Source organism: Gimesia maris (assembly GCF_008298035.1).
GTDB lineage: Bacteria > Planctomycetota > Planctomycetia > Planctomycetales > Planctomycetaceae > Gimesia > Gimesia maris.
Genome location: NZ_CP042910.1, coordinates 6,373,015 through 6,488,357, shown reverse-complemented (window position 1 = coordinate 6,488,357; position 115,343 = coordinate 6,373,015). Strand labels below are relative to the sequence as shown.

The 115,343-nt window shown below is 52.1% G+C and carries 103 protein-coding genes and 1 tRNA gene; 53 read left to right on the top strand and 51 right to left on the bottom strand.

Features of this window, described 5'->3' with window-relative positions:
* Positions 1 to 116: 116 nt before the first annotated feature.
* On the bottom strand, positions 117 to 341 hold the full coding sequence (locus GmarT_RS24145; protein WP_149303357.1) for a hypothetical protein: 225 nt from the start codon (positions 339 to 341) through the stop codon (positions 117 to 119).
* 527 nt (positions 342 to 868) lie between these two features.
* Between GmarT_RS24145 and GmarT_RS24140 the strand changes: the two genes are divergently transcribed.
* Positions 869 to 1,738 carry an aminoglycoside phosphotransferase family protein gene (locus tag GmarT_RS24140; RefSeq protein WP_002649700.1) on the top strand — a complete coding sequence of 290 codons (870 nt, stop codon included), beginning with the start codon at positions 869 to 871 and terminating at the stop codon, positions 1,736 to 1,738.
* Positions 1,739 to 2,045: 307 nt separating this feature from the next.
* Here GmarT_RS24140 and GmarT_RS24135 read toward each other — a convergent pair whose 3' ends face one another.
* From GmarT_RS24135 to GmarT_RS24125, 3 genes are all read right to left on the bottom strand, one after another.
* Positions 2,046 to 2,843: a hypothetical protein gene (locus GmarT_RS24135; RefSeq protein ID WP_002649701.1), complete on the bottom strand. Its 798-nt coding sequence runs from the start codon at positions 2,841 to 2,843 to the stop codon at positions 2,046 to 2,048.
* Positions 2,843 to 3,463 (bottom strand): hypothetical protein, encoded by a 621-nt coding sequence (locus tag GmarT_RS24130; RefSeq protein ID WP_002649702.1) that lies wholly within the window; start codon positions 3,461 to 3,463, stop codon positions 2,843 to 2,845. The genes GmarT_RS24135 and GmarT_RS24130 overlap by 1 nt, the downstream gene beginning before the upstream one ends.
* A 484-nt stretch (positions 3,464 to 3,947) precedes the next feature.
* On the bottom strand, positions 3,948 to 5,231 hold the full coding sequence (locus tag GmarT_RS24125) for a hypothetical protein (protein WP_198139464.1): 1,284 nt from the start codon (positions 5,229 to 5,231) through the stop codon (positions 3,948 to 3,950).
* A 247-nt stretch (positions 5,232 to 5,478) separates the two neighbouring features.
* On the opposite strand from GmarT_RS24125, the gene GmarT_RS24120 reads away from it, so the two are divergent.
* Genes GmarT_RS24120 through GmarT_RS24110 form a run of 3 tightly spaced genes read left to right on the top strand, consistent with a single transcriptional unit; the run spans position 5,479 to position 7,500 of the window.
* Entirely contained in the window at positions 5,479 to 5,778 is a 300-nt protein-coding gene (locus GmarT_RS24120; RefSeq protein WP_149303355.1) for a Dabb family protein, read from the top strand.
* 33 nt (positions 5,779 to 5,811) lie between these two features.
* Positions 5,812 to 7,275 carry a neutral/alkaline non-lysosomal ceramidase N-terminal domain-containing protein gene (locus GmarT_RS24115; RefSeq protein WP_149303354.1) on the top strand — a complete coding sequence of 488 codons (1,464 nt, stop codon included), beginning with the start codon at positions 5,812 to 5,814 and terminating at the stop codon, positions 7,273 to 7,275.
* A 24-nt stretch (positions 7,276 to 7,299) separates the two neighbouring features.
* Positions 7,300 to 7,500 (top strand): DUF3565 domain-containing protein, encoded by a 201-nt coding sequence (locus GmarT_RS24110; protein ID WP_149303351.1) that lies wholly within the window; start codon positions 7,300 to 7,302, stop codon positions 7,498 to 7,500.
* Between the two features lie 151 nt (positions 7,501 to 7,651).
* Here GmarT_RS24110 and hmpA read toward each other — a convergent pair whose 3' ends face one another.
* Positions 7,652 to 8,893, bottom strand: a complete 1,242-nt coding sequence (gene hmpA / locus GmarT_RS24105) for an NO-inducible flavohemoprotein (RefSeq protein WP_149303349.1) — start codon at positions 8,891 to 8,893, stop codon at positions 7,652 to 7,654.
* Between the two features lie 133 nt (positions 8,894 to 9,026).
* On the opposite strand from hmpA, the gene GmarT_RS24100 reads away from it, so the two are divergent.
* Entirely contained in the window at positions 9,027 to 9,452 is a 426-nt protein-coding gene (locus tag GmarT_RS24100) for an RrF2 family transcriptional regulator (protein WP_002649839.1), read from the top strand.
* Between the two features lie 139 nt (positions 9,453 to 9,591).
* Here the strand turns inward: GmarT_RS24100 and GmarT_RS24095 are convergent, their stop codons facing one another.
* From GmarT_RS24095 to GmarT_RS24070, 6 genes are all read right to left on the bottom strand, one after another.
* Positions 9,592 to 10,650: a hypothetical protein gene (locus GmarT_RS24095; RefSeq protein WP_149303347.1), complete on the bottom strand. Its 1,059-nt coding sequence runs from the start codon at positions 10,648 to 10,650 to the stop codon at positions 9,592 to 9,594.
* 150 nt (positions 10,651 to 10,800) lie between these two features.
* Complete coding sequence (locus GmarT_RS24090) at positions 10,801 to 11,295, bottom strand: hypothetical protein (RefSeq protein WP_149303345.1); 495 nt, start codon at positions 11,293 to 11,295, stop codon at positions 10,801 to 10,803.
* Between the two features lie 690 nt (positions 11,296 to 11,985).
* Positions 11,986 to 12,534, bottom strand: coding sequence for a formaldehyde-activating enzyme (gene fae / locus GmarT_RS24085; RefSeq protein ID WP_002649831.1), 549 nt, complete (start codon positions 12,532 to 12,534; stop codon positions 11,986 to 11,988).
* An 80-nt stretch (positions 12,535 to 12,614) separates the two neighbouring features.
* Complete coding sequence (locus GmarT_RS24080) at positions 12,615 to 13,484, bottom strand: phytanoyl-CoA dioxygenase family protein (protein ID WP_149303343.1); 870 nt, start codon at positions 13,482 to 13,484, stop codon at positions 12,615 to 12,617.
* 11 nt (positions 13,485 to 13,495) lie between these two features.
* Positions 13,496 to 14,812, bottom strand: coding sequence for an acetylxylan esterase (locus tag GmarT_RS24075; protein WP_149303341.1), 1,317 nt, complete (start codon positions 14,810 to 14,812; stop codon positions 13,496 to 13,498).
* Between the two features lie 286 nt (positions 14,813 to 15,098).
* Positions 15,099 to 16,430 (bottom strand): acetylxylan esterase, encoded by a 1,332-nt coding sequence (locus GmarT_RS24070; protein WP_002649658.1) that lies wholly within the window; start codon positions 16,428 to 16,430, stop codon positions 15,099 to 15,101.
* Between the two features lie 184 nt (positions 16,431 to 16,614).
* On the opposite strand from GmarT_RS24070, the gene GmarT_RS24065 reads away from it, so the two are divergent.
* Entirely contained in the window at positions 16,615 to 16,938 is a 324-nt protein-coding gene (locus tag GmarT_RS24065; protein WP_002649660.1) for a hypothetical protein, read from the top strand.
* Positions 16,939 to 17,010: 72 nt separating this feature from the next.
* On the opposite strand, the gene GmarT_RS24060 is transcribed toward GmarT_RS24065, so the two are convergent.
* Positions 17,011 to 19,233: an amino acid permease gene (locus GmarT_RS24060; RefSeq protein WP_044240586.1), complete on the bottom strand. Its 2,223-nt coding sequence runs from the start codon at positions 19,231 to 19,233 to the stop codon at positions 17,011 to 17,013.
* Between the two features lie 47 nt (positions 19,234 to 19,280).
* A complete protein-coding gene (locus GmarT_RS24055) occupies positions 19,281 to 20,234 on the bottom strand; it encodes an IS110 family RNA-guided transposase (RefSeq protein WP_002643830.1) in 954 nt (317 codons plus the stop codon).
* Between the two features lie 629 nt (positions 20,235 to 20,863).
* Between GmarT_RS24055 and GmarT_RS24050 the strand changes: the two genes are divergently transcribed.
* Positions 20,864 to 21,322, top strand: coding sequence for a hypothetical protein (locus tag GmarT_RS24050; protein WP_002649665.1), 459 nt, complete (start codon positions 20,864 to 20,866; stop codon positions 21,320 to 21,322).
* A 65-nt stretch (positions 21,323 to 21,387) separates the two neighbouring features.
* Here GmarT_RS24050 and GmarT_RS24045 read toward each other — a convergent pair whose 3' ends face one another.
* The 8 genes from GmarT_RS24045 to GmarT_RS24010 form a co-directional block, all read right to left on the bottom strand.
* Positions 21,388 to 23,115 carry a CocE/NonD family hydrolase gene (locus GmarT_RS24045; protein ID WP_002649666.1) on the bottom strand — a complete coding sequence of 576 codons (1,728 nt, stop codon included), beginning with the start codon at positions 23,113 to 23,115 and terminating at the stop codon, positions 21,388 to 21,390.
* A 122-nt stretch (positions 23,116 to 23,237) separates the two neighbouring features.
* A complete protein-coding gene (locus tag GmarT_RS24040) occupies positions 23,238 to 23,726 on the bottom strand; it encodes a GNAT family N-acetyltransferase (protein WP_044240590.1) in 489 nt (162 codons plus the stop codon).
* Positions 23,727 to 23,836: 110 nt separating this feature from the next.
* The gene (locus tag GmarT_RS24035; protein WP_002649668.1) at positions 23,837 to 24,307 is read right to left on the bottom strand and encodes a GNAT family N-acetyltransferase; all 471 of its coding nucleotides are present in this window, start codon (positions 24,305 to 24,307) and stop codon (positions 23,837 to 23,839) included.
* 14 nt (positions 24,308 to 24,321) lie between these two features.
* Positions 24,322 to 25,647: a Gfo/Idh/MocA family protein gene (locus GmarT_RS24030; RefSeq protein WP_002649669.1), complete on the bottom strand. Its 1,326-nt coding sequence runs from the start codon at positions 25,645 to 25,647 to the stop codon at positions 24,322 to 24,324.
* A 353-nt stretch (positions 25,648 to 26,000) separates the two neighbouring features.
* Entirely contained in the window at positions 26,001 to 27,782 is a 1,782-nt protein-coding gene (locus GmarT_RS24025; RefSeq protein ID WP_002649671.1) for an AAA family ATPase, read from the bottom strand.
* Between the two features lie 154 nt (positions 27,783 to 27,936).
* Positions 27,937 to 29,016 carry a sulfite exporter TauE/SafE family protein gene (locus GmarT_RS24020; RefSeq protein ID WP_002649672.1) on the bottom strand — a complete coding sequence of 360 codons (1,080 nt, stop codon included), beginning with the start codon at positions 29,014 to 29,016 and terminating at the stop codon, positions 27,937 to 27,939.
* A gap of 57 nt (positions 29,017 to 29,073) precedes the next feature.
* Positions 29,074 to 29,574: a MarR family winged helix-turn-helix transcriptional regulator gene (locus GmarT_RS24015; protein ID WP_002649673.1), complete on the bottom strand. Its 501-nt coding sequence runs from the start codon at positions 29,572 to 29,574 to the stop codon at positions 29,074 to 29,076.
* A gap of 115 nt (positions 29,575 to 29,689) precedes the next feature.
* Positions 29,690 to 30,427: a class I SAM-dependent methyltransferase gene (locus GmarT_RS24010; RefSeq protein WP_002649674.1), complete on the bottom strand. Its 738-nt coding sequence runs from the start codon at positions 30,425 to 30,427 to the stop codon at positions 29,690 to 29,692.
* Between the two features lie 270 nt (positions 30,428 to 30,697).
* Here GmarT_RS24010 and GmarT_RS24005 point away from each other — a divergent pair, with 270 nt between their 5' ends.
* A complete protein-coding gene (locus tag GmarT_RS24005; protein WP_197998146.1) occupies positions 30,698 to 32,320 on the top strand; it encodes a mechanosensitive ion channel family protein in 1,623 nt (540 codons plus the stop codon).
* A 24-nt stretch (positions 32,321 to 32,344) separates the two neighbouring features.
* Here the strand turns inward: GmarT_RS24005 and GmarT_RS24000 are convergent, their stop codons facing one another.
* The 4 genes from GmarT_RS24000 to GmarT_RS23985 form a co-directional block, all read right to left on the bottom strand.
* Positions 32,345 to 33,376 carry a carbon-nitrogen hydrolase family protein gene (locus GmarT_RS24000; RefSeq protein WP_002649284.1) on the bottom strand — a complete coding sequence of 344 codons (1,032 nt, stop codon included), beginning with the start codon at positions 33,374 to 33,376 and terminating at the stop codon, positions 32,345 to 32,347.
* A 94-nt stretch (positions 33,377 to 33,470) separates the two neighbouring features.
* Positions 33,471 to 34,235, bottom strand: coding sequence for a DUF3050 domain-containing protein (locus tag GmarT_RS23995; protein WP_002649285.1), 765 nt, complete (start codon positions 34,233 to 34,235; stop codon positions 33,471 to 33,473).
* 114 nt (positions 34,236 to 34,349) lie between these two features.
* On the bottom strand, positions 34,350 to 35,024 hold the full coding sequence (locus GmarT_RS23990; RefSeq protein ID WP_002649286.1) for a DUF4253 domain-containing protein: 675 nt from the start codon (positions 35,022 to 35,024) through the stop codon (positions 34,350 to 34,352).
* A gap of 56 nt (positions 35,025 to 35,080) precedes the next feature.
* A complete protein-coding gene (locus tag GmarT_RS23985; protein WP_044240298.1) occupies positions 35,081 to 35,464 on the bottom strand; it encodes a VOC family protein in 384 nt (127 codons plus the stop codon).
* 376 nt (positions 35,465 to 35,840) lie between these two features.
* Here GmarT_RS23985 and gntH point away from each other — a divergent pair, with 376 nt between their 5' ends.
* Complete coding sequence (gene gntH, locus GmarT_RS23980) at positions 35,841 to 37,289, top strand: guanitoxin biosynthesis MBL fold metallo-hydrolase GntH (RefSeq protein ID WP_002649288.1); 1,449 nt, start codon at positions 35,841 to 35,843, stop codon at positions 37,287 to 37,289.
* A gap of 80 nt (positions 37,290 to 37,369) precedes the next feature.
* On the top strand, positions 37,370 to 38,425 hold the full coding sequence (locus GmarT_RS23975) for a CobW family GTP-binding protein (protein WP_002649289.1): 1,056 nt from the start codon (positions 37,370 to 37,372) through the stop codon (positions 38,423 to 38,425).
* Here the strand turns inward: GmarT_RS23975 and GmarT_RS23970 are convergent.
* Positions 38,422 to 39,675, bottom strand: coding sequence for a hypothetical protein (locus tag GmarT_RS23970; RefSeq protein WP_002649290.1), 1,254 nt, complete (start codon positions 39,673 to 39,675; stop codon positions 38,422 to 38,424). The genes GmarT_RS23975 and GmarT_RS23970 overlap by 4 nt on opposite strands.
* A gap of 340 nt (positions 39,676 to 40,015) precedes the next feature.
* Here GmarT_RS23970 and GmarT_RS23965 point away from each other — a divergent pair, with 340 nt between their 5' ends.
* The 9 genes from GmarT_RS23965 to GmarT_RS23925 all read left to right on the top strand — a co-directional run bounded on the left by GmarT_RS23965 (position 40,016) and on the right by GmarT_RS23925 (position 46,628).
* A complete protein-coding gene (locus tag GmarT_RS23965) occupies positions 40,016 to 40,465 on the top strand; it encodes a protein tyrosine phosphatase family protein (protein WP_002649291.1) in 450 nt (149 codons plus the stop codon).
* A 33-nt stretch (positions 40,466 to 40,498) separates the two neighbouring features.
* Complete coding sequence (locus GmarT_RS23960; protein ID WP_002649292.1) at positions 40,499 to 41,914, top strand: MBL fold metallo-hydrolase; 1,416 nt, start codon at positions 40,499 to 40,501, stop codon at positions 41,912 to 41,914.
* Positions 41,915 to 41,941: 27 nt separating this feature from the next.
* Positions 41,942 to 43,255 carry an APC family permease gene (locus tag GmarT_RS23955; protein ID WP_002649293.1) on the top strand — a complete coding sequence of 438 codons (1,314 nt, stop codon included), beginning with the start codon at positions 41,942 to 41,944 and terminating at the stop codon, positions 43,253 to 43,255.
* 243 nt (positions 43,256 to 43,498) lie between these two features.
* Positions 43,499 to 43,798, top strand: coding sequence for a Rho termination factor N-terminal domain-containing protein (locus GmarT_RS23950; protein ID WP_002649294.1), 300 nt, complete (start codon positions 43,499 to 43,501; stop codon positions 43,796 to 43,798).
* A 123-nt stretch (positions 43,799 to 43,921) separates the two neighbouring features.
* Positions 43,922 to 44,569: a class I SAM-dependent methyltransferase gene (locus GmarT_RS23945; protein ID WP_002649295.1), complete on the top strand. Its 648-nt coding sequence runs from the start codon at positions 43,922 to 43,924 to the stop codon at positions 44,567 to 44,569.
* 176 nt (positions 44,570 to 44,745) lie between these two features.
* Positions 44,746 to 45,084 (top strand): DUF7710 domain-containing protein, encoded by a 339-nt coding sequence (locus tag GmarT_RS23940; RefSeq protein ID WP_002649296.1) that lies wholly within the window; start codon positions 44,746 to 44,748, stop codon positions 45,082 to 45,084.
* Positions 45,041 to 45,403 carry a hypothetical protein gene (locus tag GmarT_RS23935; RefSeq protein ID WP_002649297.1) on the top strand — a complete coding sequence of 121 codons (363 nt, stop codon included), beginning with the start codon at positions 45,041 to 45,043 and terminating at the stop codon, positions 45,401 to 45,403. The genes GmarT_RS23940 and GmarT_RS23935 overlap by 44 nt, the downstream gene beginning before the upstream one ends.
* A gap of 29 nt (positions 45,404 to 45,432) precedes the next feature.
* Positions 45,433 to 46,269, top strand: coding sequence for a hypothetical protein (locus GmarT_RS23930; protein WP_002649298.1), 837 nt, complete (start codon positions 45,433 to 45,435; stop codon positions 46,267 to 46,269).
* Positions 46,270 to 46,283: 14 nt separating this feature from the next.
* Positions 46,284 to 46,628 (top strand): hypothetical protein, encoded by a 345-nt coding sequence (locus GmarT_RS23925; RefSeq protein ID WP_002649299.1) that lies wholly within the window; start codon positions 46,284 to 46,286, stop codon positions 46,626 to 46,628.
* 11 nt (positions 46,629 to 46,639) lie between these two features.
* Here the strand turns inward: GmarT_RS23925 and GmarT_RS23920 are convergent, their stop codons facing one another.
* Complete coding sequence (locus GmarT_RS23920) at positions 46,640 to 47,197, bottom strand: fused DSP-PTPase phosphatase/NAD kinase-like protein (protein WP_002649300.1); 558 nt, start codon at positions 47,195 to 47,197, stop codon at positions 46,640 to 46,642.
* Between the two features lie 572 nt (positions 47,198 to 47,769).
* On the opposite strand from GmarT_RS23920, the gene GmarT_RS23915 reads away from it, so the two are divergent.
* The 5 genes from GmarT_RS23915 (at position 47,770) to GmarT_RS23895 (ending at position 53,110) form a co-directional block, all read left to right on the top strand.
* A complete protein-coding gene (locus GmarT_RS23915) occupies positions 47,770 to 48,513 on the top strand; it encodes a type 1 glutamine amidotransferase (protein WP_149303335.1) in 744 nt (247 codons plus the stop codon).
* Between the two features lie 34 nt (positions 48,514 to 48,547).
* On the top strand, positions 48,548 to 49,897 hold the full coding sequence (locus GmarT_RS23910) for a glycosyltransferase family 4 protein (protein ID WP_002649302.1): 1,350 nt from the start codon (positions 48,548 to 48,550) through the stop codon (positions 49,895 to 49,897).
* A gap of 220 nt (positions 49,898 to 50,117) precedes the next feature.
* Positions 50,118 to 51,326: a 2,3-bisphosphoglycerate-independent phosphoglycerate mutase gene (locus GmarT_RS23905; protein ID WP_002649303.1), complete on the top strand. Its 1,209-nt coding sequence runs from the start codon at positions 50,118 to 50,120 to the stop codon at positions 51,324 to 51,326.
* A 246-nt stretch (positions 51,327 to 51,572) separates the two neighbouring features.
* Positions 51,573 to 52,229, top strand: a complete 657-nt coding sequence (locus tag GmarT_RS23900) for a MotA/TolQ/ExbB proton channel family protein (protein ID WP_002649304.1) — start codon at positions 51,573 to 51,575, stop codon at positions 52,227 to 52,229.
* On the top strand, positions 52,226 to 53,110 hold the full coding sequence (locus tag GmarT_RS23895) for a hypothetical protein (RefSeq protein WP_002649305.1): 885 nt from the start codon (positions 52,226 to 52,228) through the stop codon (positions 53,108 to 53,110). The genes GmarT_RS23900 and GmarT_RS23895 overlap by 4 nt, the downstream gene beginning before the upstream one ends.
* 5 nt (positions 53,111 to 53,115) lie before the next feature.
* On the opposite strand, the gene GmarT_RS23890 is transcribed toward GmarT_RS23895, so the two are convergent.
* Positions 53,116 to 54,300, bottom strand: coding sequence for a glycine C-acetyltransferase (locus GmarT_RS23890; RefSeq protein WP_002649306.1), 1,185 nt, complete (start codon positions 54,298 to 54,300; stop codon positions 53,116 to 53,118).
* Between the two features lie 58 nt (positions 54,301 to 54,358).
* Complete coding sequence (gene tdh, locus GmarT_RS23885) at positions 54,359 to 55,390, bottom strand: L-threonine 3-dehydrogenase (protein ID WP_002649307.1); 1,032 nt, start codon at positions 55,388 to 55,390, stop codon at positions 54,359 to 54,361.
* Between the two features lie 135 nt (positions 55,391 to 55,525).
* Between tdh and GmarT_RS23880 the strand changes: the two genes are divergently transcribed.
* Complete coding sequence (locus GmarT_RS23880; RefSeq protein ID WP_002649308.1) at positions 55,526 to 56,143, top strand: helix-turn-helix domain-containing protein; 618 nt, start codon at positions 55,526 to 55,528, stop codon at positions 56,141 to 56,143.
* Positions 56,144 to 56,152: 9 nt separating this feature from the next.
* Here the strand turns inward: GmarT_RS23880 and GmarT_RS23875 are convergent, their stop codons facing one another.
* The 4 genes from GmarT_RS23875 to GmarT_RS23860 form a co-directional block, all read right to left on the bottom strand.
* A complete protein-coding gene (locus GmarT_RS23875) occupies positions 56,153 to 57,193 on the bottom strand; it encodes a bile acid:sodium symporter family protein (RefSeq protein WP_002649309.1) in 1,041 nt (346 codons plus the stop codon).
* 38 nt (positions 57,194 to 57,231) lie between these two features.
* Positions 57,232 to 58,923: a tetratricopeptide repeat protein gene (locus GmarT_RS23870; protein WP_002649310.1), complete on the bottom strand. Its 1,692-nt coding sequence runs from the start codon at positions 58,921 to 58,923 to the stop codon at positions 57,232 to 57,234.
* A gap of 142 nt (positions 58,924 to 59,065) precedes the next feature.
* A complete protein-coding gene (gene kdsA / locus GmarT_RS23865; RefSeq protein WP_002649311.1) occupies positions 59,066 to 59,926 on the bottom strand; it encodes a 3-deoxy-8-phosphooctulonate synthase in 861 nt (286 codons plus the stop codon).
* Positions 59,927 to 59,993: 67 nt separating this feature from the next.
* Positions 59,994 to 60,869 carry a diacylglycerol/lipid kinase family protein gene (locus GmarT_RS23860; RefSeq protein WP_002649312.1) on the bottom strand — a complete coding sequence of 292 codons (876 nt, stop codon included), beginning with the start codon at positions 60,867 to 60,869 and terminating at the stop codon, positions 59,994 to 59,996.
* 504 nt (positions 60,870 to 61,373) lie between these two features.
* Here GmarT_RS23860 and GmarT_RS23855 point away from each other — a divergent pair.
* Together GmarT_RS23855 and GmarT_RS23850 are read left to right on the top strand one after the other, a co-directional pair.
* Positions 61,374 to 63,005 (top strand): hybrid sensor histidine kinase/response regulator, encoded by a 1,632-nt coding sequence (locus tag GmarT_RS23855; RefSeq protein ID WP_230682423.1) that lies wholly within the window; start codon positions 61,374 to 61,376, stop codon positions 63,003 to 63,005.
* Between the two features lie 228 nt (positions 63,006 to 63,233).
* Complete coding sequence (locus GmarT_RS23850) at positions 63,234 to 64,541, top strand: Gfo/Idh/MocA family protein (protein ID WP_002649314.1); 1,308 nt, start codon at positions 63,234 to 63,236, stop codon at positions 64,539 to 64,541.
* A 104-nt stretch (positions 64,542 to 64,645) separates the two neighbouring features.
* On the opposite strand, the gene GmarT_RS23845 is transcribed toward GmarT_RS23850, so the two are convergent.
* The gene (locus GmarT_RS23845) at positions 64,646 to 65,032 is read right to left on the bottom strand and encodes a hypothetical protein (protein ID WP_149303333.1); all 387 of its coding nucleotides are present in this window, start codon (positions 65,030 to 65,032) and stop codon (positions 64,646 to 64,648) included.
* Positions 65,033 to 65,317: 285 nt separating this feature from the next.
* Positions 65,318 to 66,274 (bottom strand): mannonate dehydratase, encoded by a 957-nt coding sequence (locus GmarT_RS23840; RefSeq protein ID WP_044239042.1) that lies wholly within the window; start codon positions 66,272 to 66,274, stop codon positions 65,318 to 65,320.
* Positions 66,275 to 66,490: 216 nt separating this feature from the next.
* Between GmarT_RS23840 and GmarT_RS23835 the strand changes: the two genes are divergently transcribed.
* Positions 66,491 to 68,188: a formate--tetrahydrofolate ligase gene (locus GmarT_RS23835; RefSeq protein WP_002647710.1), complete on the top strand. Its 1,698-nt coding sequence runs from the start codon at positions 66,491 to 66,493 to the stop codon at positions 68,186 to 68,188.
* A gap of 148 nt (positions 68,189 to 68,336) precedes the next feature.
* Here GmarT_RS23835 and GmarT_RS23830 read toward each other — a convergent pair whose 3' ends face one another.
* The 3 genes from GmarT_RS23830 to GmarT_RS23820 all read right to left on the bottom strand — a co-directional run bounded on the left by GmarT_RS23830 (position 68,337) and on the right by GmarT_RS23820 (position 72,616).
* Positions 68,337 to 69,704: an IS4 family transposase gene (locus GmarT_RS23830; protein WP_002646599.1), complete on the bottom strand. Its 1,368-nt coding sequence runs from the start codon at positions 69,702 to 69,704 to the stop codon at positions 68,337 to 68,339.
* Positions 69,705 to 69,881: 177 nt separating this feature from the next.
* The gene (locus tag GmarT_RS23825; protein WP_002647711.1) at positions 69,882 to 71,099 is read right to left on the bottom strand and encodes a mandelate racemase/muconate lactonizing enzyme family protein; all 1,218 of its coding nucleotides are present in this window, start codon (positions 71,097 to 71,099) and stop codon (positions 69,882 to 69,884) included.
* Between the two features lie 44 nt (positions 71,100 to 71,143).
* The gene (locus GmarT_RS23820; protein ID WP_002647712.1) at positions 71,144 to 72,616 is read right to left on the bottom strand and encodes a M81 family metallopeptidase; all 1,473 of its coding nucleotides are present in this window, start codon (positions 72,614 to 72,616) and stop codon (positions 71,144 to 71,146) included.
* 76 nt (positions 72,617 to 72,692) lie between these two features.
* Between GmarT_RS23820 and GmarT_RS23815 the strand changes: the two genes are divergently transcribed.
* Positions 72,693 to 73,544, top strand: a complete 852-nt coding sequence (locus tag GmarT_RS23815) for an IclR family transcriptional regulator (protein WP_002647713.1) — start codon at positions 72,693 to 72,695, stop codon at positions 73,542 to 73,544.
* Between the two features lie 7 nt (positions 73,545 to 73,551).
* Entirely contained in the window at positions 73,552 to 74,220 is a 669-nt protein-coding gene (locus GmarT_RS23810) for an RraA family protein (RefSeq protein WP_002647714.1), read from the top strand.
* A gap of 9 nt (positions 74,221 to 74,229) precedes the next feature.
* Here the strand turns inward: GmarT_RS23810 and GmarT_RS23805 are convergent, their stop codons facing one another.
* On the bottom strand, positions 74,230 to 75,702 hold the full coding sequence (locus tag GmarT_RS23805; RefSeq protein ID WP_002647715.1) for a sulfatase-like hydrolase/transferase: 1,473 nt from the start codon (positions 75,700 to 75,702) through the stop codon (positions 74,230 to 74,232).
* A gap of 310 nt (positions 75,703 to 76,012) precedes the next feature.
* On the opposite strand from GmarT_RS23805, the gene GmarT_RS23800 reads away from it, so the two are divergent.
* The 4 genes from GmarT_RS23800 (at position 76,013) to GmarT_RS23785 (ending at position 79,271) form a co-directional block, all read left to right on the top strand.
* Positions 76,013 to 77,269: a hypothetical protein gene (locus GmarT_RS23800; protein ID WP_149303331.1), complete on the top strand. Its 1,257-nt coding sequence runs from the start codon at positions 76,013 to 76,015 to the stop codon at positions 77,267 to 77,269.
* Between the two features lie 65 nt (positions 77,270 to 77,334).
* Positions 77,335 to 78,690, top strand: a complete 1,356-nt coding sequence (locus GmarT_RS23795) for an NAD(P)/FAD-dependent oxidoreductase (protein WP_002647718.1) — start codon at positions 77,335 to 77,337, stop codon at positions 78,688 to 78,690.
* Positions 78,691 to 78,714: 24 nt separating this feature from the next.
* Entirely contained in the window at positions 78,715 to 79,023 is a 309-nt protein-coding gene (locus GmarT_RS23790; protein WP_002647719.1) for a hypothetical protein, read from the top strand.
* 41 nt (positions 79,024 to 79,064) lie between these two features.
* Positions 79,065 to 79,271 carry a hypothetical protein gene (locus GmarT_RS23785; protein ID WP_002647720.1) on the top strand — a complete coding sequence of 69 codons (207 nt, stop codon included), beginning with the start codon at positions 79,065 to 79,067 and terminating at the stop codon, positions 79,269 to 79,271.
* A 1-nt stretch (position 79,272) separates the two neighbouring features.
* Here GmarT_RS23785 and GmarT_RS23780 read toward each other — a convergent pair whose 3' ends face one another.
* The gene (locus GmarT_RS23780; RefSeq protein WP_002647721.1) at positions 79,273 to 79,764 is read right to left on the bottom strand and encodes a hypothetical protein; all 492 of its coding nucleotides are present in this window, start codon (positions 79,762 to 79,764) and stop codon (positions 79,273 to 79,275) included.
* Between the two features lie 171 nt (positions 79,765 to 79,935).
* On the opposite strand from GmarT_RS23780, the gene GmarT_RS23775 reads away from it, so the two are divergent.
* From GmarT_RS23775 to GmarT_RS23765, 3 genes are all read left to right on the top strand, one after another.
* Entirely contained in the window at positions 79,936 to 80,685 is a 750-nt protein-coding gene (locus GmarT_RS23775; protein WP_002647722.1) for a LamG domain-containing protein, read from the top strand.
* A gap of 169 nt (positions 80,686 to 80,854) precedes the next feature.
* Positions 80,855 to 81,730 (top strand): HEAT repeat domain-containing protein, encoded by an 876-nt coding sequence (locus tag GmarT_RS23770; RefSeq protein ID WP_002647723.1) that lies wholly within the window; start codon positions 80,855 to 80,857, stop codon positions 81,728 to 81,730.
* A 44-nt stretch (positions 81,731 to 81,774) separates the two neighbouring features.
* Positions 81,775 to 82,218 (top strand): hypothetical protein, encoded by a 444-nt coding sequence (locus GmarT_RS23765; protein WP_002647724.1) that lies wholly within the window; start codon positions 81,775 to 81,777, stop codon positions 82,216 to 82,218.
* Between the two features lie 166 nt (positions 82,219 to 82,384).
* Here the strand turns inward: GmarT_RS23765 and GmarT_RS23760 are convergent, their stop codons facing one another.
* From GmarT_RS23760 to GmarT_RS23735, 6 genes are all read right to left on the bottom strand, one after another.
* Positions 82,385 to 83,440, bottom strand: coding sequence for a hypothetical protein (locus GmarT_RS23760; protein WP_149303329.1), 1,056 nt, complete (start codon positions 83,438 to 83,440; stop codon positions 82,385 to 82,387).
* A 379-nt stretch (positions 83,441 to 83,819) separates the two neighbouring features.
* Positions 83,820 to 84,629, bottom strand: coding sequence for an oxidoreductase (locus GmarT_RS23755; protein ID WP_149303327.1), 810 nt, complete (start codon positions 84,627 to 84,629; stop codon positions 83,820 to 83,822).
* A gap of 270 nt (positions 84,630 to 84,899) precedes the next feature.
* Entirely contained in the window at positions 84,900 to 85,535 is a 636-nt protein-coding gene (locus GmarT_RS23750) for a hypothetical protein (RefSeq protein WP_002647728.1), read from the bottom strand.
* A gap of 201 nt (positions 85,536 to 85,736) precedes the next feature.
* A tRNA-Asp gene (locus GmarT_RS23745) sits at positions 85,737 to 85,810 on the bottom strand.
* Positions 85,811 to 86,067: 257 nt separating this feature from the next.
* A complete protein-coding gene (locus GmarT_RS23740) occupies positions 86,068 to 87,267 on the bottom strand; it encodes a pyridoxal-phosphate-dependent aminotransferase family protein (protein WP_002647729.1) in 1,200 nt (399 codons plus the stop codon).
* 58 nt (positions 87,268 to 87,325) lie between these two features.
* Entirely contained in the window at positions 87,326 to 87,910 is a 585-nt protein-coding gene (locus tag GmarT_RS23735) for an isochorismatase family protein (protein ID WP_044239022.1), read from the bottom strand.
* Positions 87,911 to 88,092: 182 nt separating this feature from the next.
* Here GmarT_RS23735 and GmarT_RS23730 point away from each other — a divergent pair, with 182 nt between their 5' ends.
* Positions 88,093 to 89,007: a formylglycine-generating enzyme family protein gene (locus tag GmarT_RS23730; RefSeq protein WP_149303325.1), complete on the top strand. Its 915-nt coding sequence runs from the start codon at positions 88,093 to 88,095 to the stop codon at positions 89,005 to 89,007.
* A 181-nt stretch (positions 89,008 to 89,188) separates the two neighbouring features.
* Positions 89,189 to 90,907, top strand: coding sequence for a 30S ribosomal protein S1 (locus GmarT_RS23725; protein ID WP_002647732.1), 1,719 nt, complete (start codon positions 89,189 to 89,191; stop codon positions 90,905 to 90,907).
* A gap of 185 nt (positions 90,908 to 91,092) precedes the next feature.
* Here GmarT_RS23725 and GmarT_RS23720 read toward each other — a convergent pair whose 3' ends face one another.
* On the bottom strand, positions 91,093 to 91,839 hold the full coding sequence (locus GmarT_RS23720) for a sugar phosphate isomerase/epimerase family protein (RefSeq protein ID WP_044239025.1): 747 nt from the start codon (positions 91,837 to 91,839) through the stop codon (positions 91,093 to 91,095).
* A 392-nt stretch (positions 91,840 to 92,231) separates the two neighbouring features.
* Here GmarT_RS23720 and GmarT_RS23715 point away from each other — a divergent pair, with 392 nt between their 5' ends.
* Positions 92,232 to 92,663: a hypothetical protein gene (locus GmarT_RS23715; RefSeq protein WP_149303323.1), complete on the top strand. Its 432-nt coding sequence runs from the start codon at positions 92,232 to 92,234 to the stop codon at positions 92,661 to 92,663.
* 183 nt (positions 92,664 to 92,846) lie between these two features.
* Positions 92,847 to 93,344 (top strand): hypothetical protein, encoded by a 498-nt coding sequence (locus tag GmarT_RS23710; RefSeq protein WP_002647735.1) that lies wholly within the window; start codon positions 92,847 to 92,849, stop codon positions 93,342 to 93,344.
* 109 nt (positions 93,345 to 93,453) lie between these two features.
* Here the strand turns inward: GmarT_RS23710 and GmarT_RS23705 are convergent, their stop codons facing one another.
* Positions 93,454 to 94,878, bottom strand: coding sequence for a sulfatase family protein (locus GmarT_RS23705; protein ID WP_002647736.1), 1,425 nt, complete (start codon positions 94,876 to 94,878; stop codon positions 93,454 to 93,456).
* A gap of 250 nt (positions 94,879 to 95,128) precedes the next feature.
* Between GmarT_RS23705 and GmarT_RS23700 the strand changes: the two genes are divergently transcribed.
* The 8 genes from GmarT_RS23700 to GmarT_RS23665 all read left to right on the top strand — a co-directional run bounded on the left by GmarT_RS23700 (position 95,129) and on the right by GmarT_RS23665 (position 107,688).
* Entirely contained in the window at positions 95,129 to 95,701 is a 573-nt protein-coding gene (locus GmarT_RS23700) for a MarR family winged helix-turn-helix transcriptional regulator (RefSeq protein WP_002647737.1), read from the top strand.
* A 66-nt stretch (positions 95,702 to 95,767) separates the two neighbouring features.
* Positions 95,768 to 98,539: a TolC family protein gene (locus GmarT_RS30130; protein ID WP_081459551.1), complete on the top strand. Its 2,772-nt coding sequence runs from the start codon at positions 95,768 to 95,770 to the stop codon at positions 98,537 to 98,539.
* Between the two features lie 256 nt (positions 98,540 to 98,795).
* On the top strand, positions 98,796 to 100,403 hold the full coding sequence (locus tag GmarT_RS23690) for a permuted SH3 domain-containing protein (RefSeq protein WP_230682514.1): 1,608 nt from the start codon (positions 98,796 to 98,798) through the stop codon (positions 100,401 to 100,403).
* Positions 100,400 to 101,113 carry an ABC transporter ATP-binding protein gene (locus tag GmarT_RS23685; RefSeq protein WP_002647740.1) on the top strand — a complete coding sequence of 238 codons (714 nt, stop codon included), beginning with the start codon at positions 100,400 to 100,402 and terminating at the stop codon, positions 101,111 to 101,113. The genes GmarT_RS23690 and GmarT_RS23685 overlap by 4 nt, the downstream gene beginning before the upstream one ends.
* A gap of 56 nt (positions 101,114 to 101,169) precedes the next feature.
* Positions 101,170 to 102,510 carry an ABC transporter permease gene (locus tag GmarT_RS23680; protein WP_002647741.1) on the top strand — a complete coding sequence of 447 codons (1,341 nt, stop codon included), beginning with the start codon at positions 101,170 to 101,172 and terminating at the stop codon, positions 102,508 to 102,510.
* Between the two features lie 200 nt (positions 102,511 to 102,710).
* Positions 102,711 to 104,762 (top strand): thioredoxin-like domain-containing protein, encoded by a 2,052-nt coding sequence (locus GmarT_RS23675; RefSeq protein ID WP_002647742.1) that lies wholly within the window; start codon positions 102,711 to 102,713, stop codon positions 104,760 to 104,762.
* A gap of 271 nt (positions 104,763 to 105,033) precedes the next feature.
* Complete coding sequence (locus GmarT_RS23670) at positions 105,034 to 105,306, top strand: 2TM domain-containing protein (RefSeq protein WP_002647743.1); 273 nt, start codon at positions 105,034 to 105,036, stop codon at positions 105,304 to 105,306.
* 27 nt (positions 105,307 to 105,333) lie between these two features.
* The gene (locus GmarT_RS23665) at positions 105,334 to 107,688 is read left to right on the top strand and encodes a heavy metal translocating P-type ATPase (RefSeq protein WP_002647744.1); all 2,355 of its coding nucleotides are present in this window, start codon (positions 105,334 to 105,336) and stop codon (positions 107,686 to 107,688) included.
* A 9-nt stretch (positions 107,689 to 107,697) separates the two neighbouring features.
* Here the strand turns inward: GmarT_RS23665 and GmarT_RS23660 are convergent, their stop codons facing one another.
* The 3 genes from GmarT_RS23660 to GmarT_RS23650 form a co-directional block, all read right to left on the bottom strand.
* Complete coding sequence (locus GmarT_RS23660) at positions 107,698 to 108,555, bottom strand: alpha/beta hydrolase (RefSeq protein ID WP_149303321.1); 858 nt, start codon at positions 108,553 to 108,555, stop codon at positions 107,698 to 107,700.
* A gap of 110 nt (positions 108,556 to 108,665) precedes the next feature.
* Positions 108,666 to 109,865, bottom strand: a complete 1,200-nt coding sequence (locus GmarT_RS23655) for an SGNH/GDSL hydrolase family protein (protein ID WP_002647746.1) — start codon at positions 109,863 to 109,865, stop codon at positions 108,666 to 108,668.
* Positions 109,866 to 110,020: 155 nt separating this feature from the next.
* Positions 110,021 to 110,383 (bottom strand): hypothetical protein, encoded by a 363-nt coding sequence (locus GmarT_RS23650; RefSeq protein WP_002647747.1) that lies wholly within the window; start codon positions 110,381 to 110,383, stop codon positions 110,021 to 110,023.
* Between the two features lie 304 nt (positions 110,384 to 110,687).
* Between GmarT_RS23650 and GmarT_RS23645 the strand changes: the two genes are divergently transcribed.
* The 4 genes from GmarT_RS23645 to GmarT_RS23630 all read left to right on the top strand — a co-directional run bounded on the left by GmarT_RS23645 (position 110,688) and on the right by GmarT_RS23630 (position 115,111).
* Positions 110,688 to 112,448 (top strand): CRTAC1 family protein, encoded by a 1,761-nt coding sequence (locus tag GmarT_RS23645; RefSeq protein WP_149303319.1) that lies wholly within the window; start codon positions 110,688 to 110,690, stop codon positions 112,446 to 112,448.
* Between the two features lie 98 nt (positions 112,449 to 112,546).
* Positions 112,547 to 114,385, top strand: a complete 1,839-nt coding sequence (locus GmarT_RS23640) for a carbamoyltransferase family protein (RefSeq protein ID WP_002647749.1) — start codon at positions 112,547 to 112,549, stop codon at positions 114,383 to 114,385.
* A complete protein-coding gene (locus tag GmarT_RS23635) occupies positions 114,351 to 114,839 on the top strand; it encodes an SxtJ family membrane protein (RefSeq protein ID WP_157158971.1) in 489 nt (162 codons plus the stop codon). Before GmarT_RS23640 ends, GmarT_RS23635 begins: the two co-directional genes overlap by 35 nt.
* A gap of 47 nt (positions 114,840 to 114,886) precedes the next feature.
* Entirely contained in the window at positions 114,887 to 115,111 is a 225-nt protein-coding gene (locus tag GmarT_RS23630; protein ID WP_149303315.1) for a DUF5989 family protein, read from the top strand.
* Positions 115,112 to 115,343 lie beyond the last annotated feature (232 nt).

Below are 115,343 nucleotides of genomic sequence, written 5' to 3'. Positions count from 1 at the left end.
GCCGAGCGCAGCGAGCAGGAGGTCGCAGCTGTCGGTTTCGTTTCAGATCCGAGCATCCAATACTTTCCCGGCACGGCCGGACGAGCCGGACCGTGGGACACGTGAGATAAACCCAATTAGCCACCGTTCTTTCCAAAATGTCCGTTAACCGCGGCTAACGCCGTACGGCTAATGGTGAAATAACGGATGGCCCCGGATGTAATCCGGGGTTGTCGCAGACAACAGGAAACTGTCAGAGAAAGCTTACAATCAGGTTTCAGGTAAAAACCTGCCCCCTCGTGTAGAGTCGCCCCCCACGTATCCGCCCGCCTGGCGATGATCGAACCAGTATCACTCAACATCGGAAACCAGTGACACATGCAATCGTGATATTTCTACCACGAAAAACACGAAATGACACGAAAGTGAAAGTGGGTGAGCCCGGATGCAATCCGGGCCGAGCGTAGCGGGCAGGAGGTCGCAGCTGTCGGTTTCGTTTCAGATCCGAGCATCCAATACTTTCCCTGCACGGCCGGATCGTAGCACACGGGAACGTCTTTTGTGTATTGTGTTCACTCCTATTATATCAGTCGTCCGTGTGCCACCGCTCGGCTTGACCGACGGTGCCGATACCACATGAGAAAAACACTCTCCGGATCTCTCAAATTAGTACGGATAACTCTGGATGAAAGTGATAATCTTTCGTGTGCTTTCGTGCTTTTCGTGGTAGTCATAAAATCGCCTTAGCCCCGGTTGATCCCCAATCCGTATTAACCACAAATTCCTGCATTTTGAGTAAACTCAATCAACCAGAGAGAAAAACATTGTTAAACTGTCTCCTGAATTACTTCAGGAAACGCCTTTCAATTCTACGAAAGCCTCCTCCCACGTGAACCAACCCCGCGCTGAAATTCAAATCGGCATCCAGACAGTCCAGCGACTGCTGTCAAAGCAATATCCTGCACTGGCCGATCTGCCAATTACGCTCGTTGATGAAGGCTGGGACAACGTCACTTTTCTGCTTGGCACCGAATACGCGGTCCGTCTCCCCCGCCGCGAACTGGCCGTCCCACTACTGCTGCATGAACAGCAATGGCTCCCGGAACTGGCGGCCCGGCTTCCGCTCGAAGTCCCCCTGCCGATTCATCTCGGCCAACCGGACTCCAACTTCCCGTGGTCGTGGAGCATCGTCCGCTGGATTCCCGGTACCACCGCCGACGCGCATGATTTCAGTGCCGCCGATGTTCGTTTTCTGGCCACAACATTACAGGCTCTGCATCAGCCCGCGTCGTCCGATGCCCCCGAAAATCCCTTTCGAGGCATACCGCTGCACACCCGCCACCAGGGAGTCACCGAACGACTTGCGCGGCAGCGGAATCATCCCGAAGTGGATGCCCCCCGGCTGGCAGCACTCTGGGAAGAACTCTGCTCTACACCTGCCAGTACCGATCGCGTCTGGTTGCACGGTGACCTGCATCCCCGCAATATCATTATCCGGGACGGCACTCTGATCGGCATCATCGACTGGGGAGACCTGAACGGAGGCGACGCCGCCACCGATCTGGCCTGTGCCTGGTTGCTCCTCGATACAGCAGGCAAACGGCAGGAATTCTTTACCCTCTACAACGCCGAACCGGCGCAGATCAGACGCGCCCAGGGCTGGGCTCTGCACATCGGCCTGACCCTACACGACAGCAACGAACCCCGCCACGTCCCCCTCGGCCTGACCACGCTCCAACGGGTTCTGGAAGATGCGTGAAGTGCTTCTCGAATGGTGTATCAGCACCGTCGGTCAAGCCGAGCGGTGGCACACGGACGGCTGATACAACAGGAAATAATATCACATACAAAGACGCTCCCGTGTGCCACGGTCCGGCTCGTCCGGCCATGCCGGGAAAGTATGGGATGCTCGGATCTGAAACGAATACGACAACTGCGACCTCCTGCTCGCTGCGCTCGGCCCGAATTGTATTCAGGCCTACCCCTCGTCTTCTTTCGTGCCATTTCGTGCTTTTCGTGGTAGAAAAAACAGAGATCAGTTTCACTCAACTTTATTGTTCATGCCTTCAAGTGGTGCTGCTTTTCCCCTGTAACGCTTTGAACTCCCAATACTGTTGACGATCTTCAGGACCTGGTTCCGGCTTTTCGTATGCTTCTACATCCTCGGCGGCGGCATGGTCTTTATAGCAATCGCATTCAATCACACGAGTCTCTCCCGGCTGGATCTCGCCAATGGGCAGATAAACGCCTCCGTTGATTTTGCCTCGAATCCCAATCGAAAGATAGGGGAGCACCAGTTCCGAACCGTTATGGACTTCGAGCTGCAGATCACCATTAGCGGAAATACCGATCACGCGCCAGCGAAATTGGCTGCGGGCATCCACGATCGCCTGTTCCTGCTCCGAGAATGGTGCGGGGCCCTCTTCAATCAGCCGCCATTCTTTTTTCTTGTACTGCTTTCGCGTGGCAGTACACTTTTTTCTCAACCATTCATCAAAGCCGTCCGCCGTCTGCCGCAGCCCCTGTCGATGCCGCCACTCAAAGACCGGGGATTCTTCTCCCTCCACCAACTGTGATTCCTTAAAGTAAACCCAGCCCATTCCCGCTTTGCCAATATTCAACAGCGGTTCTCCCTCTTCCGATTCTGCGTCCTGCGGAACGGCGTAGATCTGCACGACGTAATTACTCCCTTTCCGATACAGTTGTGCGTTGCCGAACTGAATTACGAAGTTTTTGTACGAAGGGGGAACGGGGATTTCCGTCGTTTCCACCAGTTTTCGTTTTTCAGGTGGCAGCGGACCATCGACAAGGTGAAACTTGTTGGTGTTGATCGATGCCATCTCTTCGACAAGCCATGCAAACATCAGTGCTGCTCCAGGGGTGGTAACCAGGCTCGCATGGATTTCGGTCCCCGCGCGAGGGCCCAGTCAGAGATCGTTTCGGCCAGCGAATGAATCGACAGCGCGCCGGCTGTCTCGCTGCTCCCGAATTCGATATGAGAACACAGTGACAATAACACCTCACCTACTCCTTCTTCAAGCACCAGAGACAACGCATCCACATCGAGTTTTTGGGCATCCTGTTCCGGCATCTCAATGCGCAAGCCAATTTCATCGAATTCGGGCGAAGACTTGAGAGGCACAAACCGCCAGTCACTGATCGAGAGACGCTCTTTGCCGTCAACGTGAAATGAAAATCCACGGGGCGGTTTCAAAGCCAGAACCCGCCAGCCTGGAATCTGCGGCGCCCGTTGCACCAGCGTCCCGATCAGTTTAAAACGAGAAGCATCGCCGTGCGCAGTAATTATCAGTTCGCGATCACTGTTTTCAGTCATGTTTGACACTTCAGCGGTAATTCCACTGTCAACATTCGCCAGTTGTTCTGCCAGTTCGTCTATGATTTCCAGTGAAGGCTGGTCTACGAGTTGTTCGGCTTGACTCTCAAACCACAACCAGAATTCGTCCATCTTTTCCTGTTGTGTCATCAAAGTACGTCCCCTGTCCACTCATTCTCGTTTCGTATTATTTGCGATAATAAATACAATACTCCAGGATGTGAATCTCATGCAATCCTCACCAGACAGGTGTCATACGGGACTGTACACTTTGGTTGATTAGCTCGAAGTTGTTGATCTGGTTTGAATGTCTCTCCTGACAGTTTCCTGTTGTCTATGACAACCCCGGATTGCATCCGGGGCCATCCGTTATTTCACCATTAGCCGTACGACGTTAGCCGCGGTTAACGGACATTTCGGAAAGAACGGTGGCTAACTGGATTCACGCTCCCGTGTGCCACGGTCCGGCTCGTCCGACCGTGTCGGGAAAGTATAGGATGCTCGGATCTGAAACGAATCCAGCAGCTGCGACCTCCTGCTCGCTCCGCTCGGCCCGAATTGCATTCAGGCTTACCCCTTATCATGTATCGTGTCATTTCGTGCTTTTCGTGGTAGCAAAAAAGTTTCACTGTTTTTAAAACAACCCGCGTTTACGGGCTTTCCAGTAGGCGGCCAGATGGTAGATGATGCCGCAACTGGAGGTCTGTTCGTAGTCCATCCGCAGGATGATTTTTTCCAGATCCTGTTTCTGTGAGTCGGTGATCGACAGGTCGGTCACCATCAACGGGACGAGCGAGAGTTCCCCTGCTTCGCGAATCGCATGCCACACGCGTCGGTAGGCGCCCCACTGCGGATTGCGATACTCGCCTTGCGTGATCCATTTTTCGGCCTCTCGCCAGTCGGGCCCCAGGACTGTCAGGTCCAGGTCATACAGGGCTTTGCGGGCATGACTGATTTTCGAGAGTGCCTTTTCCGCCGTCTGTTTCATCAACCCGTGCAGGTCGGCTTTGAGTTCGGGATCCTGTTCCAGCTGATGCAGCAACTCGAACGAACATTGCATCTGCACATACACGTAAGCCGCATGATGTTCGTCCGGTTTCATCGACTGGGTCTGTCGGATTGCCGGCGTCAGGTAGTGGCGGTACTGTTTCCGATACTTTTCCTCCCCCGTCACATCCCAGGCCGCCGCATAAATCATGGGCAGCCGCGCTGCTTCGTGAGGACGCACGTTCCACATCCGACAGATGCCCAGCGGGCAGCGTTTTCCGTCCGCCCGGAGAAAATCATAGTTCGTCTCTGCCGTCACATTGGCAATCATCCGGTCGGCGACCGCAGACAGGATCGCACGGATCTCCTGTTTCGTTTCCTCATTGCAGAGCGGGCTGTGATAATACCTCCACAAGCCGTGCACACAATGTGTGTATTGATCGCGGGACGAGTTGATGTAGACGCTTTTCCCATCTTCCACACAGACCGCGCGGGCAATGAAACCGGGGACGCCATGCACGGTCGCGCAGAGCTTGATGCCTTGAAACACGTTGTCGATATCGGTTTTCAGTTTTTCATTCCCGGTGACGTCGTACATGTCGACAATGGTACTCAGCATGGCTCCCCCCAGGATCATGCCGTCTTCCATCCCAGTGCTGTATCCACACGGATTGGGAAACTGCCGCTTGACCTCTGCCTCGGTCGGCAGATGACCGAGTTCTTTGCCCGGCTCATAGCTGCTGAGATAATCATAAAACAGATGTGTCTTGGGCCGATAAAACCGCGTCCAGGTCACCTGCCATGCCTGATCGATCTGCTGTTTCAATAATTCATTTTGATCGGGCTCGGCGCCACTCACAGACAGACTGCAAGAACAGAGCAGAATGAAATAATAGAGTGTCGAAAATCTTCTGATTCGAAATTTATTCATAAGTTGGATTTCAATGTCTCTCAATATCCATGTTTGATTCATCTGAATAAGCGATTCAATGACAGGCTGAATCTTCATGCTATTCTGTGCAGATCCCGGTCACCAGAACTCGTTCGTGTCATTTCGTATTTTTCGTGGTAGAAAAAACAGGTCCCGATATGATAGCATAATTAACGTTCTTAATTTACCATGTAAGTCAGCATCAACGGCTAAATGAAATCGATATTGAACAACAGGAAAGTCACCCGTGATTGAACATACCGTCACCTTTCGCCTCAAACATTCGCACGGTTCTGCCGAAGAAACCACGTTCCTCACCGCGGCCGCGGCCCTGGCGGAAATTCAGGATGTCAAAGACTTCGTCATCCGTCGCCAGACCAGCCCCAAAAATCCGCATACGTTCGGCATCAGCATGCGGTTCGACACGCAGGAACAATACGACTTCTACAGCAATCACGCTGCGCATCAGACATTCATTCAGGAGCACTGGCTCAACAGCGTCGACGATTTCCAGGAAGCCGACTTCGAACCCCTTGAAAGTGCCTGAAACAAAATCATCCCTTTGCCGGAGGAGTATCCCATGTCCGACCACCTGTTTTCAGATTTGAAGCGATTGTTCTCACTGATACTCCTGGTTCTGCTGCTAGCGACACCCTCGCAGGCCGCCGAGTTGTACGTGGGCGCGGCAACCACTGATATCACACCCAAACTGCCGGTCTCTCTGACCGGCCAGATGCGAACCCGCATCGCGAAAAAAGTGGAAAGTCCGGTCACTGCTACCGCGCTGGTAGTGGAATCACGCGAAGGAGACAAATCACTCGAACACGCTGTCTTCGTCTCCTGCGACCTGGTCTGCATTCGCGGCGGCATTCATGAAGCAGTACGCGAAAAACTCAAAGGCAAAGTGCCCGGCCTTGATCTCAAGAAGGTCATCATGAACGCCACGCACACCCATACTGCTCCTACGATGATTGAAGGACGCTACACGTTGCCGGAAACCGGCGTCACCAAACCGGCCGAGTTCGTGGAATTCGCAGCGCAGAAAATCGCCGACGCCATCATCGAAGCCTGGAATAATCGTCAGCCGGGCCGCGTCGGCTGGGGACTGGGGCATGCGGTTGTCGCACAGAATCGGCGGGCCCTGTACGAAGGGGGCTGGGCGAAAATGTATGGCAGCACCAGCGTCAAAGATTTTCGCGGCATCGAAGGCTATGAAGATCACGGCGTCGAAGTTCTCTTTTTTTGGAACAATGAAGACAAACTGATCGCCACCGCCGTCAATGTCGCCTGCCCCGCACAGGCCGTCGAAGGTCGCTCCGCTGTCAACGCCGACTACTGGCATCCCGTCCGCGAAACATTAAAAAAGAAGTACGGCGACCAGCTCTGCGTGCTCGGCTGGACCGGTGCCGGCGGTGATCAGGTGCCCCGCCCCATGTATCGCAAATCGGCCGAAGCCCGCATGATGAAGCTGCGCGAGTTGACACTGCTGGAAGAGATTTCACGTCGCATCGTCAACGCCTGGGAAGAAGCCTACGCCGGTGCCCAACAGGAAAAACATGCCGACCCGGTTCTGAAGCACGAAGTCAGAACCATCGAACTTCCCCGGCAGATCGTTTCCGATGAAGATTATGCCCGCGTGAAAAAAGAGGTTGTCGCGTACGCCGATGATCCTTCGAAGGTCTGGATCAAAAACTGGAAACAGCGTGTCCTCGATCGTTACGATGCCCAACACGCCGGCACAGAAAAGCCGTATGAGATGGAACTGCACACCCTGCGACTGGGCGATGTCGCTCTTGCCACGAACGATTTCGAACTTTTCACCGACTTCGGCACCCAGATGAAATCCCGCAGTCCGGCCCTGCAGACGTTTGTGATCCAGCTTTGCGGCCCCGGTTCCTACGTACCCAGCGAACGCGCGGTGCGCGGCGGCAGTTACAGCGCGATCATCGAAAGCAACAACGTCGGCCCGCAAGGGGGACAGGTCCTCACCGAAGAAACCCTCAAGTCAATCAACGGGCAGTTCAAAAAAAGTTCCAGCGACTGAGCAACGATTTCAGCAGGACACGAAATGCAGCAGCCCATTACCGGTTATCATACTGACGAAGAAGGACACTGGGTCGCAGAGCTCGCCTGCGGCCACTATCAGCATGTCCGCCACAACCCGCCGCTCGAAGAACGCACCTGGGTCACAACCGCAGCCGGCCGCGATTCAATGCTGGGGCATCAACTCAACTGCAAAAAATGCGACGAAAACGCACCACCCGATTAAACGGTGATAGTCCTTACGTCGCACGTGAGGAACCCAAAATTAGCCCCGGTTGTGCCTCGTCTGTTATTAAACCTCTTAATGTCAAACGGCTTCTGAATGAAAACCCATCCAGAAGCCGTTTATCATTGACAGTCACTTCATAAAAACCACATCAGCCAACCGCAGCTGCGCTCTCGATATCCTGTCGCGGACCGAAGAATTCAAAGTGAAGCCGATCGTCGCCCACATCCAGTGCCTGCAGACTGCGATACACGTTCTGCATGAAGGCTTTCGGCCCGCAGAAATAGTATTCGGCGTCTTCAAACGGCGTCCATTCCCGCAACAGGCTTTCGCTGACAACACCCGTCGCATCACAGCGCTGCTGTTCCACATCCCCTTCCAGGGGCTGATCGTAGATCACACGTGTCTGCACCTTTGAACCATTCGTCTGCAGCTGCTGCACTTCTTCCGCAAAGGCATGCGTACTGCTGTTGCGGGCGGCCTGCAGCAGGTAAACGGGCCGTTCCGGCTGAGTCGCGACCAGTGTTTTCGCCATCGCCAGTAACGGCGTGACACCAATTCCACCCGCCAGCAGTACCACCGGGCGTGTCGACGGGGAATCTGCTGCCAGTGTGAACTCACCACAGGGAGGCCCGATCTGCAGCGTATCGCCGAGCTCAACCTGCTCATGCAGATAATTTGAAATCAATCCACCAGGCGCATCCGCCGTCAACGGGTCTTCCTTCTTCACACTGATTCGGTAATATCCCTGTCCCGGCTGATCCGAGAGACTGTAGTTCCGCGGAGAAGTCGGCGTGGTGGGGTGATCGATCTTCACCGTGATATACTGTCCCGGCTGATAGTCGGGAATCGGCTGACCATCGGCTGGTTTGAGATAGAACGAAGTCACTACATCGCTTTCCTGCTCCTTACGATCGACGACAAACGAACGGTAACCGTTCCAGCCCCCGACCGCCGCCTGTTGGGCTGCATAGATCTGTTGTTCGCGTCCAATACAGACATCCGCCAGCAACTGATAAGCTTCCCCGACCGCAGCCAGTACTTCGTCGGTCGCACCGTCCCCCATCACCTCTTTGATGGCTGCCAGTAGATGTTTGCCGACAATCGGATAGTGCTCGGGTTGAATACCCAGCGAACAATGTTTCTGCGCGATCAACTCGACTGCGGGGGTCAACGCTGCCAGATCATCGATGTGCAGGAAATAAGCACAGATGGCACCCGCCAGTGCTTTCTGCTGACCGCCCGAATGCTGGTGGGCCTGGTTGAAATAGGCCTGCACTTCGGGGTTCTCCTGGAACATGCGTTTGTAGAAAACCCGGGTGACCGTTTCCGCATTGGCGGCGACCGTCGGCGTGATTTCCTTGACAATTTGGATCGTTTTAGCGCTTAACATAATGAGTTCTCCCCAGAGAAACCTTGAAATACAGGTTAAAACTGTTATACTACACCAAAAGGTATAGAATATAATTCTGCATGTCAAGGTGTAGAATTGAGGATATTTTTAAAAAACGACCTGGAACTCCGAAATGCTCTCTAAAACTCACGAATATGCCCTGCGCGCGGTCGCCTGTCTGGCAGGACAACCCGGAAAACCGGCATCAGCCGACTTCCTGGCCGAGCGGACCAAAGTCCCCCGTCGCTATCTGACGCGCGTCCTGCAGGACCTGGCGGCATCGGGAATCGTGAGCTCCAAAAGCGGACCCAAAGGGGGCTACGAACTGATTGCAGAGAGCGGCGAACTGACGATTCTGGATATCGTCAACGCCATCGCTCCCCTGGAGCGAATCAAAGCCTGTCCGCTGGGGCTGAAGTCGCACACCAGCCTGTGCCCGCTGCATGCAGAACTGGATCGCGTTTATGCCGAAACCGAAGCCGCCTTCGCACGCGTCACGATCAAACAGCTGCTGGAATCCACCAGCACCATCATCCCCCTGTGTGATATCAAAGTCTGAACCGCTGCTTCGTCGTCTGCCAGAACTGTTTCTTACCCAATGAAGTATTACAGGGCGCAGCAAAAAAGCGATGGCTGCCTGAAAGCGGAAGCCATCGCCTCGTTACGCTGATGAGCTGTCGGCAAGCGTACCGTTATGATTAACGAGTACTTTGCTCATCGCGATTGGAATCTGCTGTCTCCTGACGCGTTTCGCGCGCTTCAAGTGACTTGCGAGATTTCATTTCACCGCGAATCGTACGTCGGGTCGGTTCGCGGACATCGATGCTCTGTCCGTTCACGCGGATCAGTTGCGCGATCAGTGCTTCCTGATTATTAATTCTGCCTTCCCGCGCCAGCAGTTTAATGGATGTCCCTTCCGAGATCTCCACATCTTCAAATTCACTGGCGGGTCCCAGATTGACACGTCGGGTTTTCTCTTGTCCATTCAGTGCTAAATCAGCAACGAGGAACCGACCATTGCGTCCCCGGAAGCTGGTCTTTCGCGTATTCTGGATGGTTCCCTGGAATTTTCTCAGTCGCTGTTGCTGGGGAAGTTGATTCTGGATCGACTCGCCTTCGAAGGAAACGAACTGCGCCATGACAGCGGCTTCATCATTGATTCTGGCTCGAACGCCTTTGACATTGATTTCGTCACCTTTTTCCAGGTCAAGCTGGCTCACTTTCTCTTTCGTTCCCAGGCAGACTCGCAGGGTTTTGCCTTCATCGGTCTTCAGCTTCGCGACCATCTGTTTCTGGTCTGAAGAAGTCATTTTCTTTTCCTGAAGATTTTTGATTTTACCGGTGAGCTGCACCTGCTGGGCTCGCTGGCCGCGCTCTCCGCGCTGCAGGCGCGCCGAACCCCGACGTGCTTGAGATCGCTGCCGACTCTGGTTCTGGGCTTTTTCCAGGTCGTACAGAAAAATCGTCTCGACGGCGTCGTACATACCATCACGGTCATAGTCAACGCCCACATGGACCCAGCCTTCCATATCCAGATGGTAGCGGTTCTGATTACGATCTGTTGATGACTGCTGTCGCGCGCGGTCCCCGCGCTGCGAATGTGGTTTGTCTTTTGAATGTCGACTTTGTTTCTGCGCTGATTTCTGACTTGATTGATCTTGTTGAGATCTGGTTTTGTCATCAGCCTGTGCCGGCACAACCAGTGCCACAGCCAGACCAAAGGCAGACGTATACAGTACAGACTTACTGAAATTCATTAATCAAACTCCTTTAATTGTTGTTGACTCAAATTATTTTAGATTTCGGAACTTTCAACAGGAGAAGGAAACCGTGCCCCGCCGGGAGAAAATCACTTTGATCCAGCGGGTACACGGATCGTCCCTCAACGCTCTACTCTCCCCCTGAGCTTAGTCCCACCAGTCATCAGCGGTGTAATATCGATCGTAGTCGTCGGAGTAACTGGAGTCGTATCCTTCCTCACTGCGATCCTCTTCCCACCAGTCGGAATCCAGATATTCTTCATTTTCCGGACGAACTCCCTCTCCATAGAATTCATTGGTAAAGAAGTAATCTGTATTGGGTTCCCGGTAATCTCCGTAACGGTTTTCCGATTCGCCATCTTCCCACCATTCTTCCGGCCAGTCATCGTCTTCGTAGTAATGGTCATCGCCATAGAATTCGTCGTCATAGAGGTCAGATTCTCCATAGCGATAGGTATATTCTTCCTCGTCGTCGTACCACCAGTCGTCGCTAAACCACTGCTCGTCTTCATTTTCGTTGTCGTACCACCACTCTTTGTCGAACCAGTGGTCGTCTTCGTATCTGCTTGTTCCCCTCTCAAAAGCCGGGTCGATATCGCGACTGGAAATAGCCGGCTCCTGAGCATTCACTGAATTTAACACTGCGCCACTCCAGGGGTTCAGAAACAAAGATAAGGTTAAGATGAAGAAATACTTCGACATCTGTATTACCATTACGATCTCCTTCTCTTGAATATGTAAAAGGCATTGATTTCGGCTTTGACCGCCGACCCGCTGCAGTAGTTCGCGCTTCTACTGCGACATTCTTTCAGATGCCGGACACTCGTTGAGAGTCATCAACCTGATCGAGGTGCCAGGTTCGCTGCATCCGAAAACGTGCTCGCACATCGTGCAACCTCTCAGCATTCCCTGCCGGCGTTGCGATGACTGAAAAATGTGCAACAGATATGCCAGCCATCAAAAACCTCACAGAAAGTATCGCCGGATGGCCTTCCTGTTTTTTCAAAGTGGGGATGAAGACTGCAGTTGTCTTTTTCGATTCCTGTTTCTCTTCGCGAAAACGATTCGTTAGCGACGGTGAATTGATCGTCAACAAAACCGTTTTTTGCTTCTGATGTGTCTGCTCAGCTTTCAGACTGGTCGCGCAGCGCACAGTCGACTGATTTTTCTCACCACGGCAGTCACGTAGAGACGTAAAAAAAACGAGCCCCGTCAGAAACAGGCCTCGCTTTTGATTGTCACAATTGACAGGTTTACTCTGCAGAATTGTCGTGGCTCCCTGTCCGCTGATGCAGCTCAGTTCAGGGACGACAGCTTGTCACATCGAGCCGCTTACAGAGTTCCGTCCAGACCTTTCTGGTAGTACTTGTGTGTGATTTCGTCCTGGTGTTCCAGCAGCCAGTCGATGGTGGGTTCGTTGTGCATCGCTTTATGTATCGCCAGCGCGGTCGCTTTACGATGAATTTCGAACAGCGCTTTGTGGTCCAGGTTCTCGTCGGTGGCAGCGCCAGGATTCAGCCAGACCGAACAGATAATGCCCAGATCATTCGCTTTCTCTTTGGGCAGATCACCTGCGCGAACGGCATCCAGCACCCCATTGGCAATTGCCGCCTGCACGGTTCCCATCAGAATATTCGTGTAGGCACTGCTCTTGACGGTCACCTTGCTCACCATCAGCGTGACCGGTCTGACCTGGATATCGGTATTCAAAATCGCAAACACTTTCGAGTGACCCGCCGACTGCCCGCCGGTTAACGTGGCAATCGCCGTTCCCACGGGACCATCCAGTTCGCCAATCACCACTTCCGGTTCCGCAGCCGTAAACGGGGGACCGCCGGCGACCAGACATTCCCCCGTACGCATGATAATTCGTTCGCTCATCAAAACACTCCTTGCAGGTTGAACAGGTTTGGTTGTAGAACCCTCACCCTACTCAATCGCTGGCCAACCTGCAACCGGACTCACTCATACCGCTTCGGACTGATTCCCGGCGCAGAACTCGCCATATTATCGGGCCGGTTCGGCAGATCATAGTCAATCTTCTGCGTGTTCAGGCTGCGAAACAACGGTCGCACGTTTTCGGGTAACGTCTGCACCTGCTCCGGGTCGTAATCGGGCACTTCTCCAATTGGCCCCGCCCACGCCGGGCGATAGGCAATCGCCAGCAGGTGCCGGTCGGTATCGCTGAAATTGGGATAATTGGCGTGGAACACTTTCTGGTTGATGATCACCGCCGAGCCTGCCCGGCAGGTCACCAGTATTTCATCCTCATGCGAAAGATAACGCCGATACGGGTTGCCGTCCGCGTGCAGTGAAAGATGCGAGCCGGGAATCACTTTGAACGGGCTGTGCTCAGGCGTCAGGTCATCCAGGTAATACAGTATCCGCACCAGGCAGGGCGAACTCGCACCCAGCCCGAAGATTTTCGAACCGTAAGGCTGCGCATCCGTATGAATGGCGATTCCCGGATGACCCGGCTGTGAAACCGCATAGGTACACGACGTACAGATCAGCTCATCCCCGAACAGCCGTTCCAGGAACGAGATCATCGCTGGCAGCGCAATCGTTTTGATCACGGTCGGCGAGTCGGTCCACTGTACGCCGCTGAATCCCCGCTGATGCGCGCTGTAATCGGTCCCCTGTGTCGGCAGTTCCATCAGCTCTTCACGGATTCCCGCAATCTGCTCTGCGGACAACAGGTCTGGTATGACGACATATCCATCCACCTCCAGCGAACGAATCTGCTGTCCCACACTCAATTTCGCCCAGTCGGTTTCGACCTGCTTCGCCGCAGCAACTTCCTCACGTGTGTTCGTAAACGATACGTCCATCACACAATCTCCTACTTGTCTGCCTGCTCTTTCACATGTTCCAGCACGGCATCAAAAAATGCCTTTTGAATATCCGCTGGGGCAGCGTGGCCCATCAGGGGTTTGTTGATGATCTGCTTTTTGCCTTTTAACTGGTTATAAGCCGCATAACAGCTCGATGGAGGACAGACTGCATCGATAAAGCCTACACTCATGATCGCATCGGCTTTCGCCCGTGTGGTGAAGTTGACAGCATCGACATACGCCGCCGCTTGCAACTGGGTGGGATCGGGTTTTCCGTTCGCACCGGTTTCAACCAGTTTAGGCCAGCCGTTAATCCGGCCAGCAGCGCGTCCTGAATGATCGCAGATCGCAGGGACCCCCGTCGCGATAAACGTTACCCGTTCATCCAGACCGCCGGCTGCCAGTGCCTGGCCGCCCCCCTGGCTGTGGCCGATGACAATCAGGGTCTTCCCGTCCCATTCCGGCTGCGATGTCAGAAAATCAATGGCCCGTACCAGACGCAGGAACATCCCGCGGAAGTAAACCGTCTCGCGACTTTCACGTCCCTCCTGCCGATAGCCTTTCAGTTTACCCTGTGCCAGATCACTGTAATATTGAGCCGTGTTCCCATTCGGAAGACCGTGCGCGTTGATGTCCATCGAAAGCATTCCGAATTTCGCCCCTTTAACGGCGTTCGCCAGTGAGGAACTTCGCACCCCGGCCCCGTGCACCCATAGAATCGCCGGCAGGGGGAGAGCATGAGAACCTTTCGGCTTCCCGAAATAACCGGATACAGGAGCCCCTCCCAGGCAATCCACCTGCACATCGAAAGTTTCCACCTTCGCATCCGGCGAATTGACCGCAGTCAGTTTGGCTTTGGCAGGTACTTGTGCCAGCTGCTTTTTCTGATCGGCCCAGAACTCATCGAAATCCGCTGGCACCGGCTGGCTCAACTGGATCTCCTCGGGTGAGAACCCTACTGCAGCAATCTTCGTCTGGTTCACCGGGGCACCTGCCTTGACCACACAACGCAGAAAGATCGGCTTGTCGGATGTCACGGGTACCGGTAGAATCGGTTTCTTGCCCAGTGTCATTGTTCCTTCGGGAAAACCGGGCGCACCAGTGATAAAGTCATCTACGAAATACGTGACTGTATATCCTGAGGACAGCTTGCCGTTCTTAGTCACCGAAACAAGGAATTTCGCCGTTTCACCGGTTTTGTAAATCGCATCGGGACGATCAGTCACCACTTTCAGTTCATACTTGTCTGCCGCGACAGCGATCGCAGACAGTGACAGAAGTAATGTCAGCGGCAGGACTATATTTTTCAGAAGTCGTGGATACATGGTGTGTTCCTGTGATGAGGTTACTAGCTCAGACCAGAGTCTCTCTACCAGTGTAACAGACACACCCTTAAAGAGAAGCCGTTCTGTTTTCCGGACTTAGTTCACGGCAGTAACTAAATCAGATATTGCAGGCAGCCATCGGTGTCGGCAAACCGCAAGACAGAAAAAGATCCAATAAGCGGCTAAGGTCTTCGGTTCAAATGCGACCTGTCTGTTTCCCGCAGAATAATAATTTCAATATCAAAATCAACCGCCGGTCATATTAGTAATTCCTGGAAAATAGCCCCTACTTCCCTGCCTGCTCCTTCACATGTGCTTTCACCGCATCAAAAAATGCTTTGTGAATGTCACCGGGAGCGGCGTGGCCCATCAGGGGTTTGTTGATGACCTGCTTCTTGCCTTTTAACTGGTTATAAGCAGCGTAACAACTGGAAGGGGGACATGTGACGTCGATGAAACCGACACTCATAATCGCATCGGCTTTGCTGCGACTGGCGAAGTTGACGCCGTCTACATACTGAGCTGCTTTCAGTTCCTCGGCGGCAGGCGTTCCGTCGGGCAGTGTGGTGACCAGTTTCGGCCAGCCATTGATGCGTCCGGCAGCCCGTCCGGAATGATCGCAAATCGCAGGCACGCCGGTTGCGATGAACGTCACTCGGTCATCAAGACCACCGGCAGCCAGCGCCTGTCCGCCTCCCTGGCTGTGGCCGATCACGATCAGAGTTTTGCCGTCCCATTCCGGTTGGGAAGTCAGATAGTCTATCGCCCGAATCAAACGTAAAAACATGCCGACAAAATACGTCGTCTCGCGGTTCTCTCGACCGAAGTGCGGATATCCTTTGAGGGGGCCCGCATACTGTTCTTTATAAAATTCTGCTGTTTTGTCGTTAGGCAGGCCGTGTGCGTTGATGTCCAATGACAGCATGCCTGCGTTCGCTCCTTTGATGGCATTGCCCAGTGAGGAACTGCGAACTCCCGCGCCGTGGACCCACAGAATCGCAGGCAGGCTCTTGGGTTTTGCATCTTTCGGTTTCCCCAGGTAACCGGAAACCGGCGCTCCGCCGAGACAGTCCACCTGCAGGTCAAAACATTCGATTTTCGGGTTTGTCTGCGTGACCGGCGTCAGCTTCGCTTTGGCAGGGACTTCTGCCAGCTTGCGTTTCTGTTCCGCCCAGAACTCATCGAAGTCAGCCGGAACGGGCAGACTGGGTTCAATCTCCTGTGGTGAAAACGCCGCCCCGGCGGTTTTTGTCAGTTTTTTGTTCGCATCCAGGGTGACCACACAGCGGAGAAATCCGGGTTTGTCCGCCGTCACTTTGACTACCGCCGGCTCGCTGCCCACGGTCAGTTTTCCGTTCGGATAATCAGGACCACTGCTGATATAATCATCGACTCGATATGTTATCGTCTCGCCACTTTCATCAGCCAGAGGTTTTCCGTCTTTCGTCACGGAGATCAGAAACGTCGCCTCTTCCCCTGCTTTATAAATCGCATCGGGCCGATCCGTCACGACTTTCAATTCGTACTTCTCAGCTGCCATTACAGACTGACACAACGAAAACGCAACCGCCGCCGCGATCAGGGGACACACAATATTTCTCAGCAGTAAGTGACGCATGTAATATTCCTGTTTGATAGTGATTTCAGATACTCCGAGTGGTAATCTTTATTCTATCAGACTCCGCAGCGAACGGAAGCCAAAGAGAAATGACAAATCGTCCGACGGCTTCTTTACTCAGATCTCGAAAATAAATTCGTTGAGAACCAGGTCAGGTTGGTATAATAAAATCAGGCGTCTATCCATGCATGGCGAATCACAGTTCCTGAAAATTCTGCATGTTCTGGCAGTCGCGTTTACCACATCAGTGTTGTTTCTGTGGCTGAACACAGCCGTGATGCGTCTGGACGGGATGACCAGGGTCTCTCCCGCAGCGCAGTCACAGCAGTTCTTTGCTCAGATCCTCGGTGCACTGCTGGGATTGGTTCTGGGAGTTCTCTCCTGGCATCACATCACCAGAAAACACCCCACCTGGGATGTAAGAATTATCGCGCTGGGTTGCATGGTATTTCTGTTGGTCGTGGCCGTCGCTGAAGAGTTATTCGAACGTCTGTCACAATTCCTTTAGGTCCACACAAAACGGCACAATACGACACGCTCACGATGCACAACAGGAGCCAGTCAAGAAGCCTGTTTTAGGTTACGATTCCAGTTCCATGCCGCCGGCACTTTCGATGAAGAGCACGCGCGGCAGATCTCCGACGAATGATTCCATGCGGGCAAAGAACGCAGCTTCAGCGCTTTCTTCAGGCGGTTCAAATCCGAGAATCACAACCGCCGCTTCTGCCGAGGTTTGTTGAATCGCCTGGGCAGGATCGGAAGAGACCACAATCACCGGTTCGGCGGCAATTCGCGCGGAGGCGGAAAGTTCTTCGATGTGGCGTGTCACTTCATCGACCGCTTCGTCATTCACAACGGCACGCAGCACGCGAATCCGGTTGCGGCGCCAGGCGGGGTTCTGATGTAACAGGTGCGCCAGCAGCAGCATCAGTGATCCATTCCGCCGGCCACGCCACCAGACGTCGATCGTACCGATGGGGACATCCCAGGGATCAACCATCGGGCCTGTGGGTTCGCCTTCATCTTCCCGATAGCCAAGAAAACGCAGCGCGATGATACTGCGGCCCAGTCGGGAAACAAGACGAACGGTCGACCCGAAAGACTCTGACTTCTGGGGATTGTTCGGCCAGCCCAGCAAAACGGTGTTTGGTCGCAAACCGCCGATGCCGTGACATTGCACCAGCGCTTCGACACCATCCGAAAGATATTCCGAGACCACCACTGCCGGAAACGCGAGCAGTTCTTCTTTCGCGATAAATGCGCGCAGGGTGTTTTCGAATTTCTCGCGGCGTTCCGCATGCTCCTCGATATCTCCCGTGACCACGTGCGCAATCGAAAGAATGCCGTGCCCTGCCGTGAGCCAGTGACCGTAGACCGCTAAATGTGGTCGATTCCAGGCTGTGCCACTTAATGTCAGAATGATCGGCCGCCAGTTCTTGGGATGATAGGCTTCCTGTTCAAGCTTCAACAGACTTTGACGGGCACGCTCGAATACCATACCGCTGTGCAGATCGCCCCAGCGGGACTCGACTTCGCGATAGTGGATAAACCAGTATAAGCCGCTGATCACTACGATACTGGCACTTGCCCAGATCCAGTTGATCAAAAACATCACCGCCAGGCAGCCCACCGTGCCCGCTAAAGAGACCGACCAGTGACAATAGCGGAACGTCGGTCGATAGCTGGGATTCTTCGTGATCGCTTCGTAAAACGTCGCCAGATTCAACAAGCCGTACGTGATCATGAAAAACATCGTGATGATGGGAGCGATGGCATTCAGGTCGCCCAGCAGAATACAGATCTGGGCGATCACGAACGTCAGTACGGTTGCCCTGCGTGGCTCACGACTGGAGCCGCTGCCCGCACCAAAAAACGAGAGCCGTTTGAAAATATCATCACGAGCGAACGCCTGCAGAATCCGTGGCGCGCCCATCATGGAGCCGAGCGCCGACGAGAGTGTCGCGGCGAAGACGCCGGCGGTAATCAGCACCGGCCAGACAGAAATGTTTTTCATGATCAGGTTGTTGTCGATCAGATCCGCATGAGGCCGCGTGCCCCCCAGCACGAATGCCAGTGACAGGTATATCACCGCGGTCACGATGACGGCTCCCAATGTCCCTTTCGGAATGGATCGCGAAGGGTTTTTCAAATCCCCTGACATATTGGCTCCCGCCATGATGCCGGTCACCGCCGGGAAGAAGAGTGCAAACATTGTAAACAGCGATTCGCCCGCGTCGTAATGGGGCATGAGATTCTCGCGCATGATACCGAACTCAAAGCTGGAGAAAGCACCCAGATAGAAAGACGCCAACGCTGCCCCCAGGATGGCGAGAATGAAATACTGAACTTTGATGGTCCAGCCTGCGCCGATATACACGCAGACGAATGTCGCGACATTGATCAGCGTAGCGATAAGGACGAAATGGCTTTCCCAGGCAGAGAAGGTTCCCACAAACGCCTCGGTAAAACCGATGACATACATGGCCACCGAAATGGCCTGCGCCAGATAGAACACAACGCCGATCGCCCCGCCGAACTCAACACCCAGGCTGCGGCTGATCAGGTAGTACGCACCGCCCCCCTTGACGCGCGTGTTGGAAGCAATGGCGGAGAGCGACAGCGTCGTCAGTGTGGTAATCGTTTTCGAAGCCAGCACGATCAGAATCGCATACAGCACGCCCGCCTGTCCGACCACCTGGCCGAACCGCAGAAACATGATCACCCCCAGGATGGTCAGCGTACATGGTGTAAAAACGCCACCAAACGTGCCGAACTTCATGCGCGGCTGGTCTTCCTGACTCATTAAGGGCTCACTGAAAATAAAGGGGTCAGCGACTGTCTTGGATTATGTCAAGAAGCAAGAAGATTTTGATCCCACGTCTGATTGTTTTTCATCATGGAATTCAGGATGGTGATAAACTTTCTCATGCAGGCTGTGATGGCCAGCTTCTTCGGTTTACCTCTTTCCAATAAGGACAAGTAAAATGCTTTGATGCGACTGTTCCAGCGCGTGGCTACTAAGGTCGCCATATAAAGGATCCGCCGTATCTGGCTTCTGCCGGCATATGTTCTGCGCTGCCCTTTGAATTTGCCACTGTCCCGAACGAGAGGAGCCAGGCCGACGAGCTTGGCGATCTGCTGCCGATTCAGTTGCCCGAGTTCAGGCAGCCCGGCAATCAGGTTAGCGGTTGTTGCCGGGCCGACACCTTTCGCAGAGAGCAGAATTTCGGACTTCTGTTTCATGGTCTGGTCGGCTTCAATGACCTTCAGCATTTCATTGTCCAGTTTTTTAAGCTGTTTCTGATAGAGTTGGATCGCCCGTTGAATGAAGGCCCGAATTTGCCGATCCTCAATTTGCTGCTGACGATTGGATTCCTGGGTAATCATACTTTGAACCTGTTCTCGACGAGTTGCCAGCAACTTGAGTTTCTCCCTGTTTCGATCGATTTTTCCCATCGTCCTCGGTTGCATCATCTGTCCAAAAGAGGCGATGATCCTGGCGTCGATGGCATCGTTTTTCTCAAGCTTCCCACAGGCTCTGGCAAAGTCACGAATCAGCTTCGGATTCACCACGGCACATGCAATTCCCTGGCTCTGTAAATATTTGACCAGTTTCTTTTCGTAGCCACCCGTGGCTTCCATGACGACGGTTGCGTTGAGCTTGATGATCTGCCGGGCAAGCAGCTTGAGGGAATCCTGCTGATAAGCGATCTTCTGCTGCTGGCCATTAATCGTATGGAAGAGATCGAGTGAATCTTTAGAAACATCAATGCCAACCACAGAAATTGAAGAGGAGTCTTTCATCGTGTGTCCCATCCTAGTAAAATACGAGCTCACCTGAGTGGCTCTAGCGACTGTTCGGGTTGAAAACGATGCGGCTCTGCGATCCAACTGACCCACGGTGTCTATCAGCACCCAGGACTCGACGATCTACAAAGTCGCAGCTCATCCCTGATGGCCATCAGGGATGAGCTCTTATCAATATAACCAGCCACATCAATTCTGTAAGCCTGGTCCAATGCCGCTCGTACCCGAGATACTAGGACTCTTTAAGCTGGGTGACCCATTTGAGGAATGCAGATTCGGCCTGCTTTAAAATTCGTTCGCACATCATTTTACCAGATTCTCGTCAGAAAAGAAGATAGACTCAGCCCTGCACACTGGCTGTGGCAAAAGAAAGCGCATGGGTGGGGAGGGATTTCTGCAGGACGGATTCGATGTAATATCTACAATCTCCCAGGTATTCAATCGTTTTCTCAGACGATTCTTGAGCCTTTCCTGTTCCTTGATTTCAGAAATTGGATATCCAGAGCCGATATGAAGTATCAGGCCGATTGTATGGATTAAGAAAACAGGGACGGCCTCCTGCAACAGGGCATTTTATTTTGCGTCACAGGCTTACCTGTCGCGCGTTCCGAGGATCAGAAATGAGCATGACGCAACGATGGTTACTGGTAACAGCGGGCGTACTTTTCATCGCGGGTGCAGTCTCTGCCTCTAGTCAATCAGACCAACCGGCTGTCGATCCCGGCGACCAGCAGGCCGCGTTGATGCTCGCGAAACTCGCCTGCAGTCAGAAGATCACCAATGGACTGGTCACGAAAGATTTTGACCAGATTCACCGCGGCGCCAACGAACTCAGCAGCATCTGCAATGCCACCGCCTGGGCGGCACATAAAGATCCCGTGTATGCACACCATCGCACCGAACTCCGCAAGCAGGCACAGAAACTCGCGAAGATGGCGCAAGAGAGAAATCTCGATGGTGCCACCTATTCCTACATGCATTCGCTGAATACCTGCATCAACTGCCACGAATACTGTCGCGATGTGTTAAGCATCATTGACGACTCCAAAGTCAACCTGAAAGTCGTCCCGATTCCTTCTAATTAGCCGCAGGGCCTTAGCCCCGGTTGTCTCCCGATTTGTATGGGCCTGTCAATCGATCACCGCAACTCTTACTCCCGGCAAGGCAATATAATCCGCGACGGCCGGACCGCATCGTGATACACTTGTTCGGTCGCGATTTTCGTCCCTTTGCAGAATGGTCCTTCCCCCGTATTCGGATTCCGATCGAACAGCGGGAAGTAGGCACCGCAGATATCCACACGCAATCGATGACCGGCTCCGATCTGGGCGGCGATCGGTCCCAGGTCGACGGTGATTTCGTATTCTTCGCCCGGATGCAGAGCCGTCGGTTTCAATTCTGAATCGCGGAATCGTCCGCGCAAAATTCCCACCGCCAGATTCTGCGCGAATCCGTCGGGGTGGACGTCAATCAGTTTCACCACCCAGTCCGCATCAGGCGTGTCGGCGGAAACATACAGCTTTGCCTGCGCATTGCCCGCGAACGTCAGCGGCTCCGTGTAAGGTTCTGACGTATAAACCAGCACGTCGTTTCGCTTTTCAATCGGACGCTGATCCACGGGAGCCCAGGTCGCTGCGATCAACGGACGTTTCTCCGTCACCGGGCAGGCAGGCGCAGGATCAGCAGGGTCTGCTTGGAAACGGTCCGCAGGTTCCGCAGTCACTGGCGGACAAATATCGAGCTTGCCATTCCCGGCACCGGTATTCGCGCTGCCCTCCGAATGCAGATAAAAGGCCGTCGGCGTAAAACCTTGAGGCGGCCAGGTCTGTGCTTCCTGCCAGACATTATCGCCCATCGAAAAGTATCTCACAGGCACAGCAACGGCAGGCGTTTTGGCGGAGTCCGCTTTCAGGTATTGATTGAACCATTTCAGGTTCTCGCCATCCTTGTCGATGACTGCGTTCTCACCGAAATCGACGTCCCCCACTTTCGCACGACCGATTGAGCCATGATCCCAGGGGCCCAGGATCAGCTGCTGACGTTGCTGCGTTGCCAGATCGGTAGACCAGTGCTGCATTCGACTGAAGTTGCCCACGGTTTCACGCGAGAAGAAATCGTAGTAGCCCACAATATGCTGCATCGGCAGTTTCAGATCGACGATCTCAGCCGTCAACTCGGTTGGCTTCCAGTAACCGTCATGTCGTGGATGCGTCAGCATGCCTTCCAGCCAGGGGATCGACCAGCCAATCTGTTCGTCGATTTCACTCATCGGCAGATGCAGCAGCGTTTTCCGCCAGTCGTCAGTGACAGTTGCCTCTTCCGGCTTCTGAGAATTTCCCGCTGCCCAGCGCGTGATCAGCGAGAGCCGCATCGCACCGCCCAGGTACAGATTGCGATAAAAACTGCTGAAGGTCGCCGTCGGTGCAATCGTCACCAGTCCCGGCGGTCGTTCGTTGGCTGCCAGCCATTGAGTGGCACCGACATAGGATGCGCCCCACATACCGATGCGACCGTTGCACCACGGCTGTTTCTCCAGCCATTCAATCGCATCGTAGCCGTCGCGGCCTTCGTGATCGTAAGGGTAGAACACTCCCTCCGACTGAAACTTGCCGCGACAGTCCTGCACGACGGCGACATAACCGGCGGTGGCAAACCGCTCTGCCGTTTTTTTAACGCGGTCTTTGTTGTAAGGAGTTCGCATCAGCAGCACGGGTGCCTGTTTGAGACTGGGATCGCGGTAGACGTCGGTCGCCAGCAGCACACCATCCCGCATCGGGACCATGACGGTTTCCTGAGTGATGGCAGACGTTTCCGCGGCTTCCAGCCAGGAAGTGACGAACAGACAGAGACAGACAGCCAGGACGTGCGCGCGTTTCATGGGCAGAGTCTTTCTTGAGCAGGAGTAATCAGTTCGAGATCAGGCAGGTCGCTCTGTTTTTCTTACCAGCTTCGGACCGAAAGTGCAATTCCGAAGTGAATTCTGGTGCGCTTCATCGCGTGTCAGTTCAGCATGAGTTGCAGATAGGTCACGTCCAGGACTTTGCCGAATTTCTTTCCGACCTCTTTAAATGTACCCACGACTTCGAATCCAAAACTCTGATTGAGATGCAGGCTGACCTCGTTCCCTTCCGCGACGCCGGCGATCAGTGTGTGATAACCCAGGCGGCGTGCTTCTTCAATGATCGCCTGCTTCAACTGCCGCCCAATACCCCGGCCGCGATGAGAGGCTTTGACATAAAACGAGGTTTCCGCCGTATCTGCATAAGCCTGTCGAGGACGCCACTGGGAAAGACAGGCCCAGCCCGCGATCTGGTTGTCCACGACAGCGACAAAAATCGGATGCCGTTCGTCATGCGATTCAAACCAGGGCAAGCGTTCGTCCCGTGTCATCGGTTCCATATCGAAGGTCGCTGTTGTCGTCAGAATGGCTTCGTTATAAATCTCGGTCATCGCATCGAGATCCGCTAATGTCGCTAGCCGAATATTCATCGCCGCCATGCCTTTTGTGAATTGGAAAGAGGTGAGAGATCAGCGGTTGCCCGAAACCGCCGGAGTTCTCTGTTGATTAATGACGCCGGTTCCCTGATTCTGGTTCGCTGCTAAACCAGGCGTTCCAGTTTGACAACATGAAGTTCGTGGTACGTTTCGCTGACACACCAGGTTGCTGTCTCTTCATGGGTGATGCGAAAGCCCAGTGTTTCAAACAGGGGGACATTGCCTGTCTCCCGGATTGTATCCAGCACGACCGCAGGCTGTCCAAGTTTCTTTGCTTGAATACAGATCCAGTCCAGTAATTGCCGCGCGATACCTTTGCGTTGAAAGTCGGGATGGACAGCCAGGCCGATGACATGGATGTGATCGGCATGCAGATCATATTGAACGGTTGCCACAATGGGGCCGTCCAGCTCAGCCACGATTCGTGTGCCAGCCTGAGCACGTTCCGCCTGGCGGGCCAGCGCAGCGCCGGTGGGACGATAGATGGAACGCAGCGGTGCAAACGCCGTTTCAGAAACGGTGGTCGCTGCTGCAGCGTCCGCGGGTGTCGCTTCCCGAATCAGAATGTCGTGCATGGGAGTACCTGATTCTAACTCGTAAACTCCTCCCACCCCTTGCGGAATTCGGAATGCAGAAATGGTTTCGCACTCTCATTGCCGGTGGCCGTGAGTGTGTCAGCATTCCAGTCAAAGCCGCCTCCTGCGCGGTAGGCGGTATTGCCCAGCAGCACGGTTTCTGAGAGCGGTCCCGAATAGTCGAAGTTACAGGTCGCGGGGCTGCCCCCTTTGCAGGCATCTGTCCATTCTTTGTAGAAGCCGGGCGAATCGGGAATGAATGGTTCAGGTGCTTTGAAACCGTCGAACGATTTTTCGGGGAAGAGTTTCAATGAGCCGAACCCGGTCAGCAGCATGCCCTTGGAGCCGACAAACAGCGTGTTGGCTCCTTTCAGGCTGAGTCCCTTTTCTTTCAGAATCGTCGGTCCGTTCTTCTCCTGCGACCAGTGCAGTTTCACGGGACCCCGTTTGTCGTTGGCCGGGAAGTTGAAGCTCGTCAACATTTCGGTCGGCGTGCGCTCGGCGTCGATCTTTGGTCCCGAGGCGGCGACGCGGGTCGGATATTTCAGATCGAGCGCCCAGAAAGGGATGTCCAGGATGTGACAGCCCCAGTTGCCGGTCTCCCCGGTGCCGTAATCCCACCAGAACCGCCAGTTGTACGGTGCCAGCGCGCCTTCCCCTTTGGAGTTGACCGCGTAAGGACGGAACTTCGCGGGACCGATCCACAAATCCCAGTCCAGCGTTTCGGGAACGGGGGCCGTTTTGACCGGCTCAGGGGGCATACCTCGCGTGGAACTGATCCAGCTGTAGACTTCACTCACATCGCCGATCGTGCCCGACTTGATCAGTTCGACAGCCCGATGCATGTTGGCCAGCGCGTGTCGCTGCATGCCCAGTTGGGTCGCCAGCTTGTTCTTAGCAGCGAGTTTTGTCATCTCGCGCACTTCCCAGACTGAATGAGCCATCGGCTTTTCACAGTACAGATGCTTGCCCATCGTCATCGCGATCATGGAGGGATGGAAGTGCGTATGATCGGGAGTGCTCACGACGACTGCGTCAATCTGGTTTTCCATCTCATCCAGCATGCGGCGGTAGTCGGCGTATTTTTTCGCCTGGGGAAATCGCTCGTACGCTTTGCCCGCCCGTTTGTCGTCGACATCGCACAGCGCAACGATGTTTTCGGTTTTGGCGACTCCATTCAGGTTCGCCACCCCGCGACCACCAATGCCGATCACCGCAACATTCATTTTCTCATTCGCAGCAGCCCGCGTCGGTTGCGTCGATGTTCCCAGCCAGAGCCCCGCTCCCAGGGCAGCCGTTGTCTGCAGTGCTTCGCGACGGGTAATACGTGGGGCGGTCATATGATTTCTCCTCTCGATTGAGTCGCAGGTTGGTGTTTCGCTGAGTTCAGTATAAACGATTCGTTGTGAGAATTTGACTGCAGTTTATTTGTCCGGACCGAAAAAATGCGTTTTAGTTTAGTAAGAACGGTTATAAATTGAGCGGGTGTTTATAGTGTGGAAAAACAGTAAAGGGGTAAGGCGCCAGTCGGCTTATAATCTTGATCGAAAGATGTTTGAACGTCGTTAGCCCCGGTTGTTTTCCTGTCGGTAATTAACTGCACAATCTGATATTCAGCTTTCAGAAAGCCCGCTTCAAAGCCAGGCTGCACAAACAGATGCGTTTCAATACAGTCAACATGGTTCGACCTTTCTTAAGTTTGCGCGGTCGTTTCCTCAGGTTGAATATCGTATCCATCCAGATCACTCGGGCGTTCGTAGAGTTCAAAACCGCTTAAGCCGGGGACTGAATCGCGGTCCAGGTTCCACCACGGGCAGCGGAAGCGGGTGTCGCAGGCATTGCATTTAACGATCTGTCCCAGAAAGGGGAGACTCGCGATGGTCGTGTTTTCACAGTGCGGGCAGTTCACTCTCCAGCGAGAAGTCTTCAGATCGACGGGGCCTGTCATCCCTTTTGCAATGCGAAACGGGAGGTCGACTGCTTCGATGGTCGACAGTGCTTCGCGGGTGATCGGCTCGGTGCTCATCGCCAGGCGGTCGGCATGATTGCCCAGCGTGCGTTCGTAGGCGTTGCGGACCAGGCGGGCATTCCCGAAATTCTGATCGCGGTCGGTGAAGACCCGGTTGAGCAGGATCGCCAGGTTGCCGCGGGCGGCGGGCGTCAACTGGTACGCATTGGCGTTGCACATCAGTTCAAAAATCAGACACAGATCTGATACGTGATAATCTTCGAACACAATATAGCGGCTGAAGCGGCTTTCCAGCCCCGGGTTGGATTCGATGAACTCCGCCATTTCGACTGGATAGCCGGCGACGATGACGACCAGGCGCTCCCGCAGGTCTTCCATTTTCTTGAGGATCGTATCGATGGCTTCCTGTCCGTAATCCTGGCTACCCGATTTTGCCAGTGTGTAGGCTTCGTCGATGAACAGCACGCCATCGGTGGCTTTCGCGATGACTTCGTTGGTTTTGATCGCCGTCTGACCGATAAAGCCGCCAACCATTGTCGCCCGGTCGGCTTCGATAAAATTGGGGGTCTTTAAAATCTGATAGCCATACAGGATCTTGGCGATGATCCGGGCGACCGTCGTTTTCCCGGTCCCCGGATTTCCCGTGAAGACGAAGTGCAGTGTCTGCGAAGCGACAGGCATCCCCATTTCCTGTCTCTGCTGGCGGATTTTCAGAAAGTTCGCCATCCGCGTGACCTCCGCTTTGACCGCATCCAGACCGATCAGCGCGTTGAGTCCCCGCAGCCCCTGTTTTAATGATTCTTCGGGAGTGATCTGACTGGTTGTTTTCTCGGAACCAACTGACTCCTGTGTGCTGCGCTGCTCAGCTTCGGTCTCCAGGTCTTGACAGATTGCTGCTTCAATCTCGGACAGGCCCTTACTCAATTGAGCAAAATATGTCTGGTCTTCCTTTTGAATTCCATTGGCATTCAGGATGATTTTCGCCGTCAGCCGCAGGATTTTACTGTAAGACTGAAATAAAACAGGAGTTTTTTTGATATCGCAGGCAATCATGACCAACAGTCGAAAGGGTTCAATCACGGCTCCGTCAAGAATCGCACCACCGAGCCAGCTGTTGTCTGCTTCCCACTGGATCAATAGTTCCCGAAACTCTTCTGCATTACAGCCATAGAGATATTGTTTGTAATCTTCCATGAAACTGAAACGATGCAGGGAATGTTTCAGCAGTTCCGCAGAGACCTGTAGTTCTGAGTCAGCAACTTCCGTATCGGCAAGAATGCCGTCGCGTATAATTGTGAGAACACTGTTGATTGCGGAAGCATTAATCGCTGGTTTGAGGAGTGTACCCTCGTCCTGAATCGCTAACTGCAACAGTCCGGTAATACGATCTCCCAGTTTACCTGGGCCTGTATATTCCAGAATCTTGTCCAGATTGTCTGAAAGGGCCTCGTAAACATCATTGCACAGGAATTCGAGCATCGATTCCAGCTTCTTCGCATTGCTCATGAATTCGGTTCTCTTCTGATCGTCAACAGGGGGAGTGTCTTTGAACTGTTGCCGTTCATACTACTCAACAAGAATACATGAGCCAAGCGGGAATCGCTGCTTCGGAATGAATTGCGAGGTATTCTGTTTCGCAGATATACGGAGTAGCGATATTTCAGCTTGCGTTTTCTTCACTGGCGAGTTGAACCGCAGACGTTTCCACCGCGTTCTGTTGCAGTGCCGGGAAGGCGTCTTCGTTGCGTCCCCAGCGGTAGAGCAGGTGAAAGACTCCGTTGACCGCGAGCACACCCGCGATGGCACAGAGCAGAACCAATCCGGAGACATTTTCATGCGCAATCGTCCAGAAGAACTGCCCGATACACAAGAGGGAAACCAGCAACAGTGTCGGCGTGCGGGGAATCAGATTCACCACCAGCGCTCCAAAGGGTGCGCCCAGCGCGACAATCGGGGCGGCCGCCAGCCAGTTGGCATATACTTCGGGGTCCATGTAATACAGGCCGGGATTGATGTGCGACAGAATCACATTTGTCGTAATTCCCACGACCGACGCAAACGCCATGATGACCACTGACGTCGGAATTGCAATTTTCAGATCCGCACGATACAGCAGCACCAGTGTCGCATAGACCATCATGTCGATCCCTACGCCGGTAATGGAAGCGACGATGCCGCCGGACAGACCGACTGCCAGGCCCAGCAGCCGGTCATAGGTCCGCCAGCGATCACTGACTCCCGTCGCTGAAACCAGCTCGCGCATTTTCAGCAGATGCATAATGCCGAAGCTGCACCAGACGACGGCAAATGTCAGCTTGACCCATAAGTCAGGTACAAACGGTGCGACACAGACAGCACCCAGGGGCGTACCAATGAGTGCACCGACGAGCGCGGGCCGTAACAGTCCCCAGTCGAGCGGTCGTCGTGCCGAGAAAATATAGATCGCAGCTGATACCATGCCGATCGACTGCACGGCCAGTCCGAAGTTGCGTCCCAGGGAACCTGGCATGTCAAACAGTAATACGAGCACGGGAAAACCCACGGTTCCCCCACCCATGGGAGTGGAACCGGCGATATACGAACCCAACGCCATCGCCAGTGCAATCGGCCAGTGATGCTGCAGTGACTGCCAGCCGTCAGTGGCGATGAGGATCGTCAGCCAGACCGTATAGAATGCCAGTAGCCAGAGACCAAAGGGCCACAGTTTTTTCACAGAATTCCACCACGGCTGATTCGTCATCTCAGTATCTCGATTTACTTTATCACTTTGATCGACAAGAATGCGCTGCCCGGTCGATCATTCCGATTTCAGCCAGTCACAACTCGCATCTTCATGCGGTTCCCGGGTGCGTTTCAGGAGTTTGACGAGCTGCTTCTGTTGTGACATGGTCAGATGCCCCAGTTGATTCTGATGCATCTTCACAACCGCTTTGGCCATTTTTTCCAGCAGAGCCTGGCCCTGCTTTGTGATGGCGATTTCCACGACCCGCCGATTCTCAGGAAGCCGACTCCGCTGGATGAAAGATCGCTTTTCCAGTCGATCCAGCATCCGTGTGGTATCTGGGGCGCGCGAAATCAGCCGCCTACCCAGTTCCATCGTCTGCATCGTGCCCGGAGCGACGGCCTGCAGCAGACGCAGTACGTTGTACTGCTGTGCCGACAGGTCATATTGCACGAACAGGGCTTCTTCGAGGGCCTTCAGGCAGTCGTACGTCCGCCAGAGCTGCAGGTAGACTTCCTGTTCCGGCGAGTCAAACTGAACCTGTTCGATATTGGGTTGGGGCACGGATGCTGTCATGTCTGAAATTATGGACGTTTCGACAATACTTGTCAAGACAACTATTGTGAGGACGATTAATGGGGCGGAAAATTCTTCTGGGACCGAAATGGGGGCGTCTGCTTCCGGGCGGAAGCTATTTCACGCACTCAATGAATGTGATGGGAGAATTCGTTAACAGGGGGGACCAGTATTCCGGCGTGTTGTCTGTCAGGCCGTCCGATGAGAGTTGCGGGGCATGCCAGCGGACTTCATTAAAGCCGGCTGTGCGGAAGGCGGCCTCGTGGGTGTCCGCCGTCAAATGGTAGTTTTCAATGTCAAACGGACCGTCATCCAGGTGGAAGGTCCAGGTGATTGGCGTGCCTTCCTGCCAGTCTGTGCTGGCAGACGTTTCAAAGCCGAAGTGACGAAACGACGGGCTGCCGGGAAAGTGAAACATCGGGCTGCTGTTGACGGTAACAAAGCGTCCGCCCGGCTTCAGTGCATTCGCGATGCCGTTGCACATGGACTGCAGTTCGTCACGCGTGCGAGCATAATTCAGCAGATAGGCGGCGACAGCCAGATCAAACTGTTCGGATACCGGCAGCTCCCGTGCGTCACCGACGATAAATTCAATTCCCTGCTGGTTCTGCGCTTCCTGTCTCTGTGCGAGTTCGATCATGCCCTGCGACAGGTCGATGCCCATCACATGTGTGGCACCACGTTCACGGAGCATGCGTGTATAAAAGCCTTCGCCGCATGCGACATCCAGAACGGACAGACCCTGCGGATCACCGGCCAGCTCCAGCAGCGTGTAACATTCAATAAATGTGCGCCAGGGCTGCTGTTTAGACCGTTTATACTGCTCAGCAATAGGGTCGTAGTTTGTTGTCATGAAATGGCTGCCTGATATCTGGTGAAGATGAACTGAATTTCGGTGAAATGCCTCCTTAAGTTTACGGAAATATAACGTAAGCTCGAGAAATTCAGCTACCTGGTTTCAAAAGTTTTCTGAATAAACAGTGACAGCATGTCAGATCTTCAGGCAGTGAGAGCACCTTTTGAAAATTTTTTGGAGGGTTGGCTGTAATATGCTACTATAAAAAAAACCGACCTGGTCGGTGCGCCAAGATAAAAATATTCTAATGTGATTCTGGAGTTGAACGTGCGAATTGAAAAGCTGCTGTTGATGCTGGTTGTGTGCTGTTTTGTCCCATGTATGCCGGTGTTTGCGCAAGAAGGTAAAAAGACAGAAGAGGCAAAAGAGGTACAATCGTCTCAACCCGCAAAAGACCTGAAACCGTTTACCACGATCGACCCCACGATTCCACTTGACCAGTTGAAAATTATGGTCAGGCCTCTCACCAGGCAGGAACTGCAGGTTGAAGCAGATGCCTGGTTTAAATTATTACGCAACAAGGCGCGTCAGATCGCCGCCGCCCGGCTGGGGGTTAAGAAAACCAACGAAGCGATCAGTACCGACGATGATCAGCAGGCCCTCGAATCACTGAAGAAAGCAGAATCCGTTCAGAAGACTGCTGACAAGATGGCGAAGGAAACAGAAGAAGATCTGGTCAAGAAAGCACAGGAAAACCTGGGTGTAGATGTGGCCGTGGACGCCGCCAAACCGGATCAGACCGAGGCCGAAAAGACAACCGCAGAAGAGCAGGTTGCCGGCAGTTCAGAAACAGATGATACGGGAAAAGCGACCGCACCAGAAGTAGACTCAACACCCACCCATACCGCAGAAGTAATGAAAGAACAGTTTCTGGTCAATCTGACGAAACTGCAGGACGAACGGACTGCATTGAGCGATCGGCTGGAAATTGTGCTGACCTCACTGGCCCTCAAGGGAGGGGATGTCGAGACCTACCGAAAATATATTGCTGCTGTATCGGGGATTGAACTGGACACGTCTGATGCCAGTGCCACCTGGTCCGGGATCAAAGGCTGGATCATCTCCAAGGAAGGCGGTCAGCGGATGGCCTGGAACGTCGGTAAATTTATTGCAACGCTGCTGATCACCTGGCTGGTTGCCCGAATTGGTTCCGGGGTGGTACGCTGGATCCTGGAGCGTAAGGTCAGGTTGACGCAACTCGCCGAAAATCTGATCAGCAGCACGATTAAGAATATTATCTTTCTCATCGGTTTTGCCGTTGCACTCACGGCGCTGGAAGTTGATGTGACACCTATTCTGGCCGCCATTGGTGCCACTGGTCTGGTCGTCGGGCTGGCGTTACAGGGAACCTTGAGCAACTTTGCCAGCGGCCTGATGATTCTGATTAACCGTCCTTTTGATGTGGGGAACGTGGTGACAGCCGGGGGGATTACCGGAACCGTCAGGCAGATGAACCTGGTTTCCACAACGTTTCGAACATTTGACAATCAGACGATTCACGTCCCCAACAATTCCATCTGGAATAATGTGATCACCAATATTACGGCGAATAAAGTCAGACGCGTCGACCTGGAATTCAGCATCGGGTACGACGACGATTTCGAACAGGCCGAACAGATTATCAAAGAAGTGCTCGAAGAGAACGAACTGGTTCTGAAAGATCCCGCACCTGTCGTGGTCACGCACGCCCTGGCAGATTCCTCCGTGAATATTGTCTGTCGTCCGTGGGCGAAAACAGAAAACTGGTGGGATGTAAAAACCGCGGTCACCCGCGAAGTGAAACGTCGCTTCGACCAGGCGAATATTTCGATACCGTTTCCTCAGCAGGACATCCATGTTTATTCTGCGGAAACACTCACCGGGAAAAATGCCACGCTGACACAAAAGTAAGGTCAGCCTGTCTCGCCTCCCCTGTCAGGAGCGAAAGGTCAGCGTGTCACCCTCAGACGTTTCATCGTTCTGCGAACTGTGCTCCGTTTGAAACCGGATGGGACGCTGTGCCCTGCGATCTACGGTCAACTGGAAAATATCAAACCGATTGTAGCCTCCCGCCAGATCGTGGAGCTGTTTGGGTTCGACGCATTGGGAGAGGTCGATGTCGGCGTAGAGGAGGCCTTCGTCTGCCTGCATGATCTCGCTGATCGGCGTGCCATTCGGGCCGATCGCCACCGAGATACCGCGCGGGCTGCCTTCCAGGATGCGGGCTGAATCGGGATCTCGCTGTTTCAGCAGGTCAAAGGCTGACTGATCCAGATAACCGGCGGCCACCAGGTTGAACAGTTTGCCTTCGAATGAATGCGCCCCGGCGCGGATCAGAATCGCATTTTTCAGATCGTAGTTTTCATGGACGGCGGGATCGTGTGAAGGCCAGACCGGCGGGTATGTTGACATGTGGACCTGCTCTCCCTGGGCCAGCAGCGTGAACCGGGCCAGCGGATTGGTATTCTCACCACAGATCAGCATGCCCAGTCGTCCCAGACGCGTCGCACAGACTTCCAGGCCCGCACCATCGCCGGGAGACCAGACCAGCTTTTCGTAGAAGGTCGGCACAATCTTCCTGTGGTGACACAGGATATTGCCATCATCGCCGATCAGCGCGTTGGCGTTCCAGATGCAGCCATCGCTGACGGTGGTTCCTTCATTGAAGCCCATCGAGACAAACATTTCACATTCGCGGGCGGTCTCTGCGATCTGAGCCAGTTCGGGACCATCGACCTTGATCGAGTTCGCCGCCAGCTCGCAGAACAGATCGTGATTATGAATCGGTGCCTGCAACGCGCACCACACCGGGAACGCGGGAATATACGTCTCGGGAAACACAATCATCTGCGCCCCGTTGCGGGCGGCTTCACGAATCAGCGAACAGGATTTTTCGACCGTCGCGTCTTTATTGAGGAACACAGGAGATACGTGAGCCAGAGCCGCTTTGAATGCAGGATAAGTCATGGTGCAATGCCGCAAGAGAAAGAGTTTGTTGACTTATAAAAGTGAAAACAGTCGCAGAATTCGTTTTCGGTAGAGTTCCCGTAATACCTGTATCTCACACTTTCGCCTGAATACTCTCCAGCACGCCATCCCATAATCGCAGTCGTGCTTCCACGGCGGCTTGTGCTGCGGAGATGGCTTCCTGTATTTTCGCAGGGTCATTGTCACACAGCCCGTTAAGCAGTCGCAGTGAGAGCGGTGCGTGGAAGTCGCCGTCCAGTTCGACGTGCCGATTGAGATAGAAGTGAAACACGGGGGCCTGCTGTTCGGTGACGCCGGTCTGTTTCAGAATCGAACGGAACATGCCGGGAATAATGTGTTCGCGGCCCAGAGCAAACGCGGCAGCGATTTTGTGTGGTGCGCCATCTGCAATGAACTCAAACGTTTTGGTTGTGAACTGACGCGATGGTTCCGGTAGATCGGGATACTGCAGTGCCGCTTCAATTCCCTGCTGATCGACGATCTTGATAAATTCCTGCAGGGGCTGCGTGCTGGCACCGACTTCATTCATCGCGGTCTGATACAGTTCAAAATGACTGGAGAATTCGCCGTCGGCAGTTTCGTCGCATTCTTCTTCCAGCACGATCTCATTGATAAACCGTCGCACGCTCGCATCGCCACGTGGCAGCCACGGCGCACCGGTGGGCGCGATTACTCCCTGCAAATACTTGACCAGCGACATGAAATCCCAGACCGAATAGACATGGTGTTCCATAAACCGCTGTAGATCTTCCAGCGTGGCAATCGCTTCGTAGATCGGGTGCTCTTCCAGCTGGCTGGTGAAAGAATCAATAATTTCAGACGTGATTTGTTGAGTCATGGACAGCCCTGTTCCCCGGTAATATCAATCTCTTCGGTTTATAAATTTTGTAACAAACTTCCGAGATTATAGTTCTCACCCGCTGTTCTGGTAGGGCTTTCGCAGGGATTTCTCTTAATCCCACCAGAAGAACCAGTAGGGAGATTTCAGAAGCGTCGCAGCCAGATTACTGATCGTTTCGCATCCCTGATCCACAATATCTGCACAATACCAGTACTGTTCCCAGGCCAGTCGCAGGGCGGTTTCCTGATCTTGAGGAGGGCGATTGACCGTGCATTCGATAACATCCCCCGCGACACTGCAGATTTCCGTTTCAAACTCAGTTTGCCACTTGCGATGGAAGGCACATTGAACCTCCGCTTCAGGGCAATCATTCCAGCCGCCATATTTTAAAACGGCTGGAATTTGCCAGGACGTTTCGACTTGTACCTGTCCGATAAAGACTTTGGGGTGAACTCTTCCGGTCAGAATATCTTTATGCAGGCTGAGGGAACCTTTCTCCGTAATGGCTCCAGGCCATTCCCCCTGGACATCATCGGGAGAAAATCCATACTCTTCCAGCTCCGCCCGACGTTTCGCCACCCACTCATCCAGATCGATCTTCTGGGAGGCGAGTATGATTTCCTCGGGTGACTGCTGGTTAAATTCAGCAGATTCCGTAATCCGCGTCAGTTCTTCGTGTGGCCCGATCAGAAACGGGTATTTTCCTGTTTTCGCAAACTGCTCTCTCAACTCATTTAACCGTTCGACCGCTTCTGTACCGGGGACTTGAATCGATGTGAATGTCATACTGTATGCAATCCTGTTGAATCAGAAAGGGAAACCTGAAAATGATTAGTGTGAGTTCACAGGTCCCCATATTTTGTCGCCAGCACAATCGTATAACCATCCGGATCGCGAATCCAGATCTCCCGATGTTGGGCGTTGGGATTGACCAGCGGTCCGTCGAGAATTTCCACTCCCAGATCTTCGGCTCGCCGGACGGCGTCTTCAAAATCATCGATCTCAAACCAGAGCAATGCACCGTTACCCTTCAGCGCAGCGGGATCACCCAGAAACGGATGCTCGTCCGTTTCCCACATGTGCAGCTGCAGAATCAGCGTATCCTCATGATTCATCAACTGTTCATATTCGCTGCCGCCATGCCCGCTCTTGACATTCAGTAATCGCTGATACCAGGCACTGCTGGCTTCCACATTATTCACAACAATCATCGGTTGAGCACGCATCATTAATTCTCTAGAACAGGGGGATGAAAAATTCATGAACGTTTTCAGATAGTGATATGTTAACAATGAAATTCTGCCGTGATAAATCATTTTATTAAAAAAACATCTGACAGTTCCACTTCACAGCTCACAGCTCTGATTTAGCAGGAGTCCCCTGAAAACCCGAAAGAAACTCTTGGCGTGGCGTTCAGGGAGTCGATACAATCATTACTTGTTCTTTCACATTAATCGAACTTCCCCCGCCGCATGCATTTCGCAGCCATTTACACCTGTCTTTGCTGATTCCTGTTTCGTTTATCAGGAAAAACCTGTTATTTCGGGATGTTCAATACGTAATCACAAACAGAGATCAAACTAACCGACTGAGGAGAGAGCCTTGACACAAGACGAAACAAACCAGAACAAGCCAACAGGAAATGATCAGGGCAGACGTAATTTTCTTAAAGGGAGTGCCGCCGCAGTAGGAGCGGGGCTGGCAGCTTCTGTTCCCGGAATGGCATCGGCGGCGGACAGCGACTGTGAAATGAAAAACCCCTACGGTGCGCGTCCCGGCGGCGGAATCAGTCTGCCCGATTACTATAAGCCCTGGCCGGCGATCAAAAATCGCAACGTGTTTATGCCGGGCACGGAAATCCTGCCGAAAAATGAAATGCGAATCTCGTTTCTCGGCAGTACTCCCTGGCCTCCCACACGTCTGCAGTCGGGGACTTCGATTCTGGTGGAACTGGGGAATGGCGAATCGCAGCCCCGCCGCTTCTTTTTTGATCTGGGGAACGGCAGTATCTCGAATGCCATCGCCATGCAGGTTCCTGCGCCGCTGATCAATGATATCTTCATCAGCCACCTGCACTCCGATCACTTTGCCGATCTGCCTTACATGTATCCCTTCCGCGCCTTTTCCGGCGGATATACACCACTGCGGGTCTATGGTCCTTCAGGCAGAACCCCCGAACTGGGCATGAAGCATATGATTAAACATATGCGTGAAATGAATCGCTGGCATGAAGAAAACTTCAACGCCTGTCCCATCGGCGATGGCATGGAAATTGAAGTCACCGAGTTCGACTGGAAGGAAGAGAACGGTATCTGCTACGACAAAGATGGCGTGAAAGTACGTCACTGGCCGCGCTCGCATGTGAAAGACGGTGCGTCCGCCTATCGTCTCGACTGGGAAGACGCCGGGCTCTCCTTTGTCTGGACCGGTGATGGCCGCCCGGATGAACTGTCGGCCAAATATGGCAAAGGGGTCGATGTCTTCGTTTCCGAAGGGACAATTGATGTTCCCAGCCTGTCCTCCATGAAGCTGGGCGCACCTGCGGAACTCTGGGAATACACGATCGACATTTTCCATACCATGTATTACGCCGCCGGCTATCTGTTTAAACAGACGCAGCCCCGTATGGCGGCCATCTGTCATTACGAATATGCGGGTCCCGCACTTGAAGCGGAATCGACGGCGGAAGTCCGTTCCAACTGGGATGGACTCTTCATGTTCGGCGGACCCGATGTGCAGGTCATCAATGTGACCAAAGATGCGATCTGGTCCCGCGAAGCGTTGCTGCCTGATGGCGCTGCTCCAGCCTCAATGGACCCGCGCTGGCTGCTCAAGCCCGGAGAAAAACTACCGGCAGAAATCACACTGCCTACGCCCCGACTGCCACGCGAAAAGCAGCAGGAACAGTTTCTGCGCGATCTGGAAATCGATCCCAAACTTTATTATCCGCCCGATGCCTATCGTAAACCGGTTCAGAAATGGCCGGGTATCAAACTCAATCCGCGCGAGATGCTCGAATCGCGGGGCATCAAAGTCGACGAGGACAAGTAACGCATCGAAAACGTATTATCGTATTACAGGCACGTCATTGATTTACACTGGCGTGCCTGTCTTTATCAGAGAGTAGCGACATGACAGAAGACGAACGCCCGATCCTTGCGCCGGCACCGCGGCTCGATGCGATTGAAATTGAAGGCCGTGATCCCGTACCGGTCACACTGCTGACCGGATTTCTCGGCGCGGGGAAAACAACACTCCTCAACCGCATTCTCAACGGCGATCATGGTCTGCGGGTCGGTGTGCTGGTAAATGACTTCGGTGCGATCAACATCGACGCGGAACTGGTCGAAGGGGTTGAAGAAAATACGATCAACCTCACGAATGGCTGTATCTGTTGTGAAATTCGCGATGACCTGGTCAATTCGCTGGAACAACTGCTGACGCGTGAGGATGTGATCGACTACGTGATTCTGGAAGCCAGCGGCGTTGCTGACCCGGAAGGCGTGGTAATGACATTTCTGAATGCACGGTATGAAAAACTGCTGCGGCTGGACAGCATTACCTGTGTCGTCGATGCGGAAGCGATCTTCACACACGCTGACAATGAAGAACTGACTGCGCTCAAGCTGCGGCAGATCGGCTTTGCGGATATGGTGATTCTGAATAAAGTCGATCTGGTGGGCCCCACGCATCTGGAAGTGATCGACGAATGGATTGGCCAGCATCTGCAGCGGATCCGCATCGTCAATGCAGAACGCTGCGAAGTTCCGCTGGCAGTGCTGCTGGCAGTCGGGAGGTTTGATCCCGCGCATCTGGAGTCACAAAAGCAGAAATCGATGGGTGAAACCTCTCCGCAGAAACACGCCGCCGCCAGTCAGCTGTTTGAGACCTGGAGCTATGAAACCGATCGCCCTTTCTCAATCGAAAACCTGCAGGAGATGGTCCGCCGCAAACTGCCTGCATCCATCTATCGCTGTAAAGGCATTGTCTTCTGCAGCGATGCCCCGGAGAAGCGACATGCGCTGCAGGCCGTCGGTCGGCGTACGGAACTGACGGCGCTCGACGACTGGGGCCCGCGACCGCCGCGCACCCGGGTCGTCGCCATCGGATCTGGTTTCGACAGCGGGGAACTCACTCAGCTGTTTGACGAATGTCTGGAAACGGCAACTTCAGATCGCAACGTTTAATTGAACCAGAACGCCAGCGTGAAGAAGTTGTTTCTGCCAAAGGTCCGGTTAATGCGTCCCCACATTTCCGGGCTCGCGAAATCCGTAATCGTTCCTTTTTCCAGGTAGGGGGCCGCCGCAGTTCCCTGGACCCAGAGAAACGGGTCAATTTTGCGCGGCTCGGTAAATACACGTCGCAGGTTCACGCCCTGTGTTCCCGGTTTGCCGCGCCAGAACGGAATCAGCTTCTTCCCCTGCAGCACTTCTCCCGCTTCATCCACAACCACCAGCCAGGTATCCACCATCTCCTGCGTGACTTTGATTTCGAGGACGCCGGTCTGGTTTGGGTTGGGAATCCATTCATTCTCGTTGTCGGTCTCCGCCAGATAATATTTCCACATCGATTTCGCATGTCGCTGCATGTCTTCCAGATGCGCCAGCGCTGTTTTCATCCGTTCCGGTTCTTTGAGTTCAAATCGCCAGAGATGAATAAATGCGAGAATGTCGGAGATGAGCGGCCGGTTGAAACCTCGTGGGCCTCCCAGGATGCTGTTAAAATTGCGATTGCCTTCCACCAGAAACGGATAGGGGGTCTCCACTTTTTCAAAAAACAGATGAGCCGTGCAGTTGAACATTTCCTGACCGTCAATTGCCAGCAGCACTTCTCCCCAGGCACACAGGAAATTGCAATAACCGGCCAGCCAGTCTGCATCGCCGCGGTCGAATTGAATGACGAATTTACTGTCAAGCTTCTGTTCTTCGGGAGTCCTGACAGTGCCCATCAGGTAGCTTCCATCAACCAGTGTTCCATTACCGAACAGATTGACTTTGATGCTCATCACAGGCAGAGGTAATTTGACATCTGGATCTTTGATGGCTGACAGGGTTTTCTCTGCTGCGTTCAAATCATTGACCCAAGTTTGCAGAATCTGACGAAAATCAGTATAGGAAAGCGTTTTGGGGCTTGGATTCGCTGGCAGGAAGTCACTGACGCGACCAGGTAAATTCCCGAAACCACTCCGGGTCAACAGACCATAGTTGTAGAAATTCGTTCCCAGATGTTCGAAAGACTGGAAGAACTGAATCACTCCCAGTCCGAACCGGGCCTCGTCATCCGCGGCAGACTTTTTTAAATGTGCCTGAAGCGCAGTCGCACCCTCGCTCAACTGGCCTGTTCTCAGGTACTCCTCCGCCAGTGGTGCTGCGCTCGCCAGTTGCGTGGATAGCGGGAATGTTCCAAAAAAGACGATGAGTAGCAACTTATAACGCATGAGCGAACTCCCTGAAAAAGACCAAAGGTCAGTACCGTAAGTCATACTATACTCTGCAGATAGCCAAGCGAGAATGACCACACATCAGGTTAGGCGTATTGAAACCACAAATATCACGCAATGTGTTTCAAAAAACCAGCTCAGGCGGTAGTCCGACGACCATTCTGGTAGTTCATCAGTCAATCTGAATATCAATCACTCTCACTGTTTCGTTCTCCTCGTTTCAATTTCCCTGTAAATGAAATGGTTTGTCACTGAATGAATCGCTGGCATGCGTTTTGCAATTCTATGCGACCTGTAATGGTACGAACTATTTGATCATTAACAGGGAGAATCAAAGATGGAAGGCACAATGAAAATTAATGAAGAAGTAACCGTCGGTCCACAGCCCAATCATAAGGAGATCTACGAATTCGGAAAGAATGGCTTTAAGACCATCGTTAATTTCCGTGCACCTCACGAAAAAGACCAGCCGATTAACCCCCAGGCCGAGGAGCAAATCGTGAAGGGAGCAGATATGGAGTATCTGCATATTCCCGTCTCGATGAATTCACTGGATGAATCACTCGTCGATCAGTTTCGGGAACAGTATGAGGCTCTCCCTAAGCCCATTTTTGCCCATTGTAAAAGTGGTAAACGAGCGGGTGCCATGGTGATGATGGATCTGGCGGTCAAACAGGGAATGAGTGGCGAACAGACTCTGCAGAAGGCCGAAGAGATGGGGTTCGAATGCGAGAAGCCCGAGTTGATTGAGTTCGTGAAAAAATACGTCGATACTCACTCCAATTGAATTTTGACTGAAGCAATAGAAGGTTTATCTGTCATGAAGTTTTACGAACGATTTGTTCCAGGGCTCGCTATCGTTTCCTATCTGATTGGAGATGAAAAAACAGGTGAAGCCGTGGTAATTGATCCCACGCGTGATGTCGACGACTTCATTGATTATGCCCGAGAACACGATTTGCATATCAGGCATATCATCGAGACGCATATTCACGCTGATTTTGTCTGCGGTTCGCGCGAGTTAAAAACGCGTCTGGATGACCAGCCTCTGATCTATTGTTCGTCTTATGGTGGTGCAGACTGGAATCAGTCTTTCGCGGATCGGCAGGTAAAAGAATCTGATTCGATTCAAATGGGGGACTTGAAGCTGGAGTTCCGGCATGTTCCCGGACATACGCCCGAGCATCTGGCAGTGTTGCTGTTTGATCAATCACGCAGTGAAACGTCACCCTGGTGCATGTTCACCGGCGATTTTCTGTTTGTAGGCGATGTCGGGCGTCCCGACCTGTTGGGGGAAGAGGAAAAACAGAAACTCGCCCGTCAGCTTTATGACAGTGTCTTCAATCAACTGGAGGGAGTCCCCGATTATACGGAAATCTATCCCGCTCATGGCGCTGGTTCCCTGTGTGGAAAAGCCATCGGTTCCCGCCGATCATCCACGCTGGGATACGAGCGGCATTTTAGCGAGGCTTTCAAACAAGCTCCTGTGGAAGAATGGATCGACCAGTTGCTGGAAGACATGCCGCTTTCGCCTCCCTATTTTAAACGGATGAAACAAGTGAATAAAGAAGGGCCGGCCATCATCGGCCCGAAATTGCCGGGGCTCGAGCGCTGGCAGGCAGATCAGATTCATCAGCGCGTCTGTGAAGACTGTCTGATTCTGGATGTGCGTTCCAAAGAAGCTTTTGCCGCGGCTCATATTCCCGAATCGATCAATATCCCGTTCGGCTCCAATCTTCCGGTTTGGGCAGGCTGGGTCTTACCCTATGATCGCCCCGTCCTGCTCATCGTGGATGACGAGGTGCAGGTCAAAGATGTCGTATGGCACCTGTTGCGGGTCGGCTTTGATGATCTGCAGGGATATCTGGAAGGCGGCATTAATTCCTGGGAAACCGCCGGCTATCCCTTGGGAAAACTGAAAACAATGTCCGTCCATCAATTGCAGGAAAAGCTTTCGCAACAGGACCAGTTGACCGTGCTGGATGTTCGTACCGATCAGGAATGGAATCAAGGACATATCGAGGGAGCCTTACATATTCATGGAGGTACTTTGCAGGAGAGGGTTGGTGAACTGGAGTCGGATAAACCAGTGGCTGTCATCTGTGGTTCGGGATACCGCGCCTCGATCGCTTCCTCCTTTCTGAAAAGGAAAGGTGTGGAAGATGTCACCAATATCATCGGAGGCATGTCTGCCTGGCAGGCAGCGGAGTTACCTGTCACAAAAAAATCGAATTGAAATTGTCAGTAAAGAACACATGGTAGAATGGAACATGCGAGCGAGTCTTCACCCGATTACCAGAAAAACAGTCTCACATTAACCGGCGCTGTCGCGATGGGAATTGGCGTCATGATTGGCGCCGGTATCTTTGCTCTCACAGGACAGGTGGCTGAACTGGCACAGTCCTGGTTTCCACTTGCCTTCCTGGCGGCGGGAATCATCGCAGGCTTCAGTGCGTATTCTTATGTGAAGCTGGCAAACGCTTATCCCTCGGCAGGTGGCATCGCCATGTTTCTCAAACAGGCTTATGGTAAGTCCACCATGACAGGGGCCTGCGCCCTGTTGATGTATTTCTCCATGATCATCAATGAGAGCCTGGTCGCCCGCACTTTTGGAACTTACACCCTGCAGTTGTTTCAGGTTGAAAACAGCGAGTGGCTGATCGTGGTACTGGGGGTTGGTTTACTGGGCTTTGCATTCCTGATTAATATCCTCAGCAATCAGTACATTGAATCCATTTCTTATATTACTGCATTTATCAAAATTGCCGGCATTGCTATTTTCGCTGTCGGCGGAATTTGGGCAGCCGGGTTCTCCTTCGAAAACAGTTCGTCTGCATCTGCTCAATCGGGGCCTGGAGGCTTTCTGGGTGGCGTTGCGCTTGCCATCCTGGCCTTCAAAGGATTCACCACGATCACAAACAGTGGTAGTGAGATTAAAGATCCTCACAAAAATGTAGGTCGGGCAATTACGATTTCGATTTGCCTCTGCCTCGGCTTATATATGCTGGTGACTCTCGCAATCAGGGGAACACTTTCGATCGATGAGATTGTCAAAGCCAGAGATTATTCGCTGGCACGTGCTGCCCAGCCAGCCTTTGGAGAGTATGGACTCTGGTTTACTGTCGTGTTTGCAATTGTGGCGACCGTATCGGGAGTGATCGCCAGCGTATTTGCGGTTTCACGCATGCTTGCCATGCTTACGGATATGAAGCTGGTGCCCCATTCTCATTTCGGGATGCCGGGAGACATTCAGAAGCATACGCTGGTTTATACAGTCGTACTGGCGATTATTTTTACCATCCTCTTTGACTTGAGCCGCATTGCTTCGCTGGGAGCCATTTTTTATATCATTATGGATATTGCCATACACTGGGGCGTCTTTCGATATCTCCGCAAGGAAGTCAGTGCCAGTGCAACAATCCTGATTACTGCCATGCTGCTGGATGTCATCGTGCTGATTGCTTTTATCATCGTAAAAGTTCAGTCTGACCCCCTGGTAATTATGATTGCTCTCCCGGGGCTGCTACTGATATTTCTCGGTGAGTGGCTCTTTCTCAGAAATCAAAAGCAGGAATAACTGGTTCCTCGTCCACCAGAGTGGTTTACGACCAAGCAGTGACGACATTCCCTGCCAAATCCGTTAATTGCTTCTGCATCGGAGATGCTCGTCCGGTTCGACCCCTGTTTTGCAATGCCAGGGGGAATCCCCTGCTTTCTTATTTAATGAACCGTTGTTTTGGCACAAAATGTGCGAAATTATCTTGGTGCTTCAATAGTACAGCTTCAAACATTGCAACCCGCCTGAACAGGAGTAAGGGTTATGCCTACAGCATGGAATGAGAAAGATGAGAGACAGTATCAGCACATTAAAGAGAGTGCGCTTGACCGAGGCCGTTCGGAAGACAAAGCCGAAGAGATTGCTGCCCGGACCGTCAATAAACAGAGACGGCAGGCCGGTAAGACACCCAATCAAACGACGCAGGGTACGGGAAACCCCAATTCGAGGCTGGAAGACCGGACGGTCGACGAGCTGCAGAATCTGGCAGCAGAGAACAACATTCAAGGTCGCAGCAAAATGAAGAAGGCTGAACTGATCGATGCTCTGCGTGATAAGCAATAGCAGCCCTTAAAAGGGTCAAACCAAAAATCAATTTTCAGGACTGGAAGATGAGTACTGGTTCAATTAAATTTGAACTCTGATGCAATCTAAACTTTTTCATTCCAACTAACCAGGATTCAAGAGATGAGCAGTACTCAACTTTCATCACAGGAGTCGGCATCGCGACCGTCGGTGATTCCCTGTTTTCTCCGGGGGTTCTTTGAGAACCCGTTGCAGGTTGCTTCATTCGTTCCAAGTTCAGTTTACCTGCAGCGAAAACTGAGTTCCCTGGCCTGCCTGCAGACGGCCCGCTGCGTGGTGGAACTTGGCCCGGGGACAGGGGAAACCACAAGAGCCCTGCTGGAGGCAATGCCGGCAGACTCTCAACTTCTTTGCGTGGAAGTGGTTTCAGAGTTTGTGGCGCGCCTGCAGGAGTTTGCAGATCCCCGTGTGACGGTTGTGGAAAACTCTGCCCTGGCGCTCAAATCAATTTTGCAGCAGAAGAAGTTTCCCGCCCCCGAGGTGATTGTCTCCGGCGTTCCCTTTTCGGTGATGACTCCCGAAGAAGGTCGTCAGCTGATTCAGACCATTTATCAGGTACTGGCCCCGGGTGGCGCATTCGTCACGTATCAGTTTCGCAACAATGTCTGTGAACTCGCCGCAGACTGTTTCGGTACCCCCCAGAGTCGAGAACTGGTATTATGGAACCTGCCTCCCCTGGATGTTTATCTCTGGAAAAAAGCTGAGCGGAAGACGCAGAAGAGATTGCCCACCGCTCCGCTCAAGGCCTGACCAGTTGCAGTCGGTTGAAATTGATTGCTGTTATTTTTTGTGAAAATTGATAACATCAACTCTGGCTCATCGCGAACATTTTCATTCGATGCATGTCAATTCTATATTGCAGTCATCGAAGAATTTGGAAAGTCGAATGGAGAAAGTATGCAGGGGCCAGTTTAAAGATTTTACTTATGCCGCCAATTCATAATCCTGACTCGATCTGGGTATTTCATGGTGAAGCCGCACAATTTAGCGGTGGTCTGTTTTCATCCAGAGCGAAAGCAGAAATCTGGATAACCCGGCATCAATTGACGGGAATTTTAACCCGTTACCCCTTAGATACCGGCGTTTACGACTGGGCCATCGATCAGCAGTATTTCCTACCCCGGAAAGAGTATCAGCGCAGCCCCCGGTTTATTGGACGCTTCACCAGCGCAAGCCAGGAGCACGAACATTACGTAAATGGGAAGCGGGAGGGGGATTCTGATGAGTTTTCAACTGAAACCGGGAACAACATTTCTGATCAATGACGAATTGATTGAAAATTTCCCCTGGTATGATTTTTCAGATGTCTCTGACATTGCGATCGACTGGCACGACCGTCGTTCTCCCACAGTAAAATTGACTGTCTCCTGTACGTCACAGCCTGAACGTTCGGCTGTAATCCGACTGAAAAAGGTAACTGAATGCAAGCTTCCTGAAATGGGATTGCGTCTGTTGCAGTTTTCACATTTGATTCTGGAAAATGTTCGCTCACAGCAATGGGAGAATGTCTGGTATCGAATCTATGATCTGGACTTCCAGGAGCCTTCATTCCGTTTTAGGTCAGGCCACATTGAAATTCAGTAGTCACAACACAAACAGAAATCGGAGTGTGGATGGTTTTAAAAAAGCTGGTTCAGCTCAATGATTCTCTGGAAACACTGGTTTGGGGAACACGCGAGCCCGTCACTTCACTGATGGAAAAGGGGCAACTTCCTGCTGGATGGTCGGAACGCTACTTTCAACTTCTGACTGCTGCTGAGAGTTGTCTTTTCGTGAGCAATACCTGGCCGAAGCGTCTGTTTTTATCACTACATTTTGCTTCCTGCTATCTTCCACTCCGTTATGAGGTCTGGATCGCTGCGGGAAATTGTCGCTCACTGCAAACTCAGCAGGAACTGGGGGAGATCAGTCGCACGACGGAAATTCTGTTCTGGAACACGCTTCTTGAGCACCGTTGTTTTATCGAGTTCGAAGCTTTCACGGGGGAGCAGAAAAGACTGTTTGATCTGGCTTTGGGTGATGGCTGTCCACTGCATGTTTCAAATAATCCCGATGGATTGAAAGAATGGAGAGCGGAATTAACTTCCTGTCTGCAGCAGTTAGAACGAACATATAGTGATTCAGCAGACTGGCCCGCCTGGATTCTGATCACGATCCATTTCGTCTCGTTCTATCTTGACTTGGCATTGAAGAAGCGGATCAGGCAGAGCCATGAGTTGCATTCTGATTTTCAATCGCAGTCTCAAATTGATCATCTCTGTAAACGTTTGTCCGAGCAGTTTCCCCACCAGTGGCTCGAATTGTTAACCCGGCTTTGGCTGGAATCAACGCATTGCAGCAGGGACGCATCCGGATTACCCGTGGTCGAGTCGCTGCCAACTCAGAGGGCAAGCACTGTTTCGCCTCGCACTGTTTGCGAAGTCCTGCTGTTTCAACCAGATCGAACCTGAATGAAGAACCTCCGATGAAAAATACTAACCCCGATACCTGGCAGATTCCTCCGAGTTGGCACCACGACATTGAACTCCAGGCCACATTGGAATTACAGGCTTTACGGAAAATTTCTCAAGCAGTGCTTGATCTCAGTTCAGACTTCTCGGTTGAACTGGATCTGATCGAACCGGGATACCTGAAGGTCAATGTATTTCATAAACAGACTCGACTGGCTGAAGTCTATGCGAACATTGAAGCAACTGGTCTGGTCTATACTCTTTACGCTCCCATCGAAGATGCGCGAGAAGAGGAATTCCATTTTCGCACGGTTGACGAAGGAGTCGACATCCTCAAAAAAGCAGTATCGCGTACCTGACAACAGAATGGCTACTTCTTCTGTTCGGTGATATACGCTTTTGCTTTTTCGATATAACCGGGTGTTTTCAGGCCCACCTGTTGGGCTTCTTTTAACGCCGCATCATAGTCGAGGTCGTCGTCCAGCACGCGATGCACGAGCCAGATGGCTCCTACTCTGTTGGCGGAAGCAGAATGCAGAATCAGCGGGTGTCGGGCCTGATCGTTCAGGACGCTGCGACACTGATCAAAGACCGCCGGGGTTAAGGTGTCGGGAGTCAGAAACGGGATCGCCACATAATCCAGTTCCAGCATCCGGACAAACCCCCCTTCATCCCAGTCCAGTTCTTTTTCGGTACGCAAATTGACGACCGTTTTGACGCCATCCTTCTGAATCAGCCGAAAATCTTCTTTGGTTGGCTGGCCTGCGAGGTAGACCAGCTTGCTGCGATACAGTGGGGTGATCTGACCCAGGGAAATCGATTTCAATTCCTGTGGCTTTGCATCTGCGTCCGGCTCTGCTGAAGCGGGCAACGTGCATGAGATCAGGCCCAGGAACATCAGCGATTTGAGTAAGGGTAACTTTTGCATGACTTGTTCCTTCGAGTGAGAGGCATTGGTCCAGACCCGTTACCTGTCATTATACCCGAAAGAAACACAGCAGATACAAAAAAACGCCAGTCAAGACGAGTTGACTGGCGTGAATAATCATGCATTGAAGAGGTTAAAAAAAGGAAACAGATAATCCTCTCAGGAGATAACGCATGAGATAAAAACAAATTTTGTTGATGGGTCTACTATCTTTTGATGGATCAAAATTGTCAAGTCAAATATAAATACTAAATGAAATCTTTGGGAAATTTTCTGATTATTGTCCGGTTGTCTGCACAACCGCATCGGTATGTCACCGACAGACTGTCACCCTCGGTGAAAACTGACTGCCTTGATAGGAATTTCTCCTGGGAAAATGTAATATAAACCAACTGGAAATGATGCCGGATCTGGTTTGTGGAACTCGATGCATACCCGGGAAGTTTTGAATTTCAGGCCTGATCTCGCGAGAATCGCACTACAATACGAACATGAATTTGGATCTCTGCTGTTACTGGCGTTATGAGCACCAGGGGTTTCGGGTTCATCGAATCATAATTGATCGGACTTTGATGTTAGAACCACTACGTTATTTATTGCTGCAGGTGCGTAACGCCGACGATCCGATGTTAAAGCAGGAAGTTGCCTGTTTTGCGGAGATTCTGGAATCAGACATCAGCCAGATTGAGGTATTCGATCTGCTGGGGGGACCGCTGCAGGAACATGATCTGATAGAGACTGATGTCGTACTGATTGGAGGTAGTGGAGACTACTCTGCTGCCGGTGAAGGGGACTGGCTGGAAGTGGCTCTGGACAGTCTGCGACTGGTTCACGATTCCCGCAAGCCGACATTTGCATCCTGCTGGGGATTCCAGGCAGTTGCCCGGGCGCTGGGAGGGCGTGTGGTTCACGATATTGAAAAAGCAGAACTTGGCGTGCATCATGTCAGGCTGACGGCCGCCGGTACAGCCGATCCGGTGTTTGGTCCTTCAGGACCTGTTCTTCAAGGTCTGATGGGACACGAAGATACAGTGATTGAACTGCCTCCGGGGACCGAACTGCTGGCCTCGACAGAACGGGTGCAGAACCAGGCTTACCGATTTCTGGATCGTCCCATTTACTGCACGCAGTTTCATCCGGAACTCAATCGTAAGTCGTTTCTCGGGCGATTGCAGACGTATCCCAAGTATGTCGAAAAAATCGCGGGCCTGTCGCTGGATGACTTTCGACATTCCATTCATGATACACCTGAAGCCGCCGCTCTGTTAAAACGATTTGTGCAACAGATTGCACCACTCCATCTGGATCAAACCTGAAGCGATCTTACGCTCACCGCCAGGCAGAGAGTTTATGTCAGAACCATCATCCCAAAAATTACATGTGGCCATCATCACCTCGGGAGGCGCCGGGATGTTCTGTGGTGCCTGTATGCACGACAACACCTGGACCCGGGCCATGATGCTGCAGGGCGCGGAAGCTACGCTGGTCCCCACATATACCCCGATTCGTGTGGACGAAGAAAATATGACAGGCTCTCCCGTTTTCCTGGGGGGGATCAATGTCTATCTGAATTATCGCTCGAAGCTCTGGCGTAAACTGCCCGGTTTCATGAAGCACTGGCTCAATGCGCCCTGGATTATCAATCTGGCCACAAAGTTTGGTGTCAGTAATGATGCTCACGAACTGGGAGCGCTGACCGTCACGCTGCTGGAAGGAGATCAGGGAGCCGAAGGCAGGGAGATTGAAGAACTGGCGCAGTTCCTGGGATCCCAGCTCAAACCCGACGTGATCTGCCTGAGTAATGCATTACTCTCCGGTACCATCAAAAAAATCAAAGAACATTATCAAGGTCCCCTGTTCTGTATTCTGCAGGGGGATGACGTCTTCCTGGAAGAACTGGGCGAGCCTTATCGCAGCCGTTCGCTGGAACTGATTCGCAACAACGTGCAGCAGGTCGATGGCGTGCTGGTTCACAGCGACTACTATCGCGAATTCATGTCCGGCTATTTGGATATGCCTGTCGAACACTTTCATAAAGTGCTGCTGGGAATCAATCTCGAAGGCCACGATGGCACCCCCGACGATCGCAGCGGTGAGCCCTTTACCATCGGCTTTTTCGCCCGGATCTGTAAAGAAAAGGGGCTCCATAATGTCGTCCAGGCATTTGAGATTTTTCACAAAGCCCATCCTGACAGCCGCCTGTGTGTTGGCGGTTTCCTGGGTAAGGAGAGCGAAGAGTACTTTCAAGAGACCACTAAAAATCTAAACGCCCTCAATGAGTCATACAAATACTGGGGCAGTCCCGCGACGCGCGAAGAAAAAATCGCCTTCTATAAGAGTCTGTCAGTACTCTCTGTGCCGACCGACTATCATGAACCCAAGGGACTGTTTGTTCTGGAAGCATTAGCGAACGGCGTGCCCGTCGTGCAGCCCGCCCATGGCGCGTTCCCGGAACTGATCGAACAGACCGCCGGCGGACTGCTGGTTCCCCCCGGAGATCCGCAGGCGCTCGCGGATGCCTGGGAACGACTGTACCAGGATCAGGAATACCGTCTCCAACTGGCCCGGCAGGGTTATGAACGTGTTCGTCAGTTCTATAATGCGGAACTGATGGCGACCGAAAGCCTGAGCTTCTTTCAGAAATGGGTCGATGCCGCGGGTTTAAGGCAGAACATTCCACAATTGACGCCCGATCCCTGATTGTCACTGCGTTCTGCTTAACAACGGGCGTAGAATTCTGTATTGTATAGACTGTGTCCAGTTTTACTGCAGCGTCTCCAGGTCCATTTGGACCGAGTAGATTAGATCGACAGGCGCTAAGGTTAATTGTGATGCGATCTAGCCTCCCGCTGACAGTACTGGTTCCCACTTGCGGACCACTGAATTTATAAACGTTCAATCATAAGGTATTGAGATTTCGATGGCAGACCTGCACGCGTTAATGAAAAAACTGCAAAAGAAGAATGATTCCAAAATCGTACTCCTCGTCTCGGATGGACTGGGGGGGCTGCCCCTGGAGCCGGGCGGAAAAACCGAACTGGAAACCGCGAACACTCCCAACCTGGATGCCCTCGCGAAAAAAGGAACCCTGGGACGCAGCATTCCCGTGATTCCCGGCATCACTCCCGGCAGCGGGCCCGGTCACCTGGGTCTGTTCGGTTATGATCCCCTCGAATTCAACATCGGTCGAGGAGTACTCGAAGCGCTGGGCATCGATTTCGAACTCGGTCCCGATGACGTCGCCATTCGTGGTAACTTCTGTACGCTCGACGATGACGGCAAGATTACTGACCGTCGCGCCGGGCGCATTCCCAGCGAAGTCGGCGCTGAACTCTGCAAGAAACTCGACAAAATCGAAATTCCCGGTGTCGAAGTATTTGTACGACACGTCAAAGAATATCGCCTGGTGATCGTCCTGCGGGCCAAAGGGCTGGGCGGTGACATCAACGATACCGACCCTCAGAAAACCGGCGTTCCTCCGCTGGAACCAGTCGGGCAGAACGAAGCTTCTGCGAAAACCGCTGTCCTCTGTAAAGAGTTCCTCAAGCAGGCCGGCGAGATTCTCAAAGATGATCATCCCGCAAACCTGCTTACCATGCGGGGCATTGCCAAGATGCCCGAGATTCCGACCTTCGAAGAAGTCTATGGCACCCGCGCTGCTGCGGTTGCCGTCTATCCAATGTACCGGGGACTGGCCCGACTGGTTAGTATGGACGTCAAAGACGCCGGTCAGACACTGGAGTCACAGATGGACTGCCTGGAAAAAATCTGGGATGACTATGATTTCTTTTTCGTGCATTACAAATACACCGACTCCACAGGGGAAGATGGAAACTTCGATGCGAAAGTCGCCCGGACGGAAGATGTCGATACCTGCATTCCCCGTATCACGGCACTTAACCCAGACGTGCTCATCGTCACTGGCGATCACAGTACGCCTGCCAAAATGAAGTCGCATAGCTGGCATCCCGTGCCCGTCCTGCTGTCTGCGGAAAATGCCCGCTTTGACGGCTGCCAGAGCTTCGGTGAATCGGAGTGCATTCAAGGCGGACTGGGCCAGTTTGAAGCCAAATATCTGATGTGGCTGGCCATGGCGCACGCCGGTCGACTGGAAAAATATGGTGCCTGATTTGAGAATGAATCAGCGTTAAACTAAAAAGGGATGCAGTCTTCCGCGTGAGGACTGCATCCTTTTTCGTTATATTCGTTGTGACTGGAAGAACTGCAGCGGTGCGAGACAATATCTTCAGGAATCTTCAAGGTGCAGAGGCATTGATGATCGATTCTATAAAAGAAACCGTTTCAATCATGCAGAAGCAGATACATTCCCTGAAACAGTGGAAAGCAGAAACACTTACTATAACGGGTGGAATTGATGTCGCAGTATTTAAGCCAGCTCTCCGGGCTCTCCACCATGGTCATTACCCTGGCCTGTGGAGCCCACCTGTTTTTTTTCTTTGTGCTCTGGGTCTGGTCCCGACGCGACCTGCGGGGCATCGCTTCTTCGCTGGACGATTTCACCCGTGGTCTGAAGCACCGCAGTCTGCTCGATTCGACGGGCCACCTGTCCGATCAGATCGAAGCGTTCCTGGCTGACGTGAATGAAACACTTGATCCGCAAGCCAATCCCGCCGACCGCAAAGCGCTTTCCGAACGGGTGCACATTCTGGATGAAAAACGCCGCTACCTCGACTCGCATTTTTTCGAGACCTGCTACAACATCTGCCGCACCATGATCGAAGCCTATCCCCTGGCAGGCGTGCTGGGCACGATTCTTGCGATGGGAGCCGCGCTGCAGGCCAACGCGGGAACTGAAACGACCAACGCCATCAGTTCGATAGTCAGTCATTTCGGCGATGCCATCTGGTCGACGTTTGCGGGCCTGGCTGCCGCCATCCTGCTGATGTTTGTCAACAGTGTTCTGGAGATGTCCTTCCTGGGACTGGTGGAAAATCGCCAGCATGTCCGCGATACCGTCGTCCGCGCCAAACGCGAGCTCGTGCTGGCCGGGGGAGGCGAGACACCTGCATGATCAGCCGTCGCCGCCTGACATTTCAACTGACTCCCCTGCTGGACCTGCTCCTGATCGTGATCTTTGCGCAGTTCATGGACACCCAGGAAACGACGGCGCGCATTGAGCAGCGTTCTCAGCAGCAGGTGACGCAGGCCGAACAGACCGCGAAAGCGCTCAGAGAAGAACAACGAATCGCACAGAATGAAATCGCCGAATTGAAACGATCAAAGCAGCAGGCCGTCATCGATGCGGTGCAGGCGGAACAGAACGCTATTAAGATGCAGGACCAGGCGCGTGTCAGTCAACAACTGGCAGAGAAGCAGAGCCGGGAACTCAACGAACAACTGGAGCAGACGCGGGAGCAACGTGATCTCGTCGGCGAAATGGTGCAGCAACTGTTTCAACTACCCGATGCACTGCTGGACCCCCTCTTAAAGGCCAAACCAGATCCCGATTCCGAACAGACGAAAGCGGAAATCGAGCGCATCAAAAAACAACTGCAGGAACTGGCGGGCGGCAAAGCCATCGACGTGGTCAAGCATTTCCTGACGTACGATGAATTGACCAAACGCAGTGATATCTGGGAGCTCTATCTGACAGAGAACGGTGTTTTTCGCCTGAAGATCGGCGATCAGTCCACCGAATTTCGGGCGGATTCTCCCCAGGAATTTGTCGACCGCTTTTACGCTGTCTACAAAACGGTGCCCCAGCCCAAGAGCCTGGTGATCATCCTCTTCTCATACGGCGACGCCCGCGCCTCCGTGCGGTTTGCTGCAACGCAAGGTCTGCCTCTGGTCGCCGAACGCATGCGAACCGACAGCAGCGGCCGGACCCGCTATGAATACGCGGTGATGGGCTTTGCTCCAGAGCGCAGTGCTGTCAAAAGCGAGTCGAACTGACGAAATTAAATTCCCAGTTCTGCTTTAACTTCTCTGAATTTCTCAATCGCAAAGTCCAGGTCTTCAATCGAATGGGCGGCTGAGATCTGGGTTCGAATCCGGGCTTTCCCTTTGGGAACCACCGGGAATGAGAACCCGATCACATAGATGCCTTTCTGCAGCAGCGCATCGGCCACGCGAGCTGCGAGAGCCGCATCACCCAGCATGATCGGTACGATGGGGTGCTCGCCGGGCAGGACATCAAAACCGACTTGGGAGATCCCAGCACGGAAGTGTTTCGTATTGGTTTCCAGATTGTCGCGGAGTTCCGTTGAAGCGGTCAACAAGTCAATGGCGGCAATCGAAGCTGTGACGATTGCCGGAGCCACGGAGTTGGAAAACAGATAAGGCCGCGAACGCTGTCTTAATAGTTCAATGATCTCTTTGCGTCCGCTGGTGTAACCACCGCTGGCACCGCCGAGCGCTTTGCCCAGCGTGCCTGTGATGATGTCAATCCGATCCATCACGTCATGAAATTCGTGGGTCCCTTTGCCATGCTGTCCCATGAATCCGACCGAATGGGAGTCATCCACCATTACCAGGGCATCGTATTTTTCCGCAAGATCACAGATGGCCGGCAGATTGGCAATGTAACCGTCCATCGAGAACACGCCGTCAGTCGCAATCAGACGATAGCGGGCCGACGAAGCGGCTTTCAACTGTTCCTCGAGATCCTGCATGTTGTTGTTTTTGTAGCGGAACCGCTGTGCTTTACACAGTCGCACGCCATCAATAATGCTGGCATGGTTCAGTTCATCCGAGATAATCGCATCTTCAGCCGTTAACAGCGTTTCAAACAGGCCGCCGTTAGCATCGAAACAGGACGTGTAAAGAATCGTGTCTTCGGTCTCCAGAAACCGGCTCAGTTTCTGTTCCAGCTGTTTGTGAATCGACTGCGTGCCACAGATGAAACGGACCGAGGAAAGACCGTAGCCCCACTCGTCCAGACCGGCATGGGCGGCGGCGATCACAGCCGGGTGTTCGGCCAGCCCCAGATAGTTATTGGCACACATATTCAGAACCGGCTCACCCTCCGCGACACGGATATGGGCATCCTGGGGTGTCGTGATGATCCGCTCTGACTTATAAAGCCCTTCCTCGCGGATCGACGAGAGTGTCTGTTCCAGTTCCTGTTTGATTGATCCATACATGAGACAAGTCCTGTTCCGTTCTGGTAGATTGAGTATTCATATAGTTGATAGAAGTTCGTTAAATATTGTTCCAGTCAAGAATGACCTTCCCGGACTGGCCAGACATCATCACATCAAATCCCGCTTCAAATTCACTGGCATGAAAGCGATGCGTGATGATGGGGCTGAGATCCAGTCCGCTTTGCAGCATGACCGTCATTTTATACCAGGTCTCATACATTTCGCGACCATAGATCCCCTTAATGGTCAGCATGTTGAACACGACCACGTTCCAGTCGATGGCGATTTCCTTTTCGGGAATACCCAGCATCGCAATCTTACCGCCGTGGCACATGTTATTCAGCATGTCCCGAAACGCCTGTGGATTCCCTGACATTTCCAGTCCGACATCAAAGCCTTCTGTCATGCCCAATTGCTGTTGCGCATCGGCAATGGTATTCTCGCGCACATCCAGTGCCAGCGTCGCTCCCATTTTACGGGCCAGGTCGAGACGATACGGGTTCACATCGGTCACAACGACATGCCGGGCACCCGCGTGTTTCACAACGGCGGCTGCCATCACACCAATCGGGCCGGCTCCCGTGATCAGGACATCTTCTCCCAGAACATCAAAAGAGAGAGCAGTGTGTACGGCGTTACCGAACGGATCGAAAATGGAAGCGACATCCCGGTTAATTGAATCTTCGTGATGCCAGATATTTGTCATCGGCAGGGAAATGTATTCTGCGAACGCACCGGGACGATTCACGCCGACGCCCCGCGTATGAGCACACAGATGCCGTCGACCCGCGAAGCAGTTGCGACAGCGTCCGCAGACTACGTGCCCTTCACCACTCACGATTTCGCCTGGCGTGTAGTCGACGACATTCGAACCGACCTCCACAATTTCACCGACAAATTCATGTCCCACAACCATCGGGACGGGAATCGTCTTCTGGGCCCAGTCGTCCCATTTGTAAATATGCACGTCCGTACCACAGATCCCGGTACGGTCGACTTTGATCAGCACATCGTTAATGCCAATCGTGGGAACAGGAACATCTTCCAGCCAAAGCCCCGGCTTTGACTCCTTTTTGACCAATGCTTTCATGATTGAACCCACCGCTCGGGAAAATTGGGAAATTTAACTCCGGAAAATCCTTTATATCGACTCTATATCCATTATAATAGATAACGATTATCCAATTTGCAAGAGTAAAAATCCATTATACTGGATCGTGAATTCATGTCGGCAAATCCCGCCAGAAAAAAAACTTCTGCGACAACAGGTTCCGAATTATCTCCTGATGAAATCAGCGGGCAGCTTTCGCAGCGCGTACGGGAACTGCGCAAAGAGCGGGGCTGGTCTCTCGATTCCCTCTCGGCCGCGTGTGGTGTGAGCCGTTCGATGCTCAGTCAGATTGAGCGTGGCGAAGCAAACCCGACACTGGCTGTGACCGTACGGATCTCTCAGGCGTTCGGCATCGCGTTGGGAGAACTGGTCGAAGCCCCGGTTTCTACTTCTGCAATCGAAGTCATCCGTGCCGAGGATCGGACGTTTCATTATCGCTCGGATGATGAATGCCGCATTCGTACGCTTTCTCCCCTGCACCTGGAAAAGGATGTGGAGTTCTACGAAGTTCAACTGCATGCGAATGGAAAACTGCAGAGTGCACCGCACTTTCGAGGCACCCGTGAGTTCCTGACCGTTGAGAAAGGAAAAGTCCAGGTCAACTCGGGAGAAGATACCACCCAACTGGGCCCGGGAGATTCTGCCAGCTACAGGGTCGATGTGCCCCATGCGATCATGAACATCGGTCGCGGCGAAGCAGTCCTGTTTCTGGTCGTCATTTACCAGAACTGAAAAAATCGGCTACTGTTCGCAGGCGGTCAGGCTCGGTTCTGATTCTGACTCGGGTGGTGACAGTTCGAGTTCAAAGTATTTTTCGCGATGTCGATCGGCCAGGATGGTGTCGATCAAGAACTGAGACGTGTGAAACATCAGTAGCGGAAAGACGGCGGACGGAATTCCTGCGTTCCCGAACATCGAGGCATCGGTGGCGACGAAGACGGCAATCGGCAACGTCTTCTGACTGCCGGCGATGGCGCTGGCGATCCGATCGCGCGGCGCAAAACCAAACGTTTTTCCCAGCAGCAGATTGGCAGCAAATCCGCTGACATGCACCACAATGCAACTGATCCACACGACGGCAACCGCTGCCAGCGAGATGCCGACTTCCGATGTCTGTATACCATATCCCGTCTGCACTGCCGCAAGCAGTACCATAAACAGCACAAAGACCAATGCCACGGTTCCCAGCCGGGAGGTAATCCGGTCTGCAAATGCTTTGATCTGCGAATTCATGCGAAGGATCTGTCCGAAGACGACAGGCAGCATCGCCGCGTAGAAAAGTTTGGTAATCATGGCGACACGATCGAATTCCACCTCACGTGACGTGATCAACAGAATCCAGAACGGAACCGTGAGAAAGCAGGCACCGTTGGTGATCATGGTGACCATCAGGGAGACGCCGTCATTGCCTCCCCCGCGACGGGTCCAGACCGAGGCGCCACACAGCGTGCAGGGCACACAGGCTATGATAATCAGGCCAATGCCAAAATCAGCCGTCAGTTGCAGCGGCAATAATGCCCAGGCAATCAGGGGTAAAAATACCACATTCGTTGCCAGTGACAGGATCAGTGGTCCCGGTTTTTTAAAGGATGTCAGCAGGTGTTCGGAATTCAGACTCAACGACATCAGAAACAGGACAATTGCCGTCAACCAGGAAGGACGGATGAACTGCTTCACCTGCGAAAGTGTCGCCTGGGATCCTTCATGGCCCGCGTAGACACCGATCGAAATCACAATTGTAATACAGACTAAAAACCAGCGACGACGAAGGAAGGCAAGCATGACTTAGATTTCAGTTGGAGGAGTGCCGCGATGAGCGTTTATTTTTTCGATGCATTGTCGCGAATCGTGCGCCACCGCTGTTCCAGGTAGGGGAATGCTGGTTTGAGTGCTGCAGGGGGTTTCGTCTCACCGACGGCAACAATCGCGCTGGAAAATTTCCCCGATTTTGCATCACTGAATGCCATCAGATACACGGCTGCAATCCTGCGTTCCTGATTCGCACCGGAATAGAGTCGTAAATAATCATTGAACGCCTGGCTGGCAGAAGCGTAGTCTCCCTGCAGATATTGACCTACCCCCAGGAAAAAGGTGGCATCATGGGCCGCCATCAGATGCATTAACCGCGTTTCCTGAGGAACAATCAGGTCGGACGGAAAGCCAGCCTCCAGTCGCGTGGTGACATAACTTTCGATGGCTGATTTCTGTTCTCCCAGTAATTGAGCAGTTCGCGTTTTCAGTAATTTCTTCGTGGGAGCACCCCAGGGGACGATAAATCCTTCCGGCGTTTCTTTTCTCAATTTCACATCGTAAGGCACTGGCGCGTGGAATGCTAATTTGAGTGAAGTGATTCGTTTCTTCAGATCACCGGTGACGGCTTGACTGCCCTCGATCTCTTTGTCAGGGGATTCCGACACCTTGATTTCCGCGTCTTTCAAAATTCCCTTCCCAATCGTCTGCAGATGTGAAATGAAACCGGGATCACCTTTAAATTCTTCCAGGTTACGGTACAGGACGAAGGTTTGTTTGCGTGATAGCGAATCTTCCAGATGCCGCATCCGGGTCGACCATTCACAACTGCGTCCTGTAATCAGGACCTGGGGGGCCTTCAGTTCTTCGGTTGAAAAGCGGTTAGCCGCTTCTTCTCCGTAAAAGTCTTTCAGAATCGCGGGAGACTTTAAGACCTCGGCCAGGGTTGCCGGGTTGGGAATCAGCACCGCATCGACAGGTTGATCTTTCGCGGGAATCGGCAGACCCAGCACGGGATCAAACAGGTAAATATCTTCGTTCAACAAGACGCCTACCAGTAATTTATAAGGAGCCTCTTTGGCAGGCTTCAACAGGACCGCGTCCAGTCGGAGTTGCCTGAGCATGTCGATATAGATCCAGGCGCGTTGTTCTGCAGAGCCGGCACCCAGAATACAGATTTCGTACGGGGTCAACGGGAGCACATTTTGCTGGTTGGTATTGAGCGCGATATTACTCATGCAGTAATAGAAGGCAGCCGTCACACGTTCGACATCATTCGATTTGCCTTCAATCGCGGCGTTGATCATACCGTTAAAAAGTTGTGAGTCACGGATGAATTTTGCATCAGACTCCGTAAATCGGGTCAAATCCATTTTCGCCAGTTGGGCCTCTCCCAGGTACTTTTTGAAAAATGGTTTCTGTGAATCCGTCAGGCTGGAAGCATCCGCATCAAGATTTCCACATTGTGATGCCCACTGATTCAACAGGCCCACTGCACGACCCACGAACGAACTGATTTCCAGTCGCTCAGGCTCCAGCATGCTCATCGCGTTATCAATGTAATTTTCACACTCATGATCACCCTGACTGGAAGCACTGGAATTACCGGCTGTTCCCTGGGATTTTTCTTTGTTCGCAGTCGATGAGGAAGGTGTCTGTTCTTTACAGCCGGAAATAGAGATCAGCAGGGCAAAGCAGAAAACACCAGAAATCATTCCCAGGCGGGGAGCAGAGTGGCGTCGTATCAGATTCGAGAGTGTCATATCAGTTGTGGCTTCATGGTACTGTACAGATCCGCCTTTCAGAAGACGGGCCTGTGTCTGTCAAAGATCGGTTAGGCCTCTGGAAGGAAATTCAATGAATCGTCAGAGGAGAACACGCTGTACCAGATACTATAACCAATTTTCAGGCAGATGGAATGTCTGATGTGCCACTGATTTCGTTGAACAGATCGCGGAATCTCTGCATCTGGATGGCAAAGCTGGCGAAATGATCCAGCGGAAGCATATTCGGGCCGTCACTGAGCGCCTGTGAAGGATCGGGATGCGTTTCTGCAAAAATTCCATCGCAGCCACAGGCCACGGCAGCCCGGGCCAGGAACGGTATCATTTCGCGGTCTCCTCCCGTTGATTTCCCCCCCGGTGTCTGGACACTATGGGTGGCATCAAAGATCACAGGGGGCCCCATCTGCTTCATAATTGGAATGCAGCGCATATCGTTGACCAGCCGACCGTAGCCAAATGTCGTTCCCCGTTCTGTCAGCAGCAGGCGGTCCAGCCCGAAGGCCTCGCATTTTTTTACCGCATGAATACAGTCCTCGGGAGCCACAAACTGAGGCTTTTTGATGTTGACCACACCATCGTATTGAAGCGCGGCTTTAGAAGCTGCTTCCAGTAAATCGGTCTGCCTCGCCAGAAATGCAGGGATCTGCAAAATCCGACAGACCTCAGCCGCAGGCGCCGCCTGGCAAGGCTCATGGATATCGGTCGTGACTTCCAGCCCCGTTTCCTGTTTCACTTTCGCCAGGATCTCCAGGCCGCGTTCGAGACCGGGGCCACGGAAGCTGTCAACACTGGTCCGATTGGCTTTGTCGAAGCTGCATTTGAAGATCAGCGACAGGTTTTCTTTCGAGGCAATTTCAGCAAGTCGTCTGGCAGTGGTCAGGACCAGTTCTTCACTTTCAATCACGCACGGTCCAGTAATGAAAACCAGTGGAAGATTTTTTCCGCATTGAACCTGACCGATTGAAACTGGGTTTTGTGACACCTGTGAATCCTTTCCAGCAGTATGACTTGTAATGTTGTTGAAGGAATTATGGTGGAATTCGCCGGGTTCAGCAAGGGACGATAAATCGCCCTGCCCGGGGGAGAACCGTTATTTCCAGCGGAGTCAGACCGGAAGCATCCCCGTCGGTCTGAACGGGCACCGGTTTCGCAGAACGAATCTGGATGCGATTTGCCTGAATCCGCAGTACATCAGGCGAATTCAAATGCGAGCCTCGTACGATCTGGTACAGGTATTTCAGCGTGCTGAACAGCCCTTTTTTCTTAAACAGAATCAGGTCGAGCAGTCCATCCTGATCGTTTGCTGAAGGGGAAAATTTCAAATTCAGCCCATAGGCGGGAATGTTGACGATGATGGCATGATAGGCGGTGAACTCTTCAGTACTCTGATCTGTAGAGATCAGCAGCCGTTCATACGGGTAGGAGCAAATCGTTCGCCAGATGGGCTTCAGATAACTCAGGTGAGAAATATTTCCTTTGCGGAATTCGGTCAGATCCGCCACGACTGCCGCGTCAAAGCCCACACTGGCCATCAGGATAAAACGTTTCTGCTGCATCTGACACAGGTCGACTTCACGTGTCGCACCCTCCTTGATCATTTCCGCGACGAAGACGCCTGAACGGGGGATTCCCAGGTACCGGGCCATCAGATTTTCGGTTCCCAGCGGGAGAATCGCGATTCGCTGGTCAGGATAACGGTTGATCAGATCCTGGACAGTCCCATCACCGCCGGCGGCCACCACGCAGAGAGGCGGGGCATCCGTAAACTGGTGACGCAGCAGTTTCTGCATACGTTCCCGGTTGGAAAACAGTCGCGGCCTGATCCCATTCTGCTTCAGGTGGCGGATCAAATCCATAATCAAAGAGGCACGGTTTCCTGTACCGGAGATCGGATTTCTTTGAATAGCGACCCAGGGTAAACTCATTGGCAGTCATTCTCTGTGCAGAGGCTGGTTGATGAAACGATTCGCTGGAATGGGGACCATTCATCAAAACAGGCGAAAAAACTTGAGATAAAATATCCGGAATCGGGCAGAATTTGAGGAAATTCCCAGATTCCTCTCGTTGGATCTTAATTTTGGATGACAGATAGCCGATTTCATAGGTACGATAACGTTATACTGTTTATGTTGTTCAAGATTTTGGTGAAAAGCATAAAAATCAGGACGTGTATTCTATCATTCGTGCCTGATTCTACGTAATACAAGTCTGGGACATCTTGTTTTCAAGCCGGTTGTTACTACAAATCAGTTAGGCCGGAAATACAACTGTCTCGATTCGTGATACAACATTAAGTGAAGCATCAAATGTCTTAGTGGACAAAGGCTGTTTTCGTAGTGACCAATCCGCAAAAAATTCTCTTCTGTGGGCCCTCAGACGATCAGACTTCTGAGTTGCGAGAACAGTTCTCCAATCAAGATTACCTGATCGTGACCTCGGAGAATCTGGCGGAAGGCATCGCTGAATTTGATCAGGGAAATATTTCTGCCCTGGTCGTGCCTGCCACTTCCGACACGCTACCCCTGGCGTTGATTCAATCGGGGACCCTGCTGGAATTCCTGCCGCATGCCGTGGTCGTTCTGGATGCCGACCTGCGAATCATCTGGTCGAACCATCAGTTGAGCCAGCTTTGCGGACAGGAAAACTCACTGATCGGTCATTCCTTCTATGATGCTTTTGGTGCTCCCGAAATTCTGGGCCCTGACTTCAGCCCGTTTCACTCCGCTTTCTCCACACGCAAGATTGCCAAGAGCGGACTGCGGGTGGGTGATAAGAGTTACTTTGATGTCGAGGTCATGCCGGTCCTGACTTCTTCTGACAGCAAAGAGGAACCGGCTTACCTGGTAGCCAGCGTGCGTGATATTTCGGAAGAGGTATTACAGCGTCAGAAACTCAATGCCATTTATCAGGCGGGACTCGAACTCGGTGATCTCTCACCCGAAGAAATCTTCGAGATGACGACCGAAGATCGTATCGAACTCCTGAAAGCCAAGATTCTGCATTACACTCAGGATCTGCTCGAGTTTGAAACCGTGGAAATTCGTCTGCTGGATAAAGCCTCGAATCGGCTCGATGTTCTGCTCGCTGTCGGCATGGAGCAGGTGGCAACCAACCGCACACTCTATGCAGATCCCGAAGCGAACGGCGTGACCGGCTTTGTCGCTGCGACGGGAAAAAGTTACCTCTGTGAAGACACGGCGCACGATCCCCTCTATATGTCAGGGGCTCCCAATGCCCGCAGTTCCCTGACGGTTCCCCTGAACCTGCACGATGAAGTATTGGGAACATTCAATGTGGAAAGTCCGCACGCGGGTGCCTTTGACGAAAATGATCTGCACTTCCTCGAGCTGTTCAGTCGCGAAGTCGCGATTGCCTTAAATACACTGGATCTGCTGGTTGTCGAAAAACTGACGACGGCTTCTGCCAGTACTGAATTGATTATGCGTGGGGTCGTTGATCCGGTGGATGAGATCCTCAACGATACGGCCTGGATTCTGGAGCGGTATATCGGTCACGAGCCAAGTGTGTGCGAGCGATTGCAGCGTATCCTTAAAGATACTCGCCACATTAAGCAACTGATTCAACAGGTGGGAGACGAAATGGCTCCCCAGACACCTCATCATCATAAAGTGCCCACGATGAGACAGGTGAATCCCAAACTGGTCAACAAGCGGATTCTGGTCGTCGACAGTGATGCCACTGTCAGACGGGCAGCACATGAACTGCTGGGCCGACTGGGCTGTGAGGTAGAAACCGCTCACGATGGAGAAGAAGCATTCCTGATGGTCCGCAGCTTTCATTATGATGTGGTCATCGCCGATATCCGGCTGCCCGATATGAACGGGTACGAATGCTTCGCCCAGATCCGGGAGATCCATGAGCACCTGCCTGTGATCCTGATGACAGGTTTTGGGTACGATCCCACGCACTCGATCGTCAAGGCCCGACAACTTGGTCTGAAATGCGTCCTCTACAAGCCGTTCCGCCTCGATCAACTTATTACCGGCGTTGAAAAAGCGGTCAGCATCTCTGAAGATATCGCTTCAGAAACCTCCAACTGAAGTTCCTGCCTCACGCTGATCCTGACGGACAGTGTTCCTTTCCCTCTTGCTCATTTTTTCCGTTTTCGCATTCCATACTCGATTTCCCTTCGGCCTTGCGATATATTAAAAAAAGTTAATATATTAGGTGCGTCTTCAATAGAGATGGCGATTTTCTACCACGAATCACCGTCAGCCATGTTCATTCCAGTGACACAATAGATCACTTCTCACAAGGAGATTTTTTTAATGTCAAATTCTGTTGACCGCCGCGAGTTCCTCAAGAAAGCGCTGATTGCGGGAACTGCCGTGCCTGCCTTCACGGGGGCTCTCCCTCTAATGCCGCTGGAAGCCGCTTCCAAAAGTAAAAGTCCCAACGAAAAACTGAACCTGGCTTCGATCGGCGTGGCCGCCCGGGCTTATGCGAATATCAGCGGTACAAAAACAGAAAACTTCGTCGCGCTCTGCGATATCGATTCGAAGCGTCTGGAGATTGCCTCCAAAGAATTCCCCAAAGCCGACAAGTACGATGACTATCGCAAAGTTCTTGATCGCAACGACCTGGACGGCGTACTGGTAAGTACTCCCGATCACATGCATGCTCCGGCAGCGGCAGCAGCGCTGCGAAAAGGCCTGCCCGTTTACTGTGAAAAACCTCTCACGCATTCCGTCTACGAAGCACGCGTCCTGACTGATCTGGCCGCGAAAGCCGGTGTTGCCACTCAGATGGGCAACCAGATTCACGCCACCGACAACTACCGCAAGGTGGTGGAAATGGTTCAGTCCGGTGTGATCGGTCCCGTCCGCCGCGTGCATGTCTGGGTCGGAGGCGGCGTTCGTATTGAAGGCGAACGTTCCAAAGAAAATAATCCCCCTTCTTACGTCAACTACGATCAATGGATCGGGCCGGCTCCGTTCCGTCCTTATAATGAATCCCACTTCCATTTCAACTGGCGCTACTGGTGGGATTTCGGTAACGGTCAACTGGGTGACTTCGGTTGTCACTATATGGACCTGCCTTTCTGGGCATTGAAACTGAAATATCCCAAAACGGTCGTCGCTGTTGGAGAAAAAGGGCATGGCGGCGTGAATGAATGCCCGAGCCTGATGAAAGTCGATTACGAATACGAGGCCCGCGAAGATCTGCCTCCAGTGCACATGACCTGGTATCACGGCGGCTGGAAACCCAAAGGCGCTGAAGTCTACGAGAAAAACAGCGCCGTCCTGTTCGAAGGGGATGACGGACGTCTGCTCGCCGACTATGGCACGAACAAGGTCTTCATGGAAGCCGGCAAAGAAGCCAAACCGGTAGAACCTTACCTGACCCGTCCCAAGAGCCACCACATCGAATGGCTGGATGCCATCCGTAACGGTACCCCCACGGGCAGTAACTTCAATTATGCCGGCCCACTGACAGAGACCGTGCTGCTGGGCAACGTTTCTTACCGCGTCGGTCAGAAGAAGCTGGAATGGGATGCCGACAACCTTAAGGTCACCAACGTCCCCGAAGCCGCCCAGTACATCAAACGCGAATACCGCGAAGGCTGGACACTGTAGTTGGTGTGAATCAATCAGACGAACTTTACTTCGTCACAACAAAAAAGAGCCTGCTGAATCTGATTCAGCAGGCTCTTCTTATTTCGGCTTTAAATCGCAGTCGTTTATTTATACTTCACAACCGTTTTATAGTTGGGCGCTAAAAAACGGGGACCGCGGCTCTTATAGACGACTTTTCCTGGAGCGTAATAAGAGTAAGCGGGAGCAGGGGCATAGTAAGTGGTCACAGGCTGCACCACAACCGGAGCGGGTTGATAGTAAACCGGAGTCATGACCGGTGCGGGTACCAGTGCGGGAGCATAATAAGCGTTCATGGCTGGTACATAGTAGGCGGTATTAACCGGAGCAGGCACCGAGTAAACAGGAGCAGGTCCTACATACGGAAATGGTGAACTGTAGTAAGTGATGCGTCCGCCTGCTTCAGAAATGGAAGACATCAAAGAGAAACAGGCGACAACAGCCGCCGCGGCAAACAACATTCGAATACGCATGGGTCTGACTCCTAAAGAGTGGAAAATCGAGTTTAGTCACTGATGAACCGGGCACAGTTCATTCTGCTCAGACGCTTCCCCAATGAGGTGCCTCCTGCCTGCGATCTCGACTTCCCTGTCAGACGTCATCAACTGGGTAAGTTGTGCCTGCTATAACGATTATACAGGGAATTCCGCGCACATCTACCAGCCAGTTCATGTTTTTTCAATCTCAGACAGATCAATAAACTGTTATGGGTTATGGTTTTCCGGAGAATTGGCTTGATTCGAGTGACAAAGCAGTCCTCAGCATTTCTGAGCCCCCTCAATCAGTCCCTGCAGGTAACCGAAGGCATGCAGGCGTCCCAGCATCGTATAACCGGGCTCTCCCGCTTCTTCTCCCACCAGCTGAGGCACATGATCGGGGCGAATCGGTCCTGTGAACCCGATATTCTGATATGCTTTGACGGCGGCAAACATGTCGGTCGGGCCGTTATCGTGAAACGTTTCGACAAAACGTTCGCGCGTTCCCCGGATATCCCGGAAATGGACATAACGGATATGAGATCCCAGTCGCTCAATCGTCGCGGGAATATCAACGCCCATTTCTGCAAACGTGCCCTGACAGAAACAGATGCCATTCGCGGGGCTCGAAGAGAGTTCCATCAGACGTTCGAAACTCTCCACCGAATTCATGATGCGGGCTTTCCCCATGAATGTGTCCAGAGGCGGATCATCGGGGTGCATCGCCAGTGTCACGCCGCACGCTTCGGCGACCGGTAGCAGTTCCTGTAGAAAGCGTTTCAGGTTGGTCCAGAGTTCCTCAGCGGTGACCGGGGCGGATTCTTGATCGCGTGTGGTTTCTGAAAGCGAAACCGCCTGCTCAGCCTGCTCGAGATCAAAGCCGGTCACGAATGCACCGCCCCGCTCCGGCGCTTTCAGTTCTGTACGGACCCAGTCGGTTCCCGCCATAAAATTGTAACAGACAAAGGGGATGCCTGCCTGCTGCATGTTCTGCAACAGCGATTTCATTTCCGCAATCTCTTCGTCAAACCGCTCATTGCCCAGCTTGATGTTTTCAATGGGTAGATATCCTTCGATCGCCGCTATCTGCAGACCGCAGGCAGTGACCCGTGTTTTGATTGCCTGTAGCATTTCCAGACCAGGCCCCGGATAACGGATCGTCACATGTGTGACACCAATTTGTGACAGCAGTTTCAGGTTGTCATCGGTAAAAGGCGTTACGACTGATGTCAGCTGCATGTTTTGTTTCCAGTACTCAGGTCTGATGAAATTCGCAGGAAAGGAGTCCCTCTTTTCCTGCAGTCCTAATTGCATTTTTATTGTTTCTCGCTGAATTCACAATGACTGGTACACAGAATTCACAGGTTCTGGCATTTCTCTGATACAGGGACTAAGCTAGAATTTTGCTTTCCCATACACTGAGCGAGCAATACTTTATTCTGACAGGCGCAACAGATGCATCGCATTACTCCTTCCAGCCCCGACGGGCGAATTCTCAGGGACATCGATTCCCTTGCGAAAGAAATCGGGTTGGGACCAGGTGACTACGAGCCGTACGGCCGCCTTAAGGCCAAGCTGGTACACGGTCTCGCCGACAAATATGCTGATCGCCCCCTGGCAAAGTACATTGGCGTCACCGCGATCAATCCCACTCCGCTGGGCGAAGGCAAAACCGTCACTGTCATCGGACTGGCGATGGCCCTCTCTCAACTGGGCCACACCACGATCGGCACACTCCGCGAACCTTCGCTGGCGCCGGTGTTTGGCATTAAGGGAGGCGGGGCCGGTGGAGGCAATTGCACGCTGGAACCTCAGTCCGATATCAACCTGCATTTCACCGGCGATCTGCACGCAGTCACCTCGGCCACCAATCTGCTGGCCAGCATCATCGATAACCACATTGCCCGGCGGAAGATTCCCGAGATCAATCCGAAGACCATCACCTGGAAACGGGCCCTGGATCTCTGCGACAAAGGCCTGGCCCACATCATCAGTGGGCTGGATCAACCGCTGCAGGCCCCGCTCCGTGAAACCGGCTTCGACCTGACCGCCGCCTCGGAAGTCATGGCGATTCTCGCTCTGGCCAGCAATCCCCGCGATCTGCGACAGCGACTGGGACGCATTGTTGTCGGCATGACGTACGACCGACAGCCGGTGACCGTCGAACAGCTGGGCTGTACCGGTGCGATGGCGGCCCTGCTCGTCGATGCACTGAGACCCAATCTGGTCCAGAGCTGTGAGGCGACGCCGTTTCTGGTGCATGCTGGCCCTTTCGGCAACATTGCACACGGCAACAGTTCTATCATTGCTGATCAGATCGCTCTGAAACTGGCCGATTATGTCGTCACGGAAAGCGGCTTTGGCGCGGACTGTGGTGCAGAAAAGTTCTTCAATATCAAATGTCGTACCAGCGGTCTGCAGCCTGATGCCGAAGTGCTGGTCTGTACCGCCCGCGCCCTGAAATTACAGAGCGGGCTATTCGACGTTCATCCGGGAAAACCGCTGCCCCCGGCACTGTTGGAAGAAAATCTGGATGCCCTCCACGCCGGCGCCGTCAACCTGCGGGCGCATCTGGAGATCATCCAGCAGTATCATCTGCCCACCGTCGTCGCCATCAATGCCTTTCCCGATGATTCCGAACGGGAACTGAAAGAGATTCAGAAGATCGCGCTCGAACAGGGCGCCGCAGCGGCCGTCATCACGCGCGCTTTCAGCGAAGGAGGCGAAGGCTCCCTCGCACTGGCCGCAGCGGTCGTAGAAGCTGCTGCACAGCCAAATCAGTTTCAGTATCTCTATCCCCTGGAAATGCCGATCGCCGAAAAAATCGAAACGATCGCAACCCGCATTTATGGTGCAGCTTCTGTTGAATTCGAACCACAGGCCCGCAGACGTATGCAGGAATACGAACACTCAGGCTACGGAGACCTGCCCGTCTGCATCGCTAAAACGCAGTACTCACTTTCCCACGATCCGCACCTGCTGGGACGACCGACCGGCTTCACCTTCCCAGTGCGTGACTTGCGTCTCTCGGCGGGAGCCGGGTTTCTCTACGCGTTGAGCGGTGAAATCCGCACGATGCCCGGTCTCCCTTCAGAGCCGGCCGCTTTGCAGATCGACATCGACGATACCGGCAAAATCATCGGCCTGCATTGAGAGGCAATAGAAATTGCCAGAGAGCGTTTCCTGGTTAGAATGCATCCCTGCAAATGGGAGAAACCGCGGCTAACGCCGTGCGGCTAATTTTTAGACAAGTTGCCAATCGGAATGACTGATTAGCCGAAGGGCGTTAGCCTAATGGCACTTACTTCAGATCAGTGTGTTTCAATTTCTCTGGGGGCTTTTTTCTTTTTTCGAAATGGTCTCTCTTTGAACGTTTGGCGTAGCATTCTCTTTTTACGCTTCGGCTGGCAGCGCGATTGGGTAGTTTATCTTTGGTCGCGTAGAACAGTGCTCGCTCGAAGGATTCACGCCATGATTCTGGCTCAGTGTGCAGGTGCTTCAACAGGAACGTTTGGAATGTTGTCCAGGTTCGCTTAAAGCTCATCCGCCGCGGAGCAACCTGATTCAGTTCAGCCGCCTGTCTGCGGAATTGACCAACTAAATTGTAGGCGACCACTGACGTATACAGCTCTTTCAAAAACGTGTCTACCTTCTTGGCGCGAATGTTCTCGGTGTCCAATACGACCTTCAAGTTACGAATATCAACTTCGACATTGACCCTTTGATTGTAGAGGTTGCCCAGGGTGGCAGCGTCTTGCGGCAGGCTGGTAACGCAATACAGCGTCAAGGTTTCATTGACGATGATTTCGTGCAAAACAACAGCCAGCGAAGCGTCCCTGGGGAGCCCGGGTTGTGTTTTACGGTTTTTGGGGGTCGGAGTCCACTGGTGTTGGTAGGTCTTATGTTTTGGGCTTTGCGATACGAGTTTTGCTTTGGCTCGAAGTGACTCAAAGTTTAACTTCTTCATGCGTAGAAAAAAATCATGCCCCAGGAGTTGTGCCTGGTAAGCAACGCCAAAGATCCCAAATCCTGCATCAGCCATGATGATCGATTCGTCTGGCAGGCAGTGCATGCCATTTCGGGCAAGTTCCGTTTCGGAAACCGCTTCAGGTCCATACATGGCCCCCAGCTGTGGCAGCAAGGCACATCCACTACTGAGTTCGTGAAAAACGGTCAGATTGACAACAGGCCAGACACTTTCACCGTGCTGATTTGAGGCGGGCGGAAATTTCGTTTGTAATTCTTTTTCCGGTGCTAATGTGATCGTGGTTCCATCGAGTAAAAATATTTGACGACCGTCCAGCAGGGTTTCAGATTGCCCGACGATGGCACGAGTGATTTCATTGGAAAACCATTTCACAACATCCAACGGCAGTTCGCTGCGAGCCCGGCTGTATGCTGCACTGTTGGACGAGAGTGTACCCTGGCTTAATCGTTTGTTTTCAGGAAGGTAGTCAGGTTGATTTTCAATCAGATGCTTCACCGCCGCTTCGAGTGAGGCATCTGGTTTGAGGCGTTGAAAAATCAGCATCCACAGCACAACGCAGGCGGTATAGATTGCATTGGGCCGCCTGGGATGCAGCTGATCGGCTTGGCGTAAGTCCACCAAATCTTTAAGTTGTTCGAAGGCACGATCGAATTCAAGAATCTGTTCCGGTGATTGTTTCACAGCGTGATTACTCCTGGCAAATTGGCAGTCTATTTTCAAGAATAGAATCCTGCGCAAATCCCATGCCAAACGGCTGGGGTAACCAGCTTAATTTAAAGTAAGTGCCATTAGGCGTTAGCCCCGGTTATGTGTCAAAGCTAGGGACCATTCGAATTGTAAAACGCTACCCGGGAACTGCTAAGTCAGCTCCGTCGCACGATACTGGTTCGTCCCCGGCGTAAACAGTTCGGGCAGCCAGGCAACTCCCAGACCCGGAGTTTTCGGTATGACAATCCGTCCCTGCTCCACTTCAATCGGGGTGTCGATCAGCTGAGGATAAAGAATCCGCAGATGCGCCCGCAGGCTTTCCTGCCAGGCGACATTATTCGAACTGGCGGCGACATGCACACCGGACAGCAGTGTTAAGGGACCCGTGCAGTCATGCATCACGACAGGGACATTATAAAACTGCGCCAGACGGGTGATGTTCCGCGTTTGTGAAATACCCCCCACCCAGGTGGGGTCAATCATCACAAAGTCAGCAGCTCTTTTTTCCAGCGCCAGACGATAGTCATCGGGGCCGTTAAACATTTCACTCACGGCAACCGGAATACCTGCTTTATCGCGAAAGTCACTCAGCGTATCCACACAGTCGACCCGCAGCAGATCTTCGGCCCAGAGAATATCATACTCCTGCAGTCGTTTGGCAATCCGGATCGCGGGGGCGAGTTGAAAGAACCCGTGTCCGTCGATGATCAGTTCGATGTTACTCCCCAGTGACTCCCGGATTTTCTGGAATGGTTCCAGTGCCCGCGTAATATCTTTTTGTGTGATATGCAGGGGACCGTTGGTTTTATGCGCGGCGAAATCCAGTGTCCAGACTTTGAGCGCCTGGTAACCTTCCGAGATCAGTGAACGTGCCAGTTCAACCGGTTCATTGACGGCGGACCAGTAGTCATTCAGCGGACCCTGATTTCCCACGGATCCATATCCGGGCCAGGTGTGTGTGGTCTTTTCTGCATTGGCGCCACCGTAAGAAGGGCCGCCGCAGCTGTTGTAAGTACGAATCGATTCCTGTACACAGCCACCCAGCAGCTGCCAGACCGGTTGTGAAGTTGCCTGCCCGAAAATATCCCACAACGCGAGATCAATCGCCGAGATCGCCCGCAGCTCGGTTCCCCGCGAACCAAAGTTTGTCGACCGTTCGTAAAGAAATCGCCAGTGCGCTTCGATATCCAGGGGGTTTTTTCCTATCAGGTAATGCGACATCCAGTCGTGGATCATCGCGGCTACCGCATGCGGCGCGTAATAGGTTTCACCGCAGCCGACGAGCCCTTCACTCGTATGAATGCGGACCAGCAGTAGACCGGGCATGATCGAATCGGCGATCGAGGTTTCAATTTTCGTGATCTGCATACGGTCTCTTTCTTAGCGGAGGTAGACTCGAAGTGGAATTCAGTTTAATCGATCGATTCAAAAGGAAACAGTGGCTGACGCCGGTACTGATATTGAAACTGTTCCATGTCGGCTGATGTGACGCCCGGCGTATTTACGCGAATCAGGTTCGGGCAGACCGGGCTGTAAGCGGCCAACGGTGCCTGGACTCCCTTGGCAATCAGGATCTGGTAGTCAGCAGGTTCAACGCCACATGACGTCAACTGCCCCAGGCTGAACGGCGGCGTGCGATGACTGTTGAGCATGATCGTCAGGCCAAAACTGGTTTTCACGACTGCAGTGGGGCCCATCTGAAATTCGGTTTTACCCCCGTGCCTGACTGCCGGTTCTTTAAAATGGCCGTCATGAATACTCACCACGGTTACATCGCAGACCAGCGGCGCGCCATGTTGATCATCGGTCTTACCTCCCATTGCCAGTTGAGCCAATGTAGCTCCCGGACCCGCGACGATCGCCTGTTGTGCCGCCTCGGGGTCGTAGAGACAGGCAAAGCTGGGGGGGCCGCCTCGCTGTTTGATTGCATGTAAAATCGTTGTGCCATCCGCGGGAGAGCCGCCACCGATATTGTCCCCCATATCCAGAAAACAGACTGGTCCCTCCAACTGTTCCGCCCGATCCAGCGCATCGTCAATGCCCACCAGGTGTGCCCGAAAATCATCACGACGCTGAATCAAGGTTTCACCCAGCTGGTCGGCCAACTGTTGTGCCAGTTCGCGATCATTATCAGTCACGACAATAAAACCAGAACCCATCTCGTGCACGTCGGCGTAAGGGAACCCCAGGATAATACTGTTACTCAGTACGCCCGGCGTTTTCAGCATTTCATCTGCCAGTTGATAGAGTGAGGCACAGGGTTCAGACGAGGTATGCTGCCGCTCAATATTAATTGCGAGGGGAACAAAACAGGCGGCCTGCGTTGGTTTGACATCACCATCGAGAATGCGTTGCATCAGCCGGGCCGCTTCAATGCCCCGGTCGCGCTGATCGATGTGGGGATTTGAACGGTACACGATCGTCGCATTACAGGTATCGATCATCGTCTGCGACACATTCGCATGCGCATCCAGCGTACAGACAATGGGCAGATCCGGTCCGACTACGTCGCGGACCTGCGTCAGCCAGTACCCATCCAGGTCACGCGCATTTTCACTGACTCCTGCACCATGTGGCGCCACCAGCAGACCATCCAGGGGACCCGCGTTTTTCAATTCTTCCAGCATCTGTTGCAGGAGTGACTCGACGGTTGGCTGGGTGATTGTTCCTCCGGGCAGAGCACGAGCCACAAAAATCGGCACTGCTTCGATGTCCGTTTCTGAAAGACTGGCGAAAAATCCGCCGATCTCATGTGCGGAATCTTTAAAAACAGGATAGATCGCATCCCCGGTCGCCAGCACATCGTATTCAAAATCCGGCAGTTCCGTCGCCGACTGAATGAACGTATTGGACTCGTGTTGCAACGCAATGATTCCGACACGCATGAGAGGCTCCTCTATGAACCGGGCAAAATTTGAGACTACCAGAATTCCATAAGAAAACAGGCAGTTATATCTTAAAATGGAATGGTGTATTCAGTATATTGGAACGTATCTGCGATTGCAAGCAGCGATCGACTGGCTTTATGTTCTGTTTTTCCGGATGTCATTCTCAATGCTGATTACCAAAGAAATCACCTCTCTGGGTAAGGCCTTTCTGGTACTTGAGGTGCTGGCGACGGCTGACGGTTCGTTGACTTTGCTGGAAATGGTACACGAGCTCGGGCTCCCCAAACCGACCGTGCATCGGATCCTGCAGGAACTGCTCGAACTGGGCTATGTGAGTCGCCTTGAGAAAGGCGTGTATCAGATTACACCGAAACTGAGGCGGCTGGCATCCGGTTCGCTGGAAGACCGTTTAAAGGAACTGGCGGCTCCCCTGCTGAGGGAGTTGCATGAGCAGACGGGGGAAACCGTCAATCTCGGCGTTTTGCGGGGCACCCAGGTTCGCTATCTGAGTGTGCTGGAGAGTACCCATCCGTTAAGGCGGATTGTCGAGCCCAGCAGCACCGATCCATTTTACTCGACTTCACTGGGGCGTGCGATCACTTCACAACTGACGGACGAAGCCTGGGATGCGTTGATCGCGCGAACCCGACTGGTCGCCCGTACGAGAGAAACAATTATCGATCTCAAGCAGCTTCGAAAAATTCACCAACAGACGCAGGCCGACGGTTATTCCGTCGAACAGGATCAGAACGATGTCGGCGTCACCTGCATCGGCGCACCTCTCTATGAAGGGACGCAGGTTGTTGCCGCCATCAGTTTGAGTGTGCCCACAGCACGCGCCGATGCGAAAGCGTTGCAACAGTTTATTAAAGCCGTGGTGCGGACGGCCCGGCAGATTTCCCGACAACTTCAACCTCAGACATGAGACAACCATGAATCAGACACAACCGGAAACCATCACGCTCGACATGATGCGGCAGCATCTGCACTCAGCCATCATCTGCGACGCCCTCGATGCGCTGGGATATACGAACCAGTCGCCGCGTAAAGAACTGCTGCCGATGACGGTGGAGTCGGTCGTTGTCGGACGCTGCAAAACCAGTCTCTGGGCGGACATGTACCACGTCGATCCCAGCCCTTATGAACTCGAATTGAAAGCCGTGGACTCGATCAACGCCGATGAAGTCTTCATTGCCGCTGCCAGCGGTTCGATGCGGTCGGGGATCTGGGGCGAACTGCTTTCCACCGCCGTCAAACATCGGGGCTGTGCGGGTGCCGTCATCGATGGTGCGGTTCGCGATGTCAGGCAGATGCGATCCATGCAGTTTCCCGTCTGGGCAGTCGGAACGTCTCCCTATGACAGCAAAGACCGTCAACGGATTATCGACGTTGATGTGCCCGTGGAAATTGGTGGCGTTTACTTCTCACCCGGCGATCTGGTATTTGCCGATGTGGACGGCATCGCCGTCGTGCCCCAGGCCGTCGAAGCCGAAGTGATTCAGTCCGCCTGGAAAAAAGTGCACGAAGAAAACACGTTCCGCGACAGCATCAAGAACGGCATGTCGGCGACCGAAGCGTTCGCCAAATACGGGATTTTATAAAGACTACCGCTAATCGGCTTTCGCAGGATTCCACCAGGCATCCAGTAACCGTCGCAGTTCTGCCAGTGACTCAGCAGAAGCGGGATCGTTGATCAGGTTCTTCGTCTCGCCTGGATCGTCTTCCAGGTCGAACAGCACATCGCCTCGGGTGTAATTATTCCACGTTTTCCCTTGTGCATTCGGGTTATGCGAAGTAATCAGTTTCAGATTTCCTTTGCGGATCCAGCGATGTGCGACTTCCCGTTCCGGCTGTTTCAATGCCGTCGCATCTCCCGGAAAGACTTCTCCATAGACGGCGCGATCTTCTGGCAATGCGGCTTCCCCTTGCGCCGAAGGGAGCAGGTTGACGCCTGGCAGTTTCGCCGCCTGTGTTCCCTGACCGGCTGCATGCAGCAGTGTCGGCACGATATCAATACTGCTGACCAGCGCTGTATGCGTGGCAGATTTAGTGTGCCCGTCCCAGCGGATCAGGATGGGTGAACGCAGACCGTCTTCATAGGGAGAGCGTTTACTCTCTTTCGTATGATGAAAGTTTTCGCGTGGCTTCATTGGTCTTTCGCCCGGCGTCCAGCCATTGTCAATGACAAACAGAAACAGCGTATTGTTCGGGTCGGCCTGCTGTTCTACGAACTGGACCAGTTCTCCCACAGTCTCATCGAATTGCGAACAGCTGGCATAATACGCGATTTCATTTTTCGCCACGCGCGGATTATTGCGATACAGGTCAAAATATTTTCGGGGGGAATCGTGAGGCTGATGAGGCAGGTAAGGTGCATACCAGACGAGCCACGGTGTTGACTTCTGTTCGCAGTCTTTGACGAAGTCATAAATCGGCTGCATCGTTTCCCGACCGATCTTCAATCCCCAGTCTCCATTGCCGTGCGCCGCCAGTTCCCCATTTGCCAGTCTGCGATTGCCGCCGAACGACTGACCGGGCACCGGTTCGAAAATGGTCATCCCTTCGGTAAATCCGGCGTTGCGATAATGACCTTCCCAGAACTTGCCCGTCTGCAGACAGCGGTAACCGTTCGCCGCCAGAATGCGGGGCAGCGTATCGACGTTCTGGATCAGTTGAAACGCCTGGCTGCGGGTTGACTCGTATTCCCTGCGAGATGTCATTTTATTGAAGGCACTATTACCTGGAGGCGGATGGTTGTAATGGATCCCGCTTTGATGCGGATACAGGCCGGTCAGCAGGGTGGCCAGCGAGGGGCTGCAGACACTGGTCGGCAGATAGCCATTCACATACCGGGCCGATTGTTTTGCCAGCCGATCGATGTGAGGCGTCTGAATCTCTGTGTTGCCCATGAAGCCGAAATCACGAAATGTCTGATCGTCTGAAATAATCAGCACAATATTGGGAGAACGCACGGGTTCCGCTGCGGCGATCCTCCCCTGACTGCCGAGGAAAACAGAGAGGGACAGGATCGGAAAGATCAAATTCCTGAAAGCGGGCTGGGCATCAATTTGAGTGCGTTTCATTGGCGCGAATCTCTCCACAGTAAAATTGAGACGGTTTCCAGGAATTCAGCATAACTTGAAATGCCGGGGCTGTCATTCCGAATCTGCGTGGCGGAATTCCACTTTCGCTGCAGGACAGTCGATGCCGTATCTCCCATTGACTGTGAAAAAAATGAAAAGAAAGCAATCCAAACATTACAAATCCGATTTTGTGCGGTAACATAAGGTCTGCTGCAGTCTACGAAACCGGTTAAGGGAGTCGCGGCGACGGCAGTTCCTTTCAGGTATATTCAAACCAGAAAATCAAATGCATCACAGTTTCAGGAAAGGGATGATTCCAGTGAGTATCAATACATTAGAGTATCAACCGGGCGGCGACAAAAAGAACTCCGAGTTTTTTGAAGACTACCGGATGAAGATTTTCGAACGTCGCAAGTCCAGTGGCATCGAAGACCTGCTCGGTACCATGCGTGGCATGGTGCTGCAGGTGGAAACGGGAGAAGTCCTGCCTTATCTGCATGAACTTTACCTGATGAGCCCTTATCGTTTTTCTGCTGCTTTCAGAAATAATACGCATAATGTATATATCCTGACTTCGCATCCCGATTATCCGCGGATGTTCATCCTGGAACCGCTGGAGAAGGACTACGCCGACGAAATCACCATGTTCAATCGGCTCTATCCACTCTCCAGCAAAAAGCCTAACGCCCGTTACATCGGTGAAATCTTCAGTACCAAAGATGTCAACGAAACGCGGAGCACACTTGAGTCACACAGTGTCCGCTTCAATTATCATCACGAAACCAAAAATCCGTTCTTTACCGATGCGCATTTTGTATTCACCTTCCCTTCCGATTTCACCTGTAACCGGGTCGGCTATACTCAAGAAGACATCGACGACTACGACGTACTTCAGCTGGGAAAACCGTTCGAACTGGCACCCGAAGTTATGGAGTCGCTGAACCAGGTGCTCGCGTTTGGCGAAGCGCATCAGCTGAATAAACTGGTGCTGGGCGTCGACCATCTGGCCACCCGGATTCTGGCCGGCGAACGGGAAGATGCCATCCTCGAATTTCTGACCATGTCCAACCATTACTTCTGGGGCGCTTACAATATTTCGGAGATGAACTCTTCCACGAATGTAACGCGGAACGGCTATGTCGATAACGATAAAAAATCACCCGCCAAAGTCTTCACTGCCAACAATACACCCTCCTTCGTGAACTCCTTCGAAAATCTACCCATGCCCACCGAAGACTTCGTCCGCAATTACGGACGCCGACTCCATCATATTGCCTATGAAGTGCTCGACGGCGATCATCGCGGCGGCGAAAAGAATGTGGATTACGTCGTGCAGACTCTCAAAGACCGAGGCATTCCGTTCCTGGCACATGTCGTCGGGGAATGCCTGGATGAACCCAATCTGAAACAGATATTCTCCAAACATTCCCAGTATTCGATTCTGATTACCGAATATGTCGAACGCTGCCACAAATACGAGGGCTTCTTTACGAAGTCCAATGTCGCCGCTCTGACCGAAGCGGCAGGCATCGACGAACGCTATGATCACGGGCATGTTTTCGACTGACAGACACCGACTGATGTTCCCCCGAATTCTGCGCTGCTTTACTTACTCCAGAAACTGAGATCACCATGAATCAGACTTCTAAGGTCCTGCCGCGAATCGTCATCATCGGAGGCGGGTTTGGCGGTATCAATGTTGCCAAAGCATTCAAAAATGAAGCGGTCGAAATCGATCTGATTGACAAGCGGAATTATCACCTGTTTCAGCCCCTGCTGTACCAGGTGGCGACGGGCGAACTGGACCCGGCAAATATCGCGGCTCCCATTCGTAAGATTCTCTGGAAGCAGAAGAATGTGCACGTCGCGTTAGGGGAAGTCACCGCGATTGACTTTGATAAAAAGCTGGTCTGCTTTGATGGCGGCGAACTCGACTACGATTACCTGGTCATCGCCACCGGTGCCCGGCAGTCGTATTTCGGTCACGATGAATATCGTGTGCATGCACCGGGATTGAAGTCGATTGATGATGCGCTGGAAATCCGCAGGCGGCTCTATCTCGCGTTTGAAGAAGCGGAATGGGAAGCCGATGAAGAAGCCCGCCGCAAGATTCTGACGTTTGTGGTTGTCGGAGGGGGACCGACGGGAGTCGAACTGGCTGGCGCCATCAAAGAAGTCGCGTCTGAAACCCTGCCCCGTGAATTTCGAAATATACACTGTGATATGGCCCGCGTGATTCTCGTTGATGGCGGTTCGCGACTGGTGGGGCCCATGCCCGAAGATTTGAGCGCCCGCGCTCAGCAGGTACTGGAAAAGATGGGGGTGGAAATCCATCTGAATGTGCACGTAACCGATGTGACCGAAGATGGCGTGAAAATCGGCGAGGAAACGATTAATGCCGAGAACGTCTTCTGGGCCGCGGGCGTACAGGGACAGGATCTGGCGAAAACACTGGACACTGAAGTCGATCGAGGCAGCCGAATCGTTGTGGGGCCGGATATGTCGATTCCCGGCCACCCCGAAGTGTTTGTGGTCGGAGACGCCGCGCATGCGACTGATGCGAAAACCGGTAAACCGGTGCCCGGTCTGGCGCAGGGCGCTATTCAGACCGGTCGTTTCGTCGCGGACATTATCAAACAGGAACTCAATGGGAACGCACCGCAAGAGCGGCCGCAGTTCAGTTATTATGACAAAGGTTCCATGGCGATGATCGGTCGTGGAAATGCGATCGCCGCGATCGGCAAAATCCATTATGGCGGCATTCTGGGCTGGATCTCCTGGAACATTCTCCACGTCATGTTCCTGGTCGGATTTCGCAATCGTTTCAAAGTCATGCTTGACTGGTGCTGGAACTACATCTGGAAAACCCGCCGCTCGCGACTGATTACCGGCGACCCCAAAGTCCACATCAAACAACTCTATTCTGATCATCAGCCCCCGGATGTCAAACCCGGCAAAAAGAATCAGCACGAAACCGACGAGTCCTGAATCTCAGTCAAGGAGCCGTTTAAGATGAAGTATCTGATTGCTGCTTTCATGACAGGATTTTTAATTCTGGCGATGTTCGGTTTCATCTGGAAAACGGAAGGCGAATTTCGCCAGGCCGCCCTGGATCGGGGCTGGGATGGCGAACAGGATATGGGCATGGAACTGCCCGGTGATCTGTTGCAGCGAATCTCCATCGCCAACCTGTTGAGAGTGTATTCGATTCCCATTTCCGTCCTGTTGGCGGGGCTCTGCTTTGGAATCGCGTTCCAGGTGGGAGGCTCAGGAGGCGATGCAAAATCAGATCAGCCTGTTGTGACCGAAGAACAAAAGTAGAAAAATGTTACCAGTTTGATTTCAACATGAGGAAAACGGACATGGATTCCGAAGCACACAAAGCAGAAAAACAACGTGGTTCTGCAGAAGCGGGACTGGTCTATTTTGGCGGAGTTCTGACAGGTTTTATCGGGATCATCGGATCTGTGATGGCGTTTTTTAATGCGGAAGCTGTGGGAGGCAGTCTCTACCTGCTGGCTTCTGCCGTTGTCTTTGGTTTACTCGCCAATGCCATGTATCGCCATTGAATTACATTCCGAGGTGCAGCACATAATGAGAGCCAGTGGAAGCCTGTCGGGCAAATTCGTGAAGTGTCGTCAGCACAGAGATTATCCATGTTTTTTTGATTTCGAGCACTTCATAGTAGCCGGCAGTTGAAGAATGGGTTGGTGGATCAGTGGTCCAGGGACCGGTCAGATGGATGAGATCGGGGGCACCTTGATAAAGCTCTTTGAGATGAAATAGAATCCGTTCCCAGTTTTCCGCTCCCTGTTTGTTGACGATAGTCAGGCCATAATAATTAAAACCGAGGCCGGTTTGCTTCTGATTGGAGACTGCGGGGTTTAGTGTGGGAATCCAGTTGAAACAGTCGTTAAAATAACGAAGCAGATCATCGGGAACACGCACGGGCGCATCTTTGCGACTCAGTAAATCATCATAATCTGAGTACGCGCGAGCGCTTTCTGCAAATATCCAGAAATCATGATAAGGCCCGCTTGGCTGTACTGGTCTGTGACTCATTGTTTTTTATTCGGAGAAGGCATAGGTTGCAGCTGGTACGTGTTCGACAAGTATAATGTCAATTATTTTCAACCAAAAAAAGATTTTAGTCTGGCAGGACCGATTTAAAACAGGCTAGGATGGTTGTTCAGTATGTTCTGTCTTGTCGTTTCACCAGAAGGGAACTGGAAAATGTCCGTTCGCCCCTTGTTTCTGATGCTTTTGATCTTCCTGCCCGTTCACTTTACTCTGTTGCCTGTTCAGGGGGAAGTTAACTCCAAAGCAGAGGCAGGCAAATCCAGTCTGGAGTTTCAAGGCAAAGGCCAGGTGATCATCCCGAAGTTGCGGTATGACGGCGATCATCCGATTACGCTGGAAGCCTGGGCCAAACCTGAGACGCGGGATGACAACTACATTCGTGCGTCCGTAGTGGCCAATCTGCAGTTGGCGGGGGTGGGCATTCATTATTCGGGCGGTCACTGGATGGTGCACTTCAATGAAGGTCGCAAGTCAAACGCCGGTTATGCCTCGGTCGTGTCTGATGCAGAGGCGGAGCATGACAAACCGGTTCATCTGGCTGCGGTTTTCGATGGCAAAAATGTCCTGCTGTTCGTCAATGGGAAAAAGCAGGAGTCGGTTAATGAAACGACCTTAAAACATGTGGCCTCACCCCATGATTTCATGATTGGTGCAGACCCGAACGGCACAGGTCTGCCTCACCAGTTTTTTAAAGGCGCGATCGACGAAGTTCGTATTTCCAAAGTCGCCCGTTATTCAGAGGACTTTGAACCAGCCCATCGCTTCAAGCCAGACAAGGACACCCTGGTACTCTATCACTTCGACGAAGGCACGGGCAATGTCGCCCACGATGAGTCCGGCAATCAATACGACGGCAAGATTAAAAATGCGGCCTGGGTGAAACAGATCATACCTGAGCCATGATTCGACGGAATATTTCAGGTTTTTCTCAATCGTGCGGAACGTCATTTACTCCGCGCTGAGATAAAAACCTGAAAATCCGGTATCTGGTCTGAATCTTTGCAACTAAGACCTCCCGGCGAACGTCACTTCAGGCAATGATCCTAATTTCCTCATTTCAGGAGGTCCTGCCATGCGACGCGTCTTTCTGGTTTCATTGTCTGTCCTGTTGGTGGTAAGCTGTATGACTTCCCTCGTCCGGGCTATGGGGCAAGAATCGTTTGGTAATCAACCGTTAAACGCGTTGAATTACAAGGACTGGCCCGGGATTATGTCGGTCATCAATCATGAGAGCCGCGTCTATCATGTCTGGGTGAATGGAAACGAGTACGCTTATTACCGCGGCGATATTGATGCGCTGAACGATGTTTTGCAGAAATTCGCCGCCACGAATCAGCAGCAGCATGAGGTTGTCCTGCGTCCCGGCCCCGCTTCCACAAAGTCATTTCGACAGACAAAAACGATCCCCTTCCATTGGGATCTGCATCTGGTGGGCGGCATTGCTCGGGTCATCGCAAAGAAAGATCAAGGCGAAAAGATCTGGAACCCCTACCCGATGCTCAGTATCTATATCGACGAGACAATCCCGCTGGACCAACTCAAAATTCCCGCTGGTGTGACTCTGTTGGAACTGACAGATCTGGAAAAACGGTTTTCCGGGGGGCTGACCAGTTCCGATATTACCGTGCGTGGCTGGGACGCGGGGCTACTGGCGCGACTCAATCCCTACAGTTCCAGTAATATGAATGCCATTGCGAAACTGCTGGACGACAACGAAGTCTGGGTTCGACTGAATGCCGCCGGGGCGCTGGCTGTGTTTGGGAAAAAAGCGACCCCGCTGCTGCCAGACCTGAAGTCCAGGCTCGATACCGATGATGCAGCGTTGAAAAAACGTCTGGCAGAGACGATCAAAATCATTGAGACAGCACCAGACAAATCGAAGGCGGAAAAACAGCATCAGGAAACGCTTAAGCAGATCAGCCAGTTCCTGAAGACGCGGGAAAGGTAAATTTCTTAATTGAAACCAGTCATGTTATCAGGGGAGGAGAAACGATGCCGACACGCAAACAGGTCACGATGCTTTTTGGTTTTCTGGGACTATTGTTGACAGGACAGCATACCTGGGCGATTGAGTTTGAAATCGGTCAGTCGAAGGAAGAACTCGGACTTAAATATGAGCTGTCCGTCGTCGATCATGGTACTGGTCATGTGACCGTGGTTCTGGATATTGCCGATGAAGGAAAATTGAAACCCATCAATTCCATTTCGCTTTACATTCCGTCTGAAGGTAAAACAGGTCGACCCGATCTGCTGGTTTCATTGGCAAGTACTACGGTTGACGGAAAAACGAAGGTACGCGCACACATGATTAAAGAACTGGCAGAACGTGTCCAGTTACAACTGAAAACGAGGAGTGACCCGCAAACCGGCAAGCCGACACCACTGACCGGTTATTATTTTACCATCCACGTGGATGAATTCATCAGGGATAAGTAATAAAACGCTTGCCGTCTTGGAGTGATTTATCTCAGCGCGCAAAAATAAGCAGGCCAGCAGAGGGGCATCTGCTGGCCTGCTTCGAGAGCAATACCTCACTCCATCATTCAGTATTGCGGTCAGGAAATAGTTCCTTATTTCTCAATCAATTTTGTTCGCTGGATTATTAGTCGGCAACGCCAGCACCAATTCCAGCTCCGATGGCTGCACCACGGTTACCGCCGATGGCACCTCCGATGCCGGCACCGATGGCAGCACCTTGACGTTGATCACGATTCAAACCGCGATAGCCACTACCATAACGACCATTGAATCTATTTCCCCGGTTATTGTAATAACCGCGTCCATAACCACGATCGTTGTAGTAGTTGTTACGGGATCGGTTACCCCGGTAGTAATTGCGACCATAACCATTGTTATTATAGCCGGGATCGTAATAGGTACCGCCCTGGTAATAACTTCCGTCATCGTAATAGTTGCTGGACTGATAGTTGTCATCGTCCTGGTAATAATTCTGGTCCATAGGCTGACCGGGGCTACGATAAGTCACAGGATCAAATGATTCCCACTGACCATTATTATGAATTAACCAGGCACCCTGCTCAGTCTTGTACCACCAGTGACCATTGTGGTGACGATAGCGGGCACGGGTCGCATCATCAATATCCAGATGAGCGGTTCCCTGCCGCACGAAATCATCAATATCTGTATTGGTCTGGTTGTCAAAAGTCTGTGGGCGATTGGTCTGATGACGCAGAGGTTGATTTCCATCTACATCCAAATCAGCATCCCCTTGAACTTTTCCCCTCATCTCCACATTACCGGGAGTGCTTTGAATGGCACCGTCGGCAGCATCGGGGGTTTGTGGTGGAGTCTGCAGGCCACGGGCATTCCCTTTGGCTTTGGCGTCCACACCAGCGTCCGACTCATTCATGGACTTCAGAGGTGAATCCGATTCCAACTGTGATTTTGCATCCAGTTTTGACTTGGCATCCAGCTGTCTGTTATTCAACTGAGATTTGGAGTCCAACTCTGAATTGGCATCAATCCTGACATTTTTTCCCGGTACTTTGGGGGCAGGGTTCGTCACCTGTCCCGCAGCCTTCGACTGCGATTCCAGTTGTGCGCCGGCATCTTCCAACGGAGCCTGCGCGGTCAGCAATGCGGGGCTGATCCCCAATACGGCGGCAGCTGCTAATACTTTTATACTTCGGCGTAACATTTCAATTCCTTCCATATTTGTTTCGAGTAGTTAGTGGTTTCGTTCCTGGCCACACTGGAAGAGAAATGCAAAGGCTATGCCAACTAAAAAAATACCACCAAAATCGACTAAAGTGCGACAGGATGTCTGAAATCGAAAGCGATTCTGCTGATGGGCGATCACACGACTGGATGATCAGCGAACAACTCGATCTTAAACCTGCCAGAGAATTGTCCTGATTGCCAGACATGGGATCGCAGGCGATCAGGTATCAGGTTTTTGTATAGGGGAATGGTTCGCATCCCTGCGCAACGAGAGGACAGTCGCGGCTACGATCGGGAAGAAGCTGCTGGCTGAGTAGAGCGATTTCGGTCTTAGGGAAAATCGGGAAGATAGAGTCCTACTTCATCTGGCTCAGGACAATCTTATCAAACAGTTTATCGCTGAAGAGTCGTTTGACCCGGGGGAGCAGTTTGGCATCCAGGGTGGTCGCGTACCGGGTTTTGGGCTTCTTCGCTTCGATGGCTTTGATCACCGCGTTCGCAGTACTCTCCGGCCCCGGACTTTTTGAGTAAAGATCGCCGGTGAATTTGCGAAAGGCGGCGACCAGTGGTTTGTAATCTTCCGCATGGTCCAGGCTGTCCAGCGTAGCGAACGCGACTTCGTCAAATTCGGTTTTGACGGCCCCCGGCTCGATCACGACAACATCAATACCCAGCCCTTTGACTTCCATCCGCAGCGCATCGGAGAACGCTTCGACTGCGTGCTTCGTCGATGCATACCAGCCCAGTACCGCGGTCGAGACATGGCCGACGACCGACGCGGTGTTGATGATTCGTCCGGAGCCCTGTTTCCGCATCTGCGGCAGCACGGCCTGTACGAGTCGGCCCATGCCGAACACGTTGACATCGTATTGACGCTGAATCTCCTCCAGGGGCACATCTTCAATCGTGCCATACGAACCGTAGCCCGCGTTGTTGAACAGCACGTCAATGCGCTGCTGTTCTTCGATCACCTTCGCGACACCTGCGTTGACCGATTCGGTATCCGTCACATCCATATGCATGATATGCGCGCCCAGGGATTCCAGGTCGCGCATCTTCTCGACCCGACGGGCGGCGGCATAGACGGTGTATCCTTTGGCCAGCAATTTTTCCGCTACCAGCTTTCCGAATCCGGCGGACGCTCCTGTGATTAATACCGTTTGCATGGTGTGCTGACTCCATTCATATACCTGGTTCGATTGATTGATGATCCGAAAGAAGTGGACGAATCAGATTCGCATCGTATTAGACACCGATAAGCTGTCAATCGAGGTCTCGCGTAGAATACATGAGCGACAGTGGGGAAAAACTGTGACAGTCTCATTGTCTCACTCCGTCATCTCGTTTCTTTGAAAGTGATTGATACCGGGAATCAGATCATCCAGAATGGTGTAATGTTTTTCAAGACGAAAATCCTCGCTGGGGACACTGTTACTTTATGTTTCACCCTTAGACGAATTTTTGAGAACCTCATCGATGTTATAATCCAGAAAAGCTGATTGCTCATCTGTCGTCAAGTCCCGTTGCAGGTAAGCAGTCGGAATCGCCACATTAATAAACCATTCGCGGTAATGGTTCCCTGCTTGCAACGGTGACTGATCTATCGCGGCATCTGCGTCACCAAGTGACTCGATCACTGCAAGCGGGTTACGGTGTTTAATGAACTCCGCCGCTTTGGCGGCTGCGGAAGCAACAGCACTGGTATCGCACTGCCGGCAGTCTACTATCGGTACCCCTTGATAAGCAGGCTCTGCCGGTGTAATGAATTTTGACCAGTCTTGCGGTTGTGGTGCAATTAACCAGTTTCGAATGACATTGACCGTTTCAATCGGTTCAGAAGTGTCACAATAGATCTGCCAGCAGGGAAGCACTCTGCGTGTTGCAAACATCATCAGCCAGATAAGCTGTAATTCTGCCTTCGGTCCCCCATGCTTCAAAAATGAAGCGACCAACTCACCCATTGGGGTATCCCAAGCCTGTTCGCCGACAACAAAAGAATCCCACGCTTGATCGCATTGGGTTTTGACCCGTTCGCATACGGAAGAAAGCCAAACTGGCTGATCTGTTAACATCTCGTCTCTTCTACTGTTCTCAGATTTGTATAAGAGATTAAGAATTCATTTTGATCTTATCATACCGTTAACAATTCGAGATCGACATTATTTTACTCTCCGATTGGTTCCAGAGGATTAGGAGCCTGCAGTTTGAGATATATGGGATCCTGCGCGCACAAAAAAACGCTCGCTGTCAAGAATGACAACGAGCGTTGTAAGCGAGGCCGACGGGACTTGAACCCGCAACCCCCGGATCGACAGTCCGGTACTCTAACCAATTGAGCTACGGCCCCTTACAGGTGGTCGGAAATTCTAGGCGATCATTTTCTCGATTGCCACTCATTCGACACAAAATTCGTGAGAATGTTCGAAAAATTTCTCACTCGAACACAGACGCATGACGTCTTGATCTGTTTTCACTATACCGCGACTTTCATCGGACAGCAAGTCATATGAGAGTCGTATCTTAGGAATCGGAAATCCAGACCGGTCTCATTAAAAAATCAGCCTGGGAATTGAAGAGAAACTCAAAGTTCCTGCAGTCTGAAGTTCAGTCTGTAATCGTTGTGCGGTAAAAATCATTTGCAGCAGCGACACCGGCGCCAGGAGTGAGCTGGTAGCCAGCATGCAGCAGGCACTGTTCCAGGGCCGCCAGGAACAGCAGCACATGGGTGCTCTGACTGCTTTCTCCCATCAGGCCAATACGCCAGGTTTTGCCTTTCATAGGTCCCAGTCCGCCACCAATTTCAATGCCGAACCGTTTCAGTAACTGACCGCGGATTGCAGCGTCGTCCACGCCATCCGGGATTTTCACGGCGTTTAACATGGGGAGCTGGTGGTCTTCCGCAACCGCAAATTCAATTCCCATCGCGTTCAGGCCCGCTTTGAGGGCACAATGGTTGGCGTAATGACGCGAATAGCGGTTTTCCATCCCCTCTTCGAGGACCAGGCGTAGTGCCTGATGCAGGCCGAAATTCATGTTAATCGGTGCAGTATGGTGATAGGCGCGTGAATCGCCCCAGTAGGAACGGACCATCGACATGTCCAGATACCAGCTGGAAACCTTGGTTTTTCGTGCATCCATGGCGGCGACAGCCCGGGAACTGAAGGTCACGGGAGACAGCCCGGGAGGACAACTCAGGCATTTTTGCGTCCCGCTGTAGGCGGCGTCGATATTCCATTCATCAATTTTAACCGGCATTCCGCCGAGCGACGTGACACAGTCGACAAGCAGCAGTGCATCTGCTTCGTGAACTGCTTCTGAAATCTCTTTGAGTGACTGGGCAGCACCCGTGGATGTTTCCGCGTGTACGATGCCCAGAACTTTGGGTTTCTCTTTCTGCAGGACATCCATTACTTCTTCAACAGAGAAGACTTCACCAAACGGACGATGAATCTGTACGACTTCCGCACCAATCCGACCTGCCACATCGGCCATCCGGCCACCAAACACGCCATTCGTACAGACAACGATTTTGTCACCCGGTTCCAGCAGATTGACCACACAGGCTTCCATACCGGCACTCCCTGTGCCGCTCACAGCGAGTGTGAGTTCATTGGTGGTATGAAAAATATTCCGCAGCATGTCCTGAACTTCATCCATCACCTTCAGAAAATAGGGGTCGAGGTGTCCCACGGTTGGTGCTCCCAGCGCAGCCAGCACACTGGCGGCGACATCACTGGGACCCGGTCCCATCAGAGTACGACGGGGAGGATGAATGGCGGGAGGGATATGATGTTCGATTGTCATGAGAGTGGCTCTTTATGAACTGAAGGACTCAAAATAGATTGATTTCTCTGATTGACGGTTACTGTTTTTCAGTTACCAGACGACTGATCTGTTTGAATTCCGGTGTGCCAGCGACCTCACACCATTCAAACAGAATGGATTCGGTGGTTGTGATGCAGGCACCTGAGTTTTCCATGCGTCTGATTGCCGTTTCCCAGTCCAGCTGATTCCGACTGGCGATCGCATCTACCGGAATGATAACGCGATAGCCGGCGGCTAACAAATCCAGAGCCGTCTGCTGCACGCAAATGTGCGCTTCAATTCCGGTCAGCACGATACGGGTGCGGCTGTCGACAGTGTTGGCAGCGGTTTCCCAGCTTAAACATGCGGCGGCGCTGAATCGCAGTTTTTCTCGGGGAGCCGGCAGCAAATCTGCCAACTCGGGTACAGTGGAACCCAGACCTTTGGGATATTGTTCAGAACAGTACAGCGGGATTTCAAACAGGCGGGCTGCCTGGAGCAGTTGTCGGATACGATGTGTCAGCTGGTTGGCATCCGGAATAACCGGCAGAAGTTTTTCCTGAACATCAACCACAACCAGCCGACATTCCTGGTGCGACACTAAATCGATGCTGCGTGGAATTATGTGCGGGGACTCTGACATGAAATGACCTGACTCAAATAAATAACCTGACAGTGAAACAGGAATCGATCGGCAATCAACAGCATACTGAGTTCGCCTGGTATGCTGGTTCAGACGCCCTCTCTGCTTTCGAAATCAATGCAGAACTGGTAAAATGTGGTTGCAGTTGTACCCTAACAAAATCTGAACCAGTAGTGAAGCATATGAACGAATTCAAAAAAGCCGTCTGGGCCTGGCAAAAGGTTGCCCTGGTCACTCTTACGTGTTTCATGCTGTGCGGGCTGACAACACTGTCTGCAGCTGAAAAACCGGCTGCATCCCCTGCAGACTCTGGTGGAAAATCAGAGTTGTTCAAAGTGTTTGTCAAAGAGCTGGTGCCGATCACACCCGGAAAAGGGAAGTTTCCCCGGTCATTTCAAATGGGATCCACAACAGGGGAACCTGCAGAAAGACCTGTTCATAAAGTTACAATGTCAGACGATTTCTGGATGAGTCGATACGAAGTCCCTCAGAATCTGTATCAGGCTGTGATGGGCAACAATCCCAGCCGCTGGGGAGGCCCACGCAATTCGGCGGAAATGTTTGACTGGAAGACTGCCAGAGAATTCTGCGCCAAACTGACAGCCGAATTAAGGAAAGCGAAGCTGATTGCGGCGGAAGAAGAGATTCGTCTACCCAGCGAAGCCGAGTGGGAGTACTGCTGCCGGGCCGGGACGAACACGGAATACAGTTTTGGTAATCAGCCACAGAAACCGGGGGATGAGGACAAACAGGCCCGTATTCTGGACGAATATGCATGGCATACCGGGAATGCCGCAGGAAATGACCCGCCTGTGGGGGCTCTGAAGCCGAATCCATGGGGTCTGTATGACATGCATGGATATCTGTGGGAGTTCGTCGCCGATCCCTGGCATGACAGCTATGAAAATGCGCCCGGAGATGGCAGCGTCTGGGGCTCGAGAACCGATGATCAGCCTGTTGTCGTGCGCGGCGGCGCCTGGACGGACCGCTTCGAACAACTGCGTTCCGCCTTTCGTAACAGGGTGACCGCAACTACTGTCAGTCCTGCACTGGGGTTACGATGTGTGAAGGCAAAAGTGAAAAAATCGGAAAACTAGGCCCTGCGAATTGCAGGTCTGCTGCAGCGGTGATACTCTTTTAATTAGTCCGGCAGGTTTTTGAACCTGAATGAAAGAAGTTACTGCAGTCGGGTGGATGTCTGTCTGTGGCTGGCCTGACGAGCCTGTGAAACATTCCTGTATCTTGAAGTAAGTAATTAGGCGAGAAAGTTCATCTCCCATGAGTTCAGAACGACCATCTACTGAAGAAGTCAATACGAGTGAAGAAGCTTTGGAAGCGAAATCACCAGCCGATCAGGAACAGCCGGAGACTCCACAGGAGTCCGACGCCGGCGTGAATGAGGCAACCTCTTCAGCTTCCGCTGAAACTCCACAGCCCGAAACTCCTGCGGAACCAGAGGCTGCCGCCTCACAGGAAGCGGAAAAAGCGGAACGCAAAGTCCAGTTGAAGCCGAAAGTGGACCCGGCACAGTTCAAAGCCATTCCTGCAAAAGGTTCGAGTGTTGCTCCTGCTAACAAGGAAGGGGGCGATGCAGAAGCTTCAGCTGAACCCACACAGGAACAGCTTCAGGAAGCGGCCATGATGCAGATTGCAGAAGCTGCCGAACCTGTCGATATTCCTCCAGCAGTGGATGATCTGGACGGTGATCTGGAAGCAGAACTCGCAGCCGCCCTGTCAGGTCAGGGAGCACAGGAACTTCCGAAAACTCTGAGTGATGAAGAAATCGCCGCCGAAGCAAAATCGGAAGATGCAACTGCACCAGCCACTCCAGCTACAAAATCAGGCGCAGCAGCAGAAGAAGGAGTTGGCGAAGGCGATCGGTTGAAAGGGGTTGTGGAATCCATCAATAACGACGACGTCTTCATCGATCTCGGTGCCAAAGCAATGGGAGTCCCTGGAATTGTTCCCCTGCGACAGTTTGGCGAGAAAACACCTGTCATCGGACAGGAAGTGGATGTGAAAGTCACCAGTGTCAAAGAAGCGGAAGGTCTGATTCAGCTTTCGCTGCCACGTGGTCATCACAAACCCGCTGGTGACTGGGATGCCGTTTCAGCCGGTCAGGTCGTCGAATGTGTTGTCAACAAATCAAATAAAGGGGGACTGGAAGTCAACGTGGGAAGCCTGAGAGGTTTTCTGCCCGCCAGCCAGGTCGACCTGTATTTTGTGGGTGATCTCGAACCTTTCGTCGGTCAGAAACTGACTGTTCAGATTACAGAAGTGAACCCCAAGAAACGTAATCTGGTTGTGAGTCGTCGCAAGTATCTCGAATCAGAACGCGAAGAAATCCAGAAAGAGCTGTGGGAAAAACTGGCCATCGGTCAGGAACATACCGGGACCGTGAAAAATATCAAAGATTATGGTGCCTTCGTGGATCTGGGAGGCATTGATGGCTTCCTGCACATTGGCGAGATCAGCTGGAACCGGATCAAGCATCCTAAAGATGCCTTGAGCGAACATCAGCAGATCAATGTGAAAATTCTGAAGATCGATAAAGAAAAGAATCGCATCAGTCTGGGGATGAAGCAACTGCAGCAGGATCCCTGGCAGTCAGCCGAAGACCGTTATGCAACCGGTTCGACGATCTCCGGCAAAGTGACCCGTACGACAGACTTTGGTGCGTTCATCGAACTGGAGCCAGGCCTGGAAGGTTTGATTCATATCAGTGAACTCGATCATCGTCGCGTGAAACGGGTGACGGAAGTACTGACTACCGGTCAGGAGACTTCTGCAAAGGTTCTGGAAGTGGATCCCAACCGGAAACGGATCAGTCTGTCGATTAAAGCGTTGATCGACAAACCAGAGGCCGCCGAAGCACCGGTAGAAGATCAGCCCTCTTATGAGCGCAAACGCAAAGGGCCACTCTTGGGTGGAAACGCGGATGAATCAGCCGGCGGTGGAAGCGGCGGTCTGTTTGGTAATCCCAAAGATTACAAATAAATCATCTCTTCAACAGCACATAAAACAGACAGAGCCTTTCGCGTCACGGAAGGCTCTGTCTGTTTCTGTATTCCAGATCACATCACATTGAACCGTAGCGTCTCTCAATTTATGGTACCCGGTTCAAATGGTCCTGAAGACGCGACTGTAAAACTGGACGCGGTCGTAAACTGACTGGCAGATGCTCAGATCACAACGGATTCCAGCAGCATTCTCAATTTTCGCAGTTCCAGCGCCCGGTCAGTATCTTTCAACAGTTCCGGGAGAAGTTCCACTGAGAGGAACTGGTGATATTCCTGACGTTCCAGCATGCTGATCAGGCGGCTGTAATCGATTTCTCCCAGACCGACTGGAACCTGAATCTGGTCGGCGGTGGAATCACGCAGGTGAATGTGACAGACATACGGAAATACCAGGTCGTATGAAGTATTACTGAATGGGCCGCAAGTGTAATAACTCGGATCAAGCGTCAGGCCGAGACCTTTGACAGATTGACAGAGTTCTGTTGCCGTCCTCGGATCTTCGGTCAGTTGCCCGGTTTTGGTTTTGATGGAAAGTCGAATTCCATCGCGGCTGGCAATTTCCAGTAATGCTTTGAGTCGGTCAATTTCCGTATTAAACGGCGTCCCCAGTGGAGAAGCCGGGATGGTGATCTGTGCAATCCGCAACATCTTGGCTGCTTTGCACAAGGATTTGAACCCGGCCGGTGAGATATCGTTCTCCAGGCAGAAGGCGATAGGGGTCAACCGGGTCGCTTCTCGAAAACGTGAATAAAAATCTTCCGGTGACGCAACGACTTCAGATGGTTTCAGATGGTCGCTCTCTTCACTCATCCAGATTTCGATTTTGTCGAACTCCAGATCGGTGAGACGCTCACAACTGACTTCAAACGATTCATCAGAAAAACAACGTGATGATGCAGCTACAAACACGCCGAACACTCCCTTGTTGGCAAAGAACAAAGCAATATGAGCACTTCGTCACAGACGATGTCTTGCCTGAAAAAACTCAAACTATCAAACAACCCACTTTATCTATTTTACGCTTATGGTCTCATAGAGTAGGAAACCACGATAATCTATCCCGGTTTTAACGATTCTGCAAGGTCGATCAGATTTGAATATTAGCGCGGTTTTCCGATTCTTGGTGATTTTAACTATTGTTTAACTCGGAATGGCCGATAAAAGAATTAAGTCTTTCGCAGACAAAATACGATCTCAATCGAATCGTGGTCCGCAGAATTCTCAGCAGGTATCACTCATACCCAATGACGAGCGCGAACGGAAACACGCTCAAATTCAGTAAAACCGGGGAAAGGAAGCCAATGAAGCCTCACTTGTTTTGTAAAATGGCCGCTTGTCTGATTCTACCACTGTGTGTGGGATGTTCGAATAGCCAGGTCATTCGGGGTCAGTCGGCCGACGGAGAATTCCTGATGCAGCAACAGGCTGAAATGATGCAGAAGCGTCAACAGGCCATGCATCAGCAGGCCATGCATCAACAGTATGCAGGCCAGCAGGCACCGATTCAGCAGATGGGACATCGTCGCCATGGCGGCGCTTATTGCCCACCGGGTGCAGGTGGCTGGAAAACCGGCCACAAAAATACCTACCATCAAAATAAACGCCCGAAGCACTATCAGACATACAAGTATGTCCCCCCTGCGACCGTCTATCCGCAGCAGAACCAGCCACTGGGTATCGTGCAGTATCCTTACTACACGCACAAAGGACCAGATGACTTCTTTCTGAAATAAGCAGTCAGTCCGGTTTGCCACTGATCATTGATAAAAGAACCGATTGAGTTTTGACTCAATCGGTTCTTTTTATTTTGAAAAGAGGATGAATCGTTTTCCGGTTTTTATATATAATCACTCGTCAGCGAACCTGGTTCGTGTGTCCCGGAAGATTTCTATTTCCTATTTTGCAGTTAAACAAAAATGAATCACAATCCTGCCGATCTGGCACAGACGATAAAAACCATCGAGTCGATTGTCCCCGACGGTTACGGCCGCATGCCGATTCCCAGTGAGACCGACGAAGAACTCCAGGAGCAGATTGAAATCGCACTGCAGTTTGAAAACCGAAAAGACGTACTCTTAAATCAGCATGGCATCGATAATCTGTTAAAATATGTGGAACGAATGGCCTCAGAGTGTCTGCGTGAATCGCGTTTCAAAGACTGTCTGCATGCAGCCCAGTCGCTGGAACTGCTGCTTTGCCAGCCTGATAATGATAAGCATCCCCTGATGGTCGCGCTGGCATTGATTCATGACGCTTATTTTCGCCTGTCGGAACCACGGCCTGAATTTGATGCAGCGCAACTTCCCCTTTTCTGTGCGGAATGGAACAGCTTCAATCAGGAAAAAAGCAGCAAAGCAATCCATTTTCGCATCAGGGAAGAACCGGAAGGTCCTCGCTATATCTGTTACTGGTAAGCGGAGCCCGTCTACCAGGGGAACGCCTGTGCTTAGCCAATCGCGTCTTCTGAACTGTGATTCTCAGTCACAATGATCCTGAAGAACTTGCAGTAAAACTGGACACAGTCTAATTCGGCAACGGGATTTCCAACTGTGACGGGACCGGTTTCACCGTTTTATGATGCTGTTCTGCGGCAGCTTTGAGCTCCTTGATGACATCAGGATGGTCTTGGGCCACGTCATACTTTTCAGACGGATCATGTTCCAGATGGTATAAAACCGGTGGATCGTGTTCCTGAAATGGTTCGCGACCATAAGCAGGTTTGGTGATGAAGTGTGCTTTCCAGGGGCCCTTTCGAAACGCCATCAGTTTCGTGCCTCGATAATAGGCCAGTTCCTCACGCGGGCTGTTTTCCTTTTTCAATAATACAGGAGTGAGATCGACTCCATCCACCACTTGGTCGGTCGGAACGGAGCCCCCCGCCAGCTTAATGGATGTCGTATAGATGTCCATTGTACTTCCCAGTTCCTGCGATACCGAACCCGAAGGAATGTGGCCGGGCCACCAGGCGATCGTTGGTTCACGCATCCCTCCTTCCCAGGTACTGCCCTTCCCGTCCCGAAGCAGGCCGGCTGACCCTCCCTGCTCATTAAAGATCAGCCAGGGGCCATTATCGCTGCAAAACCAGACAATTGTATTCTGGTCCAGCCCTTGTGTTTTGAGTTCTTTCAGAACCTCACCCACACTCCAGTCGATTTCCTCAATCACGTCTCCATACAGTCCGCGCCGACTTTTGTCCTGAAACTCCGGGGAGCGAAAAAGAGGTACATGAGGCATGTTGTGTGCAAGGTAGATGAAGAAAGGCTGCTGCTTATTCTGCTGAATCAGTTTAATAGCCTCTTCCGTATAACGTTTCGTGATCGTGGTCTGGTCAGCCGGTAGTTCGACGACTTCTGTATTACGCATCAGGGGGACATTCCAGAACTTGACTTCCGGCTTGAGGAAAATACTGCGTCCGTGCTTTCGGTCTGCGACTCGATCCATATCGTTGGAGTAAGGAATTCCAAAATAGCTGTCAAAGCCATTGTTTGTGGGCAGAAACTGGGGCAGATGACCCAGGTGCCACTTACCGACGCAAGCTGTTTTATACCCGGCTGCTTTCAAAGCTTCTGCAAGTGTGACTTCACTTGCAGGAATTCCCCCGCCGGAATTGGGGAACAGGACGCGCCGTTTGTCGCTGCACATACCTGAACGAATCGGATAGCGACCCGTTAACAACGCTGCCCGACTGGGAGTGCACACCGGAGCCGCGGAGTAAAACTGGGTAAATTTCATTCCTTCTGCTGCCATCTGATCCAAGGCCGGCGTCTTAATCGTCGGGTGCCCGAAGCAGCCCAGGTCCCCGTATCCAAGGTCGTCAGCGTAGATCACGATGACATTCGGACCGGGGGCTGCGTTGAGATCGGCGACTGAGGTTAATAGCAAGAATAGGGCGATAAGGGGGGATGCGTATTTATATACTGTGTGATGAGCGCGGTCTGATTGTTTCATGTAAAGCGTTCTCCCAGATGGGGTTTCGAGTAAATCAATCAAAAGCATCTGATTGATTGTTCCGACTTTCCTCCGACTGTGCAACCTGAAATCAGATTTTACTTATGTAAAACTTTGCGGGTTATGCCGATAACTCCTTCAGATACTAATACTTCATGTCCGAAATATAAATAAGGGCATTTGCGCTGCCTGGAGTTTGCAGCGTTCATGATTGATTTGCGTTAGAAGAATCAGTTCAAGGCTGAAATATATGGCACAGGAAAGTAATACGAAATTCGATTCCATCTCCGGTCCTGCCGACTGGCGTTCTCTGCAACATCATGAGAGCGTCGAGCAGATTGATCTTTTGATCCGCACCGCACATTTAATCCGGGTGGCATTGAATCAAAGTTTCTCGCAACTGGAGATCAATGAAGTTCGCTATTCTGCTTTGAAGGTGATTGACTCGGTTACAGAAGCCGGCTGTTCACAATCGGAACTGGCCCGAAAGCTGGGGCAGTCCGAGTCAAATATCTGTACTCTGATCGAACGCATGGAAGGTGACCAGCTGGTTGTGCGGCGTCAGTCACAGAAAGACCGACGGAAACGCGTGCTGGAAGTGACTGAGCAGGGCGCACAATTGCTGGAACGGGTGAAGACCTTTCATGGCATTGTTTCGCAGCGACTGCTGGCAACTCTCTCTGCTGATCAGAGAAGACAGTTGAATGGCATGTTGCAGTCGTTATTAAAGTCAGCACACATTCAACGTTCTCAAAGGGAAACCGTCAAAACATTTCCCGGTTCAGAGGGGCCATTTCCCTTTCAGGGTACGCCCGCTGCTTAATGAGATCATTTTCTTTTCTTCGATACTACCAGGCGTTTTAATAAATTCTGTAACGGATACTCATCCATGAGGCGCACAAATCTGATTTCCTGTTGTGACACATTCAAGCCAGTCCTCTCTATTGCGACGATGGTCTGTCTGGTTGTGCTCTCAGTCGGTTGCTCTCCTACCTTCTGGGCCGATCAGGCCAACTCGGACAGTTATGAGATTCTGGCTGAGAAAGCCAACGACCCGGCATGGGAAGTGCCACGCTATGATGTGGAACCGGATCCACGCAGTCGGTTCTATGATCCGTATGACCCGAATCATGAGCCCCTGCCTCCCGACGATCCGGCGGCCAATGTTTACATGCACTGGTTGCAGTGTAAAAAAGGTTATAAGAGCTGGCATAAATTTGGCCGTGCACTCAGTATCGAAAACCCGGACTGGTTGGTGCAGTATGGGATCAGTCCTGAATTAAGTGCCGAAATCGCTGCTTCTGGCAATTCGTTACCCGGCACGGAATTACCGGCGCTGGAAGATGTCACACTGCGGGAAACAATTGATATCGCCAATATCAACAGTCGTGAGTATCAGTTTCAAATCGAAAATCTGTTCCTCGCTGCTTTGGATTTAACCTTTGGGCGTTTTCAGTTTGATGTTCGTTACCTGGGTGTGGGCGGTCAGAACCCTCAGGCTGAATTGAATCGCAGACGCCTGGCAAACGGGACCCAGGAACTGGACCTAAGCAGCCGAATGGGCGTCAATCAGGTTCTGCCCAGTGGTGCCCAATGGGCAGTTGAGCTGGCTAACAATACACTCTGGTTGTTTTCCGGATCGAATCAGACGAATTCTGTCAGTGTGCTTTCCTATTCCCTCGTGCAACCTCTGCTGTTTGGTGCAGGACGGAAGGTCGTTTTGAACAACCTGACGCAGGATGAGCGCAATGTGTTGTATCAGACGCGCGTTCTGGCCCGCTTCCGTAAAACCTTTTTTACTCAGAACGTGGCAGGTGGAGATGGTTTTCTGCAACTGTTGCAACAGCTGCAGGTGATTTACAACGAACGCGATAACATCAAACGACTCGAACGCCAGGTGGAAATCCTCAGGGCACTCTCTTCACAGAAACCCAAAGTGCAGTCTGAGCGTCTTGATAAACTGCCTGAGAACTGGATCATTCCACCAGAGCTGGTGGAGAAACTTGAATTCGATGAAGAGGCGCGAATGCTCTCCTGGAAAGGTGAGATGACAGCAGAGCAGGAAAAACGTCTGCTCGCGCTCAGCGATGAAGACGCTTATCAGGCGACCGTCGGCGAACTCGTGCAGCGGATTCGGACGGAAGTCGTCACACTGGATGTGGCCCAGTTGGAAACCAGGCTGGCCCAGTCGATCAACCGTCTCCGTTCTCTGGAACGGGCCTATCAGGATGCGCTGGGAAGATTCAAACTCTTTCTCGGTCTGCCCCCCAATATGCCAATGAGTATTGACGAATCTCTGCTGAAACCATTTCAGTTGATCGATCCCCTGTTGCCGGGTATTGAACAGGAGATTTATGACTATGTCGAAGTCTGGGCTAAGGTCTACGTGGAGGACTGGGAAGATCCCAATCTTGTCCCGCCGACCACTGCGGAACTGCTCAAGGTAGTGGAAGGTCTGCAAGTATTGCAGGGACGTCTCGAAGAAGATGCCCTGCTGACGCTTGAGCAGGATATTAAAAACGTGGATCAGCTGCTGGGTGACAGCGAGGAGGGGGTCTCTGAGGAAATTCTGGCCTTACGCAAACGCCGATTCCAGTCGGACGAAGACCGTGAACGGGTCCGTCAAAGCACAGCAAATGATATACGATTGTATTCTGGGGTTCGTAAGGAAATTCAGGAGATGAAAAGTCGTCTGGAAGGGCTGAAAGGCTTTTTGAGTGAAGAAACGCTCTCCAACGACCAGAAAAAACGAATTATCCTGGAAATGGCCAATTTGCGGGAAGACATGCTCAGAACCTCGCAGGGAATGCAGGTGATCGAGATAGGCTTGCGAGTCGAACTCATTACACTGGAACCATTTACGATGGATAGTACTGAGGCAGTGCGTCTTGGTATCGAGAATCGTCTGGACCTGATGAACCAGCGAGGATTCGTCATGGATGCCAGAAGATTGATGGAAGTGCGGTCTAATTCCCTGGAAGCGGTGTTAAATGTCGTAGTAGATGGAGACATAAGTACGCCTCTCGGCAAAAATAAGCCTCTTGACTTCCGCGGTAGTCAGGCGGGATTACGGGCTGGGATCGAATTTACGGCTCCGTTATCATTAGTACAGGAGCGAAATGCCTATCGTGAATCTCAAATCGAATATCAGCGGCAGCGTCGTACCTTTATGGAAGCGCAAGACGATGTGACATTTGAGATTCGTCAGAGCTGGCGACAGCTGAATGTGCTCCGTCAAAACTTCGAAACATCACGGGTTCAGATTCGACTTGCGGCACTGCAGTACGACAGTGCAGTCGAAGCCACCTCAGACCCGGCCCAGGCTGGTCGAAACCAGGGGTTAAATCTGTTAAATGCGTTATCATCAGTATTGGAAGCACAAAACAGTTTAATCAGCAACTGGGTAAATTATGAACAAAACCGACTTAACATCTATCGAGATATGGGTATCATGGAGATAGATGAAAATGGTATTTGGAAAGACGATTTCTATCAACACCGCGCGGGAAGAATCAGGCCTACCAATGAGCACCGCCAATCCACCCCAGGAACAACTGAAACAAGAGTCACTGCAGGAGAAGACATCCAACCAGTCGTCTTCCGACCTGCAGCAGAACTCAACGCACTCACCGAAACAGAAGAAGAGCAAGCGCCTCAATAAAGCCAAGCTGCTGATCATCGCATTGATTGTCGGCGCGATACTTGTTCTGACGGTCCCCGTATTGCGCACGCCGCTGCTTTCGGTCTTTTCTTCAGGTTCAAAGAAGAATACGACTTACATTACGGACAAGGCAACCAGGGGGCCGTTTCGGGTATCGGTAACCGAACGTGGTCAGCTTGACAGTTTGAATAACGTGACCCTGTCCAGCAAAGTCAAAGGCTTTACCACCATCCTCAGTATTGTTCCCGAAGGAACGATGGTAGAGAAAGGGGACGTCGTTTGTGAACTCGATTCATCCCTGCTGGTGGATAAAGAAAAACAGCAGCAAATTCAGGTGACACAAACTGAAGCAGAGCTGAAGCAGGCCGAGGAAAATGTTGAGATCCAGAAGACGCAAAATGAAAGCGATACTTCGGCTGCCGAGCTGGCGTTAATTCTGGCGAAACTCGATCTGGAGAAATTCCTCAAAGGGGAATCTCAGCGAGACCTCAACGTGAAAGAAGGTGCCATTACCAAAGCGCGTGAGGACCTGCAGCGCGCCGAAGAAGCCTTTGAGTTTTCGAAGCGCATCGCCAAAAAAGGTTATAAAAGTCAGAACGACGTCGAGGCCGACCGCATCAATGTGGTAAAAGCAGAGATTGATCTGGAAATAGCCAAAGAAGATCTCAAAGTAGAAAAAGATTACGTACAGACCCGCAAACATAAAGAGCTGGAAGCAGACGTAGACGAAAAGAAACGAAACCTGGATCGTGTGATCCGTCAGGGCATCGCTACACAGGCTCAGTTCGATGCACGCCTCAAAGCCAGCCAGTTGACTTATGAAGTCGAGAAAAGTGAACTGGAACGTATTCGTGAGCAAATCGTGGCCTGTAAACTGATTGCACCACAAAATGGTCAGGTCGTTTACGCCAACCAGGACAGTGGTCGTCGCAGCAGTGGTGAAGATGTGATTGAAGAAGGGACAGAAGTCCGGGAACGTCAGTCCATTATTCAACTCCCCGACTTCTCGCAGATGAAAGTGGATGCCCGCATTCACGAATCAAAAATCAGTATGATCAATCAAGGCTTGCCTGTTGATATCCGCGTCGATGCCTTTCCGGAACAACTCTATCGAGGTATTGTCGACCAGGTTTCCTCTGTGCCGATTTCTTCCAACTGGATGCGACCTGACTTAAAAGAGTATAAAGCCACGATCAGAATTCTTCCTGACAATGGTGACATCACCAAGCTCAAGCCGGGTTTAACAGCCGAAATTGAAATTCGCGTTGATCAGCGCCCTGATATTTTACAGGTGCCGGTACAGTCGGTGATCACGATTGGCGAGCAGCGTTATATGTTTATTTTAATGCCAGATGGAACGTCAGAACGCCGAGAAGTCAAAATCGGTCAGGCCAGTGATACCATGATCGAAATTTTGTCTGGCATCGAAGCCGGTGAAGAAGTGATTTTGAACCCGCGGACCCACTTTGCCGATGAGCTGATCGAACTGGAAGAACAGCTGGCCATGGAAAAGAAAAAGCAGGCTGAGAAAAAGGGGCCCGGTAGTGTGGATGCGAAGTCGGCTGGTCCCGCAGCGGGAAAAGCAGGCGGTGAAAAACCTCGTGGTGAGTCGGCAGAGAAGAAAAAACCTGCCGGTGGAAATGCCGGGGGCATGTTGCAGCGTCTGGATAAGAACTCTGATGGAAAAATTTCCAAGGATGAAGCTCCGGAACGCATGCAGGAGCGCTTCGATGAACTGGATGCCAATAAGGACGGATTTCTGGACGCAGCAGAACTCAGTAAGCTCCGGGGTCCCGGCGGCGGAGCAGGTGCTTCCGGTGGTGGGGCAGGAGGTTCAAGGCCCGGCGGAGAAAACCGACCATGAAGCTTGCTGCCCAAGTGATCGATCTCACCAAGTTCTATGATCTGGGGTCGGTGGTCGTCAAAGCGCTGCGGGGAGTGTCTACGGACTTCCCTGAAGGGGACTTTGTGGCCATTATGGGCTCCTCCGGAAGTGGTAAAAGTACCATGCTGAATCTGCTGGGGGCACTCGATCGACCCACCAGTGGCCAATACATCCTCGGCGGCCGCGATGTCTCTACGCTGGATGATGATGAACTCTCTGAGATGCGGAATGACATGATCGGATTTATCTTTCAGTCGTTCAACCTGATCACACAATACACGGTACTGGAAAACATTGAAGTCCCCCTGCTCTACCGGGCTGGTTACCCGGCGATTGGACGCGTCGAGCGGGAATGGTGCATGGAACTGGCCCGCATGGTCGGGCTCGGTGATCGCATGGATCACCGCCCTTTCCAGTTGTCCGGGGGGCAGCAACAGCGGGTGTCCATTGCCCGCGCGTTAGTCAATGACCCTCAAATTATCCTCGCAGACGAACCAACGGGTAACCTGGATTCTGCTACCGAAGCGGAAATCATGGATATCCTCCATAATTTGAATGCGGAGGGGCGTACCATCATAATGGTGACCCACGAACCGGGGATCGCCAAACAGACCAAGCGTCAGATTATGATGAAAGATGGTCTCATTGAGAGTGAAACCATCCTAGAACAGTCCCTCCCTGTCTCTTAACGCGACCGACAGTCGCCCGTTTACTTTTCATTCTGTATTACATTCAGGCACTTCGCATGTCCCGTATTATTCGTATCGTTCGGCTTGCTTTAAAAAGCTTAATGCTGCATAAGCTGAGGTCCGGACTGACGATGCTGGGGATTGTGTTTGGTGTTTTTTCCGTGATTGCGATGTTGGCAATTGGTGAAGGTGCCAGCGCCCAGGCACAGAAGCAGGTTCTCGAGCTGGGGGCCACAAACGTGATTGTCCGCAGTGTCAAACCGCCGCATGAAGTCACACAGTCTTCTACACGCAGCCGCGTTCTGCAGTATGGCCTGCTACGTTCCGATTATAAAATCCTGACACAAACTCTACCCACCATTACCAGTGCGGCTCCGATTCGCGAAGTGGATCGGGAAATCCGTTATCTCAAAGAAGCCATGAACGCTCGCGTTGTGGGGTGCACCGCCGACTATCTGGAGATGAATCATCTGCAGCTCTCTCAAGGGCGGTTTCTGACTGGCAGTGATCAAGAGAAGTTGTTGAACGTGACCGTGATTGCCAACGAAGTGGCCAACAGTCTGTTTAAGTTTGAAAATCCTCTCGGAAAATCCATTCGCATCGGTCCCATGTTTTATACCGTGGTCGGCGTGACGAAAGACAGGACGGCATCTGCCGCCATTGGAGGCAGTCTTTCCGGTCAGGATTATAACAAAGACGTCTATATTCCCATCAAAACCCTGCAGGCGCGCGAAGGGGATCTGGATATCAAAAATCAGGCTGGCAGTATGACAGCCGAACACATTGAACTCAATCAGATCACGTTGCGTGTGAATCATAAAGATGCTGTGCTGCCAACCGCCCAGGCAATTCGAGAGACACTCGATCAGTCACATCCGCGCACGAAAGACTATGCAGTAGTTGTGCCTTTGGAACTGTTAAAACAGGCGGAACAGATTCGAATGATCTTTAACGTCGTGCTGGGTTCGATCGCCGCCATCAGTCTGGTGGTGGGTGGCATCGGGATTATGAACATCATGCTGGCGACCGTGACTGAGCGCACACGTGAAATCGGAGTGCGACGCGCGCTGGGCGCTCGTCAAAGAGACATCATCGAACAGTTCCTGACGGAAACCATTGTGCTTGCCGGCTCGGGGGGATTGATTGGAGTGGTGTTTGGATTGCTGACGCCCGTCACCTTTCTGGGGATCCAGTGGTTCGTGCAGAACTTTGTGATGGAAGGGAACTCAGCGGGGTCGGAAGTCGGCCGCATGTTTTTTGATCTGCATCCCCAGATTGCATTCTGGAGTCTGCCTGTTGCCTTTGGAATTTCTGTGACGATCGGAATTATCTCTGGAATTTACCCGGCGATTTCTGCGGCACGCCTCGACCCGATTGAAGCACTGCGTCACGAGTAAACTTCAGCTGTCAGACTGCCGTTTCACAGATCATTTCATTTTGAGGTGTTTAATGAATCTGAAATCGTCTGTGAAATTATCAGGTTGAACTGTTCCACTCCGCCGCTGGCTGCTTACAATAGAAGTGTGCTCACTTCGCAGCACCCGCATCCAAAATTGAACCTGCCCCAGTTTGCCAACCAGAATATGGAGAATCAGGCATGCCAGGAAAGCCAGCTTTTCTGAATCTAATCCCCTGCACCGTTGCACTTTTCGCTCTGTTGTGTGCCGGCAGTTTTTCGTCTGCTGATGCTGATGAAAAAACTCCCGCTTCTGCAGCAGATGCCGAAATTCAAAATCCCTTTCCAGATCGTCCCAAGGCTCCCAGCATTGATGGTGGCGTCGAGTGGTTGAACACTTCGGGGGAAATCACGCTGAAAGATCTGCGGGGCAAAGTCGTTCTCATCGATTTCTGGACGTATTGCTGTATTAACTGCATGCATGTGCTGCCGGACCTGGCATACCTGGAAAAGAAGTATCCCAACGAACTGGTGGTCATCGGCTGCCATTCTGCCAAATTTGATAATGAAAAAGAGACCGATAATATCCGACGTGCCATTCAGCGTTATGAAATCAAACATCCGGTTATCAATGACGCCAACATGACCGTCTGGCGGAAGTTTGGTGTGCGTGCCTGGCCGTCCATGGTCTTGATTGACCCGGAAGGAAATTACTGCGGCCATCTGTCAGGTGAAGGGAATCGGGAACTGCTGGATAAAGTTCTGGAAAAGGTGATCGCCTATCATCGCGCCAAAGGGACACTCGATGAGACTCCCGTGCATTTTGAACTGGAGTCGGCCAAATTAAAACAAACCCCACTCAAATTTCCGGGCAAACTGCTCGCTGATCCCGCTCAGCAGCGATTGTTCATTTCCGACAGCAACCATAACCGGATCGTGATTGCTTCGCTGGATGGAAAGCTGATCGACGTCATAGGCTCAGGTCAGATTGGGAACAAAGACGGCGACTACAAAACCGCCTCCTTTGATCATCCGCAGGGGATGGCCCTGGTGGGAAATACACTGTATGTGGCGGATACGGAAAATCATTCAATTCGAACTGTTGATCTCGATAAAAAACAGGTCAGTACGCTGGCTGGTACCGGGGAACAGGCGCGTTTTCGTTCTGCAGGAGGGAAACTGAAAGAAGCGGCCCTCAACAGTCCCTGGGCGCTGGCGGCAATCGATGATGTGCTCTATATCTGCATGGCGGGACCGCATCAGATCTGGTCTCATAAACTCGGTTCCGATGAAATCGGCGTCTATGCCGGCTCCGGACGGGAAGATATTACCAACGGGCCACTGGAAACGTCTGCGTTTGCGCAGACGTCAGGGATTGCCGTGGATGGAGACGTTTTCTACGTCGTTGACAGTGAAGGCTCTGCTGTTCGCAAAGTGGATACGAAGAACAAAACCGTGAGCACTGTTGCAGGAACTTCTGATCTCGAACGCGGACGCTCACTGTTCGAATTCGGCGACAAGGATGGGATCGGTGAAGCGGCCCGACTGCAGCATCCGCTGGGCGTGCTTTATGATAACGGGCGGCTGTATGTCGCTGACACTTATAATCATAAACTGAAAACCATCGATCTCAAGACAAACGAAGTCAAAACGTTTCTGGGAACCGGCAAGGATGGCAACAGCCTGAACCCGGTTGAGTTCTCTGAACCATCTGGCCTGGCAAAGGTGGGCAATCGCCTGTTTGTGGCTGATACCAACAATCAGCGGATTTGTGTTGTGAATCTGGACGATCACAAAGTCAGTGAATTCAAAATCGCAGGTTTAGCTCCTCCCAGCCTGCCGAAAACCGTTGATGACAGTTTTACCGCTGCCGCAGATAAAGCATTGAATGCCCCTCCGCAGAAAGTGGTTCCCGGCGCTGCTCTCAAAATCAAAGTCTCTCCCCAGTTGCCGACAGACTATAAGCTTTCTCCGTTGGCACCTGTGAAGTTTACCTTCAAGTCAGCCGAAAACCCCGAGGTGATACTGGCACGGGGAAAAGGGGCCGTGGAAGGGGATCAACTGGTCCTGCAGTTACCCGCCATGAAGCAGTTGTCGGGCAAATATACTTTGAATCTACGGTTTGGTTACTGCCGCGATGGAGTGGGGGGCTTATGTAAACAGCATTCTGCACAATGGAACATTCCTCTGCAGGCTGACAAAGGTGCCAAAAGCGAGAGTATCTCCCTCTCTCTGGATCTTTCTAAAGAGTAATTAAAATAGAAATAATCTGATTCAAACGGTTGCTGATCTCTCAATCTGAAGGGGCAGCAACCTTTTTTTTCATCAATTAATCCATAGAAATTCAGATCTGTGCCTCGTGCGTTAGCCATAATACCGAATTTTCAGCGACTTACAGACAATGTGGGGTGCTCATGCCAGACTGGCATAGCAATTGCGATTCTTTTCTCAGGCAGACGGTTTAAAATCAAGCTGTTTTTTTAATATGTTCTGCGGTATAAAATCTGAGACAGGAGAAACCGTAATGGCAAAGACTGAGAAAAATTACGATCTGGCAAAAGAGCGGGTCGAAAAGAAAATGGGATTTGTGATTCATAGTGGTGTTTACGTAGTAGTCAATGCCGGTCTGATCGCGTTAAATCTGACGCGGTCTCCCGACAAATACTGGTTCATCTGGCCTCTGTGTGGCTGGGGGATCGGTATTGTGTTTCACGCCATCAAGGTATTCGGCCCTTCCAGCACGACGAGCCTGAAAGAAAAAATGATTGAGAAGGAACAGGCAAAACTCAATCATTAATTTGAAACTCTAACAGAAAAGTACTTCATGACTGCCACTGATCCGATCTGCCACATGGAAGTCGACGAGTCTACTGCGTTGCACGAAACCGTCGATGGTCAAGACTGGTATTTCTGCAGCCAGGGGTGTCGCGACAAGTTTGTTGCCCAGCATGTAGAGCCTGAGCCAGAGAAAAAGCATAGCTGCTGTCAACATGATCAGCAGCATGATCACCACGGACAGCATCAGTCTCACAAACAGGAACCCCGGGATGTACCTGCCGGCACAATCTATTCCTGCCCCATGCATCCGGAAATCGAACAGGTGGGCCCTGGCAGCTGTCCGATCTGTGGTATGGATCTGGAACCGCTGATGCCTCAGAAAGAGGAATCGCCGGAAGAAGCTGCCGAATATGAGCGGATGTCCCGTCGTTTCTGGGGCGGGCTGATTCTGGGATTGCCGGTGTTCCTGCTGGCGATGCTGCCCATGACGGGGATTCCGGTTCATCACTGGATCTCACCGGAAATATCCGGCTGGATTCAGTTCCTGCTCAGTACTCCGGTCATGTTCTGGGCTGGCTGGCCTTTGTTTGAACGTGCCTACCGTTCGGTCATCAGCATGAATCTGAACATGTTCACGCTGATCGGGATCGGTACAGGTACCGCCTACATTTACAGTCTGATCGCGTTGCTGGCTCCCGGGATCTTTCCTGCTTCTTTTCAACATCAAGGAACGGTTGAGCTGTATTTCGAAGCGACCGTAGTGATCACAGTACTGGTCCTACTGGGCCAGATGCTGGAACTGAGAGCGCGCAAACGGACCAACAGCGCAATTCAGGAACTGCTTTCGCTTGCTCCGCCGACCGCCCGTCTGGTTGTAGATGGCGCAGAGCGGGAGATCGCGCTGGAAGAAGTACAGACCGGAAATCTGCTGCGTGTGCGACCCGGCGAAAAAGTGCCCGTGGATGGCGTAGTTCAGGAAGGAAAAAGCCTGATTGATGAATCGATGATTACCGGCGAATCGGTTCCTGTCACCAAAGAGCAGGGGGATGACGTTATTGGAGGGACCGTGAATCAGACTGGTTCATTCCTGATGAAAGCCGAAAAAGTCGGAGGCGAAACACTGCTGTCACAGATTATTCAGATGGTATCCAGCGCCCAGCGCAGTCGTGCACCGATTCAACGGGTGGTGGATACGATTGCTTCTTACTTTGTGCCTGCTGTGCTGGCTGCTTCCGTACTGACCTTCATCCTCTGGAGCTGGCTGGGTCCAGAACCCCGCTTCGCGTATGCTCTGATCAATGCGGTGGCTGTTTTAATCATCGCCTGTCCCTGTGCGCTGGGGCTGGCGACTCCCATGTCGATCATGGTAGGAGTGGGACGCGGAGCAAAGCACGGGATCCTGATTAAAAACGCCGAAGTACTCGAAACCCTGCAGAAAGTAGATACGCTGGTGGTCGATAAAACAGGCACGCTCACCGAAGGTCAGCCTCGACTGACAGAATGTGCGCCTGCTGCAGATTATAGCGAAGCAGATCTGCTGCAGATTGCCGCTTCCGTCGAACAGCACAGCGAACATCCTCTCTCACAGGCAGTCGTCGTTGCTGCGAAAGAACGTGAGTTGAAACTGAGTGAAGTCAGTGACTTTGACTCCGTTACCGGTGCAGGGGTGAAAGGCACTGTAAATGGCAAAGCGGTGCTGGTTGGCAGTGCTTCCTTTTTGCAGGATCAGTCAATTCACATCAAAGACGAACTGAATTCGCGGGCAGACCGGCTCCGGGAAGAGGGGCAGGGCGTAATATTTGTCGCCATAGCCAATGAGTTTGCGGGTTTCCTCTCGGTATCTGATCCCATCAAAGCAACGACGGCACAGGCAATTCAGAAGTTGCATGAACTGGGCCTCTCGATTGTGATGATGACGGGCGATAATGAAAAAACGGCCCGCGCAGTCGCGAAGTCACTCAACATTGATGATGTGGAAGCAGGAGTGAAGCCGCAGGACAAATACGAAAAAATCAAAGCGCTGCGAAATGCAGGTCACAAAGTGGCGATGGCGGGAGACGGCATCAACGACGCGCCAGCCCTGGCGGAAGCCGACGTGGGCATCGCCATGGGAACCGGTACCGATGTCGCCATTGAAAGTGCCGAAGTCACGCTGGTCAAAGGGGATCTGCGTGGAGTCGTCGATGCCATCGATCTCAGTCGACTGGTCATGAAAAATATCCACCAGAATTTGCTGTTTGCGTTCGGTTATAATGCGCTGGGTATTCCGATTGCTGCAGGCATTCTGGTCCCCTTCCTGGGAATGCATGCGTTGTTAAGCCCGATGATTGCTGCAGCAGCCATGAGTTTCAGTTCAATCTCTGTGATTGCCAATGCACTCAGGCTGCGTTCACAATCCTGATGGCTTGTATCAGTCGGCTTGTTTTTTCGCTTTGATAACGCGTTTGACTTCTTCCAACAGCAGGAAATGTCCTGGCCTGGCCATGGTGCCGTGGGTGAAACCGTCCAGTTCAAACAGCTGCGCCTGCGGATGCTTGACCACCTGTAGCAGGCGATGCATGTAAGCGTTTTCTTCGTAGCGTGTGGGAAATTCCAGTTCCCTGTCACCGGTAATCAGCAGGATCGGGGGCGCATCTTTGCGGGCGTGAAACAGGGGCGCCATATTATCGATGATAGGTTGATCGCGTTCGATTCCCTTTTCTTCGCGAACAGTCATGTGTGTGATGCAGTGACCACTGTAGGGGATCAGTCCGGCAATGCGATTTGCATCGATGTCATGCGCAGCGAGCCAGCGTTTATCCAGTCCCAGCATACTGGTCAGGTAGCCGCCTGCGGAATGGCCGGCGACAAAAATCAATTCGGGATCACCGCCATATTCGCTGATATGCTGAAACGTCCAGGCCACGGCAGCCGCCGCATCTTCGAGGTAGGCCGGTTTTTTGGCTTTAGGAAACAGACGGTAATTGACGGCAACAATCGCCAGACCCTGGTTCTGCAGTTCTTTCGGAATCGATTTACTGCCCCCTTTCAAACCCCCGCCATGAAACCAGACGACCGTGGGAAATCCTTTCAACTTTGTGGGATAGTATAAATCCAGATTGCAGCGTTCCTGCATGTATTCGTTCTGCTGTGATTCCTCAGCCGTATAATACGGGATATCGTTCAGCGTTTTATAACGAACTTTGGTTTCCTCAGCCCGAGCGACCTGCATCGATGTCAGTATTAACGTGACGATTATCATGCGGAATCGAATTTCTCTCAGTCGCATCGCTCTACCTTGTTGTATCAAATATTTAACAGGAAGTGTTTTTGTCTTGTACTGGTTTATTTGAGAGTAAAACTGCTCTCCAGTTGAAAACCGGAATTTGATTTTGTCTCTTACGGCTGGTCTGGTTCAAGAAACCAGGGGACATCCTTTTTCAGCCATTCGATGATGGCCTTACTCGCGATCGCATTGGCTTTACCGTTGGGGTGATGGTCTGTGGCATGCACCCATAGATCTGAAGTCTTCTGTCCTGCAAAAGCGGTGGTCAGGTCCAGCACGGGTAAGCCTGCCTGTTCTGCCAGCGCCGCGACCTGGGTATGAATCGGTTTCAAAGGGTACTCCGATTCAAAACCTTCCATCAGGGGATAGATGACGAATACGGAGCGGCAGCCCGGGATCTTAGGTATTATCTGAATGGTCTCTTTGAAAACTCGCAGGTTTTCTCTGTTGAATTCAGGGTTATACGAGTCGAGATACCACTGCACGGTTTCTCTTTTAATTTTGTCCATTTCGAAGGGAGCGGTCAGCAGGGCAACGGACTTCAGATTGCCTCCATGCCAGCTGTTCTTTTTGTAATCGTCGAGGTATTGATCGCGGATCTGGACCAGGTCGTTGATGTACTTCTGACGGTCCGCGAGTCGCGGGTGTAATGGAATGTCGTTCGGAATAAAGACAAAGATCGCCCGATGGCAGTCCGCTCCCTGCGCGATGGCTGCCAGGATCTGCAGTTCATCCATGGTGTTTGCACCAACCTGACCACCGTTGATGACTTCATAGTTTTTCCCCAGTTGGGCTTCCAGTTGACGGGAGATGGTTTTTTCAATGGGAACGCCTTCGCCGAAGACAAACGAGTCTCCCACGCAGGCAATCCGCATTACTCCTTCAGGAGCCTCGTCCGGATATTCGCGGTCCCTGATTCCCTTGGTTGAATGCATGTATTTCACACACCAGGGGGTTTCATTCAAACGATCCAGGGGCAGAGGTTGGGGATTCATTGTATAAGTCAGTAGCTCCCATTTGCCCTGTGTAGTATCGGGCAGGGGAGAGAACTCTTCGTGAGGATTGTCGGGATAGCATTGATAGTAGGTGATCGGATTCTGATTTGTCAGTTCGGTGAGTTCAGTCAGTTGTCGCTTGGAAATCAGTCGGGGAGGTTCGACATGGAAGATACGTACGACTGTTTCAACGACAATCAGGCTGAGCAGCAGCCCTACTCCCAGAGCGGCGAAACGAAACAGAATGGTCTTGTTCCTGCTGCGCCCTGTGTTCTCGGTTGTGTTCTGACTGGATGTATTATCGGAAGACTGGTTCAAGGGAGTTTCGATCTGACGGAAAAGGTTTCAGAAGGGTGAGCCTTTGATTATATCTTTTGTCATCATAAGGATTCTATTGTTTTTGATACAAATCAATTCGATTTTGGATATCTTATGCCGGCTCCGATCCTGCGGGGACCAGTTTCTTTTCGTATTCAACGCAGATAGAGCTGCGGTAGATTGTTGCAGTTGTTGTAATGATTCTGCCAGGTTGTAGTAAGCGGGGCAAAATCGTCATCATATTTAATAGCGGTTTTGAAGCAGGGGGTCGCTTGAATATGTTGACCCTGTATTTGCAGCGTGGTTCCCAGGTTGCCAGGTGAATCGGGATTCAGGTAAGGGTTCTGCGTGAGATGCATCTCATCATCCCAGTCCAGCAGGGGATAAGACAGACAGTGGGAGAACACGAGAAGCAGAAGAATCAGGTAGAAGACGACGACTTTCAGGAATGAGTGTCTGCCAACATTTTCAGATGAATGTGATGTTTCATTTGATTCAATAAGAGCAATGTCATTCATTGATGGTGATCTTACTATGCCAACCCGTATCCGGGGATCTACAGAAGGAATTCCGCCGAGGATTGACTCGCTTCGGTACTGCAACCGTTGTATGATCCTATTTAACAATGTTTATTGAGGGAAAGCAAATCAATCCTGATTTGGATTGAGAGCTGCCTGTCCGGTATTCTTCATCGTCGCTCTCGAAGAAGAATCATATAAATCGATTGAATCTGAGTGGACTCTTACAAATAATGATCTGACAGCCAGTCGAATTCAAATTTCTTACAGTAGCAGGGGTGAGGTGAAATTGGTTCCGTTTACGATGTATCACCGACTTCCGGTCCTGCTGTTCCTGTTGTGTATTACACATATCAGCGGTTGTGAACAGACGAAATCAGAACCCGGTCAATCGTCGGTCAGTCAGGCTACACCCGTCATAAAGGTAGACAGGTCGTCTACGCAGGCTACTGCGAAGGCGTCTCCGTTTCAATTTGTCGATATCGCTCACCAGAGTGGGATTGATTTTACCTATTATGGAAATCCCAGTCCGCAGCATTACATGGTGGAACAGAATGGAGGCGGAGTCGCGCTGTTTGATTATGATGGCGACCATTGTCTGGATGTGTTTCTTTCCAATGGATCACATTTTGATCGTCCGGCTGAAGAAGCAGGCGAAGTGCATCGGCTGTTTCGATCCACAGGGAAGCTCCCGCAAGAACTGCAATTTGAAAACGTCGCTGCGGCGGCAGGTGTAGAACGGTCTGACTTTGGCATGGGGGTTGCCTGCGGGGATTATAACAATGACGGGTTTGTGGACCTCTATTTATGCACGTATGGGAAAAATTATTTCTGGGAAAATAACGGAGATGGCACCTTTTCTGACATCACGGACACAACGCTGACGGGGGATGACCACTGGGGAGCCAGTGCCGCCTTTGGGGACCTGGACGGAGACGGAGACCTGGATCTGTATGTCGCCAACTATGTCGAGTATTCCCGCGAAGATCCACCCTGCTATTTAACGATCGGCTCTCAGCGGGTGAAGATTTCCTGCGGGCCGATTGGCAGAATTGCGGAGCAGGATCTATTGTTTGAGAACCGGGGGGATGGTCGGTTTGTGGATCGCTCAGAGTCGGCAGGCATCATTCAGCCCACCGGGGGTAAAGGGCTGGCAGTGCAGATTGTTGATCTGAATCGGGATGGCCTGCTCGATATTTTTGTTGCGAATGACACATCAGATAATTTTCTGTTTATCAATCAGGGAAACCTGAAATTCGAGGAACAGGCGCTGGTACTGGGGGTTGCTGTGGGGGACCAGGGGGAACCGCAGTCGTCAATGGGCATCGCGTGTGCCGACTTCAATCGCAACGGTCTGCTGGATCTGTTCGTCACAAATTTTGAAAACGCGGCCAATGATTTCTATGAACAACTGGAAGTCGGCGGATACGTGACCACCAATTCCCGTCTCGGACTGGATACGACATCACGACCCATGCTGGCATTCGGAACCATCTTTGCCGATTTCAATTTGGATCAGTGGCCCGATCTGTTTGTTGCGAACGGGCATATCTGGGATCTAAGTGGACTCGGAACCGAGCATGAATACGAAATGACGCAACAGCTCTTTTATAATCAGCAGGGAAAGCGGTTTCAGGATGTTTCGCAGAATGCGGGGCCCTATTTTCAATCAAAATTTCTGGGACGCGCGACTGCTGCCGGTGATATCGATAACGATGGCGATGCCGACCTGCTGGCAACGCATGAAATCAAACCGGCGGCACTCCTGCAAAATGTGAGTCCTCCGCAAGGCAAGAGCGTGCGCCTGCGATTCATCGGTGTGCAAGGCGCGAGGGAACCGCTGGGGTGTACTCTGAAAGTTGTGACCGACGATGTGGAACAGATCCTGGTCATTCCGGCTGGAGGCAGCTATCAGGCGTCCAGCGATCCACGTGTGATCGTACCTGCAGGAAATGCGACATCAATCCAAAGCCTGGTACTCACCTGGCCCGATGGCAGCCGCGAAGAATGGAAAGATCTGCCAATCCAGAGAGAATGGACACTGATTCAGGGGACGGGGCAATAACCGCTCTTGCAGGTTCACTTTTATTTGTGGTACTACGGTGTTCCAATTGATACCGTTTCCACACGCTTTGGTTTTTCAAATATCGGACTGAGTTCTGCATGACCGCGATTCTGGGCATCTCCGCTTTCTATCATGATTCAGCAGCTGCCATTATTGTGGATGGTGAGATTATCGCTGCTGCCCAGGAAGAACGGTTTACCCGCATCAAACATGATGCGGCCTTTCCGGAACAGGCAATCGCGTACTGTCTGGAAGAAGCAGGCCTGACACCCGATCAGATCGATCTTGTGGGCTTTTATGAAAAACCGTTTTTAAAGTTTGAACGTCTGCTGGAAACAACGCTGGCTTTCGCACCGTGGGGGTTCAAAGCGTTTCTGAATACGATTCCCAGCTGGCTCAAAACCAAGCTGCATCTTCCCCGTGTGATCAACGACGGATTGAATCAGCAGTACAACAAGCGGATCGTGTTTGTAGAGCATCATGAGTCACACGCTGCCAGCGCTTTCTATCCTTCACCGTTCGAAGAGGCGGCTTTTCTGACCGTGGATGGTGTGGGAGAATGGGCGACTGCCAGCTATGGAGTCGGTCGGGGAAACCGGATCGAGATCCAGAGCGAACTCTACTTTCCTCACTCCGTCGGACTATTGTATTCGGCATTTACATACTATTGCGGGTTTAAGGTGAACTCGGGCGAATATAAACTGATGGGCCTGGCTCCCTATGGGGAACCCCGGTATGCCAGTCTGATTCGTGAAAATCTGGTGGATATCAAGCCTGATGGATCGATTCGCCTCGATTTATCCTGTTTCGATTACTGTCATGGTCAGACCATGACTTCCAGAAAATTCCATCAGCTGTTTGGCGGTGAACCCCGCCAGCCGGAATCGCAAATCACGCAGCGCGATATGGATCTGGCTGCATCCATCCAGATGGTAACCGAAGAGATTCTGATGAAAATGGTGCAGCACGTGCATGCACAGACCGGACAGTCGCGGCTCTGCATGGCTGGTGGAGTCGCCTTGAATTGCGTGGCGAATGGCAAGATTCTGCGGGAAGGCCCCTTTGAAGAAATCTGGATTCAGCCGGCTGCAGGAGACGCAGGCGGCGCATTGGGGGTGGCCCTGTTTATCTGGAATCAACTGCTCAGGAAACCGCGCACGATTCGACCCCAAGATCAGCAGCAGGGAAGTTTCCTGGGGCCTCGTTTTTCTGAGGATCAGATTCGGAAATTTCTGGATGAGAGTGGCGTGGTGTACCATTATCGCCAGGATGAAGAAGAACTTTGTAACGAAGTGGCCGGTTACATTGCGAATGAGAAAGTGGTGGGCTGGATGCAGGGGCGAATGGAATTTGGGCCACGTGCATTGGGAGGGCGGAGTATTCTCGGCGATGCGCGCAGTACAACGATGCAGTCGATCATGAACCGGAAAATCAAATTTCGAGAATCGTTTCGCCCTTTTGCTCCTTCGGTTTTACAAAGCCGGGTCGCTGACTATTTTGATTTTCCTCCCAATGTAGACAGTCCTTACATGCTGCAGGTTGCCGACGTACAGACACATCAGCGAAATACGCTGCCCGCAGAAAGTGCGCAGCTTACAGGTCTGCAGAAGCTGCAACAGGTTCGATCCAGTGTGCCTGCAATTACGCACGTCGATTTTTCTTCTCGACTGCAGACGGTCGACGCGGATCGTCATGGACGGTATTTTAAATTGATAACCGCGTTTGAAAAGTTGACCGAATCACCAGTCATTATTAACACCAGTTTTAATGTGCGTGGCGAGCCGATTGTCTGCGGGCCGGAGGACGCGTATCAGTGTTTTATGGCAACTAATATGGACGTACTCGTGCTCGAACAGTTTATCATTCTCAAGTCAGAGCAACCTGATGCGCGGACCTTTGAAGATGACCAGCACCTGGATGAGTTCGCGCTGGATTAAATTCATCGATCATGACTTAAGAAAGCGGAACCTGAAGATGGCATTAGCAGAAATCAACTGGAAACCTGCACCACGCGAGTTGCGGATTTTCTCAGTGGCGGTGGGCTGCCTGCTGGCATTGATTGCATTTGTCAGCTTTCGCGCGACAGCCGCGGTTCCCCTGGCAGTGACGCTGACGGGAATGGCGTTGCTGATCGTAGTGTCTGGACTCATCGCTCCTGCAACGATCAAGCCCGTTTATCTGGGGTGGATGATCCTGCTGTACCCCGTTCGCTGGATTGTTTCCTGTCTATTGATTGCTGTGGTATATTATCTGCTGATCACACCGATCGGACTCGCCTTGCGACTGCTGGGACATGATCTGATTGGCAGACGCTTTGATTCGCAGGCGACCTCCTACTGGAAGTCAGAACGTCGCACCAGGCGGGAACGGGATTATTTTCGTCAGTTTTGATGCGGGTTGAAATTACCGATTACGTAACAGAAATCAGAGGTAAGAAAATGTCAGAACAGTCCGATTCACAATCGAATGCATCTGAAGAACAGACGTCTGATTTCCTGTCGCAATCTGAATCGAAGGCTCCCGGAATCCTGGCTGAGTTCTGGGATTTTTTAAAGCATAACAAGAAATGGTGGTTAGCGCCGATCATTATCGCGCTTCTGTTGATTGGCCTGCTGATACTCATCAGTGGCAGCGCGATCGCACCGTTTATCTATCCCATTTAATCGGATGCATTGCTTCAGCAGTTCCGTAATCTCTCAGGTATTACAGATTCTCTAAAGCCGAATTATCACGTACTGTACAGGCGGAAATGTTCGTTATGAATTTTTATAAAATAACATTTTCTTTATATCTATTATAAAAAAATTCTTTCCTTTATGAATTTTTCTTGGTAGCCTAAAGGCAGCACATCAAACATTCTAATTTATTTCTTGTGAATCATTCATTCGAATTTAC

Excerpts from the sequence above, each read along its gene's own strand:
- GmarT_RS24145 (WP_149303357.1), bottom strand. The coding sequence starts at position 341 with ATGTTGAGTGATACTGGTTCGATCATCGCCAGGCGGGCGGATACGTGG.
- GmarT_RS24135 (WP_002649701.1), bottom strand. The coding sequence starts at position 2,843 with ATGTTTGCATGGCTTGTCGAAGAGATGGCATCGATCAACACCAACAAG.
- GmarT_RS24130 (WP_002649702.1), bottom strand. The coding sequence starts at position 3,463 with ATGACACAACAGGAAAAGATGGACGAATTCTGGTTGTGGTTTGAGAGT.
- GmarT_RS24125 (WP_198139464.1), bottom strand. The coding sequence starts at position 5,231 with ATGAATAAATTTCGAATCAGAAGATTTTCGACACTCTATTATTTCATT.
- GmarT_RS24115 (WP_149303354.1), top strand. The coding sequence starts at position 5,812 with ATGTCCGACCACCTGTTTTCAGATTTGAAGCGATTGTTCTCACTGATA.
- GmarT_RS24110 (WP_149303351.1), top strand. The coding sequence starts at position 7,300 with ATGCAGCAGCCCATTACCGGTTATCATACTGACGAAGAAGGACACTGG.
- hmpA (WP_149303349.1), bottom strand. The coding sequence starts at position 8,893 with ATGTTAAGCGCTAAAACGATCCAAATTGTCAAGGAAATCACGCCGACG.
- GmarT_RS24100 (WP_002649839.1), top strand. The coding sequence starts at position 9,027 with ATGCTCTCTAAAACTCACGAATATGCCCTGCGCGCGGTCGCCTGTCTG.
- GmarT_RS24095 (WP_149303347.1), bottom strand. The coding sequence starts at position 10,650 with ATGAATTTCAGTAAGTCTGTACTGTATACGTCTGCCTTTGGTCTGGCT.
- fae (WP_002649831.1), bottom strand. The coding sequence starts at position 12,534 with ATGAGCGAACGAATTATCATGCGTACGGGGGAATGTCTGGTCGCCGGC.
- GmarT_RS24080 (WP_149303343.1), bottom strand. The coding sequence starts at position 13,484 with ATGGACGTATCGTTTACGAACACACGTGAGGAAGTTGCTGCGGCGAAG.
- GmarT_RS24075 (WP_149303341.1), bottom strand. The coding sequence starts at position 14,812 with ATGTATCCACGACTTCTGAAAAATATAGTCCTGCCGCTGACATTACTT.
- GmarT_RS24070 (WP_002649658.1), bottom strand. The coding sequence starts at position 16,430 with ATGCGTCACTTACTGCTGAGAAATATTGTGTGTCCCCTGATCGCGGCG.
- GmarT_RS24065 (WP_002649660.1), top strand. The coding sequence starts at position 16,615 with ATGCATGGCGAATCACAGTTCCTGAAAATTCTGCATGTTCTGGCAGTC.
- GmarT_RS24060 (WP_044240586.1), bottom strand. The coding sequence starts at position 19,233 with ATGAGTCAGGAAGACCAGCCGCGCATGAAGTTCGGCACGTTTGGTGGC.
- GmarT_RS24055 (WP_002643830.1), bottom strand. The coding sequence starts at position 20,234 with ATGAAAGACTCCTCTTCAATTTCTGTGGTTGGCATTGATGTTTCTAAA.
- GmarT_RS24050 (WP_002649665.1), top strand. The coding sequence starts at position 20,864 with ATGACGCAACGATGGTTACTGGTAACAGCGGGCGTACTTTTCATCGCG.
- GmarT_RS24045 (WP_002649666.1), bottom strand. The coding sequence starts at position 23,115 with ATGAAACGCGCGCACGTCCTGGCTGTCTGTCTCTGTCTGTTCGTCACT.
- GmarT_RS24040 (WP_044240590.1), bottom strand. The coding sequence starts at position 23,726 with ATGAATATTCGGCTAGCGACATTAGCGGATCTCGATGCGATGACCGAG.
- GmarT_RS24035 (WP_002649668.1), bottom strand. The coding sequence starts at position 24,307 with ATGCACGACATTCTGATTCGGGAAGCGACACCCGCGGACGCTGCAGCA.
- GmarT_RS24030 (WP_002649669.1), bottom strand. The coding sequence starts at position 25,647 with ATGACCGCCCCACGTATTACCCGTCGCGAAGCACTGCAGACAACGGCT.
- GmarT_RS24025 (WP_002649671.1), bottom strand. The coding sequence starts at position 27,782 with ATGAGCAATGCGAAGAAGCTGGAATCGATGCTCGAATTCCTGTGCAAT.
- GmarT_RS24020 (WP_002649672.1), bottom strand. The coding sequence starts at position 29,016 with ATGACGAATCAGCCGTGGTGGAATTCTGTGAAAAAACTGTGGCCCTTT.
- GmarT_RS24015 (WP_002649673.1), bottom strand. The coding sequence starts at position 29,574 with ATGACAGCATCCGTGCCCCAACCCAATATCGAACAGGTTCAGTTTGAC.
- GmarT_RS24010 (WP_002649674.1), bottom strand. The coding sequence starts at position 30,427 with ATGACAACAAACTACGACCCTATTGCTGAGCAGTATAAACGGTCTAAA.
- GmarT_RS24000 (WP_002649284.1), bottom strand. The coding sequence starts at position 33,376 with ATGACTTATCCTGCATTCAAAGCGGCTCTGGCTCACGTATCTCCTGTG.
- GmarT_RS23995 (WP_002649285.1), bottom strand. The coding sequence starts at position 34,235 with ATGACTCAACAAATCACGTCTGAAATTATTGATTCTTTCACCAGCCAG.
- GmarT_RS23990 (WP_002649286.1), bottom strand. The coding sequence starts at position 35,024 with ATGACATTCACATCGATTCAAGTCCCCGGTACAGAAGCGGTCGAACGG.
- GmarT_RS23985 (WP_044240298.1), bottom strand. The coding sequence starts at position 35,464 with ATGCGTGCTCAACCGATGATTGTTGTGAATAATGTGGAAGCCAGCAGT.
- GmarT_RS23975 (WP_002649289.1), top strand. The coding sequence starts at position 37,370 with ATGACAGAAGACGAACGCCCGATCCTTGCGCCGGCACCGCGGCTCGAT.
- GmarT_RS23970 (WP_002649290.1), bottom strand. The coding sequence starts at position 39,675 with ATGCGTTATAAGTTGCTACTCATCGTCTTTTTTGGAACATTCCCGCTA.
- GmarT_RS23965 (WP_002649291.1), top strand. The coding sequence starts at position 40,016 with ATGGAAGGCACAATGAAAATTAATGAAGAAGTAACCGTCGGTCCACAG.
- GmarT_RS23960 (WP_002649292.1), top strand. The coding sequence starts at position 40,499 with ATGAAGTTTTACGAACGATTTGTTCCAGGGCTCGCTATCGTTTCCTAT.
- GmarT_RS23955 (WP_002649293.1), top strand. The coding sequence starts at position 41,942 with ATGGAACATGCGAGCGAGTCTTCACCCGATTACCAGAAAAACAGTCTC.
- GmarT_RS23950 (WP_002649294.1), top strand. The coding sequence starts at position 43,499 with ATGCCTACAGCATGGAATGAGAAAGATGAGAGACAGTATCAGCACATT.
- GmarT_RS23945 (WP_002649295.1), top strand. The coding sequence starts at position 43,922 with ATGAGCAGTACTCAACTTTCATCACAGGAGTCGGCATCGCGACCGTCG.
- GmarT_RS23940 (WP_002649296.1), top strand. The coding sequence starts at position 44,746 with ATGCCGCCAATTCATAATCCTGACTCGATCTGGGTATTTCATGGTGAA.
- GmarT_RS23935 (WP_002649297.1), top strand. The coding sequence starts at position 45,041 with ATGAGTTTTCAACTGAAACCGGGAACAACATTTCTGATCAATGACGAA.
- GmarT_RS23930 (WP_002649298.1), top strand. The coding sequence starts at position 45,433 with ATGGTTTTAAAAAAGCTGGTTCAGCTCAATGATTCTCTGGAAACACTG.
- GmarT_RS23925 (WP_002649299.1), top strand. The coding sequence starts at position 46,284 with ATGAAAAATACTAACCCCGATACCTGGCAGATTCCTCCGAGTTGGCAC.
- GmarT_RS23920 (WP_002649300.1), bottom strand. The coding sequence starts at position 47,197 with ATGCAAAAGTTACCCTTACTCAAATCGCTGATGTTCCTGGGCCTGATC.
- GmarT_RS23915 (WP_149303335.1), top strand. The coding sequence starts at position 47,770 with ATGTTAGAACCACTACGTTATTTATTGCTGCAGGTGCGTAACGCCGAC.
- GmarT_RS23910 (WP_002649302.1), top strand. The coding sequence starts at position 48,548 with ATGTCAGAACCATCATCCCAAAAATTACATGTGGCCATCATCACCTCG.
- GmarT_RS23905 (WP_002649303.1), top strand. The coding sequence starts at position 50,118 with ATGGCAGACCTGCACGCGTTAATGAAAAAACTGCAAAAGAAGAATGAT.
- GmarT_RS23900 (WP_002649304.1), top strand. The coding sequence starts at position 51,573 with ATGTCGCAGTATTTAAGCCAGCTCTCCGGGCTCTCCACCATGGTCATT.
- GmarT_RS23895 (WP_002649305.1), top strand. The coding sequence starts at position 52,226 with ATGATCAGCCGTCGCCGCCTGACATTTCAACTGACTCCCCTGCTGGAC.
- GmarT_RS23890 (WP_002649306.1), bottom strand. The coding sequence starts at position 54,300 with ATGTATGGATCAATCAAACAGGAACTGGAACAGACACTCTCGTCGATC.
- tdh (WP_002649307.1), bottom strand. The coding sequence starts at position 55,390 with ATGAAAGCATTGGTCAAAAAGGAGTCAAAGCCGGGGCTTTGGCTGGAA.
- GmarT_RS23880 (WP_002649308.1), top strand. The coding sequence starts at position 55,526 with ATGTCGGCAAATCCCGCCAGAAAAAAAACTTCTGCGACAACAGGTTCC.
- GmarT_RS23875 (WP_002649309.1), bottom strand. The coding sequence starts at position 57,193 with ATGCTTGCCTTCCTTCGTCGTCGCTGGTTTTTAGTCTGTATTACAATT.
- GmarT_RS23870 (WP_002649310.1), bottom strand. The coding sequence starts at position 58,923 with ATGACACTCTCGAATCTGATACGACGCCACTCTGCTCCCCGCCTGGGA.
- GmarT_RS23860 (WP_002649312.1), bottom strand. The coding sequence starts at position 60,869 with ATGAGTTTACCCTGGGTCGCTATTCAAAGAAATCCGATCTCCGGTACA.
- GmarT_RS23850 (WP_002649314.1), top strand. The coding sequence starts at position 63,234 with ATGTCAAATTCTGTTGACCGCCGCGAGTTCCTCAAGAAAGCGCTGATT.
- GmarT_RS23845 (WP_149303333.1), bottom strand. The coding sequence starts at position 65,032 with ATGCGTATTCGAATGTTGTTTGCCGCGGCGGCTGTTGTCGCCTGTTTC.
- GmarT_RS23840 (WP_044239042.1), bottom strand. The coding sequence starts at position 66,274 with ATGCAGCTGACATCAGTCGTAACGCCTTTTACCGATGACAACCTGAAA.
- GmarT_RS23835 (WP_002647710.1), top strand. The coding sequence starts at position 66,491 with ATGCATCGCATTACTCCTTCCAGCCCCGACGGGCGAATTCTCAGGGAC.
- GmarT_RS23825 (WP_002647711.1), bottom strand. The coding sequence starts at position 71,099 with ATGCAGATCACGAAAATTGAAACCTCGATCGCCGATTCGATCATGCCC.
- GmarT_RS23820 (WP_002647712.1), bottom strand. The coding sequence starts at position 72,616 with ATGCGTGTCGGAATCATTGCGTTGCAACACGAGTCCAATACGTTCATT.
- GmarT_RS23815 (WP_002647713.1), top strand. The coding sequence starts at position 72,693 with ATGGAATGGTGTATTCAGTATATTGGAACGTATCTGCGATTGCAAGCA.
- GmarT_RS23810 (WP_002647714.1), top strand. The coding sequence starts at position 73,552 with ATGAATCAGACACAACCGGAAACCATCACGCTCGACATGATGCGGCAG.
- GmarT_RS23805 (WP_002647715.1), bottom strand. The coding sequence starts at position 75,702 with ATGAAACGCACTCAAATTGATGCCCAGCCCGCTTTCAGGAATTTGATC.
- GmarT_RS23800 (WP_149303331.1), top strand. The coding sequence starts at position 76,013 with ATGATTCCAGTGAGTATCAATACATTAGAGTATCAACCGGGCGGCGAC.
- GmarT_RS23795 (WP_002647718.1), top strand. The coding sequence starts at position 77,335 with ATGAATCAGACTTCTAAGGTCCTGCCGCGAATCGTCATCATCGGAGGC.
- GmarT_RS23790 (WP_002647719.1), top strand. The coding sequence starts at position 78,715 with ATGAAGTATCTGATTGCTGCTTTCATGACAGGATTTTTAATTCTGGCG.
- GmarT_RS23785 (WP_002647720.1), top strand. The coding sequence starts at position 79,065 with ATGGATTCCGAAGCACACAAAGCAGAAAAACAACGTGGTTCTGCAGAA.
- GmarT_RS23780 (WP_002647721.1), bottom strand. The coding sequence starts at position 79,764 with ATGAGTCACAGACCAGTACAGCCAAGCGGGCCTTATCATGATTTCTGG.
- GmarT_RS23775 (WP_002647722.1), top strand. The coding sequence starts at position 79,936 with ATGTCCGTTCGCCCCTTGTTTCTGATGCTTTTGATCTTCCTGCCCGTT.
- GmarT_RS23770 (WP_002647723.1), top strand. The coding sequence starts at position 80,855 with ATGCGACGCGTCTTTCTGGTTTCATTGTCTGTCCTGTTGGTGGTAAGC.
- GmarT_RS23765 (WP_002647724.1), top strand. The coding sequence starts at position 81,775 with ATGCCGACACGCAAACAGGTCACGATGCTTTTTGGTTTTCTGGGACTA.
- GmarT_RS23760 (WP_149303329.1), bottom strand. The coding sequence starts at position 83,440 with ATGTTACGCCGAAGTATAAAAGTATTAGCAGCTGCCGCCGTATTGGGG.
- GmarT_RS23755 (WP_149303327.1), bottom strand. The coding sequence starts at position 84,629 with ATGCAAACGGTATTAATCACAGGAGCGTCCGCCGGATTCGGAAAGCTG.
- GmarT_RS23750 (WP_002647728.1), bottom strand. The coding sequence starts at position 85,535 with ATGTTAACAGATCAGCCAGTTTGGCTTTCTTCCGTATGCGAACGGGTC.
- GmarT_RS23740 (WP_002647729.1), bottom strand. The coding sequence starts at position 87,267 with ATGACAATCGAACATCATATCCCTCCCGCCATTCATCCTCCCCGTCGT.
- GmarT_RS23735 (WP_044239022.1), bottom strand. The coding sequence starts at position 87,910 with ATGTCAGAGTCCCCGCACATAATTCCACGCAGCATCGATTTAGTGTCG.
- GmarT_RS23730 (WP_149303325.1), top strand. The coding sequence starts at position 88,093 with ATGAACGAATTCAAAAAAGCCGTCTGGGCCTGGCAAAAGGTTGCCCTG.
- GmarT_RS23725 (WP_002647732.1), top strand. The coding sequence starts at position 89,189 with ATGAGTTCAGAACGACCATCTACTGAAGAAGTCAATACGAGTGAAGAA.
- GmarT_RS23715 (WP_149303323.1), top strand. The coding sequence starts at position 92,232 with ATGAAGCCTCACTTGTTTTGTAAAATGGCCGCTTGTCTGATTCTACCA.
- GmarT_RS23710 (WP_002647735.1), top strand. The coding sequence starts at position 92,847 with ATGAATCACAATCCTGCCGATCTGGCACAGACGATAAAAACCATCGAG.
- GmarT_RS23705 (WP_002647736.1), bottom strand. The coding sequence starts at position 94,878 with ATGAAACAATCAGACCGCGCTCATCACACAGTATATAAATACGCATCC.
- GmarT_RS23700 (WP_002647737.1), top strand. The coding sequence starts at position 95,129 with ATGGCACAGGAAAGTAATACGAAATTCGATTCCATCTCCGGTCCTGCC.
- GmarT_RS30130 (WP_081459551.1), top strand. The coding sequence starts at position 95,768 with ATGAGGCGCACAAATCTGATTTCCTGTTGTGACACATTCAAGCCAGTC.
- GmarT_RS23690 (WP_230682514.1), top strand. The coding sequence starts at position 98,796 with ATGGTAGAGAAAGGGGACGTCGTTTGTGAACTCGATTCATCCCTGCTG.
- GmarT_RS23685 (WP_002647740.1), top strand. The coding sequence starts at position 100,400 with ATGAAGCTTGCTGCCCAAGTGATCGATCTCACCAAGTTCTATGATCTG.
- GmarT_RS23680 (WP_002647741.1), top strand. The coding sequence starts at position 101,170 with ATGTCCCGTATTATTCGTATCGTTCGGCTTGCTTTAAAAAGCTTAATG.
- GmarT_RS23675 (WP_002647742.1), top strand. The coding sequence starts at position 102,711 with ATGCCAGGAAAGCCAGCTTTTCTGAATCTAATCCCCTGCACCGTTGCA.
- GmarT_RS23670 (WP_002647743.1), top strand. The coding sequence starts at position 105,034 with ATGGCAAAGACTGAGAAAAATTACGATCTGGCAAAAGAGCGGGTCGAA.
- GmarT_RS23665 (WP_002647744.1), top strand. The coding sequence starts at position 105,334 with ATGACTGCCACTGATCCGATCTGCCACATGGAAGTCGACGAGTCTACT.
- GmarT_RS23660 (WP_149303321.1), bottom strand. The coding sequence starts at position 108,555 with ATGCGACTGAGAGAAATTCGATTCCGCATGATAATCGTCACGTTAATA.
- GmarT_RS23650 (WP_002647747.1), bottom strand. The coding sequence starts at position 110,383 with ATGAATGACATTGCTCTTATTGAATCAAATGAAACATCACATTCATCT.
- GmarT_RS23645 (WP_149303319.1), top strand. The coding sequence starts at position 110,688 with ATGTATCACCGACTTCCGGTCCTGCTGTTCCTGTTGTGTATTACACAT.
- GmarT_RS23640 (WP_002647749.1), top strand. The coding sequence starts at position 112,547 with ATGACCGCGATTCTGGGCATCTCCGCTTTCTATCATGATTCAGCAGCT.
- GmarT_RS23635 (WP_157158971.1), top strand. The coding sequence starts at position 114,351 with ATGACCAGCACCTGGATGAGTTCGCGCTGGATTAAATTCATCGATCAT.
- GmarT_RS23630 (WP_149303315.1), top strand. The coding sequence starts at position 114,887 with ATGTCAGAACAGTCCGATTCACAATCGAATGCATCTGAAGAACAGACG.